At 42.6% G+C, this 115,343-nt stretch carries 88 protein-coding genes, 3 pseudogenes and 1 riboswitch (1 of these 92 running past the window's edge); of the genes and pseudogenes, 55 read left to right on the forward strand and 36 right to left on the reverse strand.

The features are described 5' to 3' along the window. Positions 1-24 precede the first annotated feature (24 nt). The 6 genes from I2I13_RS10070 to I2I13_RS10095 form a co-directional block, all read right to left on the reverse strand. Entirely contained in the window at positions 25-402 is a 378-nt protein-coding gene (locus tag I2I13_RS10070) for a VOC family protein (protein ID WP_004304308.1), read from the reverse strand. 14 nt (positions 403-416) lie between these two features. Then, a complete protein-coding gene (locus tag I2I13_RS10075; protein ID WP_195649408.1) occupies positions 417-1,547 on the reverse strand; it encodes a DUF4468 domain-containing protein in 1,131 nt (376 codons plus the stop codon). 13 nt (positions 1,548-1,560) lie between these two features. Next, positions 1,561-2,292, reverse strand: a complete 732-nt coding sequence (locus tag I2I13_RS10080) for an MBL fold metallo-hydrolase (RefSeq protein WP_148364802.1) — start codon at positions 2,290-2,292, stop codon at positions 1,561-1,563. Between the two features lie 67 nt (positions 2,293-2,359). Further along, positions 2,360-3,007 (reverse strand): pyridoxamine 5'-phosphate oxidase, encoded by a 648-nt coding sequence (gene pdxH, locus I2I13_RS10085; protein ID WP_195649409.1) that lies wholly within the window; start codon positions 3,005-3,007, stop codon positions 2,360-2,362. A 44-nt stretch (positions 3,008-3,051) separates the two neighbouring features. Continuing rightward, on the reverse strand, positions 3,052-3,756 hold the full coding sequence (locus I2I13_RS10090; protein WP_148364804.1) for a pirin family protein: 705 nt from the start codon (positions 3,754-3,756) through the stop codon (positions 3,052-3,054). A 63-nt stretch (positions 3,757-3,819) separates the two neighbouring features. Continuing rightward, on the reverse strand, positions 3,820-4,821 hold the full coding sequence (locus I2I13_RS10095) for a 2-hydroxyacid dehydrogenase (protein WP_195649410.1): 1,002 nt from the start codon (positions 4,819-4,821) through the stop codon (positions 3,820-3,822). 208 nt (positions 4,822-5,029) lie between these two features. On the opposite strand from I2I13_RS10095, the gene I2I13_RS10100 reads away from it, so the two are divergent. Continuing rightward, positions 5,030-6,400: an OmpP1/FadL family transporter gene (locus I2I13_RS10100; RefSeq protein ID WP_074559101.1), complete on the forward strand. Its 1,371-nt coding sequence runs from the start codon at positions 5,030-5,032 to the stop codon at positions 6,398-6,400. 115 nt (positions 6,401-6,515) lie between these two features. On the opposite strand, the gene I2I13_RS10105 is transcribed toward I2I13_RS10100, so the two are convergent. Further along, complete coding sequence (locus I2I13_RS10105; protein WP_074559100.1) at positions 6,516-7,805, reverse strand: DcaP family trimeric outer membrane transporter; 1,290 nt, start codon at positions 7,803-7,805, stop codon at positions 6,516-6,518. A gap of 163 nt (positions 7,806-7,968) precedes the next feature. Here I2I13_RS10105 and I2I13_RS10110 point away from each other — a divergent pair, with 163 nt between their 5' ends. Beyond that, complete coding sequence (locus I2I13_RS10110; protein WP_074559099.1) at positions 7,969-8,475, forward strand: RNA polymerase sigma factor; 507 nt, start codon at positions 7,969-7,971, stop codon at positions 8,473-8,475. Between the two features lie 401 nt (positions 8,476-8,876). On the opposite strand, the gene I2I13_RS10115 is transcribed toward I2I13_RS10110, so the two are convergent. Continuing rightward, on the reverse strand, positions 8,877-9,719 hold the full coding sequence (locus I2I13_RS10115) for a DNA-directed RNA polymerase subunit alpha C-terminal domain-containing protein (protein ID WP_148364805.1): 843 nt from the start codon (positions 9,717-9,719) through the stop codon (positions 8,877-8,879). A gap of 729 nt (positions 9,720-10,448) precedes the next feature. Here I2I13_RS10115 and I2I13_RS10120 point away from each other — a divergent pair. The 6 genes and pseudogenes from I2I13_RS10120 (at position 10,449) to I2I13_RS10145 (ending at position 14,441) form a co-directional block, all read left to right on the forward strand. Then, positions 10,449-11,129 carry a queuosine precursor transporter gene (locus tag I2I13_RS10120; protein ID WP_195649411.1) on the forward strand — a complete coding sequence of 227 codons (681 nt, stop codon included), beginning with the start codon at positions 10,449-10,451 and terminating at the stop codon, positions 11,127-11,129. A gap of 8 nt (positions 11,130-11,137) precedes the next feature. After that, positions 11,138-11,797: a 7-cyano-7-deazaguanine synthase QueC gene (queC, locus tag I2I13_RS10125; RefSeq protein ID WP_195649412.1), complete on the forward strand. Its 660-nt coding sequence runs from the start codon at positions 11,138-11,140 to the stop codon at positions 11,795-11,797. Positions 11,798-12,376: 579 nt separating this feature from the next. Then, positions 12,377-12,832 (forward strand): preQ(1) synthase, encoded by a 456-nt coding sequence (queF, locus tag I2I13_RS10130; protein ID WP_004304260.1) that lies wholly within the window; start codon positions 12,377-12,379, stop codon positions 12,830-12,832. Between the two features lie 37 nt (positions 12,833-12,869). Further along, the gene (locus I2I13_RS10135) at positions 12,870-13,511 is read left to right on the forward strand and encodes an HD domain-containing protein (protein WP_148364808.1); all 642 of its coding nucleotides are present in this window, start codon (positions 12,870-12,872) and stop codon (positions 13,509-13,511) included. A gap of 77 nt (positions 13,512-13,588) precedes the next feature. Then, complete coding sequence (locus I2I13_RS10140; protein WP_004311349.1) at positions 13,589-13,888, forward strand: hypothetical protein; 300 nt, start codon at positions 13,589-13,591, stop codon at positions 13,886-13,888. Beyond that, positions 13,843-14,441, forward strand: a pseudogene (locus I2I13_RS10145) (nucleotidyl transferase AbiEii/AbiGii toxin family protein). The gene I2I13_RS10140 and the pseudogene I2I13_RS10145 overlap by 46 nt, the downstream one beginning before the upstream one ends. Before the next feature lie 19 nt (positions 14,442-14,460). Here I2I13_RS10145 and rlmH read toward each other — a convergent pair. Continuing rightward, positions 14,461-14,934, reverse strand: a complete 474-nt coding sequence (rlmH, locus tag I2I13_RS10150; RefSeq protein WP_074559125.1) for a 23S rRNA (pseudouridine(1915)-N(3))-methyltransferase RlmH — start codon at positions 14,932-14,934, stop codon at positions 14,461-14,463. Positions 14,935-15,061: 127 nt separating this feature from the next. Here rlmH and I2I13_RS10155 point away from each other — a divergent pair, with 127 nt between their 5' ends. The 7 genes from I2I13_RS10155 (at position 15,062) to I2I13_RS10185 (ending at position 20,557) form a co-directional block, all read left to right on the forward strand. Then, complete coding sequence (locus I2I13_RS10155) at positions 15,062-15,454, forward strand: DUF4783 domain-containing protein (RefSeq protein ID WP_148364809.1); 393 nt, start codon at positions 15,062-15,064, stop codon at positions 15,452-15,454. Then, positions 15,447-16,295, forward strand: coding sequence for a carboxylating nicotinate-nucleotide diphosphorylase (gene nadC, locus I2I13_RS10160; RefSeq protein ID WP_004314515.1), 849 nt, complete (start codon positions 15,447-15,449; stop codon positions 16,293-16,295). The genes I2I13_RS10155 and nadC overlap by 8 nt, the downstream gene beginning before the upstream one ends. A gap of 219 nt (positions 16,296-16,514) precedes the next feature. Next, positions 16,515-17,066, forward strand: coding sequence for an RNA polymerase sigma factor (locus tag I2I13_RS10165; RefSeq protein WP_032843268.1), 552 nt, complete (start codon positions 16,515-16,517; stop codon positions 17,064-17,066). Further along, positions 17,050-18,099, forward strand: a complete 1,050-nt coding sequence (locus I2I13_RS10170) for an outer membrane beta-barrel protein (RefSeq protein ID WP_195649413.1) — start codon at positions 17,050-17,052, stop codon at positions 18,097-18,099. The genes I2I13_RS10165 and I2I13_RS10170 overlap by 17 nt, the downstream gene beginning before the upstream one ends. Before the next feature lie 11 nt (positions 18,100-18,110). Then, positions 18,111-18,635: a DUF4943 family protein gene (locus I2I13_RS10175; RefSeq protein ID WP_074559124.1), complete on the forward strand. Its 525-nt coding sequence runs from the start codon at positions 18,111-18,113 to the stop codon at positions 18,633-18,635. A 178-nt stretch (positions 18,636-18,813) separates the two neighbouring features. Next, positions 18,814-19,539: a DUF4858 domain-containing protein gene (locus tag I2I13_RS10180; RefSeq protein ID WP_195649483.1), complete on the forward strand. Its 726-nt coding sequence runs from the start codon at positions 18,814-18,816 to the stop codon at positions 19,537-19,539. A 73-nt stretch (positions 19,540-19,612) separates the two neighbouring features. Continuing rightward, positions 19,613-20,557, forward strand: a complete 945-nt coding sequence (locus tag I2I13_RS10185) for a nitronate monooxygenase family protein (RefSeq protein WP_148364812.1) — start codon at positions 19,613-19,615, stop codon at positions 20,555-20,557. Positions 20,558-20,717: 160 nt separating this feature from the next. On the opposite strand, the gene ald is transcribed toward I2I13_RS10185, so the two are convergent. From ald to I2I13_RS10210, 5 genes are all read right to left on the reverse strand, one after another. Then, positions 20,718-21,824 (reverse strand): alanine dehydrogenase, encoded by a 1,107-nt coding sequence (ald, locus tag I2I13_RS10190; RefSeq protein ID WP_195649414.1) that lies wholly within the window; start codon positions 21,822-21,824, stop codon positions 20,718-20,720. A 129-nt stretch (positions 21,825-21,953) separates the two neighbouring features. After that, positions 21,954-22,637, reverse strand: coding sequence for a WG repeat-containing protein (locus I2I13_RS10195; protein WP_195649415.1), 684 nt, complete (start codon positions 22,635-22,637; stop codon positions 21,954-21,956). A 427-nt stretch (positions 22,638-23,064) separates the two neighbouring features. Further along, positions 23,065-24,408 carry a RagB/SusD family nutrient uptake outer membrane protein gene (locus tag I2I13_RS10200; protein WP_195649416.1) on the reverse strand — a complete coding sequence of 448 codons (1,344 nt, stop codon included), beginning with the start codon at positions 24,406-24,408 and terminating at the stop codon, positions 23,065-23,067. Positions 24,409-24,421: 13 nt separating this feature from the next. Next, the gene (locus I2I13_RS10205) at positions 24,422-27,754 is read right to left on the reverse strand and encodes a SusC/RagA family TonB-linked outer membrane protein (protein WP_195649417.1); all 3,333 of its coding nucleotides are present in this window, start codon (positions 27,752-27,754) and stop codon (positions 24,422-24,424) included. 32 nt (positions 27,755-27,786) lie between these two features. Further along, positions 27,787-30,420 carry a zinc-dependent metalloprotease gene (locus tag I2I13_RS10210; RefSeq protein WP_074638737.1) on the reverse strand — a complete coding sequence of 878 codons (2,634 nt, stop codon included), beginning with the start codon at positions 30,418-30,420 and terminating at the stop codon, positions 27,787-27,789. Between the two features lie 198 nt (positions 30,421-30,618). On the opposite strand from I2I13_RS10210, the gene I2I13_RS10215 reads away from it, so the two are divergent. The 3 genes from I2I13_RS10215 (at position 30,619) to I2I13_RS10225 (ending at position 35,777) form a co-directional block, all read left to right on the forward strand. Further along, on the forward strand, positions 30,619-32,271 hold the full coding sequence (locus tag I2I13_RS10215; protein WP_195649484.1) for a M23 family metallopeptidase: 1,653 nt from the start codon (positions 30,619-30,621) through the stop codon (positions 32,269-32,271). A 25-nt stretch (positions 32,272-32,296) separates the two neighbouring features. Continuing rightward, complete coding sequence (locus tag I2I13_RS10220) at positions 32,297-33,934, forward strand: C69 family dipeptidase (RefSeq protein ID WP_148364816.1); 1,638 nt, start codon at positions 32,297-32,299, stop codon at positions 33,932-33,934. A 97-nt stretch (positions 33,935-34,031) separates the two neighbouring features. Beyond that, on the forward strand, positions 34,032-35,777 hold the full coding sequence (locus tag I2I13_RS10225; RefSeq protein ID WP_195649418.1) for a phospho-sugar mutase: 1,746 nt from the start codon (positions 34,032-34,034) through the stop codon (positions 35,775-35,777). Positions 35,778-36,139: 362 nt separating this feature from the next. Here I2I13_RS10225 and nudC read toward each other — a convergent pair whose 3' ends face one another. The 6 genes from nudC to cdd all read right to left on the reverse strand — a co-directional run bounded on the left by nudC (position 36,140) and on the right by cdd (position 42,569). After that, on the reverse strand, positions 36,140-36,976 hold the full coding sequence (nudC, locus tag I2I13_RS10230) for an NAD(+) diphosphatase (RefSeq protein WP_272225151.1): 837 nt from the start codon (positions 36,974-36,976) through the stop codon (positions 36,140-36,142). Positions 36,977-37,023: 47 nt separating this feature from the next. Beyond that, positions 37,024-38,724 carry an ABC-F family ATP-binding cassette domain-containing protein gene (locus I2I13_RS10235; RefSeq protein WP_195649420.1) on the reverse strand — a complete coding sequence of 567 codons (1,701 nt, stop codon included), beginning with the start codon at positions 38,722-38,724 and terminating at the stop codon, positions 37,024-37,026. Between the two features lie 377 nt (positions 38,725-39,101). Further along, positions 39,102-40,475, reverse strand: a complete 1,374-nt coding sequence (locus I2I13_RS10240) for an FAD-dependent oxidoreductase (protein ID WP_195649421.1) — start codon at positions 40,473-40,475, stop codon at positions 39,102-39,104. Between the two features lie 99 nt (positions 40,476-40,574). Beyond that, entirely contained in the window at positions 40,575-41,156 is a 582-nt protein-coding gene (locus I2I13_RS10245) for a DUF417 family protein (RefSeq protein WP_195649422.1), read from the reverse strand. A gap of 88 nt (positions 41,157-41,244) precedes the next feature. Then, positions 41,245-42,084: an AraC family transcriptional regulator gene (locus tag I2I13_RS10250; protein WP_004300715.1), complete on the reverse strand. Its 840-nt coding sequence runs from the start codon at positions 42,082-42,084 to the stop codon at positions 41,245-41,247. A 2-nt stretch (positions 42,085-42,086) separates the two neighbouring features. Continuing rightward, on the reverse strand, positions 42,087-42,569 hold the full coding sequence (gene cdd / locus I2I13_RS10255; protein WP_148364822.1) for a cytidine deaminase: 483 nt from the start codon (positions 42,567-42,569) through the stop codon (positions 42,087-42,089). A gap of 110 nt (positions 42,570-42,679) precedes the next feature. Between cdd and I2I13_RS10260 the strand changes: the two genes are divergently transcribed. The 22 genes and pseudogenes from I2I13_RS10260 to I2I13_RS10365 all read left to right on the forward strand — a co-directional run bounded on the left by I2I13_RS10260 (position 42,680) and on the right by I2I13_RS10365 (position 72,063). Then, positions 42,680-43,585: a glucosaminidase domain-containing protein gene (locus I2I13_RS10260; protein ID WP_148364823.1), complete on the forward strand. Its 906-nt coding sequence runs from the start codon at positions 42,680-42,682 to the stop codon at positions 43,583-43,585. Positions 43,586-43,722: 137 nt separating this feature from the next. Next, on the forward strand, positions 43,723-45,099 hold the full coding sequence (locus tag I2I13_RS10265; RefSeq protein ID WP_195649423.1) for an NAD(P)/FAD-dependent oxidoreductase: 1,377 nt from the start codon (positions 43,723-43,725) through the stop codon (positions 45,097-45,099). Between the two features lie 181 nt (positions 45,100-45,280). Continuing rightward, positions 45,281-46,528, forward strand: coding sequence for an efflux RND transporter periplasmic adaptor subunit (locus I2I13_RS10270; RefSeq protein ID WP_148364825.1), 1,248 nt, complete (start codon positions 45,281-45,283; stop codon positions 46,526-46,528). Between the two features lie 17 nt (positions 46,529-46,545). After that, on the forward strand, positions 46,546-47,211 hold the full coding sequence (locus tag I2I13_RS10275; RefSeq protein ID WP_008999908.1) for an ABC transporter ATP-binding protein: 666 nt from the start codon (positions 46,546-46,548) through the stop codon (positions 47,209-47,211). Between the two features lie 67 nt (positions 47,212-47,278). Further along, positions 47,279-47,905: a GIN domain-containing protein gene (locus I2I13_RS10280; protein WP_148364826.1), complete on the forward strand. Its 627-nt coding sequence runs from the start codon at positions 47,279-47,281 to the stop codon at positions 47,903-47,905. A gap of 56 nt (positions 47,906-47,961) precedes the next feature. Next, a complete protein-coding gene (locus I2I13_RS10285) occupies positions 47,962-49,239 on the forward strand; it encodes an ABC transporter permease (RefSeq protein ID WP_195649424.1) in 1,278 nt (425 codons plus the stop codon). A gap of 1 nt (position 49,240) precedes the next feature. Next, a complete protein-coding gene (locus tag I2I13_RS10290) occupies positions 49,241-50,509 on the forward strand; it encodes an ABC transporter permease (protein ID WP_195649425.1) in 1,269 nt (422 codons plus the stop codon). A 31-nt stretch (positions 50,510-50,540) separates the two neighbouring features. Continuing rightward, positions 50,541-51,830 carry an ABC transporter permease gene (locus I2I13_RS10295; RefSeq protein ID WP_195649485.1) on the forward strand — a complete coding sequence of 430 codons (1,290 nt, stop codon included), beginning with the start codon at positions 50,541-50,543 and terminating at the stop codon, positions 51,828-51,830. Positions 51,831-51,864: 34 nt separating this feature from the next. Further along, positions 51,865-53,118, forward strand: a complete 1,254-nt coding sequence (locus tag I2I13_RS10300) for an ABC transporter permease (protein ID WP_195649426.1) — start codon at positions 51,865-51,867, stop codon at positions 53,116-53,118. A gap of 84 nt (positions 53,119-53,202) precedes the next feature. Then, positions 53,203-55,812 carry a HAMP domain-containing sensor histidine kinase gene (locus tag I2I13_RS10305; RefSeq protein ID WP_195649427.1) on the forward strand — a complete coding sequence of 870 codons (2,610 nt, stop codon included), beginning with the start codon at positions 53,203-53,205 and terminating at the stop codon, positions 55,810-55,812. 129 nt (positions 55,813-55,941) lie between these two features. After that, the gene (locus tag I2I13_RS10310) at positions 55,942-57,420 is read left to right on the forward strand and encodes a TolC family protein (protein ID WP_195649428.1); all 1,479 of its coding nucleotides are present in this window, start codon (positions 55,942-55,944) and stop codon (positions 57,418-57,420) included. 92 nt (positions 57,421-57,512) lie between these two features. After that, entirely contained in the window at positions 57,513-58,862 is a 1,350-nt protein-coding gene (locus I2I13_RS10315) for a sigma-54 dependent transcriptional regulator (protein ID WP_148364832.1), read from the forward strand. Between the two features lie 26 nt (positions 58,863-58,888). Further along, a complete protein-coding gene (locus I2I13_RS10320) occupies positions 58,889-60,181 on the forward strand; it encodes a PAS domain-containing sensor histidine kinase (RefSeq protein ID WP_195649429.1) in 1,293 nt (430 codons plus the stop codon). Between the two features lie 97 nt (positions 60,182-60,278). Next, positions 60,279-62,831, forward strand: a complete 2,553-nt coding sequence (locus tag I2I13_RS10325) for a DUF5686 and carboxypeptidase-like regulatory domain-containing protein (protein ID WP_195649430.1) — start codon at positions 60,279-60,281, stop codon at positions 62,829-62,831. A gap of 108 nt (positions 62,832-62,939) precedes the next feature. Continuing rightward, positions 62,940-64,229 (forward strand): inositol-3-phosphate synthase, encoded by a 1,290-nt coding sequence (locus I2I13_RS10330; protein WP_148364834.1) that lies wholly within the window; start codon positions 62,940-62,942, stop codon positions 64,227-64,229. A gap of 162 nt (positions 64,230-64,391) precedes the next feature. Then, positions 64,392-64,871 (forward strand): phosphatidylglycerophosphatase A, encoded by a 480-nt coding sequence (locus I2I13_RS10335; RefSeq protein ID WP_148364835.1) that lies wholly within the window; start codon positions 64,392-64,394, stop codon positions 64,869-64,871. A gap of 14 nt (positions 64,872-64,885) precedes the next feature. Further along, positions 64,886-65,353, forward strand: a complete 468-nt coding sequence (locus I2I13_RS10340; protein ID WP_148364836.1) for a GtrA family protein — start codon at positions 64,886-64,888, stop codon at positions 65,351-65,353. Between the two features lie 86 nt (positions 65,354-65,439). Next, positions 65,440-66,090 (forward strand): CDP-alcohol phosphatidyltransferase family protein, encoded by a 651-nt coding sequence (locus I2I13_RS10345; protein ID WP_148364837.1) that lies wholly within the window; start codon positions 65,440-65,442, stop codon positions 66,088-66,090. A 137-nt stretch (positions 66,091-66,227) separates the two neighbouring features. Further along, the gene (locus tag I2I13_RS10350; protein WP_148365007.1) at positions 66,228-67,145 is read left to right on the forward strand and encodes a phosphatase PAP2 family protein; all 918 of its coding nucleotides are present in this window, start codon (positions 66,228-66,230) and stop codon (positions 67,143-67,145) included. 47 nt (positions 67,146-67,192) lie between these two features. Further along, positions 67,193-68,203, forward strand: coding sequence for a lysylphosphatidylglycerol synthase transmembrane domain-containing protein (locus I2I13_RS10355; RefSeq protein ID WP_195649431.1), 1,011 nt, complete (start codon positions 67,193-67,195; stop codon positions 68,201-68,203). A 61-nt stretch (positions 68,204-68,264) separates the two neighbouring features. Then, positions 68,265-69,437 carry an iron-containing alcohol dehydrogenase gene (locus tag I2I13_RS10360; RefSeq protein WP_195649432.1) on the forward strand — a complete coding sequence of 391 codons (1,173 nt, stop codon included), beginning with the start codon at positions 68,265-68,267 and terminating at the stop codon, positions 69,435-69,437. Positions 69,438-69,514: 77 nt separating this feature from the next. After that, a pseudogene (locus I2I13_RS10365) lies at positions 69,515-72,063 on the forward strand (zinc-dependent metalloprotease). A 471-nt stretch (positions 72,064-72,534) separates the two neighbouring features. Here I2I13_RS10365 and I2I13_RS24640 read toward each other — a convergent pair. Then, positions 72,535-72,900 carry a DUF4248 domain-containing protein gene (locus tag I2I13_RS24640; protein ID WP_195649433.1) on the reverse strand — a complete coding sequence of 122 codons (366 nt, stop codon included), beginning with the start codon at positions 72,898-72,900 and terminating at the stop codon, positions 72,535-72,537. Positions 72,901-72,904: 4 nt separating this feature from the next. After that, positions 72,905-73,906 carry a Fic family protein gene (locus I2I13_RS10375; protein ID WP_195649434.1) on the reverse strand — a complete coding sequence of 334 codons (1,002 nt, stop codon included), beginning with the start codon at positions 73,904-73,906 and terminating at the stop codon, positions 72,905-72,907. Positions 73,907-74,194: 288 nt separating this feature from the next. Between I2I13_RS10375 and I2I13_RS10380 the strand changes: the two are divergent. Beyond that, positions 74,195-74,348, forward strand: a pseudogene (locus tag I2I13_RS10380) (AAA family ATPase); the annotation flags it as partial. A gap of 229 nt (positions 74,349-74,577) precedes the next feature. Here I2I13_RS10380 and I2I13_RS10390 read toward each other — a convergent pair. Further along, positions 74,578-76,152: an Rne/Rng family ribonuclease gene (locus tag I2I13_RS10390; RefSeq protein ID WP_148364845.1), complete on the reverse strand. Its 1,575-nt coding sequence runs from the start codon at positions 76,150-76,152 to the stop codon at positions 74,578-74,580. A gap of 282 nt (positions 76,153-76,434) precedes the next feature. Continuing rightward, positions 76,435-76,710 (reverse strand): HU family DNA-binding protein, encoded by a 276-nt coding sequence (locus tag I2I13_RS10395; protein ID WP_004300646.1) that lies wholly within the window; start codon positions 76,708-76,710, stop codon positions 76,435-76,437. 211 nt (positions 76,711-76,921) lie between these two features. On the opposite strand from I2I13_RS10395, the gene mutY reads away from it, so the two are divergent. The 4 genes from mutY to I2I13_RS10415 all read left to right on the forward strand — a co-directional run bounded on the left by mutY (position 76,922) and on the right by I2I13_RS10415 (position 80,624). Beyond that, positions 76,922-77,956 carry an A/G-specific adenine glycosylase gene (mutY, locus tag I2I13_RS10400; protein ID WP_148364846.1) on the forward strand — a complete coding sequence of 345 codons (1,035 nt, stop codon included), beginning with the start codon at positions 76,922-76,924 and terminating at the stop codon, positions 77,954-77,956. Between the two features lie 145 nt (positions 77,957-78,101). Continuing rightward, on the forward strand, positions 78,102-78,581 hold the full coding sequence (locus I2I13_RS10405; RefSeq protein WP_195649436.1) for a single-stranded DNA-binding protein: 480 nt from the start codon (positions 78,102-78,104) through the stop codon (positions 78,579-78,581). Positions 78,582-78,658: 77 nt separating this feature from the next. Continuing rightward, positions 78,659-80,014, forward strand: coding sequence for a gliding motility-associated protein GldE (locus I2I13_RS10410; protein ID WP_195649437.1), 1,356 nt, complete (start codon positions 78,659-78,661; stop codon positions 80,012-80,014). Continuing rightward, complete coding sequence (locus I2I13_RS10415) at positions 79,992-80,624, forward strand: 4'-phosphopantetheinyl transferase family protein (RefSeq protein WP_195649438.1); 633 nt, start codon at positions 79,992-79,994, stop codon at positions 80,622-80,624. The genes I2I13_RS10410 and I2I13_RS10415 overlap by 23 nt, the downstream gene beginning before the upstream one ends. 38 nt (positions 80,625-80,662) lie before the next feature. Here the strand turns inward: I2I13_RS10415 and I2I13_RS10420 are convergent, their stop codons facing one another. The 7 genes from I2I13_RS10420 to I2I13_RS10450 all read right to left on the reverse strand — a co-directional run bounded on the left by I2I13_RS10420 (position 80,663) and on the right by I2I13_RS10450 (position 89,424). Further along, positions 80,663-80,887 carry a (4Fe-4S)-binding protein gene (locus I2I13_RS10420; protein ID WP_004300640.1) on the reverse strand — a complete coding sequence of 75 codons (225 nt, stop codon included), beginning with the start codon at positions 80,885-80,887 and terminating at the stop codon, positions 80,663-80,665. 8 nt (positions 80,888-80,895) lie between these two features. Further along, on the reverse strand, positions 80,896-81,198 hold the full coding sequence (locus tag I2I13_RS10425; protein ID WP_148364849.1) for a GNAT family N-acetyltransferase: 303 nt from the start codon (positions 81,196-81,198) through the stop codon (positions 80,896-80,898). An 80-nt stretch (positions 81,199-81,278) separates the two neighbouring features. Then, the gene (locus I2I13_RS10430; RefSeq protein WP_148364850.1) at positions 81,279-82,652 is read right to left on the reverse strand and encodes a tryptophanase; all 1,374 of its coding nucleotides are present in this window, start codon (positions 82,650-82,652) and stop codon (positions 81,279-81,281) included. 289 nt (positions 82,653-82,941) lie between these two features. Next, entirely contained in the window at positions 82,942-83,715 is a 774-nt protein-coding gene (locus tag I2I13_RS10435; RefSeq protein WP_195649439.1) for a DUF4465 domain-containing protein, read from the reverse strand. A 36-nt stretch (positions 83,716-83,751) separates the two neighbouring features. Further along, the gene (locus I2I13_RS10440) at positions 83,752-85,731 is read right to left on the reverse strand and encodes a YncE family protein (protein ID WP_229128614.1); all 1,980 of its coding nucleotides are present in this window, start codon (positions 85,729-85,731) and stop codon (positions 83,752-83,754) included. A gap of 17 nt (positions 85,732-85,748) precedes the next feature. Further along, a complete protein-coding gene (locus I2I13_RS10445; RefSeq protein ID WP_195649441.1) occupies positions 85,749-87,791 on the reverse strand; it encodes a TonB-dependent siderophore receptor in 2,043 nt (680 codons plus the stop codon). 182 nt (positions 87,792-87,973) lie between these two features. Continuing rightward, a riboswitch (cobalamin riboswitch) is annotated at positions 87,974-88,174 on the reverse strand. Between the two features lie 305 nt (positions 88,175-88,479). Continuing rightward, complete coding sequence (locus tag I2I13_RS10450; protein ID WP_148364853.1) at positions 88,480-89,424, reverse strand: DUF5106 domain-containing protein; 945 nt, start codon at positions 89,422-89,424, stop codon at positions 88,480-88,482. Positions 89,425-89,475: 51 nt separating this feature from the next. Here I2I13_RS10450 and I2I13_RS10455 point away from each other — a divergent pair, with 51 nt between their 5' ends. After that, positions 89,476-89,763 carry a hypothetical protein gene (locus I2I13_RS10455; RefSeq protein ID WP_195649442.1) on the forward strand — a complete coding sequence of 96 codons (288 nt, stop codon included), beginning with the start codon at positions 89,476-89,478 and terminating at the stop codon, positions 89,761-89,763. 351 nt (positions 89,764-90,114) lie between these two features. On the opposite strand, the gene I2I13_RS10460 is transcribed toward I2I13_RS10455, so the two are convergent. After that, a complete protein-coding gene (locus I2I13_RS10460; protein ID WP_195649443.1) occupies positions 90,115-91,818 on the reverse strand; it encodes a DUF6377 domain-containing protein in 1,704 nt (567 codons plus the stop codon). Between the two features lie 300 nt (positions 91,819-92,118). Here I2I13_RS10460 and I2I13_RS10465 point away from each other — a divergent pair, with 300 nt between their 5' ends. The 5 genes from I2I13_RS10465 (at position 92,119) to I2I13_RS10485 (ending at position 102,801) form a co-directional block, all read left to right on the forward strand. Continuing rightward, entirely contained in the window at positions 92,119-95,292 is a 3,174-nt protein-coding gene (locus tag I2I13_RS10465) for a TonB-dependent receptor (RefSeq protein ID WP_195649444.1), read from the forward strand. 20 nt (positions 95,293-95,312) lie between these two features. Further along, positions 95,313-96,938 (forward strand): RagB/SusD family nutrient uptake outer membrane protein, encoded by a 1,626-nt coding sequence (locus tag I2I13_RS10470; protein ID WP_195649445.1) that lies wholly within the window; start codon positions 95,313-95,315, stop codon positions 96,936-96,938. Between the two features lie 93 nt (positions 96,939-97,031). Next, positions 97,032-99,281 (forward strand): beta-glucosidase BglX, encoded by a 2,250-nt coding sequence (gene bglX / locus I2I13_RS10475; protein ID WP_195649486.1) that lies wholly within the window; start codon positions 97,032-97,034, stop codon positions 99,279-99,281. Between the two features lie 15 nt (positions 99,282-99,296). Next, on the forward strand, positions 99,297-100,553 hold the full coding sequence (locus I2I13_RS10480; protein ID WP_195649446.1) for a glycoside hydrolase family 5 protein: 1,257 nt from the start codon (positions 99,297-99,299) through the stop codon (positions 100,551-100,553). Between the two features lie 22 nt (positions 100,554-100,575). Then, the gene (locus I2I13_RS10485) at positions 100,576-102,801 is read left to right on the forward strand and encodes a glycoside hydrolase family 3 C-terminal domain-containing protein (protein WP_370540821.1); all 2,226 of its coding nucleotides are present in this window, start codon (positions 100,576-100,578) and stop codon (positions 102,799-102,801) included. A gap of 121 nt (positions 102,802-102,922) precedes the next feature. On the opposite strand, the gene I2I13_RS10490 is transcribed toward I2I13_RS10485, so the two are convergent. Beyond that, positions 102,923-104,704 (reverse strand): cell wall metabolism sensor histidine kinase WalK, encoded by a 1,782-nt coding sequence (locus tag I2I13_RS10490; RefSeq protein ID WP_195649448.1) that lies wholly within the window; start codon positions 104,702-104,704, stop codon positions 102,923-102,925. A 27-nt stretch (positions 104,705-104,731) separates the two neighbouring features. Beyond that, positions 104,732-105,421, reverse strand: coding sequence for a response regulator transcription factor (locus tag I2I13_RS10495; protein WP_148364856.1), 690 nt, complete (start codon positions 105,419-105,421; stop codon positions 104,732-104,734). Positions 105,422-105,662: 241 nt separating this feature from the next. Between I2I13_RS10495 and I2I13_RS10500 the strand changes: the two genes are divergently transcribed. The 4 genes from I2I13_RS10500 to I2I13_RS10515 all read left to right on the forward strand — a co-directional run bounded on the left by I2I13_RS10500 (position 105,663) and on the right by I2I13_RS10515 (position 110,707). Continuing rightward, positions 105,663-106,856: a hypothetical protein gene (locus tag I2I13_RS10500; protein ID WP_148364857.1), complete on the forward strand. Its 1,194-nt coding sequence runs from the start codon at positions 105,663-105,665 to the stop codon at positions 106,854-106,856. 141 nt (positions 106,857-106,997) lie between these two features. Further along, positions 106,998-107,804: a DUF3805 domain-containing protein gene (locus I2I13_RS10505; protein WP_148364858.1), complete on the forward strand. Its 807-nt coding sequence runs from the start codon at positions 106,998-107,000 to the stop codon at positions 107,802-107,804. Between the two features lie 26 nt (positions 107,805-107,830). Continuing rightward, positions 107,831-109,699, forward strand: a complete 1,869-nt coding sequence (locus I2I13_RS10510; protein WP_148364859.1) for an ABC-F family ATP-binding cassette domain-containing protein — start codon at positions 107,831-107,833, stop codon at positions 109,697-109,699. 153 nt (positions 109,700-109,852) lie between these two features. Further along, on the forward strand, positions 109,853-110,707 hold the full coding sequence (locus tag I2I13_RS10515) for a histidinol-phosphatase (protein ID WP_148364860.1): 855 nt from the start codon (positions 109,853-109,855) through the stop codon (positions 110,705-110,707). Positions 110,708-110,797: 90 nt separating this feature from the next. Here I2I13_RS10515 and I2I13_RS10520 read toward each other — a convergent pair whose 3' ends face one another. Next, complete coding sequence (locus tag I2I13_RS10520) at positions 110,798-112,840, reverse strand: PL29 family lyase N-terminal domain-containing protein (protein WP_195649449.1); 2,043 nt, start codon at positions 112,838-112,840, stop codon at positions 110,798-110,800. A gap of 23 nt (positions 112,841-112,863) precedes the next feature. After that, positions 112,864-115,343, reverse strand: partial view of a DUF4955 domain-containing protein gene (locus tag I2I13_RS10525; protein WP_195649450.1) — the 3' portion only. The gene runs 37 nt beyond the window's last position; 2,480 of the gene's 2,517 nt are visible here — the last part of the coding sequence; the start codon falls outside the window, past its right edge; the stop codon is at positions 112,864-112,866.

The following is a 115,343-nucleotide window of genomic DNA, read 5'->3' on the forward strand; positions in this document are numbered from 1 at the left end:
CCTGCCCCACCTTTTTATATAAAATCACTTCTGTGGAAGTATTTCAATCCAGTAATCATCCGGGTCGTTAATAAAATAAAGCCCCATGGCAGTATTCTCAAAACATACACAATTCATTTCTTTGTGATAGGCCCTGATTGCATCGTAATCACCGGCTACACGAAAACAGAGGTGACTTTCGTTTTCCCCCAGTTCGTATGGAGCAGTATGATCTTTGAGCCATGTCAATTCCAATAGGAATCCCGTTTCATTATCTGTCAGGTAAACCAGTGTGAATGAACCGTCGGATGCTTCTTTCCGATGATGTTCTTTTAAGCCGAGTGCTTTCTCATAAAAAGCGATACTCCGCTCCAGGTTTGTAACGTTGATATTAAAATGGTCAAATTTACTTTTTATTTCCATTGTTGCAATTTTCCTTATTTTTTCATTAAGAGTTTCACAATTTCTCCAACATAGGTACGGGGTTGTCCGGCTTGCGGAGTTGTCTGTGAAGGCATTTTCTTACATTCGATAACAGCTGAAGGAGTTGTTTGGTTCGGAGCATACAATTTTAGTGTATAGCTGTCTGCCTTTTCTATTGCGTCATAAGGTTGATCGGGTGAAAGTGTGCAATATGCAACAGCTTTTCCTGATTGATAACCCAATGCACCACCTGCATTTGCAGTCATATTGGTCATGTTGAACTCATCTTTTCCGATGCTGATCACTAATTTGCCACTTCCCATTAAAGCATATACTTCGCCCGGAATTTGTTTCAAATCAATTTCTGTATAACCGGATGCGTCGGATGCAACTTTGGTAGCCGGAGTGGCGGGAGTCAAAGTAGCCGCAGGAATGGTGGTTTGAGCAGATTCGGTAGTGGTAACTTTACCTCCCTGACCGATAATGATCGGACCGGCAGCGGCCACAACAGATGTTTTTTGTTGCTCTTCTTCTTTTTTCTTTTTCTCTGTCTTCGGACGAGTATCAGGTGCTCCGAAAGCTACTGCTACATCCATAAACATATCATCTGCGAAATCTACAGTTTTTCTACGCCATTTAGCTAAGCCGCGCACTAATTTGGTCTTTGCTTTATTGAGCGCATATTTATCGGTGATCCATTCTTCTGCTTTGTATTTCTCTGTTTCACGGTAAGTGAAACGGATTTTCTCAAGCTCTACCAGACAGTTGCCGGGTTTACAGGTTACGGTAATCTGATAGTTGACCAGTGTACGGTCTAATGAAAGGGCGCTTGAACTGAAAACAACCCATTCTTCTCCAACACCGGCAATTGTCCCCTTTGCTTCGTCAGAGAAAACAATGCGGCTATCAATATTTTTATTTTCTTTCAGACGTTCGTCCATCCACTTTGTCATTGTGTCGTAGATTTGTGCCTGACTCATTCCGGGAATCTGGAATTCTTTGGAAAATACTACTTTACCATCTACTTCAGGAACAGCTCCTACAAGGTACCTGGTGTCGTCTTTCTTCTCTTTTGCAGAATCTGCCTTCATCGCCATCGGCAATGCAAGGAACAGGGTAAGAAACAGAATCGTAAATTTATTCATAATTATCATGTGTTTATTTGGTAATCTCAAAACTTTCGCCCCGATGGGTGATGCTGATAAAACGGCATCCGGCATTTTCAGCAAAACTACGAAGCGCATTTCCCCCCTCGTAATCTTCACTGAAGTGCATGGGCACAAATATAGTAGTTTTTATTTGTTCGATGAACTGTTTTGCCCCTTTCATGTAATCTTTTCCCATTCTCCGATCCACCGGGAATAGTACTAAATCGATGTTTGGCGCTTTTTCTTTTAAATATTTAACTTCTGCAAGGAAATCACCATTGGCTTTTCGGATCTCTTCTTCAGTAGATTCCTCACTCCAATGCCAGTTGTTCAAGTCGCCGGCATGGAAAATACTCCAATCTTGCAGGTGAAGCAGGAACGAACTGCCGACATCCGTTGAGCCGAAAGCATCGATACGAATTGTCTCGTCTTCGTATGTTTCTCCTTTTTTAATATAGAAAGCATCTTCGGCTTTGGCACGATGGGATTTCAAGATATCTTTGGAGAAAATATATTGAATGTCGGGGCGTTGTTCTTTCCAGGTCAATATCTCACGGTTAAAGTGGTCGGGATGGAAATGGGTGGCCAATACATATAGCTTACCCGGCCTTTTCAGGAGATAATCATGTACGATTCCCCGGTTATGTTCCGTTTCGGAAGAATCTTTGTAGTAATCGATGATAACGGTTGCACCTTCCATTTCGATGGCGAAACCGCTGTGATAAATATAATCCAGTGTCATAAGCTGACTATTTTATAGTTGCAATATTACGTATTCTAGTTGGAGTTGCCAAGAAAAATCGACGAAATCAAGGAGCAAGACGACTGATTTTCCATTCCCTGTCCGGTTGCAGGGTATATAGAAAACGGTCGTGCAGGCGGTTGGGACGTCCTTGCCAGAATTCAATCCTTGTGGGGGTAACGGCGTATCCGCCCCAATTATCAGGTCTTTCCACTTCTTTACCGATCCACCGGGCTGCCTCCCTGACAAAAGACCGTATTAATTGCATTCTGCTTATTATAGGTTGACTTTGAGGAGAAATTCGTGCACCGACCCGGCTTTTATAAGGACGTTTCCGGAAATATTCATCCGATTCTTCCGGAGGAACTTTCGTCGCTATTCCCTCTATATGTATTTGTCTTTCGAGGGCGTGCCACACAAAAGAGAGGGAGATATACGGATTTTGTGCCAATTGCCTGCCTTTACGGCTTTCGTAATTGGTATAAAAGACAAATTTTCCATCATGGAGCCCTTTTAATAATACGGTACGGGTAGACGGTCTCCCTTCGGGAGATACGGTTCCTACAATGACTGCAGTCGGTTCGTCCACCTCTGCCTCAATTGCTTCTTGTAGCCAACGATTGAAAAGCGAAAGCGGGTCGCCGGGAAGTTCACTTTCCCGCAACCCGCCTTTCGTATATTCCTGTCGGATATCTGCTATGTTTAATTTCGCCATAAGATTATCTGGCTGTTTTTAGTTCTTAATTTCTAATGATGGAATCACATAGGTACTTCTATTAATAGGATATGTGAATCTTTCAGTGTCTCCAGTTCGAAACTGTTGGTATCGTAAACACCCATACCATCGCGGCGTTTCAATACTTCGCCGTCTACTACAATTTCTCCCTCAATGAGGAAAATATAGACGCCTGCATGACTTTGATGCATATGATAACCCAGTTTCTTTCCGGCTTCAACTTTACCGATTGAGAACCAGGTGTCTTGTAAAAGGGAAGCAGGTGTACTGCCGTCGGGAGATACGATGACTGCCAGTTCATTCGGACGTTCCAGTTCTGCAATGCTGAAATCCTGGTAAACGGGACGGGTGTTCCGTTCTCTCGGCATAATCCAGATCTGCAGGAATTCTACCGGTTCTACAGGGCTTGCATTCACTTCACTGTGGAAGATTCCCGTTCCGGCACTCATTGTCTGAATTTCTCCAACAGTAATGATGCGGCTGTTCTTCTTGCTGTCTCCATGTTGCAGATGTCCTTTCAGAGGGATGGAGATGATTTCCATATTCTTATGCGGGTGAGTCTGAAAACCTTCTCCGGGTGCAACCTTATCATCATTCAATACGCGAAGGGCACCAAAGTTGATACGATTGGAGTCGAAGTATTCGTCAAAACTAAAAGTATGGTAACTATCCAACCAGTCATACTGGGAATGTCCTCTTGTATCTGCTTTATGTATTACTTTTTTCATAAAATCTGTCCTTTCTCTTATTTGTTTATATGTTTTGTAAACAAAGAAAGGAGCTTAAAAGTTTTATTTCTTCACTTCATTTAGCAAAGGCTTATGTTTGATAAAATCTTTTATGTTTTGCAGGGTGGTCGCAGCAATATTCTCCATCGCTTCATGTGTGAAAAAAGCTTGATGAGAAGTGACGATCACATTATTGAATGAAAGCAAACGGGCGAGTACATCATCGTCGATAATACGGTCGGATTGGTCTTCGTAGAAGTATTCACTTTCTTCCTCATATACGTCCAGTCCTGCAGAACCTATTTTTTTGTTCTTCAATCCTTCGATCAGTGCGTTGGTATGAATCAGCTGTCCACGGCCGGTATTGATAATCATTACTCCGTCTTTCATTTTGCTGATAGAGTAGTCATTAATCAGGTATTTGGTCGCTTCGGTGAGCGGACAATGTAAGGAGATGATATCCGAATTGTGATATAGTTCGTCCAATGAAGTATAAACTATTTGTTCTTCACGGGCGAAGTTATGGTCCGGATAGAGGTCGTAAGCCAATACGTTCATTCCAAACCCTTTTAAGATGTGAATCAGTATTTTCGCTATTTTTCCTGTGCCGATGATGCCTGCTGTTTTTCCATGCATGTCGAATCCCATCAGGCCGTGCAGGGAGAAATTGCCGTCCTTGGTACGCCAGGAAGCACGGGGAATTTTCCGGTTTAGCGATAACATAAGAGCTACGGTGTACTCTGCAACGGCATAAGGAGAGTAGGCAGGAACCCGTACTACGGTAATTCCGGCAGCGGCGGCAGCATCTAAATCTACATTATTAAATCCGGCACAGCGTAGTGCCAATAGTTTTACTCCGTTGGCTGCCATCACACGGATTACTTCTGCGTCGGCAACGTCGTTCACAAAGATACAGACAGCATCCACTCCTTGTGTCAGTAGTACGTTGTTTTTATTCAGATGCCCTTTGTAGTAGCGTATCTCAAACCCGAACTCTTTGTTTTTGTCATTGAAAGAGGACTCATCATAAGGCTTTGTGCCGAAAAATGCAATTGTATAGGCCATAATATTATTCTATAAATTATATAATGTTAAACACCGGAACAGCTTGATTTGTTTACTCAATCCATTGTCCGGGAAATAGATTGTTTCATTAGAAACAGTTTGATTTTTCAATTAAAATGCTGGGTAAATGAAAATAAATGCACAAATATGTGCTCCGTGTGCAATATTGTTATATCTTTGCGCCCGAATAATTTTAAAAAAGATTTAGATGAGAAAAATTTCCTTGATTGGATTTGTGATGCTAATCGTTTCAATTCCAACTTTTGCCGGAGGTCTTCTGACAAATACTAATCAACACGCTGCTTTTCTTCGTATGCTATCTCGTGGTGCTACCTTTGAAATAGACGGAGCTTTGTCTAATCCTGCCGGTTTAGCTTTTTTGCCGAATGATGGTTTCCATGTGGGATTGAGCATTCAGAGTGCTTTTCAGACGAGAAATATTGATGCCAGCTTTATGACATATAGTGGTCTTAATTTAACAGATCCTACCGCTCCTGTTCCTACTGTTTCCGACAAGCCTTATAGTAAATATTATAAAGGAAAAGCTGCCGCGCCGGTTATTCCCAGTGTGTTTGCTGCATATAAGAAAGGAGATTGGACTATTTCCGGTTTCTTCGCTATAACTGCCGGAGGTGGAAAGGCGTCGTTTGATGACGGTTTACCTATATTTGAGTCGGCTGCTATGGCAAAAATATTCCAAAAGAGTTTGGATGGAGTAGCGCAAGGAGGGCCGATAATGACCCCGGACAAATATATCATCAATAGTGCTATGGATGGCAGACAATACATCTATTCCTTGCAGTTGGGCTTATCTTATAAAATAACTGATTGGCTTTCAGCTTTTGCCGGTGCCCGTATGAATTATTTTTCGGGAGGTTATGAGGGATTCTTGGATGCTAAAGTGGGAGATACAGACTTGATGAATTTGGCCTTGGACTGTGACCAGACAGGTTGGGGGTTAACTCCGGTGATAGGCGTGGATGTAAAATGGAACAAGTTGAACATTGGAGCCAAGTATGAGTTCAAGGCTAACATGAACATTGAAAATAAAACTCATAAATTGGAATATCCGACTGAAGCAGAGGCTTTGATAGGCAACTATAAAAACGGTGTCAATACTCCGAATGATATTCCTTCCATGCTTTCGGTAGCAGTGGCTTATGAGTTTCTTCCAGTACTGCGTGCATCTGTAGAATATCACTTTTATGATGACAAGAAAGCAGGTATGGCAGATGGAAAGCAGAAGTTCTTGACTAAGGGGACTAACGAATATCTGGCAGGTATTGAATGGGATGTAACCAGACAATTGACGTTAAGTTGTGGTGGACAAATTACGGATTACGGATTGTCTGACAACTTTCAGAGCGATACCAGTTTTTCTTGCGATTCCTATACATTAGGCTTTGGAGCGAAGGTGAAATTGAGTGAAAGAGCAGCTTTGAATGTTGGCTATATGTGGACTACTTACGAAGATTATACGAAAGAATTCTCAAATTATAATGGTACAGGATTGCCTGGTACCAATGTCTATAGTCGTACCAACAAAGTATTTGGTCTTAGCATTGACTACAGGTTCTAAATGATTTAGAACTCAATAAAATACGGAGTTAATAATGATGATGAGAGGGAGATAGCATTTCAATTGCTGTCTCCCTCTTCAATTTTATACAAATACTCTATTATGTATTGTTAGTTTAGAAAGAATACTGTACCAGCATATTCAACCGGTTGGCGTGGCGGGTTGAAGAACTGAAATCAGTACGCCATCCTCTTAAATATTCTACGCCCACTTGCAGGTTACTGCTTACATTCCAGAAAGCATTAGCCACTAAATACTGTCCTTTCCGATAGGATTCCGGATTTTCACTTGGATATCCGTTTTCAGAATAAAGTCTGGATAAACTATATGTGCCGGATATAAAGATGCTCGGACAAAGGTTATATTGCAACCCTGCATACCATCCCAGCATCGGGAGAACCTGCATTTTTCCCTCATTATCAGGATCGGGAACGATATCTACGTTCAGATTACTTAAATCGTTCAGGTAAGATCCGATACCTTTTCCATAATTAAACTGTCCGAATGCCTGTAATTTCTTGGTAATATTGAATGTTGTAGATGCTTGCAACCCGAATCCGGTGGCGGAATAGGCTTTCTCATGTACGTTACTTGAGTAAGTCATACTACGGACAATAGCACCTAATTTAACGTGACTGCTACTATTCCAGTTATACTGTACGGAAGTGGCGAAGTCCGGCATCCGTTGGGTGTTGATAGACAAGTCATTGTTGGTTGTACCGTCTACTGAAGGCATTTCCATTGAAACACCGAATTTCCAGTTTTTCAACTTATCGTACATATAACTCAATTGCGTGGTGCGGTAAAATGCCGACCCGTTAGGACCTGCAAAGTCGATGGTAGGAGGCAGTGCGGAGAGGTCCATGAACGAACCGTAGCTGTATCCGATCGTGAAACCGAGGAATTGCGCATAAGCGTTCTGCAATTCAAAGGTTTTTCCGTCACCCCGGAAGTTTCCGGCTGTGTAGACAACGAAGTCTCCCAGATGTTTCGTACGTCCTACCAGTTTGAGGAATAGGGTAGAAGTGGTGATGTCCATCTGGAATTGATTCTTGGCAAAATTGCCGCTTCCGCGTTGTGGAATCAATGCCGGATAGAAATCGACATCATTTACGATACCGTTAAAGTCATACTCTGCCGTTGCACGGACATATCCTCCGATGCCCAGGGCAAATTTCCCTTTTTGGTCGGTGAGCAGGAAGCGGGGAGCATTCGGGTCGTGGAAACGCATCTGCGAACGGTCGTTCATGATTCGGATGATTTCATCTCCTGCTTTGTTCTTCGAAACAAACATGATGGAATTGGGTTCTTCATCTTCGATGATTACTTTCTTTTGTGCATGAGCACAGAGGGGAAAAATTCCTATCCCCAGTAGCATGGCTACCATTTTAAAGCTTGTTCTCATTATCAGTTAAGTTTTAGGTGAATGCCCAATGAACAACTAAAAAAAGAAATGGTTGAGAGGGGCAAAGGAAAAATAGCCAAACTAATCGGAAGAATTGCTATTTATAATGATTCTAAAAAAGCGGATCTTTGTATCGTACTAATTAGATAAAAGAAATACGATGATGGAAAAAGTGGATTTTACTAAAGGAATATTGGCGATACAACCGGATTTGCATCGCTTCGCATATAAATTGACGGCAGATCGTGACTCTGCCAATGATTTGGTTCAGGACTGTGTGTTGCAAGCATTGGATAATCGTGAAAAGTTTACATATAGTAAGAATCTGAAAGGGTGGATGTATACGCTTATGCGTAATATTTTTGTCAATAACTATCGTCGTACAGTTCGCGAAATGAATCTGATTGATGACAGTTATTCTATCAATCAGCAACATTTGATCGAGGATGAAGATGCCGACAGGTTTGAGTTTACGTATGATATGAAACAACTGTATCGGGTGATACATTCCATACCGGAAGAAATGAAAGTTCCTTTTCAGATGTTTGTTGCCGGATTTAAGTATCGAGAAATTGCCGAAAAATTAGGATTGCCGATGGGAACGGTAAAGAGCCGTTTGTTTTTCATCCGTAAGCGGTTGAAAGAGGAACTGAAAGATTTTTCTTCCTGATGCAGGTGCCTGATTGAGTGATGTGTTTTAAGGTCAAAGTGATGAGCCTTCCTGTCAGAATACGACGACTGATGGGGAGGCTTGTTTATTTTCTGCTGAATGCCGTCCATCAACGTTTTAATACTATCTTCAACATAGGAATAAATCCACGGCAGTAGCATAGATATCGCCTTAGTTGTTCGGAAACTCCGAACAACTGGAGCTTGTTGAAGTTTTCTTTTTTCAGAGATAAAACAATTTTATATTTTCGCTCTCCGAAATAGTTAAAAAAACAGTCTTCCCACCGTAGTAACCGATAAGAAGACTTGATGTTCCATGATATATTTTTTTGATTAAACATGCACTTAGAACAACAGAGCGACTAAAAGGATTTCGATGTTAGGGAAATTTCATGATTGTTTTCATTCATCCAAATATTTATAGAGATAGCACCCTTCTTCATCATCAAGGATATTCAACAGTTTCAGTCGGTTGATTAACTTATTTAGTGAGGTCGGACCAATGTTCGGTAGTTTATTTATTCTATTCCATCCGTATTTATAGGTGATTTTTAATAAATCCCGAAGTGTCTGTACACCGTTTTCGCCTAGCACCCGACTTGACCTTGGGTCAAACTCAAAGTCACGAATAGGAGTATTGAGCAGGTGGATGGCATTTTTCTTTTCCCGGGCTGCCGGACTTTCCTTTTCTAAACTATTCTTGCTGAATAGATTTCTGCCGAAGTTCATTTCGTATAGTCGCAGTGCCGCTTTGAGATACGTCATTTCGTCTTTGTATGTCTTTAGAAATCCGATTCGGGATTGAATATCCCGAATAAGTATCTGAAACTCTCTTCGAATATAAAAGAAATCTTGGCAGGATTCTTCTGCATATTTTTTGAAATTACCTTCCAGTGTGACAAACAGGAACATGCGTCTTCTGTTTTCATTTTGAATCATTCCGGCAAGTTCTTTTATTATCAGACGCATCATTGGGGTTAGTGGCGCTAATGATTGGAGAATAAATAGATTTTCTTCGTTTTCTCTTATGAGTTTTTCTTTGCGTCGTTCAAACTCTTCATTTGTAAGGGCAAGCTGTGTGTTTCGTTCGATACATTCCAGCAAACTGTTTTCATCCAGCATCAGGTAATGGTCAATTTCTGTGAAAGTAATTTCCTGTCTTTTGCACCACGTATTGATACGTCTGATAGATACTTGATACTTCTCTGCGGCTTCTTCAATGCCAATCCATTGTTTTGTTGTCATACCTCATTTGTTTTTTTAGTGTATGCGCCGCCGCCGGATTATAATAAAATAAGAGGCACGGACGATACATATATTCCTTACTAGAGGCAGTCGCGCGAGCCCACAGAAATCGAATATAGTATGCCCGCACCTGTACTTATATGTCTTAATTTGGATATAAGTTCAGTGCGGACATCTAATTTTGATTTCTGTTTCGAAAACGCGACTTTTCTAATAAGATAAATTAAATGTCCTAAAACATGAAGATTGGCTGTCAATAATGGTCCAATCCTCGCTGCAAATATAAATATTTTTTCGAGAAGAAAGGATATGAAAAGGTCGTTTTTTGTCAATCTCATAGAAAATAAGTAATCGCTAAAAAATAAGTTGGGACACTTTTATATACTGTTGCAGATGAACAAGCCGGACCACTGCACCAAAAATTACTTTAAATGGTACGATAAGGAATATATTTTAGGCACGGATTACGCGGATTAACACGGTTTTTAATAGTCTATCCAATCTCTTAAAACCGTGAAATCCGTGTAATCCGTGCCTGTTTTTTTATGACTTGACTTATTTCAAAACGATTATAGTATGAGTAGAAAAAGATAGGTGTTTAAAATGTTGTTCTTTTCTTTTTGCCCTCTCGCTTTTTTCTTATACCTTTGCCCCCGAAAGATAAAAATAAAGTATGATGCCGTGAATAGCGGTCGTGTATTCTAGAACACCACGTAAAAAACAGGAATAATGAAAGAGAAAGTATCTGTACCCTTTATGCTGCTGGGCATTCTGTTTAATGTCTGTCTCATTGCAGCCAATCTTCTTGAAACAAAAGTAATCCAGGTGGGTAGTCTGACCGTGACAGCCGGATTATTAGTTTTTCCTATTTCTTATATTATTAATGATTGTATCGCCGAAGTTTGGGGATTCAAGAAAGCGCGGCTCATCATTTGGAGCGGTTTTGCCATGAACTTCTTCGTGGTTGCTCTTGGGTTGATAGCTGTTGCCATTCCGGCTGCTCCTTTCTGGGAGGGTGAAGAACATTTTGATTTTGTATTCGGCATGGCGCCTCGTATCGTGGTTGCCAGTCTGATGGCTTTTCTGGTAGGCTCATTTCTCAATGCGTATGTGATGAGTAAGATGAAAGTAGCCAGTCAGGGACGTAACTTTTCGGCCCGTGCCATCTGGTCTACTGTAGTAGGTGAGACTGCCGATTCACTGATTTTCTTCCCGGTAGCTTTTGGCGGAATCATTGCTTGGAAAGAACTGCTTATCATGATGGGGATTCAGATTGTGCTGAAATCCATGTATGAAGTTATGATCCTTCCGGTGACAATCCGTGTAGTGAAAGCCATTAAGAAGGTAGACGGTAGTGATGTGTATGATACCGATATCTCTTATAATGTGTTGAAAATCAAAGATATTTAAGATAGAATATGAATAGAGAAGCAGCATTGGTTGTGTTTAGCGGTGGACAGGACTCTACTACTTGTTTGTTTTGGGCAAAACGCAACTTTAAGAAAGTATATGCTTTGAGTTTCCTGTATGGTCAGAAGCATCAGAAAGAGGTGGAGCTTGCACGGGAGATAGCCCGGAAAGCAGAAGTGGAATTTGATGTGATGGATGTTTCCTTTATCGGACAGTTAGGTCGCAATTCATTGACCGATACTACGATGGTGATGGATCAGGAAAAACCAGCAGATAGCGTTCCCAATACCTTTGTTCCGGGACGTAATCTGTTTTTTCTAAGTATCGCGGCGGTATATGCCCGTGAACGTGGTATTAATCATTTGGTAACGGGAGTTTCTCAAACGGATTTCAGCGGTTATCCCGACTGCCGTGATGCCTTTATTAAGTCTCTTAATGTAACTCTCAATCTGGCTATGGATGAACAATTTGTGATTCATACCCCTTTGATGTGGATTGATAAGGCAGAAACATGGGCATTGGCCGACGAACTGGGAGTGCTGGAACTGATTCGCACCGAGACTCTGACTTGCTATAATGGCGTTCAGGGAGATGGTTGTGGACACTGTCCGGCTTGTACACTACGTCGGGAGGGATTGGAGAAGTATTTAAAAAGTAAGAATCAATAATATCTCTACATAGAGATTAAAATGCATTTTTTGTTGTCATCTGTCACATTGTTGTAGGTAAGTGCTTGATTATGAAATGTCTAGTCTGTGACAGCAAGTAGTGACAGCAGCTAAATTTGATATTTTGCTGTCACTACTTGCCGTCACCGGTACGTTCTAATTAATAAATGGTAGTAGCTTCTATCCGGAACGTATAGGCTTAGATTAGTTTCAACAGCATGAAACTGTTGTTTCATCGGTGAGAAACTAGAGTTTCAACGGTAGGAAACTAAAGTTTCTAACGCTTGAAACTATAGTTTCAAGGCTTGAAACAGTTTGTTCCAAGTAATGAAACACTTTGTTTCAGCACGGGAAACACATTGTTTCAGGCAATGAAACTCACCGTAACAAGTAAGATGAGGAGAAAGCAAACGTGGGTTAAGAGTTGATGGTGATAGGTGATAGATGCGGTGATAGGTTGTAAAATGAATCTTTCACCACTGAAACCTCGATGAATAAAGCGTTTGAGGCTGAACGGTGATAGGTGAAAGAGGAAATGCATTTTTTTGTTTAGGGTAGAGGTTGTAGTTAACGAGTGCAATGACTGAATTAAAAGACCAACTTTCCTTGTTAGGAAGAAAAACCGAGTATAAGCAAGATTATGCTCCTGAAGTACTGGAAGCCTTTGATAATAAGCATCCTGAAAATGATTACTGGGTACGTTTCAACTGCCCGGAGTTCACAAGTCTGTGTCCTATTACCGGACAGCCGGACTTTGCCGAAATACGTATCAGCTACATTCCTGATATAAAAATGGTGGAAAGCAAGAGTTTGAAACTCTATCTTTTCAGTTTCCGCAGTCATGGAGCCTTTCATGAAGATTGTGTGAATATCATCATGAAAGATCTTATCCGGTTGATGAATCCCAAATACATAGAAGTAACCGGGATATTTACTCCTCGCGGTGGTATTTCCATTTATCCGTATGCCAATTATGGTCGTCCGGGAACAAAGTTCGAACAGATGGCAGAACATCGTTTGATGAATCGGGAATAATAAAAATAAAGGAATTCACTTGCTAAAAATATCGAATATGACTCATCATGTGCCTGTTGAATTGCAAAACTATGTTCGGCAAAGTATTATCCCTCAATACGCTAACTTTGATAAAGCGCATCAAATAGACCATGTAGAAAAGGTTATGGAGGAAAGTCTGAAATTAGCGGCACATTATGAAGTCGATTATTCGATGGTTTATGTCATTGCTGCTTATCATGACTTGGGATTATACGAAGGACGTGAATTTCATCATATAACCTCCGGCAAAGTGTTGCTAGCGGACGAAACTTTGCGGCGTTGGTTTACGGATGAGCAGCTGTTGCAGATGAAAGAGGCGATAGAAGATCATCGGGCTTCTAATAAACAGGCTCCCAGAACAATCTATGGAATGATTGTTGCCGAGGCTGACCGAATTATTGATCCCGAAGTCACTTTACGTCGTACCGTACAATATGGGCTGTCTCATTATCCGGAGATGGATAAAGAAGAGCAATACGCCCGTTTTCGGAAACATCTAACTGAAAAATATGCAGAAGGAGGGTATCTGAAGTTGTGGATATCCCAATCGGATAATGCCGGACGGTTGGCAGAACTTCGTCAACTAATTGCGGATGAAAAAAAACTTTGTAGAGTTTTTAATAAAATCTATGAAGAAGAGAATAATACAGTTTTGTGAAATATAGCTATTAGCTTGCGTTCGATTCATTTTTTATTTTTATCTTTGTCATATTAAGGATTGCAATACGATAGATAATGGAAGAATATATTACTCGATTTTCAACATATCTTTTTTGGGATGTCAATAAAGATGATTTGGATATGGAGAAGCATTCACAATATATAATAAAGAGAGTGCTTGAATATGGTATGTTGCAAGATTGGAATATTGTAAAACAATATTATGGTCTTGGGAGAATCGTCGAAATAGCTAAAGGGTTTCGTGAATTGGAGCCTCGGGCTTTAGCTTATCTTTCTGCCATTTCACAAACTCCTAAAGAACAATTTAGATGTTACACTTATCAACGGTCGAATCCACAACACTGGAACTTTTAAAACAGTTGCAACAGTTACCTGTACTTTGTAATACTCGTCTAGTCGGTGGTACTGCATTAGCTTTGCAATTAGGACATCGAAAGTCGGTCGATTTGGATTTTTTTGGTCAGATTAATGTAGATTCTCAAGATTTGAAGGAAGCTTTGCGAACACTTGGGACACTGACTATCTTAAATGATTCTAAGAATATACACATTTACGTATTGAATGAGGTTAAAATAGATATCGTGAACTATACTTATCCTTGGCTTGATGATGTCGTATATAAAGATGGGATACGTTTGGCAAGTCCTAGAGATATTGCGGCAATGAAAATTACTGCTATTGAAGGGAGAGGTACTAAAAAAGATTTTTCAATGAATACTTTTTGTTGAAAAAGTATTCATTGAAAAATCTGTTGGATTTCTATTCTCAAAAATATCCTGACTCATCTTCTTTTATGGCTATGAAAAGTTTAGCTTATTTTGAAGATGCGGAGGAGGAGCCAATGCCTTATATGTTTGTGGATGTATCTTGGGACGAAATTAAAAAGTCTATTTTGTCTCGTTTATAATAGTATATGAGATAAGTTACTATTCATGATGATACGGCCCTCCATTCAATATAGTCATCGCCCGATAAATCTGCTCAACGAATATCAGCCGGATCATCTGATGTGAGAAAGTCATCTTGGACATTGAAATCTTTTCGTGTGCCACTTGATAAACTTTTTCAGAAAAGCCATAAGGCCCTCCGATAATGAATACCAGTCGTTTGTTGACCGTGTTCATTTTCCGCTTCATATATTCGGCGAACTCCAGAGAACGCATTTCTTTTCCGTGCTCATCGAGCAATACCACCACGTCGCCCGGTTGAAGAGCTTTCAGTATCAGTTCCCCTTCCTTTTCTTTCTGCACTTCCATTGAAAGGCTCTTGGTGTTTTTCAGTTCGGGGATCACTTCCATATCGAAAGTGATATAGCGTTTAGTACGCTGGATATAGTCGTTGATCGCAGTTATATAGTGTTGTTCTACGGTTCGTCCTACGACGAGCAGGGTTGTTTTCATACGTTTACAATTCTGATTATTGCACAAAAATAGGCATTTTTTATGTTATTCTGCAATTAATGCTTACCTTTGCCTATCATTAGTTGAAAGTTTAAAGCTTTAAACTTCAACTTAAAAGCTTGTATTTATGAAAAAACGAGTGCTTGCAGGAATGACCGCTTTGCTTCTTTCTCTCTCGTTGCTGATGGCGCAGGAGATACCGGCAGGAGTGATAACGGCATTTAAAAGAGGAAGCTCGCAAGAGCTGAGTAAGTATATGGGGGACAAGGTAAACTTGGTGCTCCAAGGTCGCTCGACAAACGTTGACAAACAGAAAGCAACAGCTACCATGCAGGAATTCTTTACGAAGAATAAAGTCAGCGGATTTAACGTGAACCATCAGGGAAAACGGGATGAATCAAGTTTCGTTATCGGTACGTTGGCTACTACTAATGGGAACTTTCGTGTGAACTGTTTCCTGAAGAAAGTGCAGAATCAATATTTAATACATCAAATAAGAATTGACAAGATCAATGAATAAGGAAAAAGAACTGATCGACAAGTTGATCGATCTTGCTTTTGCAGAAGATATAGGTGATGGTGATCATACCACCCTTTCATGTATTCCCGCTACGGCAATGGGAAAATCAAAATTGCTTATCAAAGAAGCCGGTGTGTTGGCTGGCATCGAAGTTGCTAAAGAAATCTTCAACCGTTTCGATCCTACCATGAAAGTGGAAGTGTTTATCAATGACGGAACAGAAGTGAAACCGGGTGACGTAGCAATGGTAGTGGAAGGAAAAGTGCAATCTTTGCTTCAAACCGAACGCCTGATGTTGAACGTGATGCAGCGTATGAGCGGTATTGCAACAATGACCCGTAAATATGCAAAGGTGTTGGAAGGCACAAATACCCGTGTGCTTGACACCCGCAAGACAACTCCCGGTATGCGTATCCTTGAAAAAATGGCTGTGAAAATCGGTGGCGGAGTAAACCATCGTATTGGTCTGTTCGACATGATTCTTCTGAAAGACAATCATGTGGACTTTGCCGGAGGTATCGACAAAGCCATCACCCGTGCCAAAGAATATTGCAAGGAAAAAGGCAAAGACCTGAAAATAGAAATAGAAGTCCGCAGCTTCGACGAACTGCAGCAAGTTCTTGATCTCGGTGGAGTAGACCGTATCATGTTTGATAACTTCACTCCCGAAATGACGAAGAAAGCAGTAGAGATGGTGGCAGGTAAATACGAAACTGAATCTTCGGGTGGTATCACCTTTGATACGCTCCGCGACTATGCCGAATGTGGCGTAGACTTCATCTCTGTAGGAGCTTTGACTCATTCAGTGAAAGGACTGGATATGAGTTTCAAAGCGTGCTGATTTTTTTTCACCACAGAGGACACAGAGTACACAGAGGATTTAAATTTATTTTATAGGAAGAATTTCCTATCATTGTTCCTCTGTGTACTCTGTGTCCTCTGTGGTGAATCGTATTCTTTAACTTCTTTTAGCAATATTCCTTGCAGCATTCCTCAAATTCTCGCGTCTAATAAGCAAACGACGCAGACATACGTTCGATTTTAAAAAAAGTAATTGACTTTGGAAAACGAGATAGAACTGATAAAGGGCTGTCGGGCAGGAAAGGATTCAGCCCGAAAGGAACTTTACACCCTCTATTCCAAACAGATGCTGGCGGTATGTTTCCGCTATACGGGCGATATGGATGCGGCGCACGATGTACTGCATGACGGTTTCATCAAGATTTTTACCAACTTCTCGTTCCGGGGTGAGTCTTCACTCTGTACATGGATCACCCGGGTGATGGTCACTCAATCACTCGATTTCCTGCGACGGGAGAAACGAGTCAGTCAGTTGGTAGTGCATGAAGAGCAGCTTCCCGATATACCGGATATATCGGATTCGGGAGGAGGGACTGGAATATCCGAAGAGCAGTTGATGGCTTTTATTGCCGAATTGCCGGATGGTTGCCGAACCGTTTTCAACCTTTATGTGTTTGAAGAGAAATCGCACAAGGAGATAGCCAAGATGCTTCACATTAAAGAGCATTCATCTACTTCGCAGTTGCACCGGGCCAAATATTTGTTAGCAAAAAGAATTAAAGAGTATAGGAATCATGAAGAAAGAAAATGATGAAATAACCGATCTGTTTCGCACACGTCTCGCTGATGCCGGGATGAGTGTACGGGATGGCTTTTGGGAAGAGCTCTCGCAGGAAATTCCTGTGGCTTGCCAGCATCGTCGCCGGATTCTGCTCTTCCGTGTGGCGGCTGCGGCGTCTGTATTGCTCGTTTTGGCAGCCTCGTCGGCTACTTTCTTGTATTTCTCTCCAAAGGAAGATATGGAAGAAGCATTTACAAAGATAGCCGTGACGAATGGAGGACAGATGGATGGAGATGGAATACGCGTCAATCAGTTACCGCTGCCGGTAGAACCGGTGTTGCCGAAACCGGCTCCGAAATCTTACGGTATGCTGTCGCAATATACAGAGGAAGAAGATTCTCTTTCTATCACTTTCTCCATGTCGTTTTCTTTTTCTTCCACTACTTCTACGGGAAATGGCAACCAATATGGTAATCAGGGGCATAATGGTTATTGGCAGGCAACAAACGGTAATACAGAGTCATCTGTCGCTCCGGAAGAACAGTCGAATGTCAATATGGTTCAACCCAAAGCAGTGAAAAAGCATCGTTGGGCGATGAAAGTTCAAGTGGGTACAGCACTTCCGGCAGATAATGGTACTTATAAAATGCCGGTTTCCGCAGGGGTGACGGTAGAACGTAAGTTGAACGATTTTCTCGGCATAGAAACCGGACTGCTCTATTCGAACCTCCGTTCTGCAGGGCAGCACTTGCACTATCTGGGGATCCCCGTTAAAGTGAACGTGACGTTGGTGGATACGAAGAAAGTTGACCTTTATGCTACTGTGGGAGGAATAGCCGATAAATGTATTGCCGGTGCACCGGACAACAGTTTTAAAGAAGAACCTATCCAGCTGGCAGTGACTGCCGGTATTGGAATCAACTATAAGATTAATGACCGACTTGCTGTTTTTGCCGAACCCGGAGTTTCGCATCATTTCAAGACAGATTCGAAATTGGCTACGGTACGAACGAAACGGCCGACTAATTTTAATTTACTTTGCGGACTTCGCATGACGTATTAATCCTTATGAAAATGAAAAAAACACTACTAATGCTGTGGATGGCTGTTTGCCTGATTGTATCTTTTACAGGATGCACCAGCGAAGAAATGGATTATAACAATCCGGACGTTGCCCTTTTTGTGAAACAATTGAAGGCGGGTACGTATAAGATGAAGAATGATAAAGGAGTAGTGGAAGTTCCTCATTTCACGGAAGAGGACATTCCCGAACTTTTAAAATATGCAGAAGATCTGACTATTATCCCTTCTTTTCCGTCGGTTTACAATATGAACAACGGTAAGATTCGGTTGGGTGAGTGTATGCTTTGGGTGATTGAATCTATCCGTCAGGGCACACCTCCGTCATTAGGTTGTAAAATGGTATTGGCGAATGCTGAAAATTATGAAGCAATCTATTTCCTGACCGATGAGGAAGTACTCGATGCAGCCGCTTGTTATCGTAGTTGGTGGGAAGAACGCCAATATCCGAAAACGAGATGGACAATTGATCCGTGCTACGATGAGCCGCTTTGTGGATCGGGTTATCGTTGGTGGTAATAAAGGGGGAGGAGCCTTCGGAAAGTAAAAAATAGGAAACATTCATGTGGGAACATTTGTTTGTATCAGTAGTCTTTTGCTGCTGACAGGGGGATTATTACGCTCAAAAGATAGCTTCTCATACGTGCAAAATGTATATGAAGTGCTCCGAAATATAGGTAATGAAAGAGTAAAAAGGATGGATGGATTGAAACGGTTTATAACAACAATGGCACTGTGTCTGATCGCTGTATTTGCATATGCGCAAGTATGGACGGCACAAGATTCTTTGCATTTGAAGAAGTTGCTGGAGAGTGACCAGGAGTTGCATTTAAATATGGATGCTGTGAAGTCGATTGATTTCGGAAGCGCAGTGGGTACTCCCCGGATGTCGGAGGAGAAAAGCTGGATGATGCCTGACGAATCGCTTCCTGAAGCATTGCCTAAACCGAAAGTGATGTTGACTCTGATGCCATATAAAGCAAATACCCGCTATAACTGGGATCCCATCTATCAGAAGAAGATAAAGATCGATAAAAATACCTGGCGGGGTGATCCTTTCTACGAGATACGTCATCAAAGATCTTATTCAAACTGGGCACGCAATCCGATGGCAAAAGGAATGCGTAAGTCGTTGGATGAGATACAGGCGAGTGGGGTGCGTTTCCGCCAGTTGGGTGAACGTGCTAACGGAATGATGGTGAACACGGTAGTGATGGATGCACCTATTCCCTTGTTTGGTGGGAGTGGAGTGTATATCAATGGTGGAACTATCGGCGGACTTGACCTGATGGCTGTCTTTACAAAAGATTTCTGGAATAAGACGGGACGGGATAACCGTGCCCGCACGTTGGAGGTATTGAGAACTTATGGAGACTCTACCACTGTATTGATAAATAAACCAATTGAACAGATTGCCCGTTGAAGGCGTTATAATGATGTGTTGATGTAGCAATGCGCTCATGTCAACCTATTAACACATAGATAAATTATTGGTTATGAATAGAATTACTTCTCTTCTGGGTATTCAGTATCCTATTATTCAAGGTGGCATGGTGTGGTGCAGCGGTTGGCGTCTTGCTTCTGCTGTGAGCAATGCCGGTGGACTGGGATTGATCGGTGCCGGTTCCATGCATCCGGAGACTTTACGCGAGCATATCCGTAAATGCAATGCGGCCACGAAATTGCCTTTTGGTGTAAACATTCCTTTGATGTATCCTCAGATAGAAGAGATCATGAATATTGTGGTGGAAGAGGGAGTGAAGATTGTTTTTACCTCTGCCGGAAATCCGAAAACGTGGACTGGGTGGTTGAAAGAGCGTGGAATAACGGTTGTTCATGTTGTTTCTTCTTCCCGTTTTGCTGTAAAATGTGAGGAGGCCGGAGTAGATGCGGTAGTGGCAGAAGGGTTCGAAGCCGGAGGGCATAATGGACGCGAAGAGACAACGACTTTCTGTTTGATTCCCGCTGTACGTGAGGCTACAACATTGCCTTTGATAGCTGCAGGAGGTGTCGGCACAGGAGAAGGAATACTGGCTGCTATGGTATTGGGAGCCGAAGGTGTGCAGATAGGAACACGTTTTGCTCTGACTGACGAGAGTTCAGCGAGTCCGGTATTTAAGGATTATTGCTTGAGTCTTGGTGAAGGAGATACTAAGTTGTTATTGAAAAAGCTGGCTCCGACGCGTTTGGTAAAGAATGCTTTCCGCGAGGCGGTGGAGAAGGCTGAAGATAGTGGTGCTTCTGCTGAAGAATTACGAAGCTTGCTAGGAAAAGGACGTGCAAAGAAAGGTATGTTTGAAGGAGACTTGGAAGAAGGTGAACTGGAGATAGGTCAGGTTTCGGCAATAATATCCCGTCGACAGTCGGTGGCAGAGGTGATGAACGAATTGGTTGAGTCTTATTGGCAGGCGGTGGAGAAGAAATATTTGTTTGAAAGATAAATGATAATTTCTATTTCACCACAGAGGACACGGAGGACACAGAGGTTTAATCTTTTTAGTAACACAGAGTCTCACGTATTGAGAATCGTATTTATCGCTCTGTTTTACTTACGGAAAGAGAGAGAAGAACTCTGTGTCCTCTGTGTCCTCTGTGGTGAAATTATAGGCTGACAGGTTCGTACTTCAAACCAAATACGTCGGCTACGGCCTTATAAACGATTTTTCCTTCTACGATATTTAATCCGAGTGCTAATGCTGGATTCTCTTTGCAGGCTTTTTTCCATCCCTTATTTGCTAAAGCCATTACGTAGGGGAGGGTAGCATTAGTCAGTGCAAGAGTGGAAGTGTAAGGCACAGCTCCCGGAATATTAGCTACTGCATAATGAACAATTCCATCTACAATATAAGTCGGTGCGCTGTGAGTAGTCGGGTGAGACGTTTCGAAACATCCTCCCTGATCGATTGCCACATCCACTAATACTGTGCCGGGCTGCATTATTGAAAGCATCTCTTTGGTAATCAAATGTGGTGCTTTATCACCGGGAATCAGTACAGAACCGACAACTAAATCAACATCCGGTAATTCTTTTCTGATTCTTAGTTCGGATGCGTACAATGTCTTTACATTCTTCGGCAGTGTTTCGCTCAAATAGCGCAGACGTGCCAGATTTATATCTGTAATAGTGACATCTGCCCCCATTCCTGCAGCTATTTGTGCGGCATTGCTACCTACAACTCCACCTCCTAAAATTAATACTTTAGCTGGTTTAACACCTGGCACGCCTCCCAAAAGAATACCTTTTCCACCTTGCGGTTTTTCCAGAAAACGGGCGCCTTCCTGGATAGACATACGTCCGGCAACTTCACTCATAGGAATTAATAAAGGCAATGAGTGATCTGCTTCTTCTACAGTTTCATAAGCCAGGCATATTGATTTGTTGGAGAGCATGGCAAGAGTTAACTCCCGGTCGGAAGCAAAATGGAAATAAGTGAATAGTAACTGTCCTTTTCTAATTAAGTTATATTCGGTGACTATCGGTTCTTTCACCTTTACGATCATCTCGGCAGTGGCGTAAATGTCTTCTATTGTTGGCAGGATATGCGCGCCGACAGCTTGATATGCTTCATCCGGAAAACCGCTATTTATTCCCGCTGTATGTTGGATAAATACCCGATGCCCTTGTTTTACCACTTCGGCCACCCCCGAAGGTGTCATGCCAACACGGTTCTCATTGTTTTTGATTTCCTTTGGTACTCCGATAATCATAATGTTACGTATTAAAGATTTAACATGTTCGAATGTACGAAAAATCCCCTTACGTTGTTATTCGTAAGGGGATGTTTTAGAACAGAATGCCTCGCGTGTTGAGATGAATAAATGCGTAGAGTGGTTATTTTATAGACATTCACTGCCCTGCTTGTTGATTTTCATGCTTTTTCCATAGAGACCCACTCGAGCTATGTTGTTATAAAAGGGTTCTGCAATATCGTACTTAAAAGGAAGTACTTCTTGGTTGTCTTTGTTTATATACCCCCACTTGGACGACTGGCTTTCAATACAGACAGCAGCCAATCCTTCAGAAAAAGAGCATCCATTATCATATTTCAAGGGAATGACAACTTCTCCTTTCTTATTAATGAATCCTACTTTGTTGTGTAGCGAGACGAGGGCTAATCCTTCCGCGAATTGTTCTATTTGACTGTAAGTCGGTGGAAGAATGTAGTTTCCTTGTCTGTCAATCAGTCCCCATAATCCATCGTGGCATACACGTGCGCATTCTTGCTCAAACGAGTGAGCGGCTGCGTACTTAAACGGAATCCGTATCTGTCCGGTATGGTCGATGAATCCGTATTGGGAATTGAGTACTACCATTCCTAATCCTTCTTTAAAAGAGAAAGCCCGTTCATACATTAGAGGGATGACAACGTCATATCCTTTATTGATGTATCCCCATTGGATTTTTCCTTTAACGGGAGCCAATCCTTCGGAGAAACGGCCAATTGCCGAAAAACGCTTTTTCTTATTAGCTACCCCATAAGCTAAAAAAGAAGCAAAGAACTTTGTAATAGTGTTGCTCATTTTTCTTATTGTTTGTGTGGTAAGCGTCCGGATACCATTATATACAAGAGAAGCGTGGACGTCGTTAGTTCATTCTATTCAAGGTTCTGGTAAACCTATTGGGAAATGAACAACAGAGTCCACGCCCTTGTATATAACAAAGACGTGAACGCTTAGTTGCCATTATCTCCCCAATTAAAGAATTTACCAGATTCTGAATAGAGATAATATTCTAAACGCTTCTACGTTATTAATCGTAATAAGTCGCTACAAAGATATGGATTTCTTGTTAAAGAACAATATTTTTGAGGGATAAAGATGTTACGATGGCCAACATCTGTAAGAGAGGAATGTGGAGATGGTAAATGAGATATCTTGAAATAAAAAACTCCTTTTGCAAATGAGAATACAAAAGGAGTTTGATATTATTATAAAGGTTAGATAAACTTTAGTCCATTAAATTGGGATTAGCGTTGGTAGCACTTAAAGGAATACGTAATGTGTAACGATCATCATCTTGTTCAAGAACAATCGTTTGTCCTCCGCTTAATACCTTTTCAATTCTCGGTCTGGTAGTTCGACGTAAATCGAACCAACGGTGACCTTCAAATGCTAACTCACGGGTCCGTTCATTTAATATTTCTGTAATCAGTTTTTCCTGATTCATGCTATTTACTTCATTTTTCTTTTGCTCATATCCAGCTGTTGTATATCTTTTTTCCATCAGTTGTAATAGACGGTTGCGAGCTTCAGGCAGATTGTTCAAATGGGCAGCTGCTTCCGCAGAATTAAGGTAAAGTTCGCTAATACGAAAACTACATTTGTAGGCAGACTTTCCGTCTGTTTTAATAATAGGGTAGTTGCCGTCTTTATTCTTCTCGCCAAAGTAGCTTGCAGGTCGCAGATCTTCTTCATTGAACATGTCAACAAATGATTGTGTAGCTTGTGAGGCGTCTAATGTTGTTGTCGCATTGTAAATTTTCTCATAAGCGGTAATAGACTCTACAGATGTGTATAGGTTAGGCAATTGTAGGTTGGTGCTATTGTAATCTTCAAGTGTTGCTTTTTGTGCCAACGTGCGTTCAGCTGCATCGTAAGCAAGTTGCCATTCTCCCATATAAAGATATACTCGTGATTCGAATGCATCTATGGCGAGTGTACTGAAGCGATAATTGTAACCGGATTCCCACTCTTTTTTTGTTATAAGTTGACGAGCGTTTTCTATGTCGGAAAGAATGGAACTATATATTTCTTCTACTGTATTCCGTGTTGGAATCTCTTCTAAATCAAGAGTCAGTTTCAAGGGGACGGCTTTTGTGTCTTTTGCACCCTCTTTTGTATATGGCTGTCCGTACAGGTTGACTAGAAGGAAGTGCATATATCCTCTCATAAAGTAGGCTTCTCCTACTAATTGATTGATATCTTTTTCATTTCCATCTGTTATATCGTTCTTTTTGTCGATGATAGCATTGGCATAATAGATGTTTTCGTAGTAGTCTATCCAGCCGAGCTCTTTGGCTGTTGTACTGTTGGTAATCCATTTTTCTATATCGCCATAATCGCTTTGGTCATAACTATCATTTCTGACAGTAATTTCTTTGGTTCGCATATCACAGACACTTCTGTCAGTCAAATCTTGTGCATAAATGTTAGTCATTAATGCCCTATATTCCTCTAATGTGTTCGGAATCACTTTTCCAACAGGCTGTATTTCTAAAAAATTGCTGCATGAAGTCATCGTAAAACATCCTGCTAGCATGGAAAATAAATATAGTCTTTTTATTCTTTTCATATTTCTTGATTACTTAAAAGTTAAGACTTAGGTTGAATGTCACAGATTTTGCTACCGGAGTAGAATAGAGATTACTCATAGATTCCGGATCCATGTAGTTTTTATAACTGGAACCGAAGACAAGTAGGTTACGACCTTCTACAGCAACAGTTGCTCCATTGATATTGAATTTGCGTAACCATTCTTGTGGCAATGTATAAGCTAATCGTATGTTTTGGAGACGCATATAATTGAGTTTCTTTACCCACATATCCAGATTTCTATAAATGGCAGGTATGTCACCAAAAAGTGCATAATCGGCAGGATAGTTATTCCGGCTAAGAAGAGCTGGTAGCTGATCACTATGATTTTCTGGTGTCCAACGGTTGAGGATATCTTGGTTTACATTATGTCCAGAGTCGAAATTTACTATATTATATGAAGGACTTGTACGTACATGAGCTCCAAAATAGAATGAAAAATTAAAATTAAGTTCCCAGTTGCGATAAGAGAGTGTGTTAAGTAACCCTCCTGTATAAGGTGCATCATTCGTACCTACATATTCATATAGACTTTGTTGAAAGTCTGCATCTGCACTATATTCATAGAAACCACCCATTCCTCCAGTCAAGTCTTCCATCTTAAATAGTTCTTCTACTGTGACAGCCTCATTGCTGCCTTTAGGATAGATGAGTATGCGGCCGGTTTCCGGATCTACTTTGCTCTTAATTGCAAAAATAGCTCCAACAGGATACCCTTCCAGACCGGGTGTCGGGCTGTTTTCTTTTACATAGTCTTTTAATACTTTGTTATTGTTATAAGCAAAATTGAATGTGGTATACCAGGAGAAATTCTTGGTTGTGATATTACGTGTTTGCAAGTTTATTTCTAAACCTTTGTTTTCTAGGCTAGCCCAGTTAATCGTTTGCGTAAGAAATCCATTTTCCAAAGGTAGATTTTTATAGCCGATAAGATCTGTTCCTTTTTTATAATAGTAATCTACGCTTAAATTAATGGCAGATTTGAGTGCGGAAAAATCAATTCCAATATTATAAGATGCTGTTTTCTCCCAACGTAGCTTATCATTAGGAGCTGAACCGATAGAAATACTCGTTTCATTTGGGTTGTTAGGCAATATCGTTTGATTTCCGTAACTTCCTACTAAATAAGGTGAGGTGTTTTTGTCAATATTTCCTTGAAGCCCGTATGATAATCGTAGAGCTAAGTTATCCATCCATTGTCTGGCAGGCTGTAGAAACGATTCGTTGGAAAGTCGCCATAGTCCGCTAGCCGAATAAATAGGCAGAAAACGATATTTTTTGTCTACACCAAATAGGTCCGAGCCATCAATACGTACGCTTGCTCCTAGTGTGTAACGTTGCATAAGGGTATAAGAACCATTTGCATAAAAAGAGGCAAAAGCATTTTCGGCATAAGTTTCTGTATGTAATGGGTATTTTTTAACGTCGTCATTCTCTGTTAGAATCAAAGGCTTGGTGGTAAGTGTTTTAGGGTCATATCCGTAAGCATTAGATGCAAGTGTTTCATACCAATTTTTTCTTATTTCTGACCCACCCATAATTTGTACTTCATGGATGTTTTTAAAGGTTTGACTCCATTCTCCTTGTACTTTCCATGTGATTTGTGATGTAGTGGCGTTACTTACCTTGTGCATCCCCCCTTCCGGTATACGGTATGTGTCACCGGACTTACTGTCTTTACGCATATCACGCATGGAGAACGTATTTGCACCAATATATTGTTCTACTCCGGATTGTTCCCATTGCAAGCCAACTTGTGATGTTAGTTTCCAATGGTCATTGAAACGTAAGTCAGCATTAAAGATTGCATTAATAGCTGTCGTTATCGTTTCTTTACTGGTATTGGCACGATCTTCAAGGAGATTGAACCCTCGTTCAGGATCAGGCTCGTTATCGCTGTTGGATACAATGTCATAATCATATACATAGTTTCCTTCCGCATCATAAATTTCTTGATATGGATTTGCTACGCGAGAGTAATAAACAGGATTTGAATAACCATATTTATCGGTAATAAAGTCCTTATTCTTCCGTCGGTTAGCAAAGAGCGAAGTTCCTATTTTTAGTATTCGGTTTACTTGATAAGACGTTTTGTTTGTCAAGTTAAAACGACTCATATTTACTCCAGGCACATTCCCGTTTTCTTGTGAATATCCGAGTGAATTATAATAAGTCACTTTTTCACTTCCTCCTGATATGCTGAAATTATATTCCTGCGTGAAAGCATCTCTAAATAAGAGGTCATTCCAATCTGTGTTAATTGTTTTTAATCGGTTAATTGCATTTTGAGCTTCTGTGGTTAAGCCATTCCATCCTTGTTGTTGATAGGTCTCAAATAAATTATGTTGTCTGAGTATGGATGCTACTCCTCCTTTATGTAAGTAGGGATGTGAGGTAAATATGTCATCAGGTTCTTTCATTAATTCTAGTTCTAGATTTACTTTTTGTTCGGAATTTAATAAATTCAATCGTGAAGTATCCAGATTAGGAGTATATGTCAATCTTGTATTAAAGTTGATTACAGGTTTTCCTGTCCGTCCTCTTTTGGAAGTTATGATAATTACTCCGTTTGCGGCACGCGCACCATAAATTGCGGTAGCGGCAGCATCTTTTAGGATAGTGATACTTTCTATATCGTTCGGACTCAACCCGGCAATGGATGATTGTTTCATGTTAACAATATCATTGTCTGTATCAGTGCTTAGTTTCGCAATATCAGTCCCCTCCAAAGGTATTCCATCCAATACCCATAACGGGTCTTGTGTTCCATTCAATGAAGCTGTACCACGAATACGAATACGTGCAGGAGCTCCCGGTGCGCCGGAAGTTGTCGTAACGGCTACCCCCGCAACTTGTCCGGCTAATGCCTGGTCGATACTTTTTGCTGCGCCTACCATTCCGTCTGTAACGTCTACTTTAGCAATAGCAGCAGTCAGTTTACGACGTTCCAGTTCTTGATAACCAGTTACTACTACGTCTCCTAGTGTGTGTGATGAAGCTTGAAGGACAATACGATAAGTATCTTTTCCAGCTTGCAACACGATATTTTGTTCTTCAAAACCTATATAACTACAATGTAGTCTGGTCACCTTTTCCGGAATGGAAATGGAGAATTTGCCATCCATATCAGTGATAGTACCTAGAGAAGTCTGTGATACTCCAGCTTTTTTCAAATCGTCTGCATTAACATATACAGAAGCACCGATTAGAGGTTCATTGTCTTCACCGGATATAACGACTCCGGTGATTGTGCGGTTAACAGCGTTGGCTGTAGCCAACGTGCTAACAAGAAAACATATAAGAACGTATAAGTATTTTTTTCTCATCAATATAGATAATTAAAGTGATTGATTTTGTTTTATTTGATTCCCAAAGCTGTATTGATACGTAGGATCATGTCTTCATAATGATAGCGTGCAGCAGTATCAGAAGTGCCGAGGCGGTTTTGCAACAATTTTTTGATACGTAATAACTCTCCGCGTTTCACCGAGATAGCATCAGAAATACGGTTGAGCTGACTGCCGTAGAAGTTGAGCACACGTGGAGCACCCATTCGGTCTTCCTGACGAAGTGCCCGTTGTTCGGCGGCATAACAACTACAGAAAGGAGTAGCATGGTCAAGCAGGAAATGCTCGCTTGCAATCTTCTTGTTGATTTTTACAGCTTCGGGTTCTGCGGCTGCTGTAAGTAATGCATCGAGGAAGTTTTTCTGCAAAGAACGTTCCATAACATTGGGGATGCCACCACGTTCGGTAATACCGAAAATGTTTTTATGAAGTCCGTCCATAAGCTCCACTACTGTAAATGCTTTCTTTCCGTTGACAGATTCATTCTCTATCATACGCATCAAACGAGTGTTGCCTAGTAAATCCCAAAGGATATAGGCTTGGGCGTTCTTTAAGATTTGCGTAGGAGCATTCTCCTGTTTTCCGATTGGAGTGTTGCGGAGCAGATAGGTATATTGTCCTACTTCCGTGTCAAACAGCCATTTAGGATAGGTCAATACTTCATCCATCAAGAATTTCAATGAAGCTTCTTGTTTCTCTTTCTCAACGAATGTATAAGTCTTGACACCGTCTCCTACAATTGTATTTTCAATATATATACCGCCGATGTTGGCAAGTACATGATATAAGTAGTTGTTCCACTGGTTGATAACTGCATAGTAGAGACGCGACGCTTCTTCGTAAGTTTGTCCCTTTTCTCCGGTAGTAGTCCATTGAAGAATTTGTGGAACGATACGTTTCAGGTTTTCGATGCCATATAAAGAAGAACGGACCGGATCATCACCCAGATCTTCGTTCTGTGCGCGTGGATCTACCGCGTCACGTACATCCTGCGCTTCACTATACTTATAAAGACGATCGGTATGCTTACTCAAGAAATCGAATAAAATATCCTTTTCTTCTTCCGGAGTATTCTTTCCGTACCAACGATAACCATATTCGATAGCAAACATATCATAAGGACCGATATGCGGAGAAAGAACTTTTACGCCATCTCCAGGCTGTGCAATATAATTGAATCGTGCATAATCCATGATAGATGAAGCGGTAGAATTCATTCTGGAAGTAAATGCTTCGGAACGTAACGAATCCGTCGGGAAAGCCCATGAACCCATCATATTGTGACGGAGTCCCAATGAGTGGCCTACCTCATGGCAAGCAACGAACCGGATGGCATCTCCCATTAAAGCATCGGGTAATTGCACATTGCGTGCTTCCGGACACACAGTTCCAGTCTGCACAGTGATCCATTCGCGTACCATAGAAAGCACATTGTGCCACCACATAATATCAGCTTCCAGAATTTCTCCGGAACGTGGGTCTAACAGGGAAGGTCCCATTGCATTTTTCTTTTCTGAAGCAGCGTAAGTCAGTACGGAGTAATTGACATCGTCCATGTCTATATGCATACTGTCTGTGATTTCCTTGGCGATAATCGCGTTCTTGAAACCTGCTTTTTCGAAAGCAATCTGCCAGTCCTCGATACCTTTTTTAATGTACGTACGCCATTGGTAAGGTGTTGAATTATCAATGTAGAATACGATTGGTTTGGCAGGCTCCACAAGCTGTCCTTTCAGATAAGCCTCCCGGTCTTCCGGTTTGGGTTCCATGCGCCAGCGAGTGATATATTGTGTTTTATCCGTACCTTGTTGTGCATCACTAAAACTTAATAACGGATTAGTGAAATAACCGACTTTCTGATTGTCGAATCGTCCCATCATCGGCTTTTCAGGCAACAAGAGAATAGAAGAACTGACTTCCACCGTCACATAAACAGTGGTAGTTCCTTCTGTAACTCTGGTAGTCAATTCGGAAGTTGCCACGACATTGTTTGAAAAGGATTTGATGGATAAAATACGTGATAAGTTCTTGATAGCCGAAGTACCCAGATTGATATTAGTAAATACATTATTAATACTGGTTTCAGTACCGTCATAAATATCATTCACCTTGATTACTAATGCAGTAGAATCTGCATTAATTGCTTCAATTTTGAATGCGGCAATCAATGGAGAGATAAAATTATCCTTTACCGAACGGAAGATGGCATCCGTTTGGGGCGCCAGAGGTAATGGGCGTTGTTGTCGTAGCATTAATTTGCCCGTAGCTTTATCCCATTCCATGCAAACCATCTGATTCTCGTAGTTTACTCCACGGTTTACACCTGCATCATTAAGTTCGGCAGGAACTCGTTGCAGTTTGTTGACAACTAATAAATCACGTCCCAAAAGTGAGGTGGGAATTTCAAAATAATAGTCATTCTTTTTTTGGTGTACAGCAAACATTCCTTTCGTTGTTTTACTGTCTTCCACTAATTTTTCGTAGTCGCTTTTACTCTTCTCTTCTTTCTCTTCTGGTTTCTTCTTTTTCTTTTTAAACCAACTCAGATTTTCTGTAGCGGGGGTAGTTGCAAATGCCGAGAGCGTTTCTCCACTCAGCAATATACATGCAATGACCGCTGCCATTACTTTTACATACATTCTCATTGAGTTTCTAACTTTTAATTATAATTAAAAAACAGCCACAAAAGTACTAATATTAATAACATAATGACTACTGATTTGCAATGAATATAACATTTAAAAGAAATATTAACTAGAATCTAAGACCATCATTCCTCCCAGATATTTCATAGTTTAGTGGGAATAGTGTACATTTGCGGGAGTAAAAAAGTGAATGGAATGATGAGACGATATATCACTGCTTTGATGCTGGCTTGCTGCATCGGAGGGTATGGACAAGAGAAAAAGCAAGCAACCTTTGTGCCTCCTTTTGACTTTCCTCTTACATTGAGTGGAAACTTTGGAGAAATCCGCTCCAATCACTTCCATGGCGGGCTGGATTTTAAAACAGGCGGAGTGATCGGTAAACCCGTTCTTGCTCTCGCTGATGGTTATATTTCGCGTATTCGCGTAACGAATGGATCGGGGTATGTACTTGATGTCTGCTACCATAATGGTTATTCAACTATCAACCGCCATTTGAGCGGTTTTGTTTCTCCCATTGCCGAAAGGGTGGAGAAACTTCAATATGAAGAAGAGAACTGGGAAGTGGAGATTGTGCCTGAACCGGGAGAATATCCGGTAAAAGGAGGGCAACAGATTGCATGGAGCGGCAATACCGGATATTCGTTCGGCCCACATCTTCATCTGGATGTGTTTGAAACGGAATCGGGGGATTATATTGACCCTATGCCTTTCTTCCAGTCGAAAATAAAAGATACACGTGCTCCGAAAGCTGATGGCATCCTCTTTTTCCCGCAACTGGGCAAAGGAGTGGTGGATGGAAAACAGGAGAATAAAACGATTCTTCCCAATAGCGAACGTCCTGTGGAAGCATGGGGAGTGATAGGGCTGGGTATCAAGGCATACGATTACATGGATGGCGTAAGTAACCATTACGGAGTTTATTCTGTTGTGCTCACGGTAGATGGGAATGAAATATTTCGCAGTACCGTAGATCGTTTCTCGCAAGAAGAGAACCGGATGATTAACTCTTGGACGTATGGACAATATATGAAATCTTTTATTGATCCGGGAAATACGTTGCGTCTGCTGAAAGCGTCGAATGATCATCGTGGTCTGGTGACGATTGACGAGGAACGGGATTATCACTTCTTATATACATTGAAAGATGCTTTCGGAAACACTTCCAACTATCGTTTTACCGTGCGGGGCCGGAAGCAGCCGATTGAACCGTTGAATCATCGGGAGAAATATTATTTCATCTGGAATAAGACTAATTATTTGCAAGAGCCGGGATTGAGCCTGGTTATTCCGAAAGGAATGTTGTATGACGATGTCCCCCTCAATTATCAGATGAAGGCGGATAGTGGTGCCGTTGCTTTTACTTATCAACTGAATGATAAGACGGTTCCATTGCATGCAGCTTGCGAACTTCGTATCGGATTGCGTAGAAAGCCGGTTGCCGATACGACCAAATATTATGTGGCCCGCATCACTCCGAAGGGAGGAAAGTACAGCGTAGGCGGAAAGTATGAAGACGGATATATGAAAGCTGCCATCAAGGAGTTAGGAACTTATACTGTTGCCATCGACACCATTCCGCCGGAGATTATTCCTGTTAATAAGAACCAGTGGGGAAGAAACGGAAAGATTGTCTATCGGCTGAAAGATCAGGGGACGGGAATTGCTTCCTATCGCGGGACGATTGACGGTAAGTATGCACTTTTCGGACGCCCCAATATGGTGAAATCGTACTGGGAATGTGTACTTGATCCGAAACACGTGAAGAAGGGCGGAAAGCATACGGTCGAGTTTACAGTGACCGATGGTTGCGGAAATGAAACGGTAGCTCGTGAAAGTTTTGTTTGGTAAATTATTAAAAGTGAATCATATATTTATGAAGAAAAGAATTATTTTTTGTGCTGCTGTATTTATGGCGGCTGTGGCGAACACTTTCGCTTGCACTAACCTGATTGTCGGAAAGAATGCGTCTGCCGATGGCTCGACAATCGTTTCCTATTCTGCCGACTCGTATGGCCTGTTCGGAGAACTTTATCATTATCCGGCTGCTACCTACCCGAAGGGAACGATGTTGAAAGTATATGAATGGGATACCGGCAAGTATCTGGGAGAAATAGAGCAGGCACGTCAGACTTACAATGTAGTCGGTAATATGAATGAATATCAGGTTACGATTGGTGAGACTACTTTCGGTGGACGTCCGGAACTGGCGGATTCTACAGGGATTATTGATTACGGAAGTTTGATTTATATTGGTTTGCAACGTTCGCGTACTGCCCGTGAAGCAATTAAAATCATGACCGATTTAGTGCAGCAATACGGTTATTATAGCGAAGGAGAGTCTTTTACTATTGCCGATCCCAATGAAATCTGGATCATGGAAATGATTGGTAAAGGTCCCGGAATCCGTGGAGCTGTTTGGGTAGCTGTACGTGTACCCGACGACTGCATCTCGGCTCATGCCAATCAGTCACGTATTCACCAGTTTGATATGAATGACAAGGAGAACTGTATGTACTCTCCGGATGTTGTTTCTTTTGCCCGCGAGAAGGGATATTTTAATGGAGTAAACAAAGATTTTAGCTTTTCGCTAGCCTACGCACCTCTTGATTTTGGTGCCCGCCGTTTCTGTGAGGCACGTGTGTGGAGCTATTTTAATAAGTTCACGGATAACGGAAAAGATTATCTTCCTTATATTGAGGGAAAGACCGATACTCCGATGCCTCTTTTTGTGAAACCGAAACAAAAACTGTCTGTACAGGATGTGAAAGATATGATGCGTGACCACTATGAAGGTACGCCTCTTGATATTTCCAATGATTTCGGAGCAGGTCCTTATAAGACGCCATATCGCCTCTCTCCTCTGAACTTCAAGGTAGACGACAAGGAATATTTCAACGAACGTCCCATTTCCACTCAACAAAGCGGATTTGTATTTGTTGCACAAATGCGTGCTCATAAGCCGGACCCGATAGGTGGTGTACTTTGGTTTGGCGTGGATGATGCTAACATGGCGGTATTTACTCCGGTCTATTGCTGTGCAACGAAAGCTCCGGTATGCTATACCCGTGTGGGCGGAGCCGATTATATTACATTCTCCTGGAATTCAGCTTTCTGGATTTTTAACTGGGTATCTAATATGGTCTATCCGCGTTATGATTTGATGATCGGTGATGTACGGGAAGCGCAGAAAGAAATGGAAACGACTTTCAACAATGCGCAGGAAGGCATTGAAGAGATGGCTGCCAAACTGTTGGCTAAAGATAAGAACGCAGCAGTAGATTTTCTGACAAATTATACAAACATGACTGCACAGAGCACTTTCGATACTTGGAAACAATTAGGTACATTCTTGATTGTGAAGTATAATGATGGAGTAGTGAAGCGTGTTAAAGATGGTAAGTTTGAGCGTAATTCTATCGGACAACCAGCCGGTGTGATCCGTCCCGGATATCCGAAAGAATTCTTGCAAGAATATGTCAAACAGACCGGTGATAGATATTTGGTGAAATAAGAATTGAATAACTAGGATTTGTAAACTTATTATTTTATATTTGTGTGCTCAAGAAATTGATAATAAATAATTCATTAACCAATAAATAACAATCGAAATGGAAAATCAGGAACTTATTAAACAGGTCACTGAAAAAGCCGAAAAATGGCTGACCCCGGCTTATGATGCTGAAACCCAAGCTGAAGTGAAACGCATGTTGGAAAACGATGATAAAACCGAACTTATTGAAGCTTTCTACAAAGACCTTGAATTTGGTACTGGTGGTCTGCGTGGTATCATGGGAGTTGGTAGTAATCGTATGAATATCTATACGGTAGGTGCTGCCACTCAAGGACTTTCCAACTATCTGAAGAAGAACTTCAAGGATCTGCCGCAGATTTCTGTAGTAGTAGGTCACGACTGCCGTAACAACAGCCGTTTGTTTGCAGAGACTTCCGCTAATATTTTCTCTGCCAACGGCATTAAAGTATATCTGTTTGATGATATGCGTCCGACTCCGGAAATGTCTTTTGCTATCCGTCACCTCGGTTGCCAGAGCGGTATCATTCTGACTGCTTCTCACAATCCGAAAGAATACAACGGTTACAAGGCATATTGGGATGACGGTGCACAAGTGTTGGCCCCGCATGATAAAGGTATCATTGACGAAGTGAACGCCATTGCTTCTGCTGCTGACATTAAATTCCAGGGAAATCCTGATTTGATTCAGATTATCGGTGAGGACATTGATAAGATTTATCTGGATATGGTGAAAACAGTTTCTATTGATCCGGCAGCTATCGCCCGTCACAAAGATATGAAGATTGTCTATACTCCGATTCACGGTACAGGTATGATGTTGATTCCGCGTGCATTGAAGATGTGGGGATTCGAAAACGTATTTACTGTGCCCGAACAGATGATTAAGGATGGTAATTTCCCGACTGTCGTATCTCCGAACCCGGAAAATGCGGAAGCTCTTTCCATGGCTGTAAACCTTGCCAAAGAAATTGATGCTGACCTCGTTATGGCTTCCGATCCGGATGCCGACCGTGTGGGTATCGCTTGTAAGGATGACAAGGGCGAATGGGTACTGATTAATGGTAACCAGACTTGTATGATGTACCTTTATTATATTCTGACACAGTACAAACAACTGGGTAAGATTAAAGGGGGCGAGTTCTGTGTGAAGACAATCGTTACTACCGAACTTATCAAGAAAATCGCTGATAAGAACAACATCGAAATGCTTGACTGCTACACCGGATTTAAGTGGATTGCCCGTGAAATCCGTCTGCGTGAAGGCAAACAGAAATATATCGGTGGTGGTGAAGAAAGCTACGGATTCCTTGCTGAAGACTTCGTGCGCGATAAAGATGCTGTATCCGCTTGCTGTCTGATTGCTGAAGTTGCTGCATGGGCAAAAGATAATGGCAAATCTTTGTATCAGTTGTTGCTTGATATCTACGTAGAATATGGATTCTCTAAAGAGTTTACTGTAAACGTAGTGAAACCGGGTAAGAGCGGTGCTGAAGAAATCAAAGCGATGATGGAAAACTTCCGTGCTAATCCTCCGAAAGAATTGGGTGGCTCTAAAGTGATCTTGAGCAAAGATTATAAGACTCTGAAACAGACAGACGATAAAGGTAACGTAACTGTAATTGATATGCCGGAACCCTCTAACGTTCTTCAATATTTCACAGAAGACGGTAGCAAAGTTTCCGTTCGTCCTTCAGGTACAGAACCGAAGATTAAGTTCTATATGGAAGTTCAGGGTGAAATGGGATGCCGCAACTGTTATGCTTCTGCCGAGTCTGCCGCCATGGAAAAGATTGAAGCAGTGAAGAAATCATTGGGTATCTGATTTTGTCTCTTCTGAAATTGCAGACATAGATCATAAAAAGATAAAGATTAAAATAGCGCCTCCATCGTCTTTTGAAGATTGTGGAGGCGCTTCTTTTTCTCTGTACATAGCCCTGATTCTGCCTATTTTTGGGCATTTTCCCTCATTTGGCACAGTTCTTTCATTTCCTTTGCATTCTTTAAGCTCACTTGCTAATCCTTCTTGCGAGAATCTTGTTGTATTGGCATCATCTCAATTTCAACAGGCAGGCTGCGGATATACACATGTTTTGTTGATGCTTTAGAGTGATACGTTCAGTTTCATATTCGTAAGTTGTTCGTTTGTAGTTGTGTGTATTTCGTAGCCTGCTTTTCTACTCGCTATTAGTTTAGTATATCTTCATTTGGATGTTCAATCCACCAATCGATCATCTTTCGTGCAAGGCTAAGTTTTCTGGGAAGTTCGGGTAGATTATCTCTTGTGTAAAAGTCTCCCGAACTCAATTCTTCATCTTGGAGTGTGATTTCCCCTCCGGCATAATCCGCAATAAATCCGACCATTAGACCGCTGGGATAAGGCCAGGGCTGGTTGCCGAAATAAGTGATATTCTTTACGTCCAGTCCGGTTTCTTCTTTCACTTCACGTGCTACACATTCTTCTAATGTTTCTCCGGTTTCCAGGAATCCGGCAACGAGGCTATTGAATGTTCCTTTAAAATTGCGGGCATGCACTAAGAGTAGTGAGTCTTTTTTTCTCACTAATACCAGAATCGCTGTGGATATGGAAGGATATACTTCCCGACCGCATTTCGGGCAACGTTTCATAATAGATTCTTTCTGTTCCGTCAGCGTGCCGCAGGCGGAACAGAAGCGGCTGTTTCTATCCCAATGCAGAATCTCATGCGCTTTTCCTGCAGTCTGATAATGAGACAAAGGGAGATATTCATAAGAGGCGCGAAGTCCTATCATTGTCCATTGCTCCGATTCTTCAATGGGAGAGGAGAGGGAGAAAGCTTTGCAGTTTCTACCTTCCAATGTGGTGATATTATGTACTGTTGTTTTTTCTTTCATAATGATAGGAGAACTTTCTCCATATGGGACGGCATACTTACCATCCCCTTTTTTCTCAAGAAGCAGTTGATCTTTATAAAAGATAAACCACCATGATTGTGCTGTCTGATCCATTTTATTCCAATTCTTTTCTTTGCGCTGCGAAGTTATAAAAAACTAGGTTGATATGTAGACTTACCGGATAAAATATCAATAGACTAGCTTAATAAAATACGTTGCTCGATACCGATTTCCTGAATGAAATAATCGTCGTGTGAGATTACAATTACAGTACCCGTATAGTTCTTGATGGTAGCAGTAATGATTTCAATACTCTGTATATCCAGATTGTTGGTCGGTTCATCCAGAATAAACATATCGGGAGTATTATTGCTAATCATCAGGCAGCAGAAAGCAAGACGCATTTTCTCACCGCCGCTAAGTTTCCGGCAGGATTTATCCCATTCGGAAGCAGGGAATAAATAACGGTTCAGAATGGTCTTTATTTCATGCTCCGGCAGGTTCCGGTTATTGAAAGCGTAAGCCTGTTCCAGAATACTGTTCCGGTTGTCGATGATAGAATATTCCTGATTCAGATAAACATAGGTAAATTCCATTCGCGTCAGGTTTCCTTCCTGTGGCTGGAACTGTCCGGTGATTAGCTTCAAAAGAGTTGTTTTCCCACTGCCGTTGGCCCCTTCTATACGGAGGCGGTCCCCACTCTTTAGTTGGAAGCTGATGGGTGTTTGCCAAAGTTGCTGTTTGAAGTCGCTATTATCCTGAATATCATTACTGTCCGGACTGGGATGATTACCTGTATCAGCAAGATTTGCTTCATTATTCATCTGAATATGACTGTTGATTGAATTGGGATGATAACCGAAGTTAACCTCTTTTGCTGTCACCAATATCTTTCCGGTGTGGAGCGAGGAACTATTAAAATCGGTTTTTAATGTAGCGGTTGGGGAGAGCGAACTTCGAAGCTGGTTGCGTTCGTCTGTTAACTTCTCGGCTTTCTCCTGATGGGTGCTGTTAAGTTTGCTGGTACTCTTTTCTGATTTTCCTTGAAGCGCATTGAGCACAATACGAGGAACTCCCTTTTTAATATGATTTTTTTCTCCACGCACATTTTGTTTGTCCCTGCGTTCGGCCGTTTCGCGTGCCACTTTGAGGGCAATGCGCAGTGCCTTCTCTTTTTCTTCAATACGTTGCTGCAATGCTTCCTGCATCAGCGTTTTTTGTTCTTTATAGAATTCATAATTTCCTCCATAGTAATTGATTTGATGCTTTTCCAGTTCGCATATTTCGGGGAGAAGATTAAGCAGAGTGCGGTCATGACTTACAACTAACAGTGTGGAGCGGCATTTCTCTACCCAGTCGTATAAACGTTGTCTGCCGGAAGAATCGAGGTGATTGGTCGGTTCATCCATAAGTATGACAGGTGGGTGATGGATGTCCATACCTGCCAGAAATACACGGGTCTTTTCACCTCCGCTAAGCAAATTCATCGGGTAAGATAGAGTAAACTGTCCTAGCCCCCATAAATCGAGAGCGGCAATGGAACGTTCTTCAATATTCCAGTCATCATCCAGGACGACGAAGTTTTCGTTTGAGGCATCTCCTGACAGGATAGCATGTAGGGCTTGTTGCTTACGCTCTATCCGGAGTGCCTGGGCGATGGTTAATGAATCATATTGCCCGAAATGTTGCGGGATATAATATAGCTCATCCGGGCGGACAATGACACCGGAAGAGGGTGAAAGTTGACCGGCAATAATTTGCAGCAAAGTAGATTTGCCGCAGCCATTGTTACCGACTAATCCCAGTTTTTGGCCTTTGCTGATGGCGAAATTGAGATCACTGAATAATACTTCTTTATCCGGATGGATATAGCTGATTTGTTGAATACTTATAGACATAATGATCTATTGGGTTTGAGGTTGGAAATAGCGTGAAGGAAAATCACAGGATAGGGGAACGACAAACACAATACTGGCTAAACAACACGGATTTCGTGATGCTTAACAAAATAGAAAAAGCATATAAGAAAAGTGATGTTTACTTAGAAGTGTTGTCTTACTTACTAATTCTCATTGCGGTAGGTATATAGTTTAACTTGGTTGCAAAGATAACACTTTCTGTTGGATTTCACTCTGTTGAGGTGGAAAAAGAATAAGATTCATTTATTTAGAGGCTCTGTTTGCCTCATTCAGAGCCTCTGATTACTCCAAATACAGCCTCTGTTTGTCTTATTCAGAGGCTGTATTTTAGGAGTGATTTATATTCTGCCTTATTCTTATACATCAAATAGTTGATTTAATCCCTCACTCATACTGGGATGTGTGAAGATAAAATCACGTAAGAATGTAGACGGTTGTCCCGTTTTCATAGCCATAGCTACGGTATTGATGATTTCCGAAGCATCGGCACAAAATAGTGTGCAGCCCATAATTTTCCCGTTATGATTATTGATGATGGCTTTTAACATACCATCTGTCTGCTGTAGTGTACGGGTGCGGACGATGGAAGTAGCCGGTAGCCGGGAAACCTTAAATGAGTATCCCCTTTTTAACGCCTCTTCTTCACTGATTCCGATATGTGCCAACGGTGGATCAATAAATACTGCATACTGAACTGGATCACGGTCTCCGATATCACGTTTCTTATCACCGAAGAGCTGGTCACGGATAATCCGGAAATCATCCAGTGAGACATAAGTAAATTGCGACCCGCCTTTCACATCTCCCATTGCCCATATATGAGGAACAGTGGTACGCAACTGATCGTTTACTATAATAGCTCCGTGCGCATCGACTCCTACGCCTGCTGCTTGCAAATTTAATCCTTCAATCATCGGTTTACGTCCCGTTGCGATGAGAATGGCATCTCCGTCCACATAATAAGGAGTACCGTCGGATACGTCCGAGTAAGTCAGTGTCACTCCGTCACTGGTATCATGGACGGACTGTGCGCGGGTGTTCAGGTGGATTTCAATACCTTTTTTATCCATAACTTCTTTGACGCTGTTTGCAATGTCCCGATCTTCACGAGGCATAAATTTGTTTCCTCCTTCGAGTATCGTCACTTTGCTACCGAATCCGGCATACATAGAAGCAAATTCCAGTCCGATATATCCTCCGCCTATGATAATCAAGTGATGGGGAAGGACGTTTAAATCCAGAAGCGTACTACTGGTATATACATGCTGGCTGTGCTGAATACCGTCTATTGCCGGAATGATAGGAGTAGAGCCAGTATTGATAAATATCTCTTTACCTTGCAGTTCGATGTCCCCTTCCGGAAGCGCTACTTTTATGGTATTGGAAGATACGAAAGAGCCCGTTCCGGTGTAAATAGTTACATTGGGACGCTTGTTTAGTCTTTCGTAATTATCATTTCTAAGAAAAGAGGTGAGACGGTTCTTCCGGCCGATGGCTTGTTTGTACATATTCGCCTGTTTGGGAAAATCGTCATGGTAGAGCAAGGCGGAAACCTCGGCTTCATGCACCAGCATTTTGGTTGGAATACAGGCTATGTTCGGACAGGTTCCTCCATACATCATGTTGGAACGTTCCACGATGGCAACTTGCCATCCGCGGTTGGAAAGTTCGGCAGCCAGGGTCTTTCCTGCCTTGCCGAATCCTATTATTATTGCATCATATTGTTTCATAACTTCTTTTTATTAACGATTCGTATGAGACTATATAACAGTCTGAAAATACGATTTGTTCCGTAATCTCAAGAAGTTAGCACTTTCTGCAAAAGGGGATTAGCTCTTTTTAAGTGTTTTGAGTACGCGTTGTGACGAGTCGGATAATAACACTACGGCACTGGCTAAAATCACAATGTCTTTAATCACCAATCGCCCTGCGCCGGATAGTAATGGGAAGCCGAATTCTCCGCTTCCCAGATCGGGAACCCAGACTTCCGGGGTGGTGACGAGAAAAGAAAGTGTTCCCAGCGTCATGATAATAGCAAGAGCGTCACCTGCCAGTCCCACTTTCGGGAAAAAGATGCCTAGGAATACCAGTATGCCGATGCTCATAATAAGAGCTCCCAGTCCGTAGGAGAAAGTATAAGTACGGTTTGCTTCGTGCCATGCACGATTCTCCGGGACGAAAGCGCCTTCCGCATTTTTATGTTCTTTGTATTCAGGCGCATCTTTAGCATAGAAGAAGCTCATGAAAGGGCTGTTGGCTACGAACGGAACAATCCCGTCGGCTTCATAATGGAAATACTTCAATCCGCCTATCCATACAAATACTACCAAGATGGCCACGCGGATAAATTGGATACCGAAACCTTTTAGACTTGAAGTGAAGGTCAGTAAAGCGATAAATTTCTCTTTCATTTTGTTGGGGTTTTAATGAGTTTATCTAACGTTGCAAAGATCGTTCATTCCCCATACTCCTCAAATAGCAATACTTCCGTATGCCTTATCAATTTTTCCCTTCCTGTGTATTTCTGAATTGTACGGCGCTCTGTCCGGTCATATTTTTGAAGAAACGGCTGAAAGAAGCCTGGTCTTCAAATCCCAGAATATCGGCAATTTCTTTGGCACTTTTGTTGCTGTAAAGCAAAAGGCGTTTGGCTTCCGCTTCCACCCGTTCGTGGATTACCCGGAGCGGTGATGGCAGTTTGCAGGTTGAAAAGATGTTCGATAGTGTCTTGGGAGATTTGTGCAGCATATCGGCATAATCCTGTACTTGCTTCTTCGTCCGGTAATGCTCGTCAACCAAGTTATAGTATTGGCGGACAATCTCGAAACCGGATTCTTTTTCACGGGTGATATTCATGCGATGACGTGCAATGCGGGTACATTGAATGATGAAGCGTTTCAGCAGAATGCGTAGCATCTCTTCCTGCAGGCTGTCGGAAACGGTAAATTCGTTTTCCAGTGCTTCGGTAATGGTGTCGAGCTCTTTGCGTTCTTTTTCATTCAGAGTAAAACGGATCAGGTGAGAAGAACCGTTGAACAGGAAACCGCTACACGACACTTCATGGTCGTTGCCATAGATGCAATAGAAGTTACTGTTGAACAGCAAAGTCAGATATTCACCGTCAATCGATTTAAATTCGAGGTGTTGCAGATGAGTGAGTGAAATCACTTCATCTTTGGTAAGCATCATTTCCTGATGGTCGATTTCTACTGTGATGCTTCCGCTGCGTACCCATATAAATTTATAAAGCCCCTTTTCTTTTTGCAGTGCTTTTTCTGTCAGATAAGAGTCTGTAAGTGCGAGTGTCCCTTTTAGTTTCGTGTGATATTGTTGTAACATAGTTAGTCCTCCATTGCTGATGCGTCAAATGATAGCGGTAGTAGGTCGCTTATACTTTTTACTTCGTAGATACATTCTTTGCCATACAATAGGATACGGATGGGTTGTTTGTAACGCTTTTCCGTTTCCAGAATCACTTGCCGGCAAGCGCCGCAGGGGGGAATCGGTTGGTCGATGAAATCTTTTTCCGTTCGTGCCGCAATGGCAAGAGTGACAACCGGCTGGTCGGGATATTGGGAATTGGCATAGAATAAGGTAGTGCGTTCCGCACAAAGTCCCGATGGATAGGCGGCATTCTCCTGATTGGTTCCTGTCACAACAGTTCCGTTGCCCAATAGCGCAGCGGCACCTACGGAGAAATGGGAATACGGAGAATAACTACGAGCTGTTGCCTCCATGGCAGTCTGCATAAGTGCCCGATCGGCCTCATTCAACTCATCATATTGATATACTTTAATAATAGCGGTAATTGTGAGGTCTCTCATATACGTCAGGGTATTGGTTTCTACAATTAATGTTACAAAGTTAGGAAAGAGATTGATAATCCCAATTATTTTTCGGATTTTTGTGCCATCTAATCCACATCTGAACTAAAATGGAGAATAAACTGTATAGACTTATCTTTTTAACTGTTGTTTTCTTCTTTGCCGTAGGAGTGCAGGCACAGAAACGGAATGCCCGTTACATCGAATATATAAATAAGTATAGTGATCTGGCTGTTGAACAGATGAAGCTTCATAAAATTCCGGCCAGTATCACGTTGGCGCAGGGATTGCTGGAAAGCGGTGCCGGATACAGTCAGTTGGCACGAAAGAGCAACAATCATTTTGGTATTAAGTGTGGAAGTAGTTGGCGGGGGCGTACCGTTCGTCACGATGATGATGCACGCAACGAATGTTTCCGTGCCTATAGCCATCCTCGTGATTCTTACGAAGATCATTCTGACTTCCTTAGAAGAGGTGCCCGTTATGCCTTTCTTTTCAAACTGGATATCACAGACTATAAAGGATGGGCCCGTGGACTGAAAAAAGCTGGATACGCCACAGATCCGTCCTATGCTAACCGTCTGATTACGATTATCGAAGATTATGATCTGTATAAATATGACCGTAAAGGTGTATACTCGGAACGGAAACTGAGAAAGAATCCTTGGTTGATGAGTCCGCATCAGGTATATATTGCTAATGATATAGCCTATGTTGTAGCCCGCAACGGTGATACCTTTAAAGATTTAGGTAACGAATTTGACATTAGTTGGAAGAAACTGGTGAAGTATAACGATCTGCAGCGCGATTATACGTTAGTAGAGGGAGATATCATCTATCTGAAGAGCAAGAAGAAAAAGGCTTCCAAACCTTATACCGTATACATTGTGAAAGATGGAGATTCTATGCATGGTATCTCTCAAAAATATGGTATCCGCCTCAAAAATCTTTATAAGATGAATCGTAAGGACGGCGAATATGTTCCTGAAATCGGAGATAGATTGCGCCTGCGGTAGGGACACATATAGAGTGTTTTTTTGTTCGCCACCGATGAATAAATCCGGCTTTTTTTCTTTCTTCGTAAAAGTTTTGCATTTCGAAAACTTAATGGTTCATTCATGTGTTATTATTCTTGATAAAACATGATTGTAATATGAGTCTTAACATTGCAAAAAATAATAAGAAACGTGTCGTTATAGTAGGCGGTGGTTTCGGTGGCTTGAAATTGGCTAACAAGCTGAAAAAGTCAGGCTTCCAAGTTGTATTGATAGATAAGAACAACTATCATCAGTTTCCCCCTTTGATTTATCAGGTGGCTTCGGCCGGTATGGAACCAACTTCCATATCTTTCCCTTTTCGTAAAATATTCCAGCGCCGGAAAGATTTCTATTTCCGTATGGCAGAAGTACGTGCCATTTTCCCGGAAAAGAATATGATACAGACTTCCATCGGAAAAGCAGAATATGATTATCTGGTGTTGGCTGCAGGAACTACAACCAACTTTTTCGGTAATAAACATATTGAAGAAGAAGCCATGCCGATGAAAAACGTTTCGGAAGCAATGGGGCTGAGAAATGCTCTTCTTGCCAATCTGGAACGTGCCTTAACTTGCTCAACCAAACAGGAGCAACAGGAGTTGATGAATATCGTTATTGTGGGAGGTGGAGCAACCGGAATAGAGGTAGCCGGAATACTTTCCGAAATGAAGAAATTCGTCCTGCCAAAAGATTATCCTGATATGCCGAGTAGCTTGATGCATATATATCTGATTGAGGCCGGGCCGCGACTGCTTGCCGGAATGTCGGAAGAATCTTCCGTTCATGCCGAACAGTTTCTCCGTGAAATGGGGGTAAATATCCTGTTGAATAAACGTGTTGTGGACTATCGTGACCATAAAGTGGTACTCGAAGATGGTACGGAGATTGCTACGCGCACTTTTATTTGGGTAAGTGGTGTTACCGGAGTGACTATCGGCAACATGGATCCTTCGTTGATAGGACGTGGCGGACGTATTAAAGTTGATTCGTTCAACCGTGTGGAGGGAATGAGCAATGTGTTTGCTATTGGTGACCAATGTATTCAGGTTGCTGATGAAGATTATCCGAACGGACATCCTCAATTGGCGCAAGTCGCTATTCAGCAAGGAGAACTGCTGGCAAAGAATCTGATTCGTATGGAGAAAGGACGGGAAATGAAACCTTTCCATTATCGTAATCTGGGGTCGATGGCGACTGTAGGACGTAATCGTGCCGTGGCAGAGTTTAGTAAAGTAAAAATGCAGGGATGGTTTGCCTGGGTGATGTGGTTGGTTGTTCATCTGCGCTCTATTCTTGGGGTACGTAATAAGGTTATTGTACTCTTGAATTGGGTATGGAATTATTTCACTTACGATCAGTCTATGCGTATGATTGTCTACGCCCGTAAAGCAAAAGAGATTCGTGATCGTGAAAAGCTGGAAGAGACTACGCATTGGGGAAAAGAACAAGTACAAGAGGAAAAGAACCCCTCTATTACATCATCATCCAAGTAGACAGACCTCCTGTCGGCAGGATGATAGATTTTATTCTGAACGGTAAATTCGTACAGGGTGTCCGATATCGGACACCCTGTGTTTTTTGTTATCTTCTATTTATCAATCATTTACGGTTTTGGCACAGATTTGGTATATAAAGTACCGAATTGATACATCATAAAATAGTAAATGATCAGATATGGACAGAGAAATTCCTAAAGAAGTACGTCAAAAAGAACGTAATAAGAAGATAATTCGTTATTCATCCATTGGAGTGGCAAGTATGATTGCCATCGGTGTACTTATATCTGTACTAAGGGCAGGAGTGGAAGCAAAGGATCTTGTCTTTTCCACAGTCGATAAAGGAGTGATCGAGGTAAGTGTCAGTGCTTCCGGTAAGGTTGTCCCTGCCTTTGAGGAAATTATCAATTCTCCGATCAACAGTCGTATTATTGAAGTCTATAAAAAAGGGGGAGATAGCGTAGACGTAGGTACTCCGATTCTGAAACTGGACCTTCAGAGTACGGAAATTGAATATAAAAAGTTGCTGGACGAGGAACAGATGCGTCAGTATAAGCTCGATCAGCTTCGCGTCAATAATCAGACGAAACTTTCCGATATGGCAATGCAGATAAAAGTTTCGGCAATGAAATTGAGCCGGATGAAAGTGGAGTTGAGAAATGAACACTATCTGGACAGTCTCGGTGCAGGAACAACAGACAAAGTACGTCAAGCTGAATTGAGCTATAATGTAGCTCAATTAGAGTACGAACAACTTCAGCAACAATATAAAAATGAGAAGGAAGTAGCTGCTGCCGAACTGAAGGTTCAGGAGCTTGACTTTAATATCTTCCGCAAGAGTCTTTCCGAAAAGAAACGTACGTTGGATGATGCACAAATCCGTTCCCCGCGTAAAGCTATTCTTACCTATATTAATAACCAGATCGGTGCACAGATTTCCGAAGGCGGACAGGTGGCTATTATTTCTGATTTGAGTCATTTTAAAGTGGAAGGTGAGATTGCAGATACGTACGGTGACCGTGTAGCAGCCGGAGGAAAAGCAATTGTAAAGATAGGAAGCGACAAACTGGAAGGAATAGTTAGTAGTGTTACACCGCTATCCAAGAATGGTGTGATATCATTTACCGTTCAGTTGAAAGAGGACAATCACCGTCGCTTGCGTTCCGGATTGAAGACAGATGTTTATGTGATGAATGCAGTGAAGGAAGATGTGATGCGTGTAGCTAATGGCTCTTTCTATGTAGGACGCGGTGAATATGAACTTTTTGTTTGTAATTCTGATAATGAACTGGTAAAACGTAAAATACAGTTAGGCGATTCTAATTTTGAATATGTAGAAGTGTTGAGCGGATTGCAGCCGGGTGATAAGGTAGTGGTAAGCGATATGAGTGCTTATAAGAACAAGAATAAGTTGAAAATTAAATAAACTAAATACTAGAAGTTATGATAACATTGAACTCTCTTTCTAAGATTTATCGTACGGACGAGATTGAAACGGTAGCATTGGAGAATGTGAATCTGACGGTAGAACGTGGAGAATTTCTAAGTATAATGGGACCTTCCGGATGTGGAAAATCCACCTTACTGAACATTATGGGGTTGCTTGATGCACCTACAATGGGGATGGTGGAAATCAACGGAATACGTACTGAAGGAATGAAAGACAAGGAACTGGCGGTTTTTCGTAATAAAACGCTCGGTTTTGTATTTCAGTCTTTTCACTTGATTAATTCGTTGAACGTGATGGATAATGTAGAACTTCCTTTGCTTTATCGACGTATGGCTGGCAGTGAACGAAAACGGTTGGCACAAGAAGTATTAGAGAAGGTTGGATTGAGCCATCGCATGAATCATTTTCCTACACAACTTTCCGGTGGGCAATGCCAGCGTGTAGCCATTGCCCGTGCTATTATCGGTAATCCCGAAATAATCCTTGCCGATGAGCCGACTGGTAATCTGGATTCAAAGATGGGAGCTGAAGTAATGGAACTGCTTCACCGGTTGAATAAGGAAGACGGACGCACCATCGTGATGGTCACCCATAATGAAGAACAGGCGAAGCAGACTTCACGCACTATTCGTTTTTTCGATGGACGCCAGGTGCAATAGAAATGGCCTCTTACAATTAGAACTAAATAGAAAAATAGATTAATGTATCTCTAAATTAAAAATCATCATGACAAAGAATATTTTTATCGTTGCAATAGCTGCCCTGTTAAGTGTTGCTTTTTGTTCACTATCGGCACAAAATGTGAGTAAAGATTATAATGTGGACGAGTTTTCTGCCATAAACCTGCAATCTGTCGGGAATATTATTTTTACTCAATCGTCAGGATGTGCCTGCCGTCTGGAAGGTCCTTCTGAATTTGTAGAGAAGACAAAGGTAACAGTGAAAAATGGAACTCTGGTTATCTCTTATAAAGATAAAAATGCCAAGAATGTCAAGAATCTGACTTTCTATATCACTGCTCCCGATTTGAGCAAAGTGAAAATAGACGGAGTAGGAAACTTCGATGCAAAAGAAGAACTAAAACTTAAAAATATAGCTTTCGAACTTGATGGAGTAGGTAACTGCAACGTGAAAAGTCTTTATTGCGATGAATTGAAACTTGATGTTGACGGAGTAGGCAATATGAAGCTGAATGTTGATTGCACCACTATCAAGGCCAAAGTGGATGGAGTAGGAAATATCACCGTGTCCGGTAAAGCGGATGCAGCTTTCTTTAAACGGGATGGCGTTGGCAAAATCAATTCCAAAAACCTGAAATGTAAAGACGTAACAAAGAAAGGTTGGAATTTCTAATGTAGAACATTCTTCTGTGAACTCCTGTAAAATCAAATCAAAAAAAGAATAAGAAGATGTGGAAGCAATACATAAAGCAAGCTCTTTACCAGTTGAAGGAGAACCGGCTTATTAGTATTGTCTGTATGGTAGGTACAGCTTTGGCTATTTGCATGATAATGGTGATCGTGCTGACATTGCAGATACGGATAAAAGACTGCGTGCCGGAGGTTAACCGTTCACGATCATTGTATGTCAAGGCAATGACATCCCGGCATAAAGAGCAACACAATAATGCTGCCAGCAGTCAGATGTCTGTCACGACTGCCCGTGAATGCTTTAAGACATTGACAATACCTGAAGCGGTTACCATTACTTCCGTTAATAATAAGATGCGCGCTTCTCTTCCCGGAGGAGGCAGGATGAGTGTAGATGAAATGGAGACGGATGAAGCGTTCTGGCAAGTCTTTAGCTTTGAATTCTTGTGTGGCAAACCATACACGAAAGCCGATTTTGAGAGTGGGCTGTCCAAGGCTGTCGTTTCTGCCAGTGTGGCACGTCGTCTGTTCGGTACAACTGACGTGGCAGGACGTACCATCCAATTAAACAAAGCCGATTATGCCATTACAGGAGTAGTGAAAGACGTATCAAAGTTGGCGACAGCTTCTTATGCACAAGTCTGGATTCCCTATACTTCGACAGATTTGGCTTCTTTCTCGTGGAGAGAAAATCTGATGGGGCCTATGCGGGCGGTCATCCTTGCACGTTCGTCCGACGATTTCCCGGCTATCCGTGCTGAAGTAGAAAAATATCGTCAAGTCTACAATAGTAAGTTGAAGGATATGGAATTGGTTTATCGTGGTCAGCCGGATACTCAATTTGCTTACCTTTATCGTCATTGGGGGACAGACCTGGATATGAAACACATTGTCAGGCGATTCGTTCTTATCATTGTAATTCTACTTTTGGTTCCGGCTATCAACTTAAGTAGCATGACTTTATCCCGTATGCGAAAACGTATGACAGAAATCGGTGTCCGGAAAGCATTCGGTGCTACTGCCAACGAACTGTTGCGACAGGTATTCTGGGAGAATCTGATATTGACACTGCTTGCAGGAGTACTGGGGCTGATATTGAGCTATTCAGCTACTTTTCTGTTAAACTCATTCCTTTTCGGTAACAGTGAGAATGCAGGTCTTGCCGGGGAAACTTCTCTTTCCACTGATATGCTATTCAGTCCGCTGATATTCCTTGTAGCATTCTGTTTCTGTCTGTTATTAAACCTGTTGAGTGCCGGTATTCCGGCCTGGAGAGTATCGAGAATGAACATTGTAGATGCAATAAACCAAAGATAAAATGATGAAACAGTTGTTGAAACAAATATATAATGAGCGCCGGAGCAATGCTTTTCTATGGATTGAGCTATTGTTGGTGTTTGTCGTTTTGTGGTATATCGTTGATCTGGTTTATGTCACTTTGCATATTTATTATCAGCCAATGGGCTTTAATATAGAAAATACGTATGTATTACGCATGAATCGTCTTACCGATAAATCTACCGATTTCAATCCGGAGCTGACTGTTAAAGATGATATGGCTGCTTTAAGGGAAATAGCCGGACGTTTGTCCCGTCATCCGGAGGTCGAATCTGTCTGTATCTCTCAAAACAGTATTCCATATAATGAAGGGTGCAGTGGAGCGAGTTTCCGCTTCCCGGATAATGACACGGTTTGGATAAGTACGATGGATCGTTGGGCAACTCCTGAATATTATAAAGTGTTCCGTTTTCGGAATATCGATGGTTCCGGTTATGAAAGTCTGGTGAAAGCTCTGGAGAAAAATACGATAATCGTTCCTGTCGATGTTGCAGACTATTATCCGGATGCCACTTTCCATGGAAAAGACCTTTTGGCTAAAGAAGTTCGCACGAGTGATACTAACCTTCGTATTGCAGCTTTAACGGAGCCTGTTCGCTACGATCATTATAATATTGCCGGAAAACCTTTTACCGGGACCTATATCGGCACTTATCTTTCTGACGAACAAATGGAAACGGTCGAAAATGTAGCCTATCTTGAGTTGAGCCTGCGTGTTCGAGAAGGCGTAGACAATGGGTTTGTAGAACGTCTTATGAATGATGCCGACCGTATCTATCAAGTAGGGAATATTTATATACTTGATGTCACCCCATTAAGCAAAGTCCGGACCGCCAGTGAGATAGACAATGATAATGAATTGCGCACCCAGTTCTGTATTCTCTTTTTCCTGTTGTTGAATATCTTTCTGGGAGTGATCGGTACTTTCTGGTTCCGTACTCAGCAACGCCGGGGAGAAGTCGCTTTACACATGGCGATGGGAGCTAACCGGAAAAACATATTCTATCGTTTGATTACGGAAGGTTTGTTACTGTTAAGCATGTCGGCTCTTCCTGCCGTATTGATTGCATTCAACATTGGATATAGTGAGCTGGTAGATATATCACAAATGGCATTTACAGTATCCCGTTTCCTGATAGCCATTTTACTGACATCTCTCTTGATGGCAATAATGATTATTCTTGGCGTGTCGTATCCGGCTCTGCAATCAATGAAAGTGCAACCGGCCGAAGCACTAAGAGATGAGTAAGAAATATACTGAACTTTATACTGAAATGATAATGATAAAACTCTACTTTAAACAAGCGTTCCATCTGTTGAGGGAAAATAAACTGCTTTCTTCTATTTCTATTATAGGTACAGCTTTGGCTATTGCTATGATTATGGTAATTGTCATCACTTTACGTGCAACAATCGCTCCTTTTGCACCGGAGACCCATCGTGACCGGATGCTCATTTTCCGGTATGCCGGACTTCAGAACAAATCCAATGTGAACTGGCAGAGTAACGGTCCTATCGGATACAATACAGCGAAAGCCTGTTTCAAAGAAATGAAAACTCCCGAAGCGGTTTCCATCACTAGTTTTTTTCGGGAAACAATGTTGGCAGCCAAACCGGCAGGCGAAATGGAGAGTTGTAGTGTGTTGCAAACAGACGATGCTTTCTGGAAAGTGTTCGAGTTTGATTTTATATCCGGTAAACCGTATGATAATGCCGATTTTGATGCGGGTGCGGCAAAAGCCGTAATCTCCGAAGACATGGCACGCCGCTTGTTCGGAATATCAGAAGTAGTTGGAAAAACCTTTCTTCTGAATCATTCAGCTTATGTTATTTGTGGAGTAGTGCATCCGGTATCTAAATTGGCGAATTATGCTTATGCACAGGTCTGGATTCCTTTAAGTTCGACAAATGCTTTCACAACCACTTGGGGGGATGAAAATATCATGGGAATGACTGCTGTCTACATTCTGGCCAAATCAAAAGAAGATTTTCCGGCGATTCACCAGGAGGCGGATCGGCTAAGAGCCATTTTCATGGCTGGGCATCCCAACTTCGATCTGCTTTATCGTGGACAACCCGACACCTATTTTGTAGCCGCGCAACGGTACTCCGCCAATAATCCTCCGGCTGTGAAAGAAGCCGTCCGGCAATATATCTTGACGCTGCTTGTTCTGTTACTTGTTCCTGCTGTCAACTTGTCCGGACTTACTTTGTCGCGTATGCGTAAGCGTATCTCTGAAATAGGCGTGCGAAAAGCCTTTGGTGCACCCAGACGTGAACTTATGATGCAAGTGCTTTCCGAAAATATGCTTTATTCTCTCTTCGGAGGTATTCTCGGATTGGTATTAAGTTATGTTGCCGCTTTCCTTTTGGGAGGAATGCTTTTCTCTGTAGATTTCGTATCTAATGGCGTGGAAGATTGGCGGACTATGTGCATCGACTTATTATTCGATCCTGTCGTATTCCTGTTGGCATTCTTTGCCTGCTTCCTGCTCAATCTGTTAAGTGCGGCTATTCCGGCATGGAAAGTAACCCGCACCAATATTGTTGACGCCATAAATGAAAGATAATCCAATCACATTCAACTCATTAATTCTAAAGAAAATGCAACTATTAAAACAAATATGGAATGAACGCCGGTCAAACGGATGGTTATGGTCGGAACTGTTAATTGTTTTTGTGGTCTTGTGGTATGTGGTCGACTGGACATATGTGACGGCTCGTACCTATTACGAACCGGTAGGATTTGATATAACCGATACTTACTATCTGGAACTTAGTCTGAAAAACAACAAGAGCGACTCGTATCTTTCGAAAGAGCAAAAGAATACCACGCTGGGACAGGATATCACCGAATTAACCAATCGTCTCCGTCGGTTGCCGGAGGTGGAAGCTGTTTCCATATCCAATAATGCACGTCCCTATATTGGTAGTAATTCCGGCATGATGGTACGTCTTGACACATTGGTTAGTAATCCGCTGAACCGTGCGATGACTCCTGATTTCTTTCAGGTATTCCGTTATCAGAGTGCCGATGGACGTGGATATGAACCATTGGTACAGGCTTTGAAGAATGGTAATGTCGTAGTGGGTGAAAACTTCTGGCGGCCTGATTATAAGGGAGACCGTACACTATTGGGTAAGAATCTGGTAAGTGTGGATGATTCTACAGAAGTGTACAAGATAGGAGGTGTATCGGCAAAAGTGCGTTACAATGATTTCTGGGCTAATTATAGCGACCGGTATGTAGCTGTTGCCATTACAGAAAAAGAAATGGCCGAACTTGATGATGAGTTTTATCCTTCCAATGTGGAAGTTTGTTTGCGGGTGAAACCGGGAACTTCCACAGACTTTCCGGAACGTTTGATGAAATTATCCGCCAGTCAGTTGAGTGTCGGTAACCTATTCATCCTGAAAGTGCATGATTACGAAGAGATACGCAATGATTTCCAGCAAGGGAGTTACAATCAGGTACAAGTACGTTTCTGGATGATGGGATTCTTACTGCTTAATATCCTGTTGGGTATTGTCGGCACATTCTGGTTTCGTACACAGCACCGTCGTGCTGAATCGGCGCTTCGTATAGCAGTTGGGTCCAGCCGGATGCAGCTTTGGCAACGGCTGAATAAAGAAGGATTATTACTGTTGACGCTGGCCGCTTTGCCTGCTGCTGTGATATGCTATAATATCGGCTATTTGGATTTGACGGGAGGGTATTTGGAATGGGGAGTGGTACGTTTTCTTATCACATTTGCCATTACCTATTTCTTGATGACTTTAATGATTCTCATAGGCATTTGGTTCCCTGCTCGTCAGGCCATTCGCATACACCCTGCCGAGGCGTTGCGCGAAGAATAAAAAACTTGGGCTATCTGTTTGTTTTCAATATAATTAACGTATCTTTGTCGGCATAATATTGAAAACACCGCAGGCTTTAATTATATGAATCGACGCTACTATTGTTTGCTTATCGTTCTGTTTTTTGCTGTTCTTATTCAGGCGGCAGCAGCGGAACGTACATACAATATCCTGTTTATACAGTCATACACCTCACAAACTCCTTGGCATAGTGATCTTAATCAGGGGTTGGTCAAAGGATTTAAAGAAAGTGGCCTGAAGGTGAATATAACAACGGAGTATCTTGATGCCGATTTTTGGGCATTCAACTCCGAAAAAGTAATTATGCGTCGTTTTTGTCAGCGTGCCCGTGACAGGCAGACCGATTTGATTATAACAGCAAGTGATGAAGCTTTCTATACTCTTTTTGCCTGTGGAGATTCGTTGCCTTTGCAGATACCGGTCGTGTTTTTCGGCATTAAGTATCCTGATACGAAGCTGCTTGCTACTCATCCCAATGTTTGCGGGTTCACAGCCAATCCGGATTTTGATGTCATATTGCGTCAGGCGCAAAAGATATTTCCCCGGCGGAAAGAAGTGGTCTGTGTGATAGATAACAGCTTTTTGAGTAACAAAGGCCTTGAAGATTTTGAAGAAGAGTGGAAAATCTTTCAAAAAGATAATCCGGATTATAGAATGAAAGTCTATAATACTCAAAATTATACAACGAGTCATATTATTGCCGCTATTTGTTATCCTCGTAACAGTTATGAACGTCTGGTAGTTGCTCCTAAATGGTCGCCTTTCCTTTCATTTGTTGGCAAAAACTCAAAAGCTCCTGTCTTTTCGAGCCAGAATGTGGGATTGACCAATGGAGTTTTTGGCGCTTATGATGCCGACAGCTATACTTCGGCATTATCGGCAGCTCAAAGGGCTGCTTTAGTCTTAAAAGGTACATCCCCTCAAGACATAGGAGTGACAGAAATCACACAGGGATTCATCTATGACTATAAACAGTTGGATTATTTTCATATTGACCCCGATAAAGTAGCCTCTAGCGGAACCATCGTTAACGAACCGTATTGGGAGAAATATAAATACCTTTTTATACTGCTCTATCCGTCTATCCTGGCATTGCTGATAGCTTCTATTGTGTGGTTGATGCGTGCCAACCGACGTGAATCCAAACGACGGATTCAGGCACAGACCCGTCTGCTCGTGCAGAACAAACTTGTGGAACAGCGTAATGAGTTTGATAATGTATTTCATTCCATCCGCGATGGTGTGATAACGTATGATACCGATTTGCACATCCATTTCACAAATCGTTCCTTATTACAAATGCTTCATTTGCCGTATGAGTCGGGAGGTCGTTTTTATGAAGGAATGATGGCAGGCAGCATCTTCAAGATATATTATGACGGTCAGGATATTCTTCATTCCATGTTGAAGCAGGTAGCTGTTAAAGGAGAAAGTGTGGAGATACCGCAGGGAGCTTTCATGAAAGAAGTGCATAGTGATAAATACTTTCCGGTGTCGGGGGAGATTGTCCCGATCCGTTCAAAGAATACGATTACCGGTATGGCACTTTCCGCACGGAATATTTCGAATGAAGAAATGCAGAAGCGTTTCTTTGATATGGCAGTAGATGAGAGTTCCATCTATCCGTGGCAGTTTGATATGGAAACAAACTGTTTTATTTTCCCGCAAGGTTTCCTGAAACGTCTTGGATATGATGAAACGGTTACTACGATTTCCCGTGATGAAATGGATCGTACCATCCATCCTGAAGATTTGAAAGAAATTAGTCCACTGTTTGATAGGGCATTGACGGGTGAAGATTCAAATACCCGCCTGAACTTCCGTCAGCGGAATGTTAGTGGAGAGTATGAATGGTGGGAATACCGTTCTTCTGTAATCACAGGGCTGACACAAGATTCATTGTACAATATATTAGGTGTTTGTCAGAGTATCCAACGATATAAGACTGCCGAGCAAGAGATGAGAGAGGCGCGTGATAAAGCTCTCCAGGCTGACAAACTGAAATCAGCCTTCCTTGCAAACATGAGCCATGAGATTCGGACTCCGTTGAATGCAATTGTAGGTTTCTCTGATTTGTTAAGCGACACGAGCGGCTTTACGGGAGAAGAGATTACCCAGTTTATTGGAACCATCAATAAGAATTGTGGTCTGTTGCTGGCTTTGATTAATGATATTCTTGATTTGTCACGTATCGAATCGGGAACCATGGAATTTATGTTTGCAGAGCATAACCTGTCTTTGTTGTTAAAGACCGTCCACGATTCTCAACGGCTGAATATGCCTCCGGGAGTAGAACTGGTGTTGCGTATGCCCGAAAGCGATAAGAAATATCTGACAACGGACAACGTCCGCTTGCAGCAAGTGGTGAATAACCTGATTAATAACGCTGCTAAGTTTACGAGTAGCGGTTTCATTACCTTCGGCTATGAAAATGATGAAGATCCCGGATACATCCGTATCTTTGTAGAAGATACCGGAGTAGGTATTTCGGAAGAAGGTATTCGTCATATATTCGAACGATTCTATAAAGTCGATAACTTCACACAAGGAGCGGGTTTGGGATTAAGTATTTGCCAAACCATTATCGAACGGCTGAATGGCGTTATCTCCGTCACTTCCGAAGTAGGTAAAGGTACCCGGTTCACTGTGCGCCTTCCTAACTACTGCGAATAATCGAACGTTCATTTGTGGGCATAGTGTCCGAAAATGAACACTTTTCTTATTCTGTAATCTATTGAAAATAAAAACATTACTTTTTTGGCACATCGTTTGATCCTCTGTTGGAGGAAAATACTGTGCATAATGAAAAAGAAACGTATATTGTTTGCTCTTGTTGCCGCTTGTCTGCCATTGGCATTGTCGGCGCAGAAAGAAAGGGAGATCACCTTAAGTGAAGCCATTGCGATGGCACGTGCTCAATCTGTGGATGCTGCCGTTGCTTTAAACGAGTTGAAAACAGCCTATTGGGAATATCGCACTTTTCGTGCCGATCTGCTGCCGGAAGTCAACCTGACCGGAACTCTGCCCAATTATAATAAATCATATAGTTCTTATCAAAATTCGGACGGCTCTTACGGCTTCGTCCGTAACAACACCTTAGGACTGACCGGTGATCTTTCCATCGATCAGAACATATGGCTCACCGGTGGTAAACTTTCGTTGACCTCTTCTCTCGACTATATCAAACAATTGGGAGCCGGAGGTGACCGTCACTTTATGTCCGTCCCTGTCACCTTACAACTCACGCAACCCATCTTTGGAGTGAATAATATAAAATGGAACAGGCGCATTGAACCGGTGCGTTATGCCGAAGCAAAAGCTGCTTTTATCACCGCTACCGAAGAAGTGACAATGCGTGCTATCACTTACTACTTCAATCTCTTGCTGGCAAGAGAAAATCTCGGCACAGCGAAACAGAACCTGACAAATGCTGATCACCTTTATGAAGTGGCTCTTGCCAAACGTAAAATGGGACAGATTTCCGAGAATGAACTCTTACAGCTCAAACTTTCCGCCTTGAATGCGAAAGCAGCATTAACAGAGGCAGAGAGTGACCTCAATGCCAAAATGTTCCAGCTCCGTGCTTTTTTGGGAGTAGGTGAAGATGAAATACTAAATCCTGTTCTCCCCGAGGCGGTGGACCGTCCGAAGATGGAGTACAATCTGGTTTTAAATAAAGCATTGGAACGTAACTCGTTTGCACAGAATATCCGTCGTCGCCAGTTGGAAGCCGATTATGAAGTAGCCACCGCACGCGGAAATCTGCGTAGTGTCGATTTATTTGCAAGCGTGGGGTATACTGGCGAGAACCGGAACTTCCCTGCCGTTTACCGGAACTTGCAGGATAATCAGATTGTTCAGGTAGGCGTTAAGATTCCGATTCTCGATTGGGGAAAACGTCGTGGAAAAGTCCGGGTAGCCAAGAGTAACCGGGATGTAGTGCTTTCAAAGATCCGCCAAGAACAGATCAACTTCAATCAGGATATCTTTCTGTTGGTGGAGCATTTTAATAATCAGGCGCAGCAGTTGGACATAGCGAAGGAAGCTGATGCAATTGCACAGCAACGTTATAAAACCAGTATTGAAACTTTCCTGATAGGCAAAATCAATACCTTAGATCTGAATGATGCGCAGAACTCTAAAGATGAGGCAAGACAGAAACATATTTCCGAACTCTATTATTATTGGTATTACTATTATCAGATTCGCAGTCTGACGCTATGGGATTTTCGTTCGAACTCCGAACTTGAAGCTGATTTTGATGAAATTATCCGGCAATAAAAAAGAGAAGAGTGATGCCGGTTGCTATTTTTTTGTAGCTTTGTACAGTCATAGCAGTAAAACAATACCTATGATTAAAAAGAACATAAACTATGATTCTGATAATTGACGACGACAGCGCAGTGCGTTCTTCGCTTAGCTTCATGTTGAAACGGGCAGGATACGAAGCACAGACCGTTCCCGGTCCGCGGGAAGCAATGGAAGTAGTACGTTCCGTAGCACCGGATTTGATTCTGATGGATATGAACTTCACTCTTTCCACAACGGGTGAGGAAGGTTTAACCCTGCTCAAACAAGTAAAAATATTCCGTCCCGAAGTACCGGTGATTTTAATGACCGCTTGGGGAAGTATCCAACTTGCCGTGCAAGGAATGCAGGCAGGAGCCTTTGATTTCATTACGAAGCCATGGAATAATGCCGCCTTGTTACAACGCATCGAAACGGCACTCGAACTTTCCGCCACCTCACAGGAGACAACCCAGGAACAGAGCGAGTCTTTCGACCGCAGCCACATCATCGGGCGTAGCCAGGGATTGATGGATGTGTTGAATACCATTGCCCGCATAGCAAAGACCAATGCTTCTGTATTGATAACAGGAGAAAGCGGAACAGGTAAGGAGCTGATAGCCGAAGCCATTCATATCAACAGTCAGCGTGCCAAATATCCTTTTGTGAAAGTGAATCTCGGAGGAATTTCCCAAAGCCTGTTTGAAAGTGAGATGTTCGGGCACAAGAAAGGAGCTTTTACCGATGCTTCCGCAGATCGTATCGGACGTTTCGAGATGGCAAACAAAGGAACGATTTTTCTGGATGAGATCGGTGATCTTGATCTTTCGTGCCAGGTGAAGTTGTTACGCGTATTGCAGGATCAAACATTTGAAGTGCTTGGTGACAGCCGCGCCCGCAAGACGGATATTCGGGTGGTATCAGCCACCAATGCCGATTTGCGTAAGATGGTGGGCGAGCGTACTTTCCGTGAAGACCTGTTCTACCGTATCAATCTGATAACGGTGAAACTGCCGGCTCTGCGCGAACGTCGTGAGGATATTCCTTTGCTGGCACGTCATTTTGCTGACCGCCAGGCTGTAACCAATGGATTGCCCCGTACGGAGTTTTCTGCCGATGCCCTGCAATTCTTGAGCCGTTTGCCTTATCCGGGGAATATCCGTGAATTGAAGAATTTGGTGGAACGCACTATTTTGGTAAGTGGCAAACCGCTTCTCGATGCTTCCGATTTTGACGCCCAGTACATCCGTCACGATGATGCAAAAGTAGCCGAAGGCGCAGCACTGGCCGGAATGACTTTAGACGAAATAGAACGTCAGACCATTCTTCAGGCTTTGGAACGCTGCAAAGGAAATCTTAGTCAGGTAGCTACGGCATTAGGCATCAGTCGTGCCGCCCTTTACCGACGCCTCGAAAAATATAATATTACAGTATAAAAACAAACTGTTAATTACAGATAAACGTGCGTATAAAAGGACTTTTTTACATACTTGTCATTCTGTTGCTGGCATTGGGCAGTATATTGCTCTATCTCTCCAGTCAGATAAACGCGCTCTTTTTCTACATAGGAGAGGGGCTGGTGCTTTTTATCCTGCTTTATCTGACATTCTTCTATCGTAAGATAGTGAAACCGTTGAATACCATCGGAAGCGGTATGGAACTGCTGCGTGAGCAGGATTTCAGTAGCCGTCTTAGTCCTGTAGGACAATATGAAGCCGACCGTGTGGTGAATATATTCAACCGTATGATGGAACAGCTCAAGAATGAACGTCTCCGTCTGCGTGAGCAGAATAACTTTCTCGATCTGCTGATTAAGGCTTCTCCGATGGGAGTTATCATAACCTCCCTTGATGAAGACCTTGCGGAACTGAATCCGATGGCTTTGAAGATGCTGGGCGTTCGTCTGGAAGATGTACAAGGCAAGAAGATGAAAGAAATTGATTCTCCGTTGGCGGTGGAACTGTCCAGCCTTCCGAAAGGAGAGACGGTTACTGTCCGTCTGAACGACTCGAATATCTACCGGTGCACTCATTCCTCTTTCATCGACCGTGGATTTCAGCACCCTTTCTACTTGGTGGAAACCCTTACTGACGAAGTGATGAAAGCGGAAAAGAAAGCCTATGAGAAAGTGATCCGCATGATTGCTCACGAAGTGAACAACACAACTGCCGGCATCACTTCTACACTGGATACGGTAGAACAAGCCCTTTCCTGTGAAGAAGGTATGGACGACATCTGCGACGTGATGCGTGTGTGTACCGACCGTTGTTTCTCGATGAGTCGTTTCATTACCCGTTTTGCTGACGTTGTGAAAATCCCTGAACCGACACTTTCTTCTATCAATCTGAATGATTTGGTTTTCACCTGCAAACGCTTTATGGAAGGAATGTGTAATGACCGTCATATTGTCCTCCGCATGGAAATAGATGAAAGTATGAAAGACGTTATGCTGGATGCCGCTTTGTTTGAACAAGTACTCGTAAACATCATCAAAAATGCGGTGGAAAGCATTGAAGCCGATGGAGAAATAATAGTCCGTACTATGTCTCCCGCCACTGTTGAAGTGATAGATAACGGTAAGGGGATCAGCAAGGAAACAGAAGCTAAACTGTTCAGCCCCTTCTTCTCCACCAAACCGAACGGTCAGGGAATCGGGCTTATCTTTATTCGTGAAGTCCTGATGCGTCACGGATGCACATTCTCTTTGCGAACCTACGCCGATGGCCTGACCCGGTTCCGCATTATTTTCCCCTAATTGTGTCAAATAAGAACATTTCTTCCATCAAATAGACCTTTTTTTGTCTTAAAATCACTCATACCTTTGCCCCGCTCAATTCAATAGGATTTAAGGTATGAGATTAATGAAAAAAGGCACATTGACGCTCTTTCTTTTATTGGCTATCAGTATTCCGCTAAGTGCGCAGTATGTGGTGCAAGGTGTGGTGACTGATTCTCTGACGAAAGAACCTCTGCCTTATGCATCTGTACGCTTAAAAGACACGACAGAAGGAACTACTACCGGAAGCGACGGACGTTTCTACTTCAAAACCAACCGTTCCGAAGCAGTGCTTGTTATCTCTGTAATCGGTTATAATGACTATATCCATTCCATTCGTCCTGCCCATAACGCATCGTATAAAGTGGCGCTTTCGCCTACCGAATATGCCCTCGGTGAAGTAGTGGTAAAACCCAAACGCGAGCACTATCGGAAGAAAGATAATCCGGCCGTAGAATTTGTGCGCCGCATGATTGAAAGCCGTGACAACCATTCCCCCTACGAAAAAGACTTTTGGCAACGCGAACGTTATGAAAAGACCACTTTCGCATTGAACAATTTCGATGAAGAGAAACAGAAGAAATGGCTGTATCGTAAATTTGATTTCCTTACCGAATACGTAGACACTTCCACCGTCACCGGTAAACCGATTCTGACAGTATCGGCTCGCGAACTGCTTGCCACAGACTATTACCGGAAATCTCCCCGTTCCGAGAAGCAGTGGGTGAAAGGGCGTAAACAGGCCGGGGTCGATGAGTTTCTCTCCAAACAAGGAATGCAGGCTGCCATCAATGAAGTCTTTAAAGACGTAGACATTTATGAAAATAATATCTCCCTGTTCACGAACAAGTTTGTCAGTCCTTTGTCTCGTATCGGCACAGGTTTCTATAAATATTACCTGATGGATACTTTACAGATTGCCGGAGAACCCTGTGTAGACCTTGCTTTTACACCATTCAATTCCGAGTCTTTCGGTTTCAACGGACATCTGTATGTGGTGCTCGACTCTACTTATTTTGTCAAACGTGCCGTATTTAATTTCCCCAAAAGGATAAACCTGAACTTTGTGGATTATATGTTGCTTGAGCAGGAATTCAAGCGTGCCGAAGATGGTACACGCTTGCTCGACCACGAAAGCATCACTGTTGAGTTTAAACTGACCGAAGGGCAGGACGGTATTTTTGCCCGCCGTGTGGCAGATTACAGCAACTACACCTTTATCCCGACTGCTGAAGCTGGCAAAGCTTTCACCAAGCCCGAACGCATTATTGAAGAAACCGAAGCCCTGTCTCGTCCCGAAACATTCTGGGCGGAGAACCGCCCGCAAGCCGCTATCTCCCAACAGGAAAACTCGGTAGACCGCCTGATGACGCAATTACGCAGCTATCCGGTATATTACTGGACCGAAAAAGTGCTTTCCATTCTCTTTACGGGATATATCCCTACCTCTAAAGAAGCCCCTCTTTTTTATATCGGCCCGATGAATGCCACCATCAGCGGTAATACATTGGAGGGTCCCCGCATTCGTGCCGGAGGTATGACAACCGCCTGGCTCAATCCGCACCTGTTTGGCAAAGGATATGTGGCCTACGGTTTTAAAGATGAAAGAGTGAAAGGATTGGCGGAACTGGAATATTCATTCAAGAAGAAAAAAGAATATGCTAATGAATTTCCGATCCATTCTCTGAAATTGCGTTACGAATCCGATGTAAACCAGTACGGGCAAAACTACCTGTATACAAGTAAAGACAACGTGTTTCTGGCTTTGAAACGTGAGAAAGACGACCGTATCGGCTACTTCCGGCAAGCAGAGATGACCTATACCAATGAGTTTTATTCCGGTTTTTCTTTCCAGTTGACGGCACGTACACGAAAAGATGAGTCCTCCTATCTGATTCCTTTCTTAAAAAAAGAAGGAGATGCGTACACTCCGGTCAAAGATTTCTCTATCACTGCGGCAGAGTTGAAACTGCGTTATGCTCCGAACGAGAAATTCTTCCAGACTCAATGGAACCGTTTCCCTGTATCGTTGGATGCACCGGTGTTTACCCTGTCGCATACCTTTGCCGGAAAAGACGTGTTGGGTAGTGATTATACCTACAATCATACCGAGGCCGGTATTCAGAAACGCTTCTGGTTTTCCGCATTCGGCTATACAGACATTATCCTGAAAGCCGGAAAAGTGTGGGACAAAGTTCCTTTTCCGTTGCTAATCATGCCTAATGCCAACCTTTCTTATACCATCCAACCCGAATCCTACTCGTTGATGAATGCGATGGAGTTTATGAACGATGAATATTTCTCGTGGGATGTTACTTATTTCCTCAACGGATGGCTGTTCAACCGCGTCCCGTTGTTGAAAAAACTTAAATGGAGGGAAATAGTTTCCTGTCGGGGTCTATATGGACATTTGAGCGATAAAAACAACCCTGCTTTGAGTGACGGTTTGTTCGCTTTTCCGATAGAACACACACAAACAATGGGAAAAACACCTTACGTGGAGGCGGGTGTCGGTATCGAAAACATTTTCAAGGTGTTACGTTTAGACTATGTCTGGAGGCTCACTTATCGTGATTCTCCCGGGATTGACAAATCCGGCTTGAGAATAAGTCTCCACATGACCTTTTAAAAGTTAAATCCTGCTAATTGCAATGTTTATATGACAAATAAAGACCGTATTAGTAATTAATTAATCTTATTTTTGCATCAATTTTAGTTTAATTTTAATAGAATAGAAATGAAACAAGAAATTAAACCCGCTACCGGGCGTCTTGGCGTACTGGTAGTCGGAGTGGGTGGTGCGGTAGCTACCACGATGATTGTAGGTACACTAGCCTCTCGTAAGGGACTGGCAAAACCGATAGGATCTATTACACAGTTAGCCACAATGCGCATGGAGAACAACGAAGAAAAACTCATCAAGGACGTTGTGCCTTTGACGAATTTGGAAGACATTGTTTTCGGAGGATGGGATATTTTCCCGGACAACGCATACGAAGCTGCTATGTACGCCGAGGTTTTGAAAGAAAAAGACCTGAACGGAGTGAAAGAAGAGTTGGAAGCTATCAAGCCGATGCCGGCTGCTTTCGATCATAACTGGGCAAAACGTCTGAACGGTACGCACGTTAAGAAAGCTGCTACCCGTTGGGAAATGGTAGAACAACTTCGTCAGGATATCCGCGACTTCAAGGCAGCTAACAACTGCGAACGTGTCGTTGTGCTTTGGGCTGCAAGTACTGAAATCTACATTCCGTTGTCTGACGAACACATGTCACTCGCTGCTTTAGAGAAAGCAATGAAGGAAAACAACACAGAAGTGATTTCTCCGAGTATGTGTTATGCGTATGCTGCGATTGCAGAAGACGCTCCGTTCGTAATGGGTGCTCCTAACTTATGTGTAGATACTCCTGCTATGTGGGAATTCTCTAAACAAAAGAATGTACCTATCTCCGGTAAAGACTTCAAGAGTGGTCAGACACTGATGAAAACTGTATTAGCTCCGATGTTCAAAACCCGTATGCTGGGTGTGAACGGTTGGTTCTCTACCAATATCCTCGGTAACCGTGACGGTGAAGTACTCGATGATCCGGATAACTTCAAGACGAAAGAAGTCAGCAAGCTGTCTGTAATCGATACGATCTTTGAACCCGAAAAATTCCCGGATCTCTATGGAGATGTTTATCATAAAGTACGTATCAACTACTATCCTCCTCGCAAAGACAACAAAGAAGCATGGGACAACATCGACATCTTCGGATGGATGGGTTATCCGATGGAAATCAAGGTGAACTTCCTTTGCCGCGACTCTATCCTTGCAGCTCCTATCGCTCTTGACCTTGTGTTGTTCAGTGACTTGGCTATGCGTGCAGGCATGTGCGGCATCCAGACTTGGTTGTCATTCTTCTGCAAGAGCCCGATGCACGATTTCGAACATCAGCCCGAACACGACTTGTTTACACAATGGAGAATGGTAAAACAGACATTGCGTAACATGATTGGTGAAAAAGAACCTGATTATTTAGCTTAATCAGTAACCCCGAATAATAAGTTGAGATTGAGATTTACCATCCTATAAAGACTGGTGGATGCTCAACCTCAACTTTTACTTTTGTATTGTACAAATTCCCGATCACGTTTGGGAACTTATGGCACAACCGACTCGTAGTTTGTAATTAGTAATAAGTAATAAATGAAGCGTCCTCCCTTTCTACCTGTTTTTATAGGCACGGGCTTTGGCTCCGGTTTTTCTCCTTTTGCTCCCGGCACGGCTGGGGCGTTACTGGCTTCTATCATTTGGATTGCATTTTATTTCCTTCTTCCTTTCCCTGTTGTATTATGGCTGACCGCCGTTTTGGTGATTGTATTTACATTCGCTGGTATTTGGGCTGCCGATAAGTTGGAAACTTATTGGGGGGAAGATCCTTCGCGCGTGGTAGTGGACGAGATGGTAGGAGTGTGGATACCGTTATTGGCTGTCCCCAATGACGACTGTTGGTTCTGGTACGTGATTGCGGCTTTTGCCTTGTTCCGTATCTTTGATATAGCCAAGCCGTTGGGCATACGCCGTATGGAAAGCCTGAAAGGTGGAGTTGGTGTGATGATGGACGATGTTTTGGCGGGAGTGTATAGTTTTATTTTGTTAGTGGGAGCAAGATGGGTGATTGGCTGAAAAGAGTTGCACGGATGATTTCCCAGAAGGGTGGTTTCTTCATGTTCTTGAGGGCGCAGCTTTCTGCTCAAATGGCAACTATTGCAGACTTTCTTGTTACGATTCTTCTGGTCAGGCTCTTCGAAGTCTACTACGTATATGCCACCTTGGCGGGGGCTATCTATGGAGGAATCATCAATTGTGTAATCAACTATAAATGGACCTTTAAATCGAAAGGAAAGAAAACGAATGTGGCTGTAAAATTTATCCTTGTATGGATTTGCAGCGTTTGGCTGAACACGTGGGGCACGTATGCACTGACGGAATCATTAGCGAGGATTCCTTGGGTACGTGATACGCTTAGCCTGTATTTCGGAGATTTCTTTATTATTCCTAAAGTGGTAGTGGCAATCATCGTAGCATTGTTCTGGAATTATAATATGCAACGCTTTTTTGTCTACCGGAATATAGATATAAGAAGTTTATTCGGAAAAAGAAACTGAAAAAACAGATTGAAAAGATCGATTGAAAGAACTGATTGAGAAAACAGAAGATTTAGATAAAAATAGATATAAACAGATTTAAACAGATGAATTACAGAGATTATTTACAACAGTTGATTTATAAGATTATCAATCCCCTGATACGCGGAATGATTAAAATAGGGATCACTCCTAACTTTATCACCACTACCGGATTTATCCTGAATGTAGTAGCGGCAGGAATGTTTGTATATGCCGGCATTTATGGCGGTCAAAATGATTTGGCCATTATCGGCTGGGCAGGCGGTGTGATTTTGTTTGCCGGATTGTTTGATATGATGGACGGACGTGTAGCTCGCCTGGGTAACATGAGTTCCAAGTTCGGTGCGCTTTACGATTCAGTGCTCGACCGTTACAGTGAATTGATGACCTTCTTCGGTATCTGTTACTATTTGTCAATGAAAGACTATTTCCTCTATGCACTTATTGCCTTCATAGCGTTAATCGGCTCACTGATGGTAAGCTACGTGCGTGCTCGTGCCGAAGGGTTGGGAATCGAATGTAAAGTAGGATTCATGCAACGTCCGGAGCGTGTAGTGCTGACCAGTCTCGGAGCTTTGTTCTGTGGCGTTTTCAAAGACATCACCGCTTTCGAACCGATTCTGATTATGATTGTTCCTCTCGCTTTTGTTGCTGTGTTTGCCAATATCACGGCTTTTGCACGTGTGAGACATTGCTACAAAGCGATGAAAGAATGAATTAATTTACTATTGGACGATTTACTATTTACTATTTACTATTTACATCGTACATCCTAAATAGTACATCGTAAATAGTCCAATAGTAAATAGTCTAGTTGTCTAATCAAAACGTTATGATGATAAAGAATATTCAAATGCCGTCGAAGAGAGAAGCCCTGACTGTGACAGTCATTATGGCTCTTTTCCTTTTGCTGACAGGTATCTTCATCGGACTTCGTTCCGAGCACCTGTTAATGGCGGTACTCTATTTAGTTTTATTTTTTGCCGGATTGCCTACTCGTAAGTTGGCGGTAGCTCTGTTGCCTTTCGCTATTTTTGGAATTTCGTATGACTGGATGCGTATTTGCCCCAACTACGAAGTGAACCCGATTGACGTAGCCGGACTGTATAATCTCGAAAAGTCCCTCTTCGGAGTGATGGATAATGGCCTTTTGGTTACCCCTTGCGAATACTTCGCTGCACACAACTGGCCGATAGCAGACGTCTTTGCCGGAATTTTCTACCTTTGCTGGGTTCCTGTTCCTATCCTGTTCGGGCTTTGCCTGTATTTCAAGAAGGAAAGAAAAACCTACCTTCGCTTTGCATTGGTATTCTTATTCGTCAACCTGATCGGCTTTGCCGGTTATTATATCCATCCGGCAGCTCCGCCCTGGTATGCTATCAACTACGGTTTCGAACCGATACTTAACACACCCGGCAATGTAGCAGGATTGGGACGCTTTGATGCTTTCTTCGGAGTGACCATCTTCGATTCGATCTATGGACGCAATGCAAACGTCTTTGCGGCAGTACCTTCACTGCACGCGGCCTATATGGTAGTTGCATTAGTGTACGCCATTATCGGTAAATGCAGATGGTATGTGATTACCCTTTTCTCTATTATTATGGTAGGTATTTGGGGAACAGCCATTTATTCATGCCATCATTATATCATTGATGTATTACTCGGTATCTCTTGCGCGTTGATCGGCTGGCTGGTATTCGAATATGTATTGATGAAAATTCCGGCATTCAAAAGATTCTTCGAAAGATATTATGCATATATAAAGTAGATCTATCTCCGTATTGGAATAAATCGTACTAAGTCATACAAGAAACAGTGAAGAACAAATATCGTAATATATTCCTCGCCTTTGGTATTATTGCCGTCCTGATTATGATATTCACTTTCGATATGGATTATCAGGAGCTTTGGATGAATCTGAAACGTGCGGGGATATATTTACCTTTGGTCTTGTTGCTGTGGCTGTTCGTCTACCTGATTAATACGGTATCGTGGTATATAATAATTCGTAGCAGCGGTAAAACCGGCTTTTCATTTGCCCGGCTCTACAAATTCACCGTGACGGGATTTGCACTCAATTACGTGACTCCCGTCGGACTGATGGGCGGTGAGCCATACCGCATTATGGAACTGAAACCCTATATAGGAATCGAACGCGCCACCTCTTCCGTGATTCTTTACGTGATGATGCACATCTTTTCCCACTTTTGCTTTTGGTTGAGTTCAGTCTTGCTTTATGTCTGCCTGTACCCGGTGGGGTGGGTGATGGGAATGATCCTGGGAGCTATAACCCTCTTTTGCCTACTGATCGTTATTCTTTTCATCAAAGGCTACCGGCATGGGATGGCAGTAGCTTTTGTCCGCATGGGTAGCCGTATTCCTTTCCTGAAAAAGAAAGTCGTTCATTTTGCAAGTGCACATAAAGAGAAACTGGAGAATATAGACAAACAAATCGCACTTCTCCATCAGCAAAAGAAACAAACATTTTATAGTGCCCTCTTATTGGAATATACCGCCCGTGTAGTCAGCTGTCTTGAAATCTGGCTGATACTGAATGTGCTGACCACTAACGTCAGCTTTGCCGACTGCTGCCTGATTGCAGCTTTCTCTTCTCTTCTTGCCAACCTGCTGTTTTTCCTGCCCATGCAACTGGGAGGTCGTGAAGGCGGCTTTGCCCTTGCCGTAGGTGGACTTTCCCTTTCCGGAGCCTACGGTGTCTATGCCGCTTTGATTACCCGGGTGCGTGAAATGGTCTGGATTGTTATCGGACTTGCACTGATGAAAGTAGGAAACTTTAAACAATCAAAAGAAAAATATTCTGCTTAAATTTATAACTTTGTCTGACTTATAAAGGATCTATATAAAAAGACCTATAAAGAAAGCGACAATGAATAATTTTATCTTTTACAGCCCTACCGAATTTGTATTCGGACGGGACACGGAAGCGCAAACCGGAGCATTAGTGCAGAAATATGGCGCACGCAAAATAATGATTGTCTATGGCGGTGGCTCTGTGATACGCAGCGGATTATTGGCTCGTGTTGAGAAATCATTGCAGGAAGCAGGGATTCCCTATTGTATGCTGGGCGGTGTACAGCCTAACCCGATAGACACGAAAGTATATGAAGGAATCGACCTCTGCCGGAAAGAGAACGTAGATATGATGCTCGCCGTTGGTGGCGGCTCTGTGATTGATACGGCGAAAGCTATTGCAGCCGGAGTTCCTTATGACGGAGATTTCTGGGACTTCTACATCGGAAAAGCCATTGTGACGAAAGCATTGAAAGTAGCCGTTGTGTTAACGATTCCTGCTGCCGGAAGCGAGGGTTCCGGTAACACCGTCATCACGAAAGTCGATGGCTTACAGAAATTAAGCCTCCGTGCTCCCGGTGTACTGCGTCCTGTTTTCGCCGTAATGAACCCCGAACTGACCTACACACTTCCTCCTTTCCAAACCGCCTGCGGCATTGCTGATATGATGGCACACATCATGGAACGCTATTTCACCAACACGAAAGATGTAGAGATAGGCGACCGTCTGTGCGAAGGCACACTGCTTGCCATCATCAAAGAAGCAACCACCGTCATGAAAGAACCTGAAAACTACGGAGCCCGTGCCAATCTGATGTGGAGTGGAACCATTGCCCATAACGGAACCTGTGGTGTAGGTTGTGAAGAGGACTGGGCTTCCCACTTCCTTGAACATGAAATCAGTGCTATTTACAATGTAACTCATGGCGCCGGACTTTCCGTAATCTTCCCTGCCTGGATGACATGGATGACAGAACACAATGTGGATAAGATAGCCCAATACGCTATCCGGGTGTGGGGAGTGGCAGAATCTGACGATAAAAAGGCGGTGGCCCTTGAAGGAATTTCCCGCCTGAAATCCTTCTTTACTTCCATCGGCCTGCCTGTGACCTTCAAAGAACTTGGCATTGAGAATCCTGACATTGACCGCCTTACAGATAGTCTGCACCGGAATAAAGGCGAATTGGTAGGCAATTATGTCAAGCTGACAAAGAAAGATAGTAAAGAAATTTATCATCTGGCTTTATAAAAATAGCATAGTATCATTTGGTTAGCTCATGCGAATTGTTAACTTTGCATTTCAACTAATATTTTAAAAGACATTGCATGAGAAAACGAACTACACTTTTGTTGCTTCTGGCAGTATTGATTCCAACTGCCGGAGCACAGTCGACAGACCTCTTTAAAAAGAAGAAGAAAAAGAAAGGCACAACAGAGGCTGTGGATAAAGCGAAAGCCGACTCTATAGCAAAAGCAAAAAAAATCCTCTGCAACCCTATGGCAAGGTTATCACCGATAAAGCCAAGACGATGAACGGTTTCTTCAAGGTGCACAATGTAGAGGGAAAATACTATTTCGAGATAGCTGATTCTTTGTTGGGTCGTGATGTCCTGATAGTCAACAGAATCGTAAAAGCACCGGTGGACAAACAGAAACGTAAAGCTGGCTATCCGGGTGACCATATCAGTGATGAGGTCATCCGCTTTGAAATTGGACCCGATAATAAGTTGTTTGTGCGTCAGATCTCCTACCTGGAGCATTCTGCAGATACGCTTGGTCTCTATCAGGCAGTGCTGAATTCTAACGTGCAGCCTATTGTGGCTACTTTCCCGTTGAAAACCATCCGTAGGGAAAACGGAACAAAGAACTATGTTATCGAAATGACCGACTTTATCCGTAAGGATAATGAAATGTTCTCATTCTCCAGTAAGATGAAAGATAATATCGGAGCCACTTCAATGATAGCCGAAGCCAGCTATATCGATACTTTGAAAGCTTTCCCGCAAAATATCGAAGTTCGCACCGTGCGTACTTTCCAACGGAAATCACCTATGGGAAGCGCTATTGAGAAAATGATGGCTGCTTATTATAGTTCTACCGGCCCGATGACTTACGAACTGAACAGTTCACTGTTATTGTTACCTAAAGAGCCCATGAAGCCAAGATTGTTTGATAGTAGAGTAGGTTATTTCGCTGTCGGCTATAAAGACTTCGACGAAAATCCCCATGGTGTGAAATACAAAGCCAACATCACCCGTTGGCGTCTTGAACCGAAAGACGAAGACAAGGAGAAATACCTGCGTGGAGAATTAGTGGAACCGAAGAATCCGATCGTGATTTATATCGATCCGGCCACTCCTAAAAAGTGGGTTCCTTACCTCATTCAAGGAGTCAACGACTGGCAGGCAGCTTTCGAAAAAGCCGGATTCAAAAATGCTATTATCGGTAAAGAAGCTCCGACAAACGATCCTACCTGGAGTCTGGAAGACGCGCGTCATTCAGCCATCGTATACAAACCATCGGATATCCCGAACGCAAGCGGACCTCATGTGCACGACCCTCGTAGCGGTGAGATTCTTGAAACACATATCAATTGGTATCACAATGTAATGAGTCTGCTCTACAACTGGTACATCGTGCAGGCTGGTGCTATTGATCCGGGAGCCCGCAAACCACAGTTTGACGATGAACTGATGGGTGAATTGATTCGTTTTGTGTCTTCGCATGAAGTGGGCCACACGTTAGGATTGCGTCATAACTTCGGCTCTTCCGCTACCGTTCCCGTAGAAAAATTGAGAGACAAAGCTTGGGTGGAAGCCAACGGACATACTCCATCTATCATGGACTATGCACGCTTTAACTACGTAGCCCAACCGGAGGATAGCATTTCGCGTACCGGCATCTTCCCTCGTATCGGCATGTACGATAAATGGGCCATTGAATGGGGCTACCGCTGGTTACCCGAATTTGAAACGGCAGAGGCTGAAATTCCGCATATGAATAAATGGATTATCAGCAAACTGAAAGAGGATAAACGTTATACATTCGGCACGGAAAGTGATAGAGACGATCCCCGTAACCAGAATGAAGACTTGGGAGATGATGCGATGCTGGCAAGTGCATATGGTATCAAGAATCTGAAACGCGTGATGCCCGAAATCATGAACTGGACGTATGAACCGAATGAAGGCTACGGGAAAGCAAGTGCTTTATATAGTAACGTGACAGGACAATTCTATTTGTACATGGGACATGTGGCAACTAACGTTGGCGGTATCTACAGCACTCCCATTTCAGTGGAGCAGACTGAGGTGAAAGCGATGTATGTACCGAAAGATGTTCAGAAGAAAGCAGTGGCATTCTTGAACAAGGAACTGTTCACTACGCCCACTTGGCTGATGGACAACAAGCTGACAGAGAAAACCAGAGCAAACACATTCAATCAGGTTTTTCGTATACAAAGTAATATTCTGAAACAGCTGATTAGTAGTCGTACGATTGATAAGATGACTGCTAATGAGTTGATGAACGGAAACAAAGCCTATACTGCCAATGAGATGTTCCTCGACTTGAAGAAAAGTATCTGGAGCGACCTTAGGGGAGGTAAAAGACCCGACCTCGCTCAACGTGGTTTGCAGAAAACTTATGTCAATTCATTGGTTGTAATGCTCGAAAAACCGAAAAACTCCGGAACGAATGCCGCACTTTTTGCCTATATGTCTGATTCTCCCTCCGAAGCACCGACAATAGCACGCGGACAGTTGACTGATCTTAGAAGAGAATTGACCAATGCTGCAAATGCTTCTAGCGGAATATACAAAAGTCATTATCTGAACTTGAAAGCATTGATTGACGCTGCATTCGAGGTTAAATAAAAAAAGAAGAGGCCAATAGAAAAACTTTGAGTTTATGAAATCATCCTTACCGCATTCAATGCTGTGGTAGGGGTGATTTTTCATTTTCCCCTCTTTGGTATACGTTCTTATGGTTTCGGTTCTAAATTGCTACGTGAAGGCTTCAATCTGTTCATTTCATCCGTATTACGGACTCGATAGAAAGAACTGAAGACAAAAACAGAGGTTCTGTTTGCCTGAAACAGAGGCTTTGAATGTATCAAACGGAGGCTCTTTCTCATAGGTTTGGAGCCTCCATTTAGGGGGGTAAAAAAGCGTCTTTTTGCCGAACGCATAGTGGAACAGTCTCCTGAAGTAGATAACTCGCTATCTGGCAGACGGTTACAGCTGCCTAAAAAAGCCCCCTTGAAACACAACCCTGATTATTATAAATATATAAATAATAAAACATATATTTAAAAATATATAGTTCGATCTTCCATTTTTTGAAGATTAATGTTTCATTTCTTCGGGACCATTTGGGTGGACGGGTACTACAATTTTCGGAGGTCCCCAGCATTGCATGATGATCTCCTGCATTTTCGGTGTCAGGTAGGTGATGTGTTCGGTGTATCCGGCAGACTTCAGGGCGAAAATGCGTGATAGGTCTTGGTCAATCTTGTCACGCATTCTTTTTCTGGATGTGGTAACGTTCGAAGGACACGGAAAATATTTCATTGCAAACTGGGAGAATGGTTTGAAACCATTGATAATGTAGTCATCTGTGACTGCTTTTTCTTCTTTTATTTTTTTACGGTTTTTAATTGATAAATCAAACTTGTTTGTTGGTTTAATTTTTCGCAAAAGTATGAAAAGCATTTAATTAAATGAGAACATCTTCATTAATTTTCCAATAGCCAGTTTTGTTAGACCCTATTCGTTGAATAACTCCATTCTGTTTAAGTGAAGTGAATAGGCGTTCACTATGTCGAATGCTGATTTCTAAAAACTCGGCTGCTTCTTTAGCTGTAGTTTGATTGTTCTTTCTTAAAAGTTCCACAACTTTTAGCTCGTTTATACCGACATTTATACCGACATTTATACCGACATTCTTTGTCGGTATAACAGGTTCTCCTTGGCGCTTTTTAAGAGTCTCATAGATTTCCTGTAGCATGAAATCAATAAATATTCCGCTATCTACTGCTTCAGTACTCTTATTTATGGCATTATAATATGCTTGTTGATTGGCAAATACCATATTTTCTACAGGTAAATGTTCGAATATAGGATGAAGTTTACCTAATATGAGTGATTGCCACAATCGTCCTATTCTTCCATTTCCATCACTAAATGGGTGAATAAATTCAAATTCGTAATGAAATACGCAGCTTTTTATCAGTAGATGATCGTCCGATTGCTGTAACCATTCAAATAAATCATTGATAAGATAAGGTACACGGTCGGCAGGCGGAGCCATGTGAATCAGTTGTTTGCCAGCAAATACTCCAACTCCTCCTTGGCGGAAACGTCCGGCATTATCTACTAATGCTTCCATCATCACTTGGTGAGCTTTCAGTAAATCATCCACTGAATATGGATTGAAAGTGTGATATAAGTTATATGTTTTAATGGCATTTCGCACTTCCTGTATCTCACGAATAGGGGCAACGATGTGTCTTCCCTCAATAATATCTGTAATTTGGCTTTCCGACAATGTATTTCCTTCTATAGCAAGTGAGCCTTGAATCGTTTTTATCCGATTGATCTTTCGTAACAACAGAGAATCTTCTTGTTCCATACGGATAGCATATCGCTCCACTTGTGCGGATATATTGGCTATGAGATGAATAGCATGAGAAGATATAGTGAAAGGAGGCGTATACATGGCTAAAATATAATTTTCTGTTATATGATTTCAATATTTCTCTGTTTTAGAGATTGTACAAAGATAACCAAAATTGGATAAATGTAGTTAGCTTTGTCTGTCTTTGTGATATGTAATTATATCCTTATCATAATCAGAGAATTCTTTAATCTTGAGTGACGAATCTGATAAGCATTTAGGGTATAACCATAAAGAAGCCGAGGAGGTCGATTACGTTCATGGTTAGAAGTGACCTCTGTTTTATGTCGTAGAAACTTTCATATAAAGTTTTGCGTTTTCTTTAGTTGAAAAACAAAGGATGGATATATTAAATTCGGTATGCTGACAGGAGTAACTAAATTTGGTAAGATCAGTGTATTCAGTGATTTGAATAATTTGGATGACATCTCGATGCGAAACCAATATGTTGATAATCTGTGGTATTAGCGATCAGGAATTGCATTATCAGAATGTCCTCTTCATTGTTTTCAAGTTCGTTCTATGTCAAGGCGGAGTATCATACAAGTGCAGGGCACTATGCACAACCGTTCGACCGCGACAGTCGTAAACTCTTTAAGATTGGCGTAAACTTTAGTGCTAAGATGCGGAATATTGAGAAATGGATAGTTGAAGTTGAAGAAAAATAGAATAAACAAAAAGGCGACCCGTACCTAACGAGCCGCCTTTTCTGTCTATTTGATTTCGATTTCTTCCTTCATATCGATTTCCTCTCCATGTGTATCATAGAACACATATTGCAGGAATGCGAGTTTCTGACTTGGAATAATCTTAATACCGAATCCATATTTCATTTGCCACTTCCGTTTCAGGGAAACGAGTCCCTGATTGATGTAGGCGGCAACATACGGATGGACGTGTAACGAGAATTTCTTAACCTTCAGTTTATTGACCAGGTAATCAATTTTACTCTCCAAAGTGTCCGTAAAGAGAATGGACGATTTGATGGTGCCTTTGCCGAAGCAAGTAGGACAGATTTCGGTCGTGTTGACGTCCATTGCCGGACGCACACGTTGGCGTGTAATCTGCATTAGCCCGAATTTGCTAAGCGGCAGAATATTATGCCGTGCCCTGTCTTTCTGCATATTGGCACACATTCGTTCATAAAGCTTTTGACGGTTTTCGGCTTCATTCATATCAATGAAGTCGACGACAATGATACCACCCATATCTCTTAATCGCAGTTGGCGGGCCAGCTCGTCGGCGGCTCCCAGATTTACTTCGAGTGCGTTACCTTCCTGCCCGTTGGCATTCTTGGTGCGGTTGCCGCTGTTCACGTCTACTACGTGAAGCGCCTCAGTGTGCTCAATAATCAGATAGGCACCACTCTTGTAAGAGATTGTTTTACCAAACGATGATTTAATCTGCTTGGTGATACCGAAATTGTCGTAAATGGGAAGTTGGCCTTTGTACAGTTTCACGATATTAGCCCGGTCGGGCGCAATCAGTGATACGTAATCTTTAATTTCATTGTACACAGCCTCGTCGTTGACGTGAATATTCTCAAATGATGGGTTGAAGAGGTCGCGCAACAAACCTACGGCGCGGCTGGTTTCTTCATAAATCAACGTCGGGTACTTGGTGGCTTTTTGTACTTTTACCATCGCATCTTCCCAATGCTTAACCAAGACTTTAAGCTCTCCGTCGAGTTCGGCTACGCGTTTGCCTTCGGCTACCGTGCGGACAATGACACCGAAGTTTTTCGGCTTGATGCTCATCAGCAGCTGTTTCAGGCGGGCGCGTTCTTCGCTCGATTTAATTTTTTGCGATACCGAAACCTTATCATTGAAAGGGATCAGTACGAGATAGCGTCCGGCAAACGAAATTTCGGACGTCAGTCGCGGCCCCTTAGTGGAGATCGGTTCCTTAACGATTTGCACCACTACTTCTTGTCCTACCTTGAGTGTGTTGGATACAGTTCCATCCTTGTCAAGGTCGGGAAGCAGGGTTGCTTTGCTGATGGAGGTCAGCTTCTTTTTGTCGCTTAAAGTCTGCTTTACAAACTTTTCGAGTGAGTTAAATTGAGGACCCAAGTCCAGATAATGAAGGAAAGCGTCTTTCTCGTAACCGACGTCTACAAAGCATGCATTGAGTCCGGGCATCAATTTCTTGATACGTCCCAAATACATATTGCCCACAGAGAAAGAAATATTTCTTCCTTCGCTTTGAAGTTCCACCAGGCTCTTATCTTCGAGAAGGGCGATGGAGACCTCTTTGGGCTGTACGTCAACTACTAGTTCACTTGTCACTGTTTGTTTCCTTATTATTGATTGAATCTCATTTATATGAACAACTTTTTTTACAAAATGTTCATTTTGGGTTAGCTACTTAAACAAAGAACAAACTTGAAAGACATTGGCTTCGCAAGTTTGTTCTTTATTTCTGTGTGATCCAGACTTAAAAATTATTTTTTGCTTTTATGTCTGTTCTTTCTTAGTCTTTTTTTACGCTTGTGCGTAGACATTTTATGTCTTTTTTTCTTTTTTCCGCTTGGCATAGCTTCACATTTTATGGGTTAATACTCTTGTTTATTATTTCTTTACTGAAATTGTAAATGTCTTAGCCGGTTTGAAAGCCGGAATGTTGTGCTCCGGAATAATAATCGTAGTATTTTTAGAAATGTTGCGAGCAGTCTTCTGTGCTCTTTTCTTTACTACGAAACTACCAAACCCACGCAGGTATACATTCTCATCATTAGACAGCGAATCCTTTACTGCATCCATAAATGCTTCAACTGTTGTAAGAACTGTCTGCTTGTCAATCCCAGTTTTCTTTGTAATCTCGTTTACAATATCTGCTTTAGTCATTTTTCCTTAAAAAAAATATTATTACTATGTTATTGCTAATTTTTTGGACTGCAAATATATAGCTTTTTAAGCTCCTAAAAAAATATATTCTGCACATTTTTCTAAAAAAATAGTGGCATAGGGTTTTCTTAGAGCTAAAAGAGTTACTTTTGTGTGCCTTTTGAGTAGGATATACAAGATAAATGTTAGATAATACATTAGTAGAGAGGATATGAACGAGTTTACGAAAACGATTGTAGAGTGGTATGAAGAGAATAAACGTGAATTGCCTTGGAGGGAGTCTGCCGATCCGTATTTGATCTGGATTTCGGAGATTATTCTTCAACAGACGCGGGTGGCGCAGGGGTATGATTATTTTCTTCGCTTTATCAAGCGTTTTCCCGATGTACAGACTTTGGCCGCTGCGGATGAGGATGAGGTGATGAAGTATTGGCAGGGGTTGGGGTATTATTCGCGTGCCCGCAATCTTCATGCCGCCGCCAAAAGCATGAATGGTGTTTTCCCGAAAACATATCCGGAAGTGCTGGCTCTGAAAGGAGTGGGGGAGTACACGGCGGCGGCTATCTGTTCGTTTGCTTACGGCATGCCCTATGCGGTGGTGGATGGCAATGTGTATCGGGTGCTTTCACGTTATTTCGGTATAGATACTCCGATTGATTCGACGGAGGGAAAGAAACTTTTTGCAGCATTGGCAGACGAGATGTTGGATAAAAAGCATCCGGCTGTTTATAATCAGGGGATAATGGATTTCGGAGCAATTCAGTGTACTCCGCAGTCGCCCAACTGTTTGTTCTGTCCGTTGGCAGGCGGTTGTTCGGCACTTTCGAAGGGGTTGGTGACAAAGCTTCCGGTGAAACAGCACAAAACAAAGACTACCAACCGTTACTTCAATTATATTTATGTACGTGCGGGCGCGTATACCTTTATAAATAAACGAACAGGAAATGATATTTGGAAGAATTTGTTCGAATTGCCATTGATAGAAACTCCGACGGCTCTTTCGGAGGAAGAGTTTCTTGCTTTGCCGGAATTCCGTGCATTCTTTGCGTCGGGGGAAGTGCCGGTGGTGCGTTCTGTTTGCAGGGAAGTGAAGCATGTGTTGTCTCACCGGGTGATTTATGCTAATCTGTATGAAGTAACAATCTCTGAAAATTTGACTTCTTTCGGTAATTTCCAGAAAATAAAAGTAGAGGAACTGGAGCAGTACGCTATTTCAAAGCTGGTACAAAACTTAATCAAGTATTAAGTATTAGGTATTAAGTATTAACCATCCAGTTTATGGCACAGCCTAATACTTAAAACTTTAATACTTAAAATTCTTGCATCCTATTGTTATTCTGTTTAATTTTGGCAGCGGATTTAATTTAAAGAATCATAAACTTGATACAGATATGTCAGTAAATAGAGTGATATTGATAGGAAACGTAGGACAAGATCCTCGGGTGAAATACTTCGATACAGGTTCGGCAGTGGCAACTTTCCCATTGGCTACGACGGATCGTGGATATACGTTGGCTAATGGAACCCAGATTCCCGAAAGAACAGAATGGCATAATATCGTTGCATCTAACCGTTTGGCGGAGATTGTAGATAAATATGTGCACAAAGGTGACAAACTATATCTGGAAGGGAAGATAAGAACGCGTTCTTACAGCGACCAGTCGGGTGCTATGCGCTATATCACTGAAATTTATGTGGATAATATGGAAATGTTGTCTCCGAAAGGAGCCAATCCGGGTGCGGGAGCTTCTGCTTCCGGACAGCCTGCTACGGGACAGCAGCAACAACCGGTTGCCGGCCAGCCGCAACAAACGCAGCAGTCGCAGGCGCAACCTGTACAAGATAATCCGGCAGATGATTTGCCGTTCTAAATAATGTGATAGTGTGCCAATCGATTTTTTCTAACTCATTGGCACATTATCTTTTGTTTAACTAAAATATAAACTCTTTGGACTCAGATGGTTATTTAAGCCAGTTGGCTGACATTTTCAACGGTATTACCGTAAACACTCCTTCTATCTCTGCTATTATTGCCATAGTGCTGGCAGGTGTGCTCCTGCTTGCTTCCGGCTTTGCTTCGGCTTCCGAAATAGCTTTTTTCTCACTTACTCCTTCCGACCGGAATGATATTGATGAACACAATCATCCTTCCGATGAAAAAATAAGTGCCCTGTTGGGTGATTCAGAACGCCTCTTGGCAACGATATTGATTACGAACAATTTTGTGAATGTGACCATTATCATGCTCTGCAACTTCTTCTTTATGAATGTGTTTGTCTTCCATTCTCCATTGGCAGAGTTCCTGATACTGACCGTCATCCTGACTTTCCTGCTGTTGTTGTTCGGTGAAATTATGCCAAAGATCTATTCGGCACAGAAAACATTAGCCTTTTGCCGTTTTTCGGCACCGGGAATTTACTTTCTGGAGAAGGTATTCCGTCCGATAGCTACTGTGCTTGTGCGTTCGACAATTTTTCTGAATAAGCATTTTGCTAAGAAGAGTCACAATATTTCTGTGGATGAACTGTCGCACGCGTTGGAACTGACGGATAAAGCGGAGCTTTCTGAAGAGAATAATATTCTGGAGGGCATTATCCGTTTCGGTGGGGAAACCGTGAAGGAGGTGATGACATCACGCCTGGATATGGTCGATTTGGATATCCGTACGTCTTTCAAGGAGGTGATGCTGTGTATCATTGAAAATGCTTATTCACGTATTCCTATCTATTCCGGTTCACGGGATAATATCAAGGGGGTGCTGTATATTAAAGATCTTCTGCCTCATGTCAATAAGGGGGATAATTTCCGTTGGCAGTCATTGATTCGCCCGGCTTATTTTGTGCCGGAGACGAAGATGATTGATGATTTGCTACGTGACTTCCAGGCGAATAAGATTCATATTGCTATCGTTGTGGATGAGTTTGGAGGAACTTCCGGACTGGTAACGATGGAGGATATTATCGAAGAGATTGTAGGGGAAATTCACGACGAATACGATGATGAAGAGCGTACATACGTTGTTTTGAATGACCATACTTGGATATTTGAAGCGAAAACGCAGTTGACGGATTTCTATAAGATTGCAAAAGTAGACGAAGACGAATTTGAAAAGGTGGTGGGTGATGCAGATACATTGGCAGGTATGTTGCTCGAAATTAAAGGTGAATTCCCGGTGCTGCATGAGAAAGTGACGTATCACAATTATGAGTTTGAAGTGCTCGAAATGGATAGTCGCCGTATATTGAAAGTTAAGTTCACAATTCTGCCGAAGGAAGTGGAAGATGGCGTTGTTTCTGCAGTATAAGACGAATGGCATACAGTGGGCTGTCTGGAAGATGGAAGAGTCTTTGGATGCTTTATTGCTTCTTTTGCCCGGTGCGCGAAGAGCTTTCTGTGAGCAGGAATTGAATCGCTTTGTCTCCGAACGTCGTAAGATGGAATGGTTGTCGGTTCGTGTTCTGTTGTATTCCATGTTGCAGGAGGATAAGGAAATCGGTTATTCTTCGGAGGGGAAACCTTATCTCACAGATCATTCTTTTTTTATCAGTATTTCTCATACGAAAGGTTATGTGGCGGTGATGCTTGCTTCTTCGGTTCCGGTAGGCATTGACATTGAACAATATGCTCAACGGGTTCACAAGGTATCCGACCGTTATATCCGTCCTGACGAGCAAGTAGAATCTTATCTGGGAGATATAACCTGGGGGCTGTTATTGCATTGGTCGGCAAAGGAAGCTGTTTTCAAGCGGATGGAAAATGCGGATGCTGATCTTCGTAAACTCCGGTTGACGCATTTTATTCCTCAAGCGGAGGGGACGTTTCAGGTTCAGGAGTTGGCTACGGAGCAGCAAGAACTTTATTCTGTCGGTTATCGTATCTGTCCGGACTTTGTATTGACGTGGACATTGAATTGAACGAATGAAGAAGTGTGTGAAGCTCTTTTCTCGGTGTGTTATTTCTCTTTTTTATTAAGTCGATAGCTCAATGCTCCTGACGGACATTTGCCGATTTGTGCAATTAATTCTTCTGTTGTCGCATTTTCGATTTGTACCCAGGGTCTTTCTTTTGGATGATAAACATTGGGTAGCATCTTTACACATATTCCGGCATGCTGACATAATTCAGGCTGCCACACAATGGTCAGTTCACCATTGGTATATTCAATTTTTTTTCCCATATATGTATTTATTTAATATGAATACCACGCATTACAATTCGCTTCCATTCCGGATGTTTGTGAATGTAACCGGCTACAAACGGGCAAAGCGGTACCAAGCGTAGACCTTGTCGCTCGATGTCTGCCAATGCTTTTTCTGCAAGTTGTGAGCCTACTCCCTTGCCGCCTAATGAAGCGGGTACTTCGGTATGTACAAGGTATATTTCTCCATTGTTTGATTTGATATAGTCTATTTCAGCTATTTTGCCATCGATCTGAAACTCATACCGATGTTTTTCTTCGTTGTCTATTAATTTATGATCTTCTGCCATAATTTTTACGTATTAAGTTCGATTATAACATAAACACTTGGAGAACACTTTTGTTTTACGCGAACAAATATTCTCCAAGTTTATAATCTTTCCAATTGGACTGTGAAGTGTCTCATTAAGGGAGCTTCCCAGGCGATACGTACTCCATGAGTGATGCTTTCTCTGCGTTCATATACATTTTTGAGGGCGGCAGCTATTACATTCATGTGATTGTCGGTATATACTCTGCGGGGAATGGCGAGGCGGAGTAGGTCAAGACCGTTGAAGCGGTTTTCATGGGTCACCGGATCACGGTCGGCAAGGATATAGCCGATTTCGCATCCACGGATACCGGCTTCCAGGTAAAGTTCTATGGTTAGCGTCTGCGCCGGGAATTCTTCTCGAGGAACATGTGTCAGCACTTTAGGCGCATCAATGAAGATGGCGTGTCCTCCGGCCGGGCGTTGGTAAGGGATTCCGTATTCATCCAGTTTCTTTGCCAGGTATTCCACTTGTTTGATACGTGTTTCGAGGTTGTCGAATTCGGTGTTTTCGTCCAGTCCGATGGCGAGGGCGTTCATATCCCGTCCGTTCATGCCTCCGTAGGTGAGATAGCCTTCGTATTGTACACAGAAACCTTTTGCACCTTCATACCAGTCTGCACGCCGCGTGGCAATAAATCCGCCCATATTGACGATTCCGTCTTTCTTGGCGCTCATTGTCATGCCATCGGCAAGAGAGAACATTTCCCGTGTGATTTCTTTGATAGTTTTGTCTCGGTAACCTTCTTCGCGCATTTTGATGAAGTAGGCGTTCTCGGCAAAACGTGCAGAGTCGAAAAGTACGGGTTTGCCATATTTGTCGGCAATGGCACGTATTTCGTACAAGTTTTGCATGGAGACGGGTTGTCCTCCGGCTGTATTGTTGGTGATGGTGACGATGATAAAAGGAATCCGTTCTGCGTATTCTGTGAGGGCTTTCTGTAATTTATCAGGGTCTACATTTCCTTTAAACGGTATTTCTAGTTGGGTTTGTTTGGCTGCATCGATGGTGCAGTCTAATGCGATGGCATGACGTCCCTCAATGTGTCCTTTGGTGGTGTCAAAATGCGAGTTTCCGGGCACAATGTCTCCTTCATGTACCAAATAAGAGAAAAGGACATTTTCAGCGGCACGTCCCTGATGGGTTGGTATGATGTATTCAAATCCTGTTAGTTTCGTAATCATCTCTTTCAACTTGAAGAATGAGGTCGCTCCGGCATAGCTTTCATCACCTAGCATCATTCCCGCCCATTGGCGGTCGCTCATCGCTCCGGTCCCGGAGTCGGTGATGAGATCTATATAAACTTGTTCTGATTTGAGTTGAAAGACATTATAATGTGCTTCTTTAATCCATTGCTCGCGCTCTTCACGTGTGCTTTTCCGGATGGGTTCTACCATCTTTATTTTCCATGATTCAGCAAAAGGTAATTCCATTGTCGTAGATTTAATAGTTTTGAACGACGAATGTAGCTAAAATTTGCGTGATTAGCAAATATATGATGACTTTTTGTAAGTTGTGACTATTGGAATTACTTCTCCATGGGCTAGTAATATATCAATTTGTAATAGGTAGATATAAAGAGAGCCGGATTCCTTAAAAGAATATCCGGCTCTTTAAAATTATGCATTCGATTGAATATGATTATAAGTTTGATTATTGGTAATCAATAGGCTGATTAGAAATAAGTATATAACCGATTGATATCAATTGAACAGTGGTTGTTTAGTCCTCGATAAGTGTAATACCGTCAAGGCAGAAATAAGAAGGAGTGTTCATATAAGATACTCCTTCATATTCTGAATTATCAGTGGAACTCATTTCAAATTTAATATAATCAGCATTTTTAATACTGCTCCAATCAAACCATTGCCATGTGTTTACAATTTCGGTTTTTCCGTTTCTGAAATCGGCAAGATAGAAATCGACTCTTCCTATTTCATTGTCATTGGCTCTGTAACCAACAGCTGTTATTTTATACCAGTCACCATTGGCGAATTTCTTTACCATAGATGGATCTTGTCCATCGTCTCCGTTTTTGATGGCTAGATATGCATAAGTTGTATTAGTAACCCATGCTCCTTTAAATGCATATTCTCCTTTGAGATTAGTAATCTTTGCAGTGTTAAAGCTACTGGTATATGCAGTGAGATAGGTTGTCCCATTTTTACCTTTTCCTGTAATAGCACTGCTATTAGCAGATCCGGGAGTGGTAATGTCAGTTTTATTGGTGTAAGTAAATCCTCCAGCAAGTCCCCATGCTGCATAATAATGATTACATTCAATTAGATTCTGATTATCTTTGATACTTGTCTCGAGAATATCATAGCCTGTTGGTTGATCACCTGTGGGAGTAAATTCACTCTCTGCTTTTGTTAATTTATTTTCAAAACTGGCAACCACTTCGTTTTTTACATCATCTTTTACATCATCGTCATCATCGCTACAGCCGCAAAATACAAATACTGATAACAGTAATAATAAGGATAATTTCTTCATGTTCTTTTCTGATTTTAGTTATTAATTAATTGTTGATTATTTTTTGAAATGTAAGTTTTCAACGGTTGTGACTTCGGTGGATATTTCACCCATTTGTCCTGCATCCTGGTTGACTGCAGTCGTAATCTTTACGAAGTCGATTTGATCCAAGTCGGCTGGTGTGCCGTTACCATCCACAGCCCAATCTATCTTGAAATTACTTTCTTCCTTGGTGTTGGGATGGTTGTCTGCATATCCCCATGGATAACAATATCCTACCCATAATCCATTTTCCGGAACGGCATTGTCTTTTAGGCGTGTTCCCCGGAATGTGATTTCATTATCTTCTATCCAAAGTGGATAATATGATTCCTGATTGTGGAAACTATTGCGGAGAATATATCCTTCATTGCCTTGATTGTCCTTCCAGAGCACCTTTTGGTTGGCTGGGTTCGGGCGAAAATAGGTTATTTCATATCCTCGGGTTTCTGTATCTTTCCCGTATTCGCTGCCTTTCAGTTCATACCATTCGTCATCAGGTTTTCCATTACCGTTTGCATCTTTGGATACGAATACAATTCCCGGTTCGGCACTTCCTCCCAGTTCTCCTGTTCCGGTTTTGGAATTGTAGTAAGCATTGCCTCTTACCTTGAAGTCATATTCTCCCGTTACATTCGGAATGGGCTGTGGGAATCCTAAAACAATGTAGCCACCAAATCCTCCTAATGTAATAAGCGATTTTTGCCGGATTCTGCGGGTTGCTTCTTCCAATATTTCATCGTAGGTAAATCCATCCTTGTATGCTGATGTGGTAGTATTGATAAATTGTCCGGGAGCAGGACGGTATTCCCATACTTTGTTGGCGAAAGCCAGAGGGTTTTCCGTGTCATCGTCATTATCGTCAATATTGCTTTGTGAGGCTTTGTCACTGAATGCGATGGTATTCGGGTTAAGTCCGATGTTGTTCAGGCGGAACATGAGTTGTCCTTGTTGGTTGAAACAAAGTAAGTCGCCGTAAGTGGTGTAATCGCGTGCTTCGGTGATATATACATTGTTGCTGTACGGGTTGATGTTGATACCGTAAGGTGTCTTTATCACAGTTCCATCGGTTATGAAATTCTCACGGATTGTTTCTTCTGTTTTCAGATTGAACATCTTGATAGAAGAAGTTTGTGTGGTATAGTTGTAATTGTATAGATAGGCTATATCTCCGTCGATGGCGAAGTTTTGCACTTTCTCGTTAGATTGAGTGACTTTGTTTGTCCGGCAGTCTATCTTGACGAAATTATAATCTCCGGCTTCTATATCTTCGCCACGGGTGGCTACATAGACGGTTTCATCCGGACCTGCTATTATTTTACCGGGATTCGGGCCTACTATAATTTTGTTACTTTCTTTGAATGTGGCAATATCGACAACGGATACTGTATTATCTACACCCAGCCCTGATGAATAATCCAATCCGCCGGAATTGGAAATATATAGCTTTTCGTTTTGTACACAAATGCCGTCAGGGTTACGTCCCACTGATGTGATGGCATCTATGGAAAGGGAGGTTGTATCTATACGTGCAACGGTTCCGTCATAGGAACATACGTATGCTTTATCTTTATGAAAAGCGATATAGCGTGGTTGGCGGGAACTCCCATTTTCTGCCTGCATCTGAATTTGTTTCAATGAGGTTCCTGTACGAAAATCTACCACTTCTACTGTACTGGAGATGTTGACTACGACATACACCTTGCTTCCATAAATAGCCATATCGTTGGCTGTATCTCCTAATCCCCGGTGGTTGACTGCTTTGAAGTAATCACGAACCATTTGTTGATTGCCGAAAGAGAAACGTGCCAATGAGCTGTTATTCTGGTTGAACAGTCCTTCACATAATACATATAATTCAGCGGTACCCGTTTCTGTCGGATCACCTATAATGCCTGATGTGAAAGGTTTGTCTTCCATGTCATCACATGCCATGAATAACAAGATCAATGACAGCCAACACCAGAATATATACATTAATTTCCTTTTCACGACCATATCCTATTTTATAATATTTAATATCTTATTTTTATTGTCGCTCTTACAGATCGTCCGGGCATTGGGAAGTATTTCACAATTTCGTAATTCTTGTCCATCAGGTTCAGTACTTCCACGCTGAAAGAGGTGGTGACTTTTCTTATCTGGAAATCGCGGCTTGCAGAAATACTGTGGTCGCTATAACTATCCAATCTGTTTTCGGCAATGTTTTGTCCCAACGCGTAGCGCTTTCCTGAAAATAGGAATGAGTAAGACAGATTGATCCATGGTGTTTCAATGCCTGCCTGCCCCGAAGCGGAGACACGGGGAGTGTAGGCTATCTGGTGTTTGTATGTCGATTCATACGTGTTTGGATCGGGTGGGGTAACGTCTAATGCTCGTTGGTATGTATAGTTACCCGAGAGGTTGATGCGGATTTTTTCCCAGGGTTGGAGGGAGAGACTTCCTGTAGCATCAATGCCTTTGATGTCAACTTGTCCCAGGTTTTTCATGCTCCATACTGCAAGGTTCTTGGTAGGGTAAGCGATGATTTTATCTGTTACCTTATTATAATAAGCATCGACGGTTGCTGACAAATAGGGTAGGAATGGGCATACATTCTTGCTGTATGTCAGTCCGATGTTGTATTGTTTGGCTTTTTCCGGCTTTAGTTGTGTGTTTCCTACTTCTTCGTAATATAAGTCGTTGAAACTTGCCAGGCGGAAAATATCTTTATAGAAGAAGCGTACACGGAATTCTTCATGATGAAAAGGTTTGAATGCGGCACTTACATAAGGGGTTAGTTTACGGTGATTGCCGGCACTGCCGCCTTTCTTTACATCTTCATTGATAACGGTTGCCAATGCGGATGCGGAGATTGTTAACCAGTCATTCACGTATTTGCCGGCGAATGCCGTTAGCCATGAATAGCGCGTGGGATGTACAAAGTTGTTTAGATCGGCGTTCATGGTGTTGATGCTTCCGTCGGTGGAAAGAGAGAATGAGAGGTTGCTCAACAGTCTGTATAGTACAGAAGCGGAAAGGTAATATTCTTGCTGGTAGTAGCTGTTTTCTGTTTTCTTTAATGAGTTCTTTGTATCGGGGTCCAGGTACCGTTGATAGCTCCAATTCCACTTGGCAGAGGTTTGGAATACCCATTGTTGGCTGAATTCTTTCTTGTATTGACTTTGTATGAAAGTGTTTTTATCCCACAGGTGTTGGGTAGAATGGTCGTTGTAGAAAGTGGTAGCTTTGGGTAGTCCCCGGGAGGACTGGAAGTAGTAGGCTTTCAACCGCCATTGTTCTTTATCGGAGAAGTTGCCGTAAAGTCCGGCTTCAGCACGGAATGTCTGTACGTCTGTATTTTTCCGTTTCTCGCGTGAGGACAGATCTCCTTCTGCACTTCCATAGCGCAGTGTATATGGATAATGTCCGTCAGAGGACATCCATTCGCCACTGACTGACATGCTCCATGTTTTATTGAATTGTTGTTCCAGCAGGAGGGAGGGATTGACTAATCCCCAGGAACCTGTTTTGAAAGCTCCTGCTATGTTGGTCTTTTTGTCCTTCGTGAATAGTGGGGTAAGTGTTTGTATATTCAGTATGCCTGCTGCTGCAAAGAAGCGGGCAGGTTGGAAGATATTATCGCTTTGTCCGTTGTTTAGAGAAAGTCTGTCAACATTATCGAGCGAGAAGCGACCTATATCAATTTGTCCCGTTTGGCAATCGGTCAGGGTAATTCCGTCATAGCTGACAGCAGTATGTTGTGCTCCCAGGCTTCGTATGGATACTGTTTTCAGTCCGCCGATACCTCCGTAGTCTTTCACGGTCACTCCCGCAAAGTGTTTCACTGCGTCGGAGACTTGCAGGGCGTGCAGGTTTTTCAGGGCGTCTTTGGAGAATACTTGCAGGGGAGCGGTTGAACGTACTTCGCGAGTCTGGTAGATATCTGATACTGTTATTTCAGGAATAGAATATGTATGTGTCGTATCTACCTTTTGCTGTTGTGCAAAAAGTGATATGGATAAGAATTGGCAGCAGAATACTGCAAAGATCATTTTCTTAAATGTTCTCTCTTTCATTTATTCCTTTTTCAGTCTATTGCTATTTAAAAGTGTCCGGGCGAAATCCCTTCGACCGGACACGCATAAATAAACTTGGCAGAGTTTATTCGTTTTAACACACTTTCTCTGAATCAGAGTGATGAATGAAATGATGGACGACTTGTCCCGTTCATTAGACTCAACGCTTTTTCCTCGAAAGCAGTGAAACATATTTGCATGGTAGGTCTTCTGACTTGTTCCTGCTACAAACGCCTTCCCGGATTAGTCTCCAGTGGCAATGAGTGAATTGCTTGTAACATACATGGAACTTACAGCAGCGGGACTGTTCAGGATTTACACCTGATTCCCTTTTAATCGCTTCCCCCGCATGGGAGTCGCGAACCAATGCGTGACAAAGATAGCGAGTTTATTTTGCTTTTGCAAGGGGGAGTGTTCTTTTTCTTTCGTCTTGATACGAAAGAGAAAGAACCAAAAAGAAAACACCTGCGCTTGACGCTGAAAAACGAGGCCGGGAAACCATGCGGTGTGTTCGTGAGGTGGGTGTGGGGGAGGGGTAAGCGTTGGTGGGACTTTGGAAAAATGGTGACGCTATCCGATATAAATAGTGACGGTATATGCTCAAGATACTAACGGTATCCTTGCCATATACCGTCACTATTTTTTCTATGTTAATCAAGTGTCCTATATTAGTTCGTATAGTGTATGTTTACTGTTCGCTTTTCATTAGTAGGTATTCTTCGATGGCTTGTGCGGGGGCGTCTTTTAAGAGCACAGTTTTTTCCTTATTCAAAAGGTAGAGGGTGGGGATTGCTTTCAAGTCGTATAGTTGTTGTTCTTTGATGGCGAATTTCTTGTCGTATCCGTTGATCCATTCTTTGGGGAATTCGTTCAGATGTTTGCGCCATTCGTCCAGTTCTTCGTCAGGATAGACGGAGAGGACTGTTAGTTTCTTTTGTTCCAGAAGTTGGTTGATGATAGGGGCGTTTTTCAGGGCATCTATCGTTTCTGTGCAGGCATGGCAACCTGGGTTGTTGATGAATAGCAGGATGTAATCCGTTTGTTGTTGGTAGAGGGAACCTTGCGCGCCGGAAGCCAGCGTGTAGTTGAAGTTCAGGGCTTTGGTGCCGATGCGGTTTTTCTGGGCTAATTCCCGGCGGGCTTTGGGACGTACTTTTTCTATTTCCTCTAGCAGGGGGGAAGTTAACATAGCATCTAATACGGGGATGTAGAATTCTTCGTTACGCATGGGGGAGTTGGGGTCGTAGAGATATTTATCGGCCAGATCGGTGATGTAGGTGAATACCTTTTTGTCTGCGTTCGTTTGCTCGATTGTTTTCCGCATGGCTTCTTGTGCGGTTTTCAACGGGACGTGATTCAGTATGTCACAATAGTCCGCCCAGGCTTGTTCGGTTATTTCGGGGTGGTGGATGTAATTGGTGTCGGCGAAGTTGACATGATCCCAATAGTGCTTCACGAGGAATTCTGCACGTTGCTCCGGAGCTGTCATCATTTGCGGGATGGCGGGCAGGGTGAAGGTTGTAATAGTATCCCGGGGAGCTTCGTTTTCACATTGATTGGAAGCGTTTCCACTTTTGCAGGCACAAAGAAGGAGAATACACAAAGTAAATAGGATATTTATATTCGTTTTCATGACTTGCTATTTTTCGTTTAACTTATGTATGTGCATTGAAGTATACATGTATTGAAGACAAAGATAACTTTCTTTTTATTTTTATCAAAAAAATCATCTTTTTTTCAGTTACCGGAGTTTCAAATGGTGAATTTGCGAAGTTCGGGAAAGGATGAGCTGGAAAGAGGATCATGTTCTGTTTTTAAGATTTCCATCGAAAAAGAATGCTTCAACATGATTAAACCAGAAGACAAATTGCATAAACAAATGCAAGAATATGCAGAAACTCCGGCTTATTTTGTATGTTTTAGCGAGGAATATGCACTTTTGGGGGTAAGTAAAGCCTCCATTTCTTACTGATATAGCTTTGGTTTCTCACCGATGAACCTTCTGTTTCTCACCGACAAACCTTTGGTTTCTCGGTGAGGAAGCTGCGAAGGCATAAAAAGGGAGTTTTTTTGAGCTGGTTGGTCTTCGCCGGGTGATAAAAGGAAAATGGCAAAAAGACCGTATACCGATGATTTGTCTTTCCAAAAGAGTCATATAGTGGTAAATTACTTTTGTGTTGAAAGAAAAACGTTCTAAAATGTAAAATATAGGATTCCGCTGAAGGAAAATGCTACGCATTTAGTTAATCTTCCGCACGGTGATCCAATCTATTGCATTCTCGTGTGTTTTAATATTCCTTTTTTAAGGAAGTATGCACAGTGGTCATTCTTGCATTTTGCCCAGACTTTTCACTGTATTGGCGAACTCATCTTTCGGTACAATGGCTTTGTTGCGTGTCTTCAGTCGGTTGTTGTAGACCGTCTGCGGAGAGCAATGTAAGAATTCGGCTATCTTCACGCTATCGTTAATTCCCAGACGTACCAGCGCATATATGCGTAGTTCGGTATTCAGTAATTCTCCATCTTTTAGTAAAATCTGCTCGTCGGGATGCAGCAGGGCGTTGAAGTCTTCGACAAAATTGGGATAGACATGTAGAAAGATGGCGTCGAAGTTATGGTAAAGCTCTTTCAACTCATTCTGTGCCATAATCGGAGAGTCTGTCAATTCTTTTATGTCATCAAATTGTTTGGCTTTCATTTTCCTGTTAATACTTTTACGGAATTCGTCCAACTTGCTGATATAGTTGGAACAGATGGAAAATACGTAACCTATATATTCTTCCTTTACATAATTGGATTCGCGAAGTTGGGCGTTTGTTTCTTTCAACTGTTCATTTAACGACTGTAACTGGCCGTTTGCTTTTTCCAACAGTTGATGGGTTTCCGACAGTTCGTCCACATGTTTGTTCAGCAACTGATTGCTTTCATTCAGTTGGGAGCGTGAATATGCCAGTCGCTTCATTTGCATATAGATATAGAGAATGGCAATCAATAGGATGATTGAAAGAATACTGACCAGAAACAAGAATGTATGCAAACGGGCTTCCTGTCGGATATTTCTTTCCTGATAGGCCCGATGAATGGCGTCTTGTGTTTCCGAAATGCCGATAACACGTACCCGGTTGCGATAAAGTTGGGCGTTTTGGAGGCAGTAATTAATATAGGTATAGGCACGGTCTATATCATTCAGTTCATACAATGTTTTTGACAGCTCTTCCAGCGAAGCAATGTCCTTGTTTGCTGTTTTCACATCCGCCATTGCCGAATAAATCATATATTTCAAATACTCGTTTTGTTGATTGCTATCCTGATAAAGGCAGGCTAGGATATAGGCATTCATTGCATCACGTCGAGTTTCCAGGGATGACCTCTCTACTTCATTCAAGAGTTCTTTCTTTATGGACTCCGTTTCAGTGGTTCCCAGAAATTTCCACCCTTTGTACCATAAATAGAAAGGGTCTTGAGGAGTGATGTAGGCATAGATAGAGTCTTTATACGCTTTTTCTTTCTCATAATATCCTTCACGGATATTTGTATTGTTATCTCCTGAATACTGTCTGAAATGAGAGTACAGATACATCAACTGTCCGTAATATTCCACTTTCAGTTCAGGGGTGAGTAATTGGCTCGAAACATTGCGTAATTCATCTAATGCCTCCTTCAACAAACCGGTAGCAGCCAGAAGAAAAGACTTCTTGATTTTCCATTCCGCTTTCCATTCTTTTTTATTTAGCTTGTCGGCGATGTCCAGATTCTGGTCTACATAAATCATGGCGGAATCGGAATTGTAAACGGAATATTCATCGTAATACATCTTGTTCAGCCAATAGCGTTCTTCTGATGTACGGATATTCCGTCCCTGGTTATGGAGTTGGTTTATTTTGGCCTCTTTAGCAGCGACGAAATCATCCTTTCGCGCGATTAAAGAATCTAATTTTGATAGAAGAGACTCAATTTCCATACTATGGGAGTCAGCAGACAAAAAGGTAGAAGTAAATAAAAGTAATAAGGTAAGCAGATGTTTCATTGTACTATATTTGGTTAGACGTACAAATATAAGTCAATCCTTTTAAATATGGCGGATGTTCTTTAGGAAAAAGTTAGGTTATATAATCGTTTGATGATGAATACCTCTTCCCGTTTTATTTATTAAAGTTTACTTTTTGCTCTCTTCTTTTTATAGTAATATGTTAATAATTAGATTTTTATCAAAAACGGTGGTTTACTTTTGCGCTTTACCTGCTCATACAGGCTATATGCACTTGTTTTATCTTTGCGTTGACAAAAGTCATAAGAAATTTGAGTGTTAACTTTAATATTTTGTGTTATGAGAAATGATTTAAAAAAGACGCAAGCGTTCAGATATATGTTATCTGTCGGATGCTTGCTGTTTTTCTTTTCTATCGGTATGTTTGCCCAGCAGCAGACTGTGAAAGGAGTAGTAAAAGATGTAACCGGTGAGCCCATTATCGGTGCGAGTGTATTGGTAAAAGGTACTAATAACGGTACTATTACTAATCTTGATGGTGCTTTTTCTCTCTCCAATGTAGAAGAGGGGGTAGAGATTGAAATAACCTACGTAGGTTATCTTCCGCAAATTGTGAAAGCTACTATCGCTCCGCTCAACATTATTTTACGGGAAGATACGAAAACTTTGGATGAAATAGTAGTGATTGGTTATGGTACTCAGAAGAAGAGTGTGGTAACGGCCTCTATTGCCAAGGTCTCTTCCGAAGATTTGAGCAGAACATCTCCCACACGTGTGGACAATGCGTTGAAAGGTCTGGCAGCCGGTGTTCAGGTTACTACCCTCAATGGTCAGCCGGGAGCGAGCTCAAGAGTACGTGTGCGTGGTATTGGTACTATCAACAACTCCGACCCGCTTTACATTATTGATGGTATGCCGGTAGACGGTGGTATTGATAATATCAATCCCGCTGATATTGCCAGTATCGAAGTATTGAAAGATGCAGCTTCCGGAGCCGTTTATGGGGCTCGTGCGGCAAATGGTGTTGTTCTCGTTACTACAAAGAAAGGTAGTATCGGCAAAACTAAAGTGAGTTATGACTTCTCTTATGGATGGCAAAGTGCATGGAAGAAGCGGGATATGCTGAATGCTACCCAATATGCTACATTGATGAATGAGGCTGCCGATTATGCAGGCGAGGCTCCCCGTTACGAACAGGTTGCTTCTTTAGGTTCGGGTACCAATTGGCAGGACGCCTTGTTCTATGATAATGCTCCGGTCCAGAATCACCAGTTAAGTATCAGCGGTGCTTCCGAGAAGGTAAATTACTATTTTTCATTAGGATATTATGATCAGGACGGTATCATTGGGGGAAACTACGATGCTTCCAACTACCAACGTCTGTCACTGCGTAGCAACACAATGTATACGCTGTTTGACGAATCGGAACAACGTAATTGGCTGAAAAAGATGACATTCTCTATGAACATAGCTTATTCTCGCGTGAATAGTGTGGGTGTCACTGCCGGCAGTCTGACCGGATCTCCGCTCGGCGACGCTTTGTTCATGGATCCTACCATGTCCGTTTACGCTAAAGATGAAAGCGAACTTCAGAATTATGACCGGAATACTTATGGTGACCCTATCTACGACAAACGTAGCGGACAGTTGCTTTCCATGCCGAGCAGTGATTTCAATGAACTTGCTAATCCGCTTGCAAGACTTTCCTTACCCTATGAAAAGAATAATTCTGATAAGATTATCGCTACTTTGGCTGCCGAACTAAGTGTTTGGGATCATTTGAAATATAAATTCTCTTGGGGGTCCGACCTCGCATTCTGGGGAAAAGACGGATGGAATCATCCTCACTATCTGAATAAAAATGCTACGAATGACAAATCGAAAGTGTGGTCTGAAATGAATCGTGGCTATACGTGGCAGATTGAGAATGTGTTGACGTATGACAAAACGTTTGGTGTTCATTCGTTTGCGGTTGTGTTGGGGCAGTCGGCCAAGAAGTATACAGGACGCGGATTAAAGGGCGATGCAATGGATATGATTGAATATATTGGGGACAAGGCAAACTTGGATTTCACAACCGGTTTGCAGTCTGCAGGTAAACGTAATGCCACCGGTGGGGCATTTGACCCGACAACGTTGGCTTCCTACTTCGGTCGTTTGAGCTATAACTATGATGAACGCTATATGTTACAGGTTACTGTGCGTCGTGACGGTTCGTCTAACTTCGGTCCTAATAACAAATGGGCTACCTTCCCTTCCGTATCTTTAGGATGGAACATAACAAATGAAAAGTGGATGGATCAACGTCCATCTTGGTTGACTAATACAAAACTGCGCCTCTCTTGGGGTAAGAACGGTAACGAAAATATCGGAGCTTTCCGTTATATGGCCAATGTAGCTATCGGCAACAACTATGTGTTCGGCACTCCGGGATACCAGAGCATCGTCATGGGTAGTAAGCCGTCCGGTACTCCCAATAAGGACTTGAAATGGGAAGAATCGGAACAATATGATGCCGGTCTGGATTTCGGCTTCTTCAACAATGCTTTGACTTTCACGGTGGATTATTTCTACAAGAAGACGAATGGCATGCTGAAGGAAATGAGTATTCCTTCTTACTTGGGTGAGTCCAAGCCTTGGGGTAACGTTGGTTCGATGAAGAATGAGGGAGTTGAATTGGAGCTGGGGTATAAGTTCAATAAAGGTGACTGGAACTTCGGAATATCCGCTAATGCCAGCTATCTGAAAAATGAATTGATTAATCTGGGGAATGCCGATGGCTTTGAGATGTATGACAATGTTCACCAGATTGGTAACGTATCCCGTGCGGAAAACGGAATGCCATATCCTTATTTCTATGGTTATAAAACAAACGGTATCTTCCAGAACAAGGAGCAGATTGATGCTTATGTGAATGATAAAGGGCAGAAGCTGCAGCCCAACGCAGTGCCGGGTGACGTAATCTTTGTAGACTTTGACAAGAACGGAGAGATCAATGATAAGGATAAGACAATGATTGGTAAGGGAACTCCTGATTGGACATTCGGTTTGAACCTCAATGCTTCCTGGAAAAATATCGACTTCAGCATGTTGCTGTCAGGTGCTATGGGGCAGGAAATCATGGATGTAACCCGTCGTCTGGACTGCCGCTATGTGAATCTTCCCGCAGAGTTTATGAATCGTTGGCATGGTGAAGGAACTTCCAATACAATGCCTCGTTTTTCTTGGGCAAACAACAATGATAACTGGCGTGTTTCTGATCTTTATGTCCATAATGGTTCTTACGCACGTATCAAGAACATTCAGTTGGGTTATACATTGCCGTCCTACCTGACTCAGAAGATCTTTATTCAGAAGCTTCGTTTCTATGTGGCTGCCGAGAACCTGCTGACAATGACTTCTTATAAAGGTCTTGATCCGGAACTCAATGGTGACGAACGTTCCAATGGTATCGACCGTGGTTACTATCCTCAGGCGCGTACCTTTACCGTAGGTGTTAATCTTAATTTTTAATGAATATAAAGCATACAGATATGAAAAAGTTTACATTATATAGCTTCGCCGCTCTGGCTTTGATGCTGGGTACAGCATCTTGCGGCGACGACTTCCTGTCAGTTGAGCCTTCAAGCAGCTTGCCCATTGACGGATATTATACTACAGAATCCCGAATGATGGAGTCAGCAGTGGCTGCTTACGATCCGATGCAATGGTATGACTACTTTGGTGGATGGGCACCCTTGAGCTTGGTATGGGACGCTATGGCTGATGATATGTATGTCGGTGGCGGCAACACATCCGACCAGTCACAGATTCACCTGATTTCCCAGTACAAGTCCGATCCCCGTAATAATATCGATGGAGCGTGGACAACAAGTTATTCAGGTATCAATCGGTCTATCCGGTTGATTGATAATGCGAAGGATTCAGATCTATCCGATGATAAAAAGGCTCTTTTTATAGCCGAAGGCCGTGCGATGCGTGCCTGGTATTATCTTGTTCTCTGGAAAACATGGGGCAATATTCCTTTTTATGAAGAGAACTTGACCAGCCTTCCTTATCTGGCAGATCAATTAACTGTAGATCAGGTTTATGAAAAGGTGGTTGTCGATTTGGAAAGCGTGCTGGACAGTGAAGTACTTCCGATGAAACAACCCGACGAATGGGCCGGACGTATGACGCAAGCTGCTGCTTCCATGATTTACGCTGATTATGTGATGTACCAGAAAGACCAGTCCCGTTACGGAAAGGCTTTGGGATATATGAAAGCAATCATCAATTCGCACAAGTATGACTTGGTTAAAAATTATAATGATCTTTATGCGCTTGATAAGGAATGGAACGAGGAAATCATATTCGATGTAAATTATATAGCTAAAGGAGGTAAACGTACTTGGGGGGATGCCAATTTTACAGGTGGTACTGTATATCCTGAAATGATTGGTATTGATGGCTTGACTATCAAATGTGCAGAGGGGCATACTCCTGAATTTACAAGCGGATGGGGGTTCGGCTCTGTTTCTAAAGAAGTGTATGATGCCTTTGAAGACAATGACCGTCGTCGCGATGTTGCCATTCTTAATCTGGATAAATATGCAAGGGCGAAATTCGCTGAAGGGGATACTGTCACTTATGGTGGCCGTTATCAGAACACCGGTTACTTCCTGCGCAAATATCTGCCCCGTCCGGGTGATACGGAAGGTAGTGTAGGTGATGCCGGTTTGAACCATGATGAAAATCTTCATCTTTACCGTTATGCCGAGACATTGCTCAATGCGGCTGAACTGGCTTTGGCTACGGGTGACGGTCTTGCGCAAGATTATTTCGATCTTGTCCGTGAGCGTGCCGGTGTAGCTTCTATCCCTGTTACCATGGATAATATCATTAATGAACGTCGACTTGAATTTGTGGGTGAGGGAAAACGTTATTTCGACCTTGTCCGCTCCGGGAAGGCTGCTACCGTACTCAAAGCCGGAGCCGGTGTGCTTCTACGGACTAAGCGTACCTATAATTTTGACAAGAATCAGTGGGAAGGTGAAAATACTTGGGGTGGACAGGCTATCCCGGAACGTGTTGACTGGACAGAAAATAAGAAATACATTCCTATTCCTCAGAGTGAAATAGAAGCTGCACAAGGCTCGATTACGCAGAATCCATACTAATTTAATAAGTATATTTCCTTAGAATGCCTTGCTTGTGCCACGCCTTTGACGCGATATGAGCAAGGCATAATCAAATTAGAAGAATAACATATGATGAAACATTTCAAACTGTCTTCTGCCTGTTTGCTTATGCTTTCTTTCTTTGCCTGCACACCGCAAGCAGGTAGTGAGAAGGATAGGGACATAGATAATAAGGTCGAAGAACTGCTGGGTAAGATGACTTTGCAGGAAAAAATAGGGCAGATGAATCAGCTGAGTCCGAATGGAAGCATTGATCAGATAGCCGGAGTGATAAAAGAAGGGAAAGTGGGTTCTCTGTTGAATCTGACTGACCCTGAATTGGTGAATAAAGTGCAGGAAATAGCTGTGAAGGAATCCCGGTTGGGGATTCCTGTCCTGATGTCGCGTGATGTGATTCATGGATACAAAACTATATTTCCTATTCCATTGGGACAAGCGGCAACCTTTAATCCCCGAATTGCAGAGGATGGAGCCCGCATAGCCGCTGTTGAGGCATCTGCCGATGGTATTCGCTGGACTTTTGCTCCGATGATTGATATTTCCCGTGATCCGCGATGGGGACGTATGGCGGAAAGTTGTGGCGAAGATCCTTATCTGTCTGCTGTGATGGGAGCGGCGATGGTTAAGGGGTTTCAGGGGGATTCTCTGGACGATCCGACAGCCATAGCGGCATGTGCCAAGCATTTTGTGGGTTATGGTGCCGCTGAAGGTGGCAAGGATTATAATTCGACATTCATACCGGAACGTGAATTGCGCAATGTCTATTTCCCTCCTTTCGAGGCGGCTGCCAAGGCAGGGTGTGCCACGTTCATGACTTCTTTTAATGATAATGACGGAGTGCCTTCTACCGGTAATTCCTTTATATTAAAAGAGGTGCTGCGTGGAGAATGGAATTATGACGGCGTAGTTGTGACGGATTGGGCGTCGGCTACCGAGATGATTGCGCACGGTTTCTGCAAAGATGCGAAGGAAGCGGCTGAAAAGTCGGTCAATGCAGGTATAGATATGGAGATGGTAAGCGGTTCCTTTATGGAAAATCTGGAGACTTTGGTAAAAGAAAAAAAGGTTTCGGTAGCTACTATTGATAATGCAGTTCGTAATATCTTACGTTTAAAGTTCCGCTTAGGGTTGTTCGATAATCCTTATGTGGTATCAGATCAAACAGTAAAATATGCGGAAAGTCATTTGGCGAAAGCGAAAGAAGCAGTAGAGCAGTCGGTCATCTTATTGAAGAATGATAACGAGGTTCTTCCTTTGGGAGAGATGGTGCGTACGGTTGCTGTAGTCGGTCCGATGGCGGATGCCCCTCATGACCAGATGGGTACGTGGGTGTTTGATGGTGAAAAGGAACATACACAGACTCCGCTGAAGGCATTGCGGGAAATGTATGGAGACAAGGTTCAGATTATTTATGAACCGGGATTGGCCTATAGCCGCGACAAACAGACTTCGGGTATAGCAAAGGCGGTGGCAGCAGCCCGGCGGGCGGATGTGGTACTGGCTTTTGTCGGTGAAGAATCTATTCTGTCGGGCGAAGCTCACTCCTTGGCTGATTTGAACTTGCGTGGAGCGCAATCGGAATTGATTGAAGCGTTGGCAAAAGCCGGTAAACCGCTGGTGACGGTGGTTATGGCAGGTCGTCCGCTCACTATTGGTAAAGAAGTGGATGAATCGGCTGCCGTGCTTTATTCCTTTCATCCGGGAACGATGGGTGGTCCGGCTATTGCAGATTTACTGTTCGGCAAGGTTGTTCCGAGTGGGAAGACTCCGGTTACTTTTCCGAAGATGGTGGGACAGGTCCCTGTTTATTATGCGCATCACCACACGGGACGTGCTCCCAGCGGCAAGGAAACATTGATTGATGATATTCCATTGGAAGCCGGGCAGACCTCGTTGGGTTGCACTTCTTTTTATATGGATGCAGGTTTTGGTCCTTTGTTCCCCTTTGGTTACGGATTGTCGTATACTACTTTTGCCTATGATGTGTTGGAATTATCGGCTGATAAGTTGGCGGCAAATGCTACATTGACGGCGAGAGTGAATGTGACGAATACCGGAAAGTATGCCGGAACAGAAGTTGTCCAGCTCTATGTGCAGGATAAGGTGGCTTCTGTAGCCCGTCCGGTGAAGGAGTTAAAAGGTTTCCAGCGTGTCACTTTACAGCCGGGAGAGACCAAGACTGTAACTTTCTCATTGCCCGTCAGTGAATTGGCTTTCTGGAACATTGATATGAAGAAGGTGGTGGAGCCCGGAGAATTTAAGTTGTGGTTGGGTACAAACAGTGAGGAAGGACTTTCCGCTGATTTTGAAGTAATAAATTAATCGTTAGAAATAGGTATGAAATATATAATTTATGTATTATTGTTTGTGGGGGGATTTGCTTCATGTCAGCAAAAACAGGCGCAGCAACAGGAAATTGCGCCTGCTCCTGAAGCATTCGTGCGTGTGTCCGGACAGGACTTGATTCAGCCGGACGGCAGCAAATTATTTATTAAAGGTACGAATCTGGGTAACTGGTTGAATCCCGAAGGATATATGTTCGGCTTCAATAAAACTAATTCCGGACGTTTCATCAATGAGATGTTTTGTCAGATGGTAGGTCCGGACTTTGTGGCAGAATTTTGGAAACAGTTTAAAGACAACTATATCACCCGCAAGGATGTGGAATTTATCGCTTCTACGGGGGCAAATACCATTCGTCTTCCTTTCCATTATAAACTCTTCACTGATGAGGACTATATGGGGCTGACAGGGGGGCAGGACGGATTTGCCCGTGTGGACAGTGTCGTGAACTGGTGTCGTGATAATAATCTTTACCTGATTCTGGATATGCACGATGCTCCGGGCGGACAGACAGGTGATAATATTGATGACAGTTACGGTTATCCCTGGCTGTTTGAAAGCGAGGTAAGTCAACAGTTGTTCTGTGATATTTGGAAGGAGATTGCCGATTATTATAAGAATGAGCCTGTAATATTGGGATATGAGTTAATCAACGAGCCTATCGCTCCCTATTTTGAAAATATGGAAGAACTGAACGCAAAGCTGGAACCTCTGCACAAGCGTGCGTTGAAAGCTATTCGTGAGGTGGATAACAATCATATTGTCCTGATCGGAGGAGCACAGTGGAATGGTAACTTCAAGCCGTTCAAGGATGCTGCTTATGACGATAAACTGATGTACACTTGCCATCGTTACGGAGGTGATCCTACAAAGGAAGCTATCCGGACTCTTATCAATTTCCGTGACAGTGTGAACCTGCCGATGTATATGGGTGAAATCGGTCACAATACTGATGAATGGCAGGCGGCTTTTTGTAAGGTGATGGAAGAAAACAACATCGGGTACACTTTCTGGCCGTATAAAAAGATAGATGGCTCTTCGTTTATGGGTATCAAGGTGCCGGAAGGTTGGGAGCAAGTAGCTGCTTTCTCTGAAGCACCTCGCGCTACTTACAAAGAGATACGGGATGCACGCCCTGATCAGGAGGTGGCAAAGAAAGCGATGTCGGCGTTTATAGAGAATAGTAAATGTGAGAATTGTATGCCGCAAACGGGTTATATCCGTTCGCTGGGCTTGTGGGTTAATAAATAAAAAATGGATGACCATGAAAAGTATGATTATTTCGGGCATGTTGGCCCTATTGTTGGGTAGTGCGGTTCAGGCGCAAACGATTCCCGTTTATTTGGATAATACAAAACCTGTAGAGGAAAGAATAGAAGATGCGCTCAACCGTATGACTTTGGAAGAGAAAGTGGCGATGACACATGCCCAGTCCAAGTTTTGCTCACCGGGTGTGGCACGTTTGGGAATTCCCGAATTCTGGATGACAGACGGTCCTCATGGTATTCGTCCCGAAGTGCTTTGGGATGAGTGGGAACAGGCCGGATGGTCTAATGATTCTTGTGTGGCTTTTCCTGCACTGACTTGTCTGGCGGCAACATGGAACCCCGAAATGTCTATGCTTTATGGAAAGAGTATCGGTGAAGAGGCGCGTTATCGTAATAAGTCCGTGTTGTTAGGTCCCGGAGTGAATATTTACCGTACTCCGCTGAACGGGCGTAATTTCGAATATATGGGTGAAGACCCTTATCTGGCCGGACAAATGGTAGTTCCTTATATACAGGGTGTACAACAGAATGGCGTTGCCGCTTGCGTAAAACACTATGCGCTGAATAATCAGGAAGTGAACCGCCATACCACCAATGTTATTGTGGATGACCGTGCTTTGTATGAAATTTATCTGCCTGCTTTCAAGGCTGCTGTCCGGCAGGGGAAGGCTTGGGCCATCATGGGATCTTACAACTTGTATAAAGGTCAGCACGGTTGTCATAACCAATATTTGCTGAATGATATCCTGAAAGGTGAATGGGGATTTGACGGAGTGGTTGTTTCCGACTGGGGAGGTACCCACGACACGGAAGAAGCTATTCATAATGGCTTGGATATGGAGTTCGGTAGTTGGACAAACGGACTTTCCAATGGGGCAAGCAATGCTTATGATAACTACTATCTGGCACATCCGTATCTTACATTGATAAAGGAAGGCAAAGTAGGAACAAAGGAGTTGGATGATAAAGTGAGGCGCATTCTTCGTCTGGCTTATCGTACAACAATGGATAGGGAACGTCCTTGGGGTGCTTTGTGCTCGGAAGCTCATTTTGCTGCCGCCCGTCATATCGGTGAGGAGGGTATTGTGTTGCTGCAGAACAATAACAATGTATTGCCTATTGATTTGGATAAGGTGAAAAAGATTGCTGTGATTGGTGAGAATGCTGTGAAGATGATGACAGTGGGCGGTGGTAGTTCTTCACTGAAAGTGAAACATGAGTTTTCTCCGTTGGATGGGATCAGAACTAGATTCGGAAATAGGGCGGAAGTTGTTTATGCCCGTGGATATGTGGGTGATCCTACAGGTGAGTATAACGGTGTGAAGTCTGGTCAGGACTTGAAAGACGACCGTTCGCCGGAAGAACTTATTGCTGAAGCTGTGGAAGTTGCCAAAGAGGCTGATTATGTGATCTTTGTCGGTGGGTTGAACAAGAGTGCGCATCAGGATTGCGAGGATGCAGACCGCAAGGAACTTGGTTTGCCTTATGGACAAGACGAGGTGATAAAAGCTTTGGCACAGGCTAACAAAAATCTGGTTGTCGTCAATATCTCGGGTAATGCAGTATCTATGCCGTGGATCAAGGATGTTCCGGCTGTGCTTCAGGCATGGTACTTAGGTTCGGAAGCCGGCAGTGCGATAGCGGCAATTTTGGCAGGTGATGTGAACCCGTCGGGGAAATTGCCGTTTACTTTCCCTGCTGCTCTGGAGGATGTAGGTGCTCATAAATTAGGCGATTATCCAGGTGTTCTTAGAGCGGATGGCAGTAATATTGTGGATGAGAAATATAATGAAGGAATTTTCGTAGGCTATCGTTGGGCGGATAAACAGAAAACAAAACCTTTGTTTCCTTTCGGACATGGTTTGAGTTATACTACTTTTAAATATGGAAAGGCTGTAGCTGATAAGAAGGTAATGGGAGCGGATGAAACGCTTACTATTATTGTACCGGTAACAAATACAGGTAGTCGTGAGGGGAGCGAAGTAGTACAATTGTATATCAGTGACTTGAAATCATCTTTGCCTCGTCCTGTAAAGGAACTGAAAGGATTCAGTAAAGTGAGGCTGGCTCCGGGTGAGACAAAGGAGATTACTTTTACTGTCAATGAAGATGCTTTGAAATTCTTTGATGACACCCGTCATCAGTGGGTGTCAGAGGCGGGTAAGTTCGAGGCAGTCATAGCATCTTCTGCTACAGATGTCAAGTCCAGAGTTCCTTTTGAGCTAAAATAGAGTTGTAATTCTTGTTTCTTTATGGTTCTTCGTCAAGTTTCGTGTTGGCAAATCTCATTGAAAGACCAATGTGTAAGGGTCTTTAGCCTAAATTAAGTAACACGGAATTTGACTAAGAACCTTATTTCTCCTTTGCCAACGTAAATACAAATTCCAATCCGCCACCCTGATTGTTTTTGGCGGAGATGTTGCCGCCGTGGATGATGACGGCGTTCTTCACGATAGCCAGTCCCAACCCTGTTCCGCCCAGTTTGCGTGAGCGGCCTTTGTCTACCCGGTAGAAGCGTTCGAAGAGGCGGTTCAGATGTTCGGGAGATACTCCTATACCTGTGTCGGCAAAGCTGAAATAGTAGAATTTCTCATCTTCGCGGAAACAGTTGATATTTATTTGAATATTGGTTCCGGCGTATGCAATGGCATTGTCCATCAGGTTGCGGAAGATGGAATAGAGCAGTGAGTAATTACCTTTGATTTGTATGCTCTTTTTCAGGGAGTTGATTACTGTTATATGCTTTTCGTCCAGTTCCAGTGACACTTCATTGATAATGTTTCCTACCAGTACACTGATGTCCACCCGTTCCATATCGATCATGTTGGCGGCTTCATCCATGCGGGTGAGTACGGAGATGTCGCGTAATAGTCGGCTTAACCGGTTGCTTTGTGCATAACAACGTTCGAGGAATACGTTGATCTTCTCACGTGGAATATTTTCATTGCTGACAATGGTTTCCAAATACCCCTGAATACTGCTGACGGGAGTTTTCAACTCGTGGGCGATATTTTGGGTCAGTTGGCGTTTGAGTCTTACTTGCTCTTCTTCCTGGGTGACGTCATTGATGGAGATTTCAAAGCTGGCATCCTGGAAGATGATACATTCTACGATAAATGTCCGTCCGTTCTTGTTGATGGTGACTGACATTCGTTTCTCACCTTTTCCTCTTGAACGTTCTTGCTGGTTCTTGTTGATAAAATGAATAATTTCTTTCAGTTCATTGATGGCAAAGACTTCTTCTGTCGTTTCCAGGTTTGAATCCGAGATCAGGTTGCTGTATTGGGTAAAGAGGTTGTTGACTAGAATTTCTTTCTTGTCTTTTGTGAATATACCCAGTCCTTCGTGTGAAATCTGAAGATGGGTAATCAGTTTTTCGCGCTCAATGTAGAGAGCCTCTTTGGTTTCGTGCAGTCGTTTGTAGATTTGAATGATATGTTGGGAGATTTCTCCCAGTTCATTGTGCGGGAAAGCCGATTGCATAGCCATTTCGATAGGCTCGTTCCGGTCGGCGCGCATGGCAAATTCACGGAGTTGGTTGATGGAAGTCCCCAGTTTATTGGTGAATTTGTAGAAGATAACCATTAATAATAAGGTTACGATTACGGTAAACCATAAATAGTGCGGGTCTGCTTGCAGGTTGTTGATGAGGCTGACATTATAAGGCAAAGCCGAGCGCACGATATAATCTTTATAGCGGGTGGCTGAATAGAAATAGGGAAGTCCGGTTGTTTCGGAAGTACGGCGTACGTCATACCCGTTGCCATGCTTTATTGCCTTTTGTACTTCCGGACGATTCTGATGGTTCTCTATCTGGCTGTTATGGCTCGGATAACTGTCGTAAACCACATTTCCTTCCATATCGATAAGGGTTACGCGTAAATCCTCCAGAATATGGTTGTTGACATATCCATTGATTATTTCACTGTCAATGGCTTGTTCGTCCAACTGTTCGTAGAGTCTGCTGTTGTAATCTTGCAATTTTGTATTCAGCAGTTCTATTTTGTATTCCCGTTCTCGTTGATACTGGTAAGCAATGAAACAAATGGCAAATACCAGAAACAGTGAGATAACCGAAAGGAAAAGCTTCCGGCTGAAAGAAAGAAAATGCTTTTGAGTTACAGGCAGGTTCATAATAACTATTTAATTCGGCATAATTATTTATTCAGCTTCAAAACAGTATCCGTATCCGAGACGGGTGACAATGCATTTGCCGTATACACCAATCTTTTTACGCAGACGGGTGATGTTTACGTCGATGGTACGGTCGAGCACGTACACTTCGTCACTCCAGATGCGGGCCAGGATGTCTTCACGCGAAAATACACGTCCCTTATTCTGTACCAGCAGAAGCAATATCTCAAATTCTTTTTTGGTCAATGGCACTTCTTCATCGTCGATACTTACTTTCTTCTTGGTGATGTCAATGACGAGCGATTGATAAGTAAGACGTTCGGGAGCTCTTTCCGTTTCCGTTGTTGCCGTGCGTCTTAGTACAGCCTTCACACGGGCAATGACCTCACGCAGAGAGAAAGGTTTCGAAATATAATCGTCCGCTCCCAGATTGAATCCGGTCACGGTATCGTTTTCAGTATCTTTTGCCGTGATAAAGATGATAGGCACTTTCGCTGTTTTCTTGTCTTTCTTCAAGATATTCGCCATTTTGAATCCGGAGATTTCTCCCATCATCACATCGAGGAGAATTAAATGATAGCTGCTGATGTCCATCTTCATTGCTTCTTCGGCAGAGTTTGCAGTGTCAACCTCATAGCCTTCGTTTTCAAGATTGAATTTCAGTATCTCACAGAGGTCTTCTTCATCGTCGACAACTAGAATACGGTAATCGTTCATAAGATATATGTATTAATGTGATATGACAAAGTTACGTTTTTATTTTATCCTTTGCAAAGATGGGGAGACTTTGTTACGGGCAGATGAAACAGACGTTACAATCATGTTACATTCCGGGAATCGAGAGGGCTGATATAAAATATAAAAGTTTTTGCTGATTGTAAGAGGAAAAAACGAACGCTATTTGTTATCTTTGTTAGCGAGATACAATAGAAATGTTTGACCATAGAAACTACAAATAATGATAAAAATTGACCTGAAAAGACATCGGCGGGAAATAATAGGCTCTGTTGTGGTGCTGTTAATTCTCCTTGGCGGTATGTCTGTGTTTAAATATACTTCATTCAATTCCGGTTTTGAGATTGTAGACGACTTGGGAGGGAATATATTCCCTTCGGCGATTCTGTCTGTTGCCACCACTGATGCGCAGGTGATTGTTCCGTCAGATTCAACGTATTTGGGGAATCCGAAATCGTGTATTGCTATTCGGGTGAAGTCGAAGACAGCCTATAGCCGGGTACGGATTGAAGTGGCCGAAACACCTTTTTTCTCCCGTTCGGTGTCGGAATTTGTACTAAACAAGCCCAGAACGGAATATACGATTTATCCTGATATCATCTGGAACTATGAAGCCTTGAAAAATGAGGCGCAGGCAGAACCGGTAAGTGTGGCTATTACTGTTGAGATGAATGGAAAGGATCTGGGGCAACGGGTGCGCACATTCTCTGTGCGTAGTATCAATGAATGTCTGTTGGGGTATGTATCGAATGGAACCAAATTCCATGATACAAGTATTTTCTTTGCTGCCTATGTCAATGAAGAGAATCCGATGATCGACCAGTTGCTTCGCGAGGCATTGAATACCCGTATTGTGAATCGTTTCCTTGGCTATCAGAGCAAAGCTAAAGGGGCGGTGGACAAGCAAGTGTACGCCCTTTGGAACATATTGCAGAAACGCAAATTCCGTTACAGTTCTGTTTCCAACACCAGCCTTTCGAGCAATGTTGTTTTCTCGCAGCGTGTCCGTACGTTTGATGATGCGCTGGAATCTTCACAGATTAATTGTGTGGACGGTAGTGTACTGTTCGCTTCATTGCTCCGTGCCATCAATATCGATCCGATCTTGGTACGTACACCGGGGCATATGTTTGTGGGGTATTATACGGATAATTCACATACGGACAAGAACTTTCTGGAAACAACCATGATTGGTGACGTCGATCTGGATGATTTCTTTCCGGATGAACAGCTGGACTCTACGATGGTAGGCAAATCGCAGAATGAAATGTCATTGCTGACTTTCGAGAAATCAAAGCAATATGCTAATAAAAAGTATAAGGAGAATGAGGAAGGAATCCACTCCGGAAAGTTGAACTATATGTTTCTGGAGATTTCTAAAGATGTGCGTAGGAAAATACAGCCTATAGGGAAATGATGTTTTTCAGGCACGAATTACACGGATTACGCTGTTGCTTTATGTTATCATCTTTCCGAAAACTGTGAAAACCGTGTAATCCGTGCCTGAAATTCGTATTTAATTCGTACTTTTGCCAAGTAATCATTTTAAAGTAAAAGGATGCAAGGCAAGAAATTTATCTCTCCCGGAGCATGGTTTTCTATGAGCTATCCGTCAGACTGGAACGAGTTTGAAGATGGCGAAGGCTCTTTTCTTTTCTATAATCCCGATGTATGGACGGGAAATTTTCGTATATCCGCATTTAAAGGAAAAGCCGGTTATGGTAAAGATGCTATCCGGCAGGAACTGAAAGAGAACGATTCGGCTTCGTTGGTGCAAGTCGGAGCGTGGGAATGTGCGTATAGCAAAGAAATGTTTCAGGAGGAGGGAACTTATTATACTTCCCATTTGTGGATTACAGGTGTTGATGATATAGCTTTCGAATGTTCCTTTACCGTACCTAAAGGCGGAGTTGTGAAGGAGGCGGAAGAAGTGATCGCTACTTTGGAGATACGCAAAGAAGGACAGAAGTATCCTGCTGAACTGATTCCTGTCCGTCTTTCTGAAATCTATTTGATTAATGAAGGGTACGAATGGGTGGTATCTACCGTGAAGCAGGAACTGAAGAAAGATTTTCAGGGAATAGAAGAGGACTTGGAGAAACTTCAGCAAGTGATTGACAGCGGTAAGATAGGTGCGAAGAAAAAAGAGGAATGGCTGGCTATCGGTATTACTGTCTGTGCGATTCTGACGAATGAAGTGGAAGGTATGGAGTGGAAGACGTTGATTGACGGTAACCGGGAAGCTCCTGTTGTTCAATATAATGACCGGATCATTGACCCGATGAAAATTGCATGGAGTAAAGTAAAGGCAGGTGAACCTTGCAATGTCATTGAAGAGTATAAATCGGTGATTATTAATCACTAATCACTAACCAACTAATCATTATTTACGTGGCAGTACCTTATTTACAGATAGATAACCTGACCAAGTCTTTCGGTGACTTGGTTCTTTTTGAAAATATATCTTTGGGCATTGCCGAAGGTCAGCGTGTAGGATTGATCGCAAAGAACGGTAGCGGAAAAACGACCTTACTGAATATCATTGCCGGAAAGGAAGGTTATGATAGCGGTAATATTGTCTTCCGTCGTGACCTTCGGGTGGATTATCTGGAACAAGACCCGCAATATCCCGAAGAACTGACAGTGCTGGAAGCTTGTTTTCATCATGGCAACAGCACAGTGGAGTTGATAAAGGAGTACGAACGTTGTATGGAAACCGAAGGGCATCCGGGACTGGCAGACCTTTTGGTACGTATGGATCAGGAGAAAGCCTGGGAATATGAACAGAAAGCCAAACAAATTCTTTCGCAACTCAAAATCCGTAACTTCGACCAGAAAGTGAAACAACTGTCCGGCGGACAGTTGAAGCGCGTCGCTTTGGCAAACGCCTTGATTACCGAACCGGATTTATTGATTCTCGATGAGCCTACCAATCATCTTGACTTGGACATGACTGAATGGCTGGAAGATTATCTGCGTCGTACCAACCTTAGCCTGCTGATGGTGACGCACGACCGTTATTTCCTCGACCGTGTTTGTTCGGAGATTATCGAAATAGACAATCAGCAAGTTTATCAATATAAGGGAAATTACAGTTATTACCTCGAAAAACGTCAGGAACGTATCGAAGCTAAAAGTGTAGAAATTGAACGGGCTAATAATCTTTATCGTACGGAACTCGACTGGATGCGCCGGATGCCGCAGGCACGCGGACATAAAGCCCGTTATCGGGAAGATGCTTTCTATGAATTGGAAAAGGTGGCGAAGCAACGTTTTAATAACGATAACGTCAAACTGGAAGTAAAAGCATCCTATATCGGCAGCAAGATATTCGAAGCCGACCATTTGTACAAGAGCTTCGGTGACCTGAAGATTCTGGAAGACTTTTCTTATATCTTTGCCCGTTATGAGAAGATGGGAATTGTAGGAAACAACGGAACCGGAAAATCTACTTTCATCAAGATATTAATGGGGCAAGTACAGCCCGATAGCGGTATGGTAGATATTGGCGAAACGGTGCGTTTCGGCTATTACTCGCAGGATGGTCTTCAGTTTGATGAACAAATGAAGGTCATTGATGTAGTGCAGGATATTGCCGAAGTAATTGAATTGGGTAATGGAAAGAAACTGACAGCTTCACAATTCTTGCAGCATTTCTTGTTTACTCCCGAAACGCAGCATAGTTATGTCTATAAGTTGAGTGGGGGAGAGCGCCGTCGTCTTTACTTGTGCACTATCCTGATGCGTAACCCTAACTTCCTCGTGCTGGATGAGCCTACCAACGACCTCGATATTATCACATTGAATGTGCTTGAGGAATATCTTCAGAATTTCAAAGGTTGTGTGATTGTCGTTTCCCACGACCGTTACTTTATGGATAAGGTAGTAGATCACCTGATGGTATTCAACGGACAGGGTGACATCCGTGACTTCCCCGGCAATTATAGTGATTATCGCGACTGGAAGGAGGCGAAAGCGCAAAAGGAGAAAGAAGCAGAGAAGCCGCAGGAAGAAAAGACTGCCCGCGTCCGCCTGAACGACAAGCGGAAAATGAGTTTCAAGGAAAAGCGTGAATTCGAACAACTGGAAAAGGAAATTGCCGACCTGGAAACCGAAAAGGCACAGATTGAAGAACTTCTTTGCAGCGGTACACTCTCCGTTGACGAACTGACCGAGAAATCGAAACGCTTGCCTGAAGTCAATGACTTGATTGATGAAAAGACGATGCGCTGGTTGGAACTCAGCGAAATAGAAGGTTGAACTGTGCCGCTGTATTGGCACACCTGTGCCAATGCGGTGGCATTGCAGTGCCAACATAGTGGCACAGTTGTGCCACTATGTTGGCACAAGTATAGTTCAGCCTATTGCTGTGATGACCTGATGATGATAATAACCCTGATAACGTAACCTTGTATGACAAACCTTACCAATTATCATAGCCACTGCCTTTATTGTGACGGGCGTGCCAATATGGAAGATTTTATCCGTTTTGCTATTAGTGAAGGCTTTACTTCCTATGGCATCTCTTCTCATGCCCCGTTGCCGTTTTCTACCGCATGGACTATGGAATGGGACAGAATGGAAGATTACCTTTCCGAATTTGCCCGTCTCAAAGAAAAGTTTGCAGATAAAATAGAACTTGCTGTCGGTCTTGAGATTGATTACCTGAACGAAGATAGCAATCCCGCTTTCTTCCGATTTCAAGAATTGCCGCTTGATTATCGGATAGGTTCTGTGCATATGCTCTATTCTCCGGAAGGGAAAATCGTGGATATTGATACTCCGGCAGATACTTTCCGTCAATTAGTGGACAAGCATTTTGGCGGTGATTTGGATTATGTAGTCCACCTTTATTATAAGAATCTGCTTCGCATGGTAGAACTGGGAGGATTTGATATTGTCGGTCATGCGGACAAGATGCATTATAATGCTTCTTGCTACCGTCCGGGATTGCTAGATGAACCGTGGTATGATACATTCGTTCGCAGCTATTTCACGGCAATTGCCGAACGTGGATACATTGTTGAAGTCAATACCAAATCTTATTATGAATTAGGAACATTCTATCCCAATGAACGGTATTTTTCTTTCTTGAAAGAGCTGGGTGTCCGGGTACAGGTGAACAGTGATGCACATTATCCGGAGCGGATCAATAATGGGCGTGCCGAAGCATTGGCAGCCTTGAAGAAAGCAGGCTTTGAGACAGTCGTGGAGTGGCATCATGGAAGGTGGGAAGATATGAGAATCGGTTCTGTTTCATTTGTATGAGAAAACGTGCTTTCCGTTGAGCGTCATTAGCTTACTGGGAAAACACGTTCTGGAATCTGTGAGATACTTGAAATTCTCTGTATATATATGTTATTTCAGGTTAGCTCCTTTTCCGGCAAGTTCAGGGATTGGTGTGAAGTTTCCACTATCAAATCCTCCGGGAATTGCAAACGGGTTCTTTGAATAACGGGTGATAATACCATTTGTTTCCCCTTCTTGGTTTACTTTGGTTGAGGCATTCGTTTTCCATCCATAGGTATTCCATTTCCATTTATTGGTCAGGTCGGGATTCAGTCCGTAAACAATGTTGTCAGCTATTGATATGGATGGCATGGGGTCGATGTTTGCGATGATATAGAAGCTTGAACCACTATTGCTGAATCCATCCGTCACATTATCGTCAGAATAACCAATGTTGTTTTTTATACTTACATTTTCTACATTAGTCATAACCAAATAGGCGGCAGCAAGGGAATTACTGCTGTTACCGGCATAATTGATAATCGTATTGTTGGAGAAAGAAATGTTTTTGGTAGTTCCTTTGGCATTGGAAGTATAGATACTTCCTTGCAGCAGAGTTCCTTTCTTGTACCAGATATTGTTTTCTATAGAGACATTAGTGACATCTGTGGTTATCAATGAACCAATGTTGAATATTGAACTTTTATCCGGAAATTTACTCATGTCGATATAGTTGTTTTTAAAGTATAGGCTGTTGATACCACCCAATGGTGCGTTAGTACCTGTCAGTGCGAGAATTGATTTGGCCGGTGCGTTGATGTTGCAGTCTCCGATCCAGACATTATGGGCGTTGCCTGTACTGCTGTAGTTGCCCATAGACAAGTTTTCTATAGTGACATTCTTGAATACGATGGAACTGTTTTGTTGTAAACGTATGCCACCGGTACCGCTAAAATTAAGATTCGGTTTTTCTGTTGCCGACTTACTGATGAATACCACCTTTTTACCATTCATAGCTTGATCTCCATCCATGGTAATATTAAGAATGTGCTCTCCCGATAAGAAATAAATCGTTGGTTGAGACGGGGCGAGTATTGTTTTTTCCAGTGTCTGGTCCGTTTCGCTCAAATCTATTTCTTGTGATACAGGGAAATTCGTACTGTTAATTTCAATAGCACCGGCTCCGTCTCCGATAGTGAAGAGAGTTTCTCCTTTCTGATAGATACTTAGATAGTCAATAGCCGGTTCAACCGGTTCTTCGGCAATAACTTCCACCTGCAACTTCAGGATTGTGCTGAATTTACCGGAATTAGCCAGAATTGAAATATCCGTGCTGTTAGATGCCGTGGCACGTGTCAATGTTGTCAAAGCTTCGGGTGCGGTTACGGTTAAGATAGCTTCATTGTCAAGAGGTTCGGATAATGTTGCATTCCAGCCGGCAGGACACGCCATTAATGCAATGTCATCTACACCGTTCAGCAATATTTTAAAGTTCTTACTTTCTTTAGAAGTGAATTTTTGAATTCCTGTCACTGACTCCTCAAATGTACATGAGAATGAACCAACGATGGGTACCGTTATTTCCGTATCATCTTTCAAGATCAGGTGGAACGATTTCCCGTCATCACTGATATTGACTGATTTAAAGAAACCCGTGTCTGTTGTTCCCTCTGCTTTTACCGGATGACCGTTGGAGTCTTCAACCGGCTTAAATTGTTCGCTGGTTTTATAACGTATTTCCCAATACCCTGTTTCTTCGTTGATACGGAATTCCGGAGTAAGTCCGTCTTCGCCTGTTGCTTTTACCGGACTGTTGCCAACGAGTATGCGTTCAGGTGTTTCATTTCCATAACGTACGGTCCAATAACCTTCGCTGTCAATTCCCACCATGGGATAGATTGTTTCCTCCATCTTCTGAACAACTCTCAATATTTTACCATTGCTAAGAGTGATGGTATAGGCACCGTTTTCTTCATTCACCGTGGTAATGGTAGCCCCATTTCTATAAAGCTCTTGGAGAGCCGTAATATTTCCGTTCAGATTATTGGCCTGAATTTCCAATTTGGTCAGACGTTTTTGTAAATCGTGTACTTCATCCCAAAGATCATCAGTCTTGTTGCATCCTGCGAACACTACGGTCAGCATGATTAGAAGATTCCATAATTTCTTCATAATAATTCTATTTAAAGTTGTTTTTATTTTAATGAGTTAATCCAAGCGGGTACATATCCCAAACGTTTACGAAGCTGTGCCTCATAGAGTGAATAAGGTTCTACGGCAGTGTTGTAAGATTCGTTTAATTTGACTTCGTTATCTGAGAAAGTTAACTGACTGGCAGCGGGACCGTGGAATCCTACGATTGTAGGAGGTAGGAAACAAGTCCAGTTTCCGTCCCACCATGTGAAAGAACCTTGAGACACACTGTTTGTATTAGTTGCGTTGAAATTCCATAAGGTAAGATCGTCCAGATGATTGGGTAGCTCACTTTTGGCACCGCCCTGATGTAATTTGATAAATGCTCCATTGCAGCAATCGAATAAAGTAGCCCGTGGTTGTGTGGCATGCGCTTCGAAGCACGCGTCTTCCCCCCAAGTGACATTCCAGATAACGGTACCCATACTTTGCTTGGATACCCCGCAACCATGAAACTGTCCGGCATTATCAAGATAAGTACCGGTTGTGTTCTCATCAATGGCGATGTATCCGTTGCTATGGTCGTGAACTTTTCCGATGAATATTCTGGATGATCCTCCCGAGCGAATGGCGGAGTGACCACGATGGCCGTTTATCTCAATGTCATATGCTGAAATATTAGCAGATGATGATATGCCAAGTGCTTCACTTATATTAGTGAAGTCGACACGGCGTATCCAGGAGTTTACCAGACGCATCATGCCAATCGGCTTATAGTCATTGTCATCTCCTCCATTATTACCATGGTGAAGAAATCCGGGTTGTGTGTTTCCTGCAAACGTAAGGTCTTCTATGCCTATATTCTCGTAATAATTGAATTTGCATAGCTCCCATTTCCATTGAGGGTCTACCTCATGCATCAATGGTTCTGCAAATGTAATTTCATTTCCTTTTTTATTGACTATCTGATGATAGTCATATACCTGTACACCGGAATTAGTAAGGTTAGTCCATTGTGAGTTGGCTGTTTTGTTCCACACATTCCCGTCGGCTGTAATAGACGTCAGTTCCTTGTTGATAAGAGATGGGCTGGTATCAATCAATCTTAAGCATACCCATTGTCCTGCACTAAAAGAACTGGCATCTGCCACATTGATGACAAATGTTCCTTTGGGAGCAACATCACCGGTCAGTCTGACCGGATTCTGAAGATCTACCGTATGTTTGATATTAATCATGGCAGGAGGAGTGGAATTAGCTACGTTTACATTGCGGTCAGCCATTCTGATAATGGTTTTATCACGTCCGGCTCCTTTGAGTACAAATCCTCCGAAATTTATCTCAATTGGCTTTGAAACTCCGTTTTCATCATCGGCAGCGGTGTGCAGCACATAATCTCCTTCCGGGAAGTAAATGATGGCTTTTGCATTGGCCTGATACTTGAATAATTGGGTGATACTTAACAACGCTTCCCGGTCTGACGTTTTGCCGTCGCCTTTGGCACCATAGTCCTTTACGTTATAAACGGTGTAGTCATTACTTTTTAAATGAACGGCGGGAGGAGCTTCTGTACCGTGTTTGTAACCTGCATATGAAAAATCGAGCAGAATATTTTCCGGAGAGTTGGTGGCAAAACGATTCCATGCCAAGGTGGCGTTCGCATCAAAACCGGTGGTCAGCAATTTTACGGAAATAGTCGTCATACGAAGATAACCTTGTATGGAAGTATATATAATTTTAATATTCTCTTCTTTCTCGACTGATGTGTTTGACGGAGCAATAATTGTAAGTTGCTGTTCTTCGAGATCTGCCTGCCAGTCATCCGGTGCAAGGATAGTGACGGCGGACACCTCGTTTTGTTCTACTTCATATACGCGTTTTTCACCCAATGGGAATACTTGTTGTTTACTTGTCCCCGGTATTCTTAGATAGAAACTTTCCGTACAAGGTATTTTATATACTTGACCGTCTGTCAGGGTGACGGTTAGTATTTCCTTTTCAGAGTCGTAAACAACTTCTTTGAATACTCCGTCTTCACTTACACCGTTTTTTCCTATGGCTGTACATTCCTTACCACCCAAGAGGCTATATGTGGCGCCCCCATTCGTGCTGATTTCCCAGAATCCATCTAAGTTGACTCTTAATAGTGGAGTAACAGCGGTTTTGTCTGCGCTTTCTGCCGTAGCCGGAATTTTGTTTCCCTTTTCGTCAGTCAAAGAATTGAATGTAACTCCGTTGTCTGTACTGAAAACCCAGAATCCTTCTTTACTGATAGAGAGTAGGGGAATGGATAGATTTACTTTAGAAGCTTGTACCACTTCAATAGTAGAACCATCATTTAGTTCAATCCGGTACTTGTCGCCTACATAAGTGACTCCTACGATTATATCAGCTTTCAGTAAAGCCTGTAGGCTTTCGAGAGAAGTGTTAAGACTCTTTGTCGCAGTCTCCAAAGCGACTGCACGGTCTTTTAGCAGGTTGATTTCTTTGCTCAATTCGTCAGTGTCTTGACACGAGAACAGGAAGAACAAGCAGAAGAAAC

The sequence above is a fragment of the Bacteroides sp. D55t1_190419_B8 genome, assembly GCF_015558905.1.
GTDB classification, from domain to species: Bacteria; Bacteroidota; Bacteroidia; order Bacteroidales; family Bacteroidaceae; genus Bacteroides; species Bacteroides vicugnae.

Coding starts and splice junctions, on each gene's coding strand:
- I2I13_RS10070 (WP_004304308.1), bottom strand. CDS start 402: ATGGAAATAAAAAGTAAATTTGACCATTTTAATATCAACGTTACAAAC.
- I2I13_RS10075 (WP_195649408.1), bottom strand. CDS start 1,547: ATGAATAAATTTACGATTCTGTTTCTTACCCTGTTCCTTGCATTGCCG.
- I2I13_RS10080 (WP_148364802.1), bottom strand. CDS start 2,292: ATGACACTGGATTATATTTATCACAGCGGTTTCGCCATCGAAATGGAA.
- pdxH (WP_195649409.1), bottom strand. CDS start 3,007: ATGGCGAAATTAAACATAGCAGATATCCGACAGGAATATACGAAAGGC.
- I2I13_RS10090 (WP_148364804.1), bottom strand. CDS start 3,756: ATGAAAAAAGTAATACATAAAGCAGATACAAGAGGACATTCCCAGTAT.
- I2I13_RS10095 (WP_195649410.1), bottom strand. CDS start 4,821: ATGGCCTATACAATTGCATTTTTCGGCACAAAGCCTTATGATGAGTCC.
- I2I13_RS10100 (WP_074559101.1), top strand. CDS start 5,030: ATGAGAAAAATTTCCTTGATTGGATTTGTGATGCTAATCGTTTCAATT.
- I2I13_RS10105 (WP_074559100.1), bottom strand. CDS start 7,805: ATGAGAACAAGCTTTAAAATGGTAGCCATGCTACTGGGGATAGGAATT.
- I2I13_RS10110 (WP_074559099.1), top strand. CDS start 7,969: ATGGAAAAAGTGGATTTTACTAAAGGAATATTGGCGATACAACCGGAT.
- I2I13_RS10115 (WP_148364805.1), bottom strand. CDS start 9,719: ATGACAACAAAACAATGGATTGGCATTGAAGAAGCCGCAGAGAAGTAT.
- I2I13_RS10120 (WP_195649411.1), top strand. CDS start 10,449: ATGAAAGAGAAAGTATCTGTACCCTTTATGCTGCTGGGCATTCTGTTT.
- queC (WP_195649412.1), top strand. CDS start 11,138: ATGAATAGAGAAGCAGCATTGGTTGTGTTTAGCGGTGGACAGGACTCT.
- queF (WP_004304260.1), top strand. CDS start 12,377: ATGACTGAATTAAAAGACCAACTTTCCTTGTTAGGAAGAAAAACCGAG.
- I2I13_RS10135 (WP_148364808.1), top strand. CDS start 12,870: ATGACTCATCATGTGCCTGTTGAATTGCAAAACTATGTTCGGCAAAGT.
- I2I13_RS10140 (WP_004311349.1), top strand. CDS start 13,589: ATGGAAGAATATATTACTCGATTTTCAACATATCTTTTTTGGGATGTC.
- rlmH (WP_074559125.1), bottom strand. CDS start 14,934: ATGAAAACAACCCTGCTCGTCGTAGGACGAACCGTAGAACAACACTAT.
- I2I13_RS10155 (WP_148364809.1), top strand. CDS start 15,062: ATGAAAAAACGAGTGCTTGCAGGAATGACCGCTTTGCTTCTTTCTCTC.
- nadC (WP_004314515.1), top strand. CDS start 15,447: ATGAATAAGGAAAAAGAACTGATCGACAAGTTGATCGATCTTGCTTTT.
- I2I13_RS10170 (WP_195649413.1), top strand. CDS start 17,050: ATGAAGAAAGAAAATGATGAAATAACCGATCTGTTTCGCACACGTCTC.
- I2I13_RS10175 (WP_074559124.1), top strand. CDS start 18,111: ATGAAAAAAACACTACTAATGCTGTGGATGGCTGTTTGCCTGATTGTA.
- I2I13_RS10180 (WP_195649483.1), top strand. CDS start 18,814: ATGGATGGATTGAAACGGTTTATAACAACAATGGCACTGTGTCTGATC.
- I2I13_RS10185 (WP_148364812.1), top strand. CDS start 19,613: ATGAATAGAATTACTTCTCTTCTGGGTATTCAGTATCCTATTATTCAA.
- ald (WP_195649414.1), bottom strand. CDS start 21,824: ATGATTATCGGAGTACCAAAGGAAATCAAAAACAATGAGAACCGTGTT.
- I2I13_RS10195 (WP_195649415.1), bottom strand. CDS start 22,637: ATGAGCAACACTATTACAAAGTTCTTTGCTTCTTTTTTAGCTTATGGG.
- I2I13_RS10200 (WP_195649416.1), bottom strand. CDS start 24,408: ATGAAAAGAATAAAAAGACTATATTTATTTTCCATGCTAGCAGGATGT.
- I2I13_RS10205 (WP_195649417.1), bottom strand. CDS start 27,754: ATGAGAAAAAAATACTTATACGTTCTTATATGTTTTCTTGTTAGCACG.
- I2I13_RS10210 (WP_074638737.1), bottom strand. CDS start 30,420: ATGAGAATGTATGTAAAAGTAATGGCAGCGGTCATTGCATGTATATTG.
- I2I13_RS10215 (WP_195649484.1), top strand. CDS start 30,619: ATGAGACGATATATCACTGCTTTGATGCTGGCTTGCTGCATCGGAGGG.
- I2I13_RS10220 (WP_148364816.1), top strand. CDS start 32,297: ATGAAGAAAAGAATTATTTTTTGTGCTGCTGTATTTATGGCGGCTGTG.
- I2I13_RS10225 (WP_195649418.1), top strand. CDS start 34,032: ATGGAAAATCAGGAACTTATTAAACAGGTCACTGAAAAAGCCGAAAAA.
- I2I13_RS10235 (WP_195649420.1), bottom strand. CDS start 38,724: ATGTCTATAAGTATTCAACAAATCAGCTATATCCATCCGGATAAAGAA.
- I2I13_RS10240 (WP_195649421.1), bottom strand. CDS start 40,475: ATGAAACAATATGATGCAATAATAATAGGATTCGGCAAGGCAGGAAAG.
- I2I13_RS10245 (WP_195649422.1), bottom strand. CDS start 41,156: ATGAAAGAGAAATTTATCGCTTTACTGACCTTCACTTCAAGTCTAAAA.
- I2I13_RS10250 (WP_004300715.1), bottom strand. CDS start 42,084: ATGTTACAACAATATCACACGAAACTAAAAGGGACACTCGCACTTACA.
- cdd (WP_148364822.1), bottom strand. CDS start 42,569: ATGAGAGACCTCACAATTACCGCTATTATTAAAGTATATCAATATGAT.
- I2I13_RS10260 (WP_148364823.1), top strand. CDS start 42,680: ATGGAGAATAAACTGTATAGACTTATCTTTTTAACTGTTGTTTTCTTC.
- I2I13_RS10265 (WP_195649423.1), top strand. CDS start 43,723: ATGAGTCTTAACATTGCAAAAAATAATAAGAAACGTGTCGTTATAGTA.
- I2I13_RS10270 (WP_148364825.1), top strand. CDS start 45,281: ATGGACAGAGAAATTCCTAAAGAAGTACGTCAAAAAGAACGTAATAAG.
- I2I13_RS10275 (WP_008999908.1), top strand. CDS start 46,546: ATGATAACATTGAACTCTCTTTCTAAGATTTATCGTACGGACGAGATT.
- I2I13_RS10280 (WP_148364826.1), top strand. CDS start 47,279: ATGACAAAGAATATTTTTATCGTTGCAATAGCTGCCCTGTTAAGTGTT.
- I2I13_RS10285 (WP_195649424.1), top strand. CDS start 47,962: ATGTGGAAGCAATACATAAAGCAAGCTCTTTACCAGTTGAAGGAGAAC.
- I2I13_RS10290 (WP_195649425.1), top strand. CDS start 49,241: ATGATGAAACAGTTGTTGAAACAAATATATAATGAGCGCCGGAGCAAT.
- I2I13_RS10295 (WP_195649485.1), top strand. CDS start 50,541: ATGATAAAACTCTACTTTAAACAAGCGTTCCATCTGTTGAGGGAAAAT.
- I2I13_RS10300 (WP_195649426.1), top strand. CDS start 51,865: ATGCAACTATTAAAACAAATATGGAATGAACGCCGGTCAAACGGATGG.
- I2I13_RS10305 (WP_195649427.1), top strand. CDS start 53,203: ATGAATCGACGCTACTATTGTTTGCTTATCGTTCTGTTTTTTGCTGTT.
- I2I13_RS10310 (WP_195649428.1), top strand. CDS start 55,942: ATGAAAAAGAAACGTATATTGTTTGCTCTTGTTGCCGCTTGTCTGCCA.
- I2I13_RS10315 (WP_148364832.1), top strand. CDS start 57,513: ATGATTCTGATAATTGACGACGACAGCGCAGTGCGTTCTTCGCTTAGC.
- I2I13_RS10325 (WP_195649430.1), top strand. CDS start 60,279: ATGAGATTAATGAAAAAAGGCACATTGACGCTCTTTCTTTTATTGGCT.
- I2I13_RS10330 (WP_148364834.1), top strand. CDS start 62,940: ATGAAACAAGAAATTAAACCCGCTACCGGGCGTCTTGGCGTACTGGTA.
- I2I13_RS10335 (WP_148364835.1), top strand. CDS start 64,392: ATGAAGCGTCCTCCCTTTCTACCTGTTTTTATAGGCACGGGCTTTGGC.
- I2I13_RS10340 (WP_148364836.1), top strand. CDS start 64,886: ATGATTTCCCAGAAGGGTGGTTTCTTCATGTTCTTGAGGGCGCAGCTT.
- I2I13_RS10345 (WP_148364837.1), top strand. CDS start 65,440: ATGAATTACAGAGATTATTTACAACAGTTGATTTATAAGATTATCAAT.
- I2I13_RS10350 (WP_148365007.1), top strand. CDS start 66,228: ATGCCGTCGAAGAGAGAAGCCCTGACTGTGACAGTCATTATGGCTCTT.
- I2I13_RS10360 (WP_195649432.1), top strand. CDS start 68,265: ATGAATAATTTTATCTTTTACAGCCCTACCGAATTTGTATTCGGACGG.
- I2I13_RS24640 (WP_195649433.1), bottom strand. CDS start 72,900: ATGCTTTTCATACTTTTGCGAAAAATTAAACCAACAAACAAGTTTGAT.
- I2I13_RS10375 (WP_195649434.1), bottom strand. CDS start 73,906: ATGTATACGCCTCCTTTCACTATATCTTCTCATGCTATTCATCTCATA.
- I2I13_RS10395 (WP_004300646.1), bottom strand. CDS start 76,710: ATGACTAAAGCAGATATTGTAAACGAGATTACAAAGAAAACTGGGATT.
- mutY (WP_148364846.1), top strand. CDS start 76,922: ATGAACGAGTTTACGAAAACGATTGTAGAGTGGTATGAAGAGAATAAA.
- I2I13_RS10405 (WP_195649436.1), top strand. CDS start 78,102: ATGTCAGTAAATAGAGTGATATTGATAGGAAACGTAGGACAAGATCCT.
- I2I13_RS10415 (WP_195649438.1), top strand. CDS start 79,992: ATGGCGTTGTTTCTGCAGTATAAGACGAATGGCATACAGTGGGCTGTC.
- I2I13_RS10420 (WP_004300640.1), bottom strand. CDS start 80,887: ATGGGAAAAAAAATTGAATATACCAATGGTGAACTGACCATTGTGTGG.
- I2I13_RS10425 (WP_148364849.1), bottom strand. CDS start 81,198: ATGGCAGAAGATCATAAATTAATAGACAACGAAGAAAAACATCGGTAT.
- I2I13_RS10430 (WP_148364850.1), bottom strand. CDS start 82,652: ATGGAATTACCTTTTGCTGAATCATGGAAAATAAAGATGGTAGAACCC.
- I2I13_RS10435 (WP_195649439.1), bottom strand. CDS start 83,715: ATGAAGAAATTATCCTTATTATTACTGTTATCAGTATTTGTATTTTGC.
- I2I13_RS10440 (WP_229128614.1), bottom strand. CDS start 85,731: ATGGTCGTGAAAAGGAAATTAATGTATATATTCTGGTGTTGGCTGTCA.
- I2I13_RS10445 (WP_195649441.1), bottom strand. CDS start 87,791: ATGAAAGAGAGAACATTTAAGAAAATGATCTTTGCAGTATTCTGCTGC.
- I2I13_RS10450 (WP_148364853.1), bottom strand. CDS start 89,424: ATGAAAACGAATATAAATATCCTATTTACTTTGTGTATTCTCCTTCTT.
- I2I13_RS10460 (WP_195649443.1), bottom strand. CDS start 91,818: ATGAAACATCTGCTTACCTTATTACTTTTATTTACTTCTACCTTTTTG.
- I2I13_RS10465 (WP_195649444.1), top strand. CDS start 92,119: ATGAGAAATGATTTAAAAAAGACGCAAGCGTTCAGATATATGTTATCT.
- I2I13_RS10470 (WP_195649445.1), top strand. CDS start 95,313: ATGAAAAAGTTTACATTATATAGCTTCGCCGCTCTGGCTTTGATGCTG.
- bglX (WP_195649486.1), top strand. CDS start 97,032: ATGAAACATTTCAAACTGTCTTCTGCCTGTTTGCTTATGCTTTCTTTC.
- I2I13_RS10480 (WP_195649446.1), top strand. CDS start 99,297: ATGAAATATATAATTTATGTATTATTGTTTGTGGGGGGATTTGCTTCA.
- I2I13_RS10485 (WP_370540821.1), top strand. CDS start 100,576: ATGATTATTTCGGGCATGTTGGCCCTATTGTTGGGTAGTGCGGTTCAG.
- I2I13_RS10490 (WP_195649448.1), bottom strand. CDS start 104,704: ATGAACCTGCCTGTAACTCAAAAGCATTTTCTTTCTTTCAGCCGGAAG.
- I2I13_RS10495 (WP_148364856.1), bottom strand. CDS start 105,421: ATGAACGATTACCGTATTCTAGTTGTCGACGATGAAGAAGACCTCTGT.
- I2I13_RS10500 (WP_148364857.1), top strand. CDS start 105,663: ATGATAAAAATTGACCTGAAAAGACATCGGCGGGAAATAATAGGCTCT.
- I2I13_RS10505 (WP_148364858.1), top strand. CDS start 106,998: ATGCAAGGCAAGAAATTTATCTCTCCCGGAGCATGGTTTTCTATGAGC.
- I2I13_RS10515 (WP_148364860.1), top strand. CDS start 109,853: ATGACAAACCTTACCAATTATCATAGCCACTGCCTTTATTGTGACGGG.
- I2I13_RS10520 (WP_195649449.1), bottom strand. CDS start 112,840: ATGAAGAAATTATGGAATCTTCTAATCATGCTGACCGTAGTGTTCGCA.